Here is a 115,343-nt window from a genome sequence, read left to right on the forward strand (position 1 = left end):
GATGCAGACAAATCTGCCAGCAATGAAACTCCCGCTCCATCCATCCGCAAAAACTTCCAGGAAACAGCCTTCTTCTTCCCGGATCTCCGTACAGATAAGGAAGGTAACATCACTTTTGAATTCACCATGCCGGAAGCCTTAACCAAATGGAACTTCCAGGCATTGGCCCATACAAAAGATCTGTCCTTCGGCATGACCAGCGCCAGTATCGTTACGCAGAAAGTGCTGATGGTACAGCCTAATACACCACGCTTTGTACGTGAAGGCGATAAAATGGAGTTCACCGCTAAAGTGAGCAACCTCTCCGATACTTTACTGATAGGACAGGCCCACCTGGAACTGCTGGATGCGACTACCATGCAGCCGGTTGACGGATGGTTCCAGAATATTTTCCCACTACAGCATTTCACTGCCAAAGCAGGACAGAGCACCGTAGTGAGTTTCCCTATACAGATACCGCATGGTTTCCAGAGCGCACTGATTTACAGGGTTACTGCACAGGCAGCCAACTTCAGCGATGGAGAAGAAAATGCACTGCCGGTATTAACCAACCGGATGATGGTAACAGAAGCCCTGCCACTGCCGGTTCGTGGTGATGGTAAACATGATTTTACTTTCGAAAAGCTGTTGCATAGTGATAGTTCCCAAACATTGGTACAACATGCAGTAACGGTAGAATACACCAGTAATCCAGCCTGGTATGCTGTACAGGCATTGCCTTACCTGATGGAGTATCCTTATGAATGTGCAGAACAGGTATTTAACCGCTACTATGCAAACGCACTGGCCACACATATTACAGATGCAACGCCTGGTCTGAAAACCATTTTCGAAAAGTGGAAAATTTCAGATACCGCAGCACTGCAGAGCAACCTGCAAAAAAATGAAGAGCTGAAAGCCGTATTGCTGCAGCAAACACCGTGGGTACTGGAAGCTAAGAGTGAAGCACAGCAGAAAAAGAACATTGCACTGTTGTTCGATTTGCAACGTATGCAGAAAGAGAGGAAAACAGCACTGGATCAGCTGGCAGCCAAACAATTACCTAATGGCGCTTTCTCCTGGTTCTCCGGTATGTGGGAAGACCGCTTCATTACGCAATATATAGTAGCAGGAATTGGTCACCTGCAACAACTGGCACAGATAAAAGATCCGGTAGCCATCAGCATGGCCAGCAAAGCCATCGACTACCTGGATAAAAAACTGGATAAAGATTATTACGATCTTTTAAAAGTGAAAGCCAACCTGAAGCAGCAACAGATCAGTGCGGAACAGATCCACTATCTGTATGCGCGCAGCTTCTTTGACCGGCCGGTGCCTGCTGCCATGAAAAAATCATTTGATTTCTTCTTTGCGCAGGAACAACAATACTGGACCAAACAAAACAGGTACGCACAAGGTATGATTGCGTTGTCGCTCTTCAGAAAGGGGGATGCAATAACGCCAAAGGCTATATTAAAATCGCTGAAAGAAACGGCGATGAACAGCAAGGAAATGGGGATGTACTGGAAAGATGTAACGGCTGGTTACAGCTGGCAGCAGGCCCCTATTGAAACACAGGCATTGCTGATTGAAGTTTTCCAGGTAGTAGGTAAAGATGCGGAAGCAGTAGCTGACCTGAAAACATGGTTGCTGAAAAATAAACAAACCAATAATTGGAATACTACCAAAGCTACAGCAGACGCCTGTTATGCCATGTTACTGCAAGGCAGCAACTGGTTGGCCGCCAGCCCGGAAGTAACTGTGCAGTTAGGTACTACTACCGTGAAACCTGCTACTACCGAAGCGGGCACCGGATATTTCAAGGAAAAGATTGATGGTAAAGCGGTGAAAGCCGATATGGGCAATATCAGCGTTACCGTAAAGGACAGCAAAGGACAGCCTTCCTGGGGTGCAGTGTACTGGCAGTATTTCGAGGACCTGGACAAAATCACTACGGCTAAAACGCCGTTGGTACTGGAAAAAGAATTGTTCATAGAAGTGAACAGTGATAAAGGGCCGGTACTGACTAAAATCACGGATGGTAATGAACTGAAAGTAGGTGATAAGGTGAAAGTGCGAATCGTATTGCGTGCCGACAGAACCATGGAGTACATTCACCTGAAAGACATGCGTGCGGCTTGTTTTGAGCCCACCAATGTGATCAGCGCCAGCAAATGGCAGGGTGGACTGAGCTATTATGAAAGCACTAAGGATGCATCTACTGATTTCTTCTTCAGCTATTTGCCAAAAGGAACCTACGTCTTTGAATATGCGCTGTTCGTTACGCATCAGGGTAAGTTCTCCAATGGCATCAGCACTGCACAGTGTATGTACGCGCCGGAGTTTTCTGCGCACAGTGCGGGATTAAATGTGAAAGTGACCGAGTAGGGAGAATTACGAATTAGGAATTACGAATTACGGATTTGTGGGTAGATGGTAAACGCGGATATTATCCGATGTTATCTACTTACAAATCCGTAATTCGTAATTCCTAATTCGTAATTTCTATCTTTGTTTTCCATGAAAAAAGCAGATTACCTTATTATAGGGCAGGGAATTGCGGGGACTATGCTGAGTTGGTTCTTACTACAGGCAGGGAAAAAGGTAATCGTTATCGATGACGCCAAATCCAACAGTGCTTCCAGGGTGGCTGCCGGGATTATTAACCCGGTGTCTGGCCGCCGCTTTGAGCCGGCCTGGATGTATGATACCATTTATCCGTTTGCAAAAGATACCTATTCGCAGCTTTCGGCTTTGTTGCAGGTACCGGTTTTCACAGAACGTCAGCTATGGACAGTGTTCCCATCTGCTCAGATGCGGGAGGCATTTTTAAACAAAACCACTGTTAATGACTATACAGAATTGCCGGCGGCGTTGAAGTATGAAGCGTTCCTGGATCAGCCTTTTGGTGCAGCGATTGTGAATGGGGCCACAGTGAACCTGCGATCGCTGTTGCCCGTTTACCGGCTGTATTTAATAGAGCAGGAGGCATTGCTGGAAACGCATTTTGATATGGCCGCCCTGGAGATTTCTTCTACAGGTATTATATATGGAGATATAGAAGCCGACAAGATTATCTTTTGTGATGGAGTTGCCACTACGGCACTTTCTTTTTTTAAGTCGGTCAAATTTCTGCCCAATAAAGGGGAAGTGTTGCTGGTGAAAGTACCGGGTTTGGAAACAACTGATATTATAAAGAAGGGTATTACCCTGGTGCCTCAGGAAAATGGGGTGTTCTGGGCGGGGTCTTCTTTTGTATGGGATTATGAAGATGACCATCCAACAGCTACTCAGCGGGAAGTATTGGAGCAGCGGCTTGGGCAGCTTTTAAAGGTGCCTTATGAGGTGGTAGGCCATTTGTCGGCCGTGAGACCTTCCGGAAATGACCGGCGTCCTATTGCTGGTTTTCACCCAAATTACCCTGCTATTGGGATATTTAACGGACTTGGTACGAAGGGGTGTTCGTTAGCGCCTTTTATGGCGGCTCATTTCAGGGATGTGCTTGTTGCCAATGCCCCACTGATGCCGGAAATAGCCTTACAACGATATTTTTAACATACATCGGGCATAAAATGCCCGATCCAAACCGTATCTTTGCCCCCCTTATGGGTCTAAGTGAACAACTGGATAGTGGTCGCCATTTGATGACAGCTTGTCCCGTATGTCAACCATAAAACTAACTAAATCAACTATTTACGCATGTATAGGACGCACACTTGCGGGGAATTACGAATGGAACAGGTGGGCCAGGAAGTAACTTTGGCCGGATGGATACAGACAGTAAGAAAGTTTGGCAGCATCAATTTTTTTGATCTGCGAGACCGCTATGGTATTACTCAATTGTTATTCGGTGAAAGCCTGAATGCCAAACTGGATGCACAGCCCCTGGGCCGTGAATTTGTTATCCAGGTAAGAGGTACCGTAACCGAGCGTTCCAATAAGAATAAAAATATTCCCACTGGTGATATTGAAATCACAGTGAGTGATTTTACCATCCTCAATGCGGCCAAAACACCGCCGTTTACTATTCAGGATGATACAGATGGTGGCGATGAACTGCGTATGAAATACCGTTTCCTCGATCTCCGTCGTAATGCAGTAAGACAGAACCTGGAACTGCGCTATAATATAGGACGTGTTGTACGTAACTATCTGCATACCGCTGGCTTCATGGATATAGAAACGCCTTTCCTGATTAACTCTACTCCGGAAGGTGCCCGCGATTTCGTAGTACCCAGCCGTATGAACCCTAACCAGTTCTACGGACTGCCACAGTCTCCGCAAACTTTCAAGCAATTGCTGATGGTGAGTGGGTATGACCGTTACTACCAGATCGTAAAATGCTTCAGGGATGAGGATTTGCGTGCAGATCGTCAGCCGGAGTTTACGCAGATCGACTGTGAAATGAGCTTTGTGGACCAGGAAGATATCCTGACCACCTTTGAACATATGCTGAAGCACATCTTCAGAGAAATAAAAGGAATCGAGTTCCCGGATGCGTTCCCAAGAATGACATTCGATGATGCCATGGAGTATTATGGTAACGATAAACCCGATATCCGCTTTGAAATGAAGCTGGTTAACCTGAACGATACTGTAAAGGAAAAAGGCTTTAAAGTGTTTGATGATGCAGAACTGGTAGTGGCCATTGCAGCGAAAGGCTGTGTGGATTACACCCGGAAGCAACTGGATGAGCTGACAGACTGGGTGAAGCGTCCGCAAATTGGTATGAGTGGCCTTGTATATGTGAGGTACAACACCGATGGCACGTTAAAGAGCTCTGTGGATAAGTTTTTTGACGAGGAGCAATTAAAATTATGGGCGCAAAAATGTCAGGCGCAACCCGGAGATCTTATCCTGGTGCTGGCTGGCAAGGAAGAGCGCACTCGTAAAGCTGCCAGCGAACTCCGCCTTGAAATGGGCGAACGGCTCGGATTCCGCAACAAAAACGAGTTTAAACCGTTGTGGGTAATAGACTTTCCGTTATTTGAGTACGCCGAAGAAGAGAATCGCTGGGTGGCCCGTCACCATCCGTTTACATCGCCAAAGCCAGAGCAGATAGCCCTGATGGATGATCCTTCCCAATATGGTAAAATCAAGGCAAACGCCTACGATATAGTATTAAATGGTACAGAGATAGGTGGTGGCTCTATTCGTATTTTCCAGCGCGACCTGCAGCAAAAGATGTTTGCAGCCCTGGGAATGAGCAAAGAAGAGGCAGAACATAAATTTGGCTTCCTGTTAGGTGCATTTGAGTATGGTGCACCACCACATGGAGGTATCGCCTTAGGATTTGACCGTCTGTGTTCGCTACTGGGTGGCAGTGAAAGTATCCGTGACTTTATCGCTTTCCCGAAAAATAACTCAGGTCGCGATGTGATGCTGGATGCACCTGCTGAGATCAGTCAGGAGCAGCTTAATGAATTGAAAATCAGTCTGGTGAAATAGCTTTTTGCCATTAGCTATTAGCCATAACAATATGCTAAAAGCTAGCGGCCACATGCTAACAGCCGATGTTGGTATAGTCTTTGCAAGAAGCTAGGCTTTTGTAGCAAAAAATCCCCTTTGGTATGGCACATTGCCGCATCAAAGGGGATTAGCACAAATATAAGGGTACAATATTTTTAACAAACGATTAACGGGATAGATAAGAAGACGAAGAAGAGACGTATTATTTAAATTTTTAAAGTAATATTGCGGTGTGATCATCGTTGATATGTGAGGAAGAAAGTGATGCTGAAAACACAGAGAAAACTATCACCTGATACAAAAAGTACTACCATGAGAATTTCATCATTCTTTAAGAGGACAGTATGGTTATGTGCGGTGTTATTATTGCTAATGCTCAGCAATGTTGGGTTTGCACAACAATCCACAAACAATTATTTAAAGAAATTTAAACCAGTATCAGTAGAGCTGATGCAGGAAACGGGTATCCCGGCCAGTGTTATTCTTGGAATAGCCATGCTGGAATCAGGTACCGGAACCAGTAGAAATGCGAAATTGCTGCATAACCACTTTGGAATTGTAGGTAAGAATAACATTTCTCAGATTAAGCCAGGACACCATTCTGTGTACAAACAATATGTAACTGACATGGCCTCCTATGAGCATTTTGTGGAGCTGTTGGCAAGTAAAAAATGGTTTGGGCAAATGAAAGGTAACCCGGAATTTTCCGTATGGCTCAAGAAAATGAACCATAGTGGTTATTCCTCTGCCGGTCATGAGTGGATAAGAAGAGTGACTAATATTATTAACCGCTATAAATTGTATAAGCTGGACGCAAGCATGGATAGCGTGGCAACGGACTCCAAACAATGGTTAACCGTAGGCATGCCGGCAGCTGGCGATCAGTGATGTGCTAACTGATTATTAACTATGTCCGGCAAAAATAAGTCTGCCTATCCGTTCTATATTATTTTAGGAACATTAGTATGCCTGTTAGGGCTTTCACAGCTTAATTACAGCTTTTCATATAAAGACTTTCAATTCCGGAAAGTGGATATGTTATCAGATCTGAGAGCAACTCCTCCTTCCCCGGACAACCAAAAGCTTACTGCTGCCGGAAACGACAGCAGTAAGCTTTCTGGTTTAGACAGCAATAGTATTGCTGGCAATCCTCATGTGCCCAATCCGGACAAGGCACATGATTTTATGTCGTACACGGGCATCCTGGATTATGCTTCCCCAATACCAGGTGATTCTGTGGTAGGTATGAGGCAATTCCTGGCAGCCCTGAAAGAACTGAAAGCAGGCAAGCGCCGCAAAGTGCGTATTGCTTATTTCGGTGACTCCATGATTGAGGGCGACCTGATCACCAGCGATCTGCGCGACAGTTTGCAGCGTTTCTTTGGTGGCGCAGGTGTAGGCTTTGTGCCGGTAACCTCTGTAGTGGCTTCTTTCAGAACAACGATCACCCACACGTTCTCTACCGACTGGAAAGATTACCACTATAAAAATTCACCCCCTTCCAATATTACACTGGGTTTATCAGGACATACCTTTTACCCCGGCGGTAACAGCTGGGTAAAGTATTCTCCCGTGAAGAAACCCCTGCTGGATAAATTCCAGGAGGTATCACTTTTATACGGGCCTGCAAGTGCTGGCACCGTTACCATTAACGATAAAGCCTATACGCTTTCAGGAAATGCAGAAGTAAACAGGCTGGATCTGCAACAGGATACTGCACAACCGTCTGTAATGCTCCGCTACTCCGGTGCCGCACAGCCTTTTTATGGACTTTGCTTTGAGAACGGCAATGGTATTTATGTAGATAACTACTCATTCAGAGGTATCAGTGGTATTGAACTGGGCCGCCTGTCGGCCGACATGGTACGCCGCATGCAGCAGGAACGCCCGTACGATCTCATCGTGATGCACTATGGCGCCAATATATTGTTCCGCCCGGAGTTGACCGACTATAGCTGGTTTGAGCGCCCGATGAAGAAAGTCCTGGATTCTCTGCGGCAGGATCTGCCGGGAACCTCTTTCCTGATCATAGGTGCCGCAGATAAATCTTATAGAAAAGCTGACAAATATATAACCGCACCAGGCGTTGAAGCACTGCTGAAAGTACAGCATGACCTGGCTGCCGGTCACGGTACCGCGTATTGGAATCTCTATGCCGCAATGGGTGGCGAGGGATCCATGGTAAAGTGGGTAGAGGGAGATACGGTGATGGCCAACAAGGACTATACACACTTTAACAGAACGGGAGCAGCCAAAGTAGGGTCGCTGCTTTATAAAGCTATTATGAATGAATACAGGCTGGCACAACAACCTTAGTAAAAGATGGGTGGCAGTGCTATCATTGTTACTCGCCGGTATTACAACTTATGCACAACAGGTAAACGTCAACAACATTCAGCAGGACACTGCGCTATACAATGTTTTTCACTCCCTTTCTGCAGCAGACAGTAATGTAATATCCATCCTTCACCTGGGAGATTCCCATGTGCAGGCAGGCTATTTCCCGCTGGCAACGGCAAGCCTGCTGCAACAGCAGTTTGGTTATGCAGGCAGAGGATATGTTTTCCCTTACAGTCTGGCCGGTACCAATGGTCCGGAAGATTTCAGGTGGAACAGCACTGTGAGATGGTCGTCGGAACGCGTAGTAGACCGTAACAAATCGGATGTACTTGGACCTGGCGCTATTGCTATTACTTCTCAGAATGATGCACCCAACCTGTCTTTCGCTGGTAAGCCGGATGGTAACATGGATAATAATTTCCGCAAGGTGCAATTGCTTTATGATGCCGGAAATACTAATAATACGGTGGTAGCTCCTGATGCTTCGGTAACGGTAACGCCTGCACCCTTTCCTGGTTCATCTACCCTGAGTATGGCTACCCTGGATTTTTTGCAAACCTCCCAGTCATTCCAGGTAAGATGGGAAGGTACCGGCAACGGCCCTTTCCGCTTCTACGGCGCTGTGATGCAGAACGGACGTAATGGTGTGCTGTATCATAGCGTTGGTATTAACGGTGCGATGTATCAGCATTACAATGAAATCAGTAATATCCTCCTGGCGCAGATGGCCGTGCTAAAACCTCAGCTTGTCATCATCTCCCTGGGTACGAATGAAGCTTACGGCCGACTGGACCCACTGGCCTTCAGAGATGAAATAGATAAAGCCGTTACACTCATCCGGGAACAAAATCCTGCCGTAAATATTTTGTTGACTACTCCGCCGGATTGTATGCGTGCTGTAAGGAAAGGTGTCCGGAAGAAAATAGGTAAGAAAAAATACAGGATGATATATCATACAGCGTATTATCCAAACCCATATATCTCCATGGTCACTCAGCAAATCATGGGATATGCCAGACAGCATGGTATTGCCTGCTGGAATTTTAATGCAGTAAATAAAGCGCAGAAAGATAGATTTGCAGGGGCGTGGGCGCCAGATCATATTCATTTTAATGTGAGAGGATACCAGGTGCAGGGACAATTATTATACGAAGCCCTGCAGCAGTCTTACTCACATTATTTACAGCAAACAAAGAAAAATCCAGTTACCTCCGATGATCATCAACGTTAATGAGCTGCTTGCAGAGCTGTTGTACAATGAGAAGAATCCAGTTCTCTTTAACAGTGGCTTCTTTTTTTATTTCTTTGCTTTGTTCATGTTTTGCTATCTGCTTGCCAGCAGAAGTAAAACTGCCAGAGTGTGGATTTATACCGTGTTTTCGCTTTATTTCTTTTATAAAGCCTGTGGTTACTATGTAGGGCTGGTAATACTTTCCGCGATCGTAGATTTTAATTTATCCCGGTGGATTCATGAGAGTCAGGATAAAAGAAAGAAGCAATCTTTGCTGGTCATTAGTATCCTGCTGAATATCGGGTTGTTGTTTTATTTCAAGTACACCAACTTCTTCATTGGTATTGTCAATGATTTTACATCCGGGCATATACATCCGCTAAGCTTAATTCTGCCTATCGGTATTTCCTTCTATACATTCGAGAACCTGAGCTATACGATAGATGTGTATCGTGATGAAATTAAGCCGGTGAGCAATTTCATGGACTACCTGTTCTTCCTTTCATTCTTCCCGAAACTGATGATGGGGCCTATTGTGCGTGCGGCAGATTTTATCCCGCAGATCTCGCAGCCCTACCGCCTGAGCTCAGAAGATATCGGTAAGGGGATGTACCTGATCATGGCAGGGCTGTTTAAAAAAATAGTGATATCGGATTTCATCTACCAGAACTTTGTACAATATATTTTTGATGATCCCAGTAAGCATACGGGCCTGGAATGTTTAATCGGCGTGTATGGATATGCGTTAGTGATCTATTGTGATTTCTCCGGTTATTCTGATATGGCGCTGGGTATTGCCCGCTGGACCGGGTTTAAGATTCCGCCTAACTTCGATTCTCCTTACCAGAGTTCTTCTATTACAGAGTTCTGGCGCCGCTGGCATATTTCTTTATCCAGCTGGTTGAGAGATTACATTTACATTCCGCTCGGAGGTAACCGTAAAGGCAAGGTGCGTCAGTATATTAACCTGGCGCTGACCATGTTGATTGGTGGCTTCTGGCATGGTGCCAGCTGGAACTTTATCTTCTGGGGTGCGCTGCATGGCGGTGCATTGGCCATAGATAAGGTGCGCATCGATTGGCTGAAAAAGAGTAAAACAGTGATTTCAGGTGGGAAAGCCACCTTCTTCAAAATACTGGGTATCCTGATCACCTTCCATTTTGTGTGTTTCTGCTGGGTGTTCTTCAAGGCAGCTACCTTCCATGATGCCTGGTCGCTGATACACCAGGTGTTCTACGACTTCCAGCCGGAAATTGCGGTGGAACTGTACAACGGTTATACAGCGGTGTTCTGGGTAATGGTGATGGGTTTTGTATTACACTTCCTGCCTTCCAAAGCAGAATTCTCTATGGAAAGAGTATTGGGACGCTTACCTGTTGCAGGTAGCGTAGCCATTATGGTGGTGTTTATGTGGTTGCTGGTGCAGGTAAAAAGCACCCAGCCAATGATTCCCATCTATTTCCAGTTTTAGACCTTATCGCCTTTGCCAGGGAATAAAGATTTCGCAATTATCTGCACCGGTTAGAGAGATAAAGAAATGGTTACCACTCATTTTGAAGTAACCGGCCCGGCAACTGCCGTTAATAAATTCATACATCGGTAAACCAGCAGCTACGAAGCTCATGGGAACCGGCAACTTTTTATAGTATCCTCCGGGAACATATTTGGTGAACAAGCCAAATGGTTCCTGGAAGGACATCCGAATCTGCAGATGTGCCATGTCGTACGCTTTAAGCACAGGCACCATAATTCCCACATACATCATCATTTTAGCGTAATTGGTAACTGGCACCACATCCAGGGTACCGGTAATCACCATGGCGCCAGGTAGCATCAACGATGTTTTGATGGCATGGAGTTGCTGTTGATAGATGCTCATATACTCCACCATACTTCTCACCGGATCATTATTCCGGGGCAGGATGTTATAGTACAGCACATATTCCGGCAGTCTTGCATCTTCGGTTCTGTCGGGTGTAAAAATGAGGCTATGCGGATCATCATGTGGGGTAGTGGCTATTTTGGTACGGGCCAGCGTATGTTCTTCATTGGGCAGATAAAGCCGGTCACGGAAGCTGATAGGGGCTTCGTTGTATAATTCCCGGAATGCTTTGGTGAAGCTCGAATGTGTATAGCCGCACATTTCACTGATTTGGCCGATGCCGAAATCACTATGGCGCAGATAGCCCGCACCGGCTTCCAGTCTTCTTCTTTTAGTAAAATGGATATACGATTCCCCATAAATTTCTACAAACTTGTGTGAGAAGTTATCCAGGGATTCGCCGAGCATAGACGCTACTGTCTTGAGATCTCTTTCTCCGTAAGGATCATCATGTGATAATGCAATGGCCAGCTGTATCTTTTTCTCCCAATGGTTAATTGTCGATGTTTTCATGAAGGCATATTTTGGAGGCTGATTCTAATCTAATCATTTTGATACCCGGAAGGTTCACAACGGCCCGAATGGGGGCGGATTAACAAGTGGTTAACAATTGTTGTTTTGCAGCTGTATTAAATAATTGCTAATTCTATATTTTTGCGCAATAATTCATCTACCTGATGCGCATAGCCAGAATATTTCCGATTGTTGTTTTGATGTTGATTTCTTCGCTGGCAGCCCATGCGCAATTCCTGATGGATATGATTGACACCACTTCTGAGCTGGGTAAGGGGATGATTTCCATGTATCATAAATATGATGCCCTGCGTTTCAGCGGTTATATTCAGCCCCAGTTCCAGATGGCACAGGCCAGGGGAGCAGCAAGCTATGCCGGTGGAGACTTTGGTGCTGCGGTAGATAATCGTTTTACCCTTCGCCGTGGCCGTATCCGTATGGATTATGAGCGTTTCAACAAAGCGGATATGCCGGTTGTTCAGTTCGCTTTTCAGTTTGATGGCTCGGAGCGGGGAGTATTTATCCGGGATTTCTATGGTCGTTTCTTTGAAAATAAGTTCAACGTATTGTCGCTTGTAGGGGGCATGTTTGCCCGCCCTTTCGGTTATGAGGTCAATCTGTCGTCTGCCGACCGTGAAACGCCGGAAAGGGGTCGTATGTCGCAAATACTGATGAAAACGGAACGTGACCTGGGTGCGATGCTGACCTTTGAGCCCCGGCGCAAAGATCATCCATTACGTTTCCTGAGAATAGATGCCGGAGCATTTAACGGACAGGGCCTGACAGCTACCACTGATTTTGACAGCCATAAGGATTTTATAGGTCGTGTGGGCATTAAGCCCCGGAAAATAAAGGGCACCAAAGCATTGTTGTCTGGTGGGGTATCTGTGTTGTATGGTGGCATGCAGCAGTTTACGAACACCATCAACACTATGGGGACCGTAAACGGTAAACCGGGGTACCTCGTGGATTCATCGGCAGCCAATCTGGGCGAAATTGCCCCCCGGCATTATTACGGCGCTGATATACAATTGAAAATTCCGAATGGCCCGGGTAAGGGCAGTACACAGTTCAGGGCGGAATATATCCGTGGACAGCAAACTTCCACTGCTCTAACATCAGAAACACCGGGCATTATACCTGTTACATCGCAAGGCAAACCCCAGCCGCTTTATATCCGCAATTTTGACGGAGCCTACCTGTATTTTATTCAGAACCTGGGTAGTGATAAACACCAGGTAGTGGTAAAATATGACTGGTACGATCCCAATAAGAAAGTATCCGGAAAAGATATCGGGGTGGCCGGTGCAGGACTCACTGCAGCGGATATACGCTATAATACGCTGGGTTTGGGTTACCTGTATTACGCCAATGAGCACCTCAAATTCATGTTCTACTATGATTGGGTAACCAATGAAAGCACGGAGCTGGAAGGCTATAAAGAAGATCTGAAGGACAATGTACTGACTTGTAGAATGCAGTACAGGTTTTAGAGAATTACGAATTTCAAATTACGAATTACGGATTTGTGGGTAGATAATAAATGCGGGTAATATCCCCGGTTATCTACCTGCAAATCCGTAATTTGTAATTTGAAATTCGTAATTCTATTCTCTTCCGGATTCCATGGTGAATCCAAACGTGCTGCCTATTTCAGGTTTGCTGCGTACGGTAATGGATTGGTCGTGTGCTTCTACTATGTGTTTTACGATCGCCAGGCCAAGACCGGTGCCACCAATATCGCGGCTACGGGCTCTGTCTGTGCGGTAAAAGCGTTCAAACACGCGCGGCAGGTGTTCTTCTGCCATGCCAATGCCATCATCAGAAATTTCTACCAGTACACGTTTGCCGTCCATGCTGTAAATGCTGGCGATGGTATGACCATCCGGTTTGCCGTATTTGATGGAGTTATCTACCAGGTTAATGAGTACCTGTCTGATTTTTTCTTTGTCGGCGTATACGGGCTGTGGTGCTTCGCAACCTTTTTTGATATGGAATTTGATGCCTTTGGTATTGGCTTTCAATGACAAGGTATCAAATACATCTTTTATCAGGTCCTGGATAACGAATACTTCCGCGTTGACAGTCATTTCACCGCTTTCCAGTTTGGATATTTCGTCCAGGTCATCGATCAGCCGGCAAAGGCGGTCAATGTTTTTGGTGGCGTTTTTCAGAAACAGCTTATTTACGGAAGGATCTTCCAGTGCGCCATCCAGCAGGGTGTGGATGTAGCCTTGCACTGCAAAGATGGGCGTTTTCAGTTCATGGGAAAGGTTCAGCAGGAACTCCTTCCGGAACTCTTCATTCCGGCGGAGGTTTTCCAGTTCTTCTTTTTTCTGGCTGGCCCATTTTTCCACATCTTCACTTACCTCTTCAATGGTTTTCAGGGGAAGTATATTCTTCTGAAAAAACTCCTCTCTTTTAGAGGCTTTGGTTTGGTAAATGAACTTGTAGATCAGTTTTATTTTCCTGTAAATAAAATTCTGCAGGGTATACAGGTACAGGTAATATGAAACGAGAAAGGTTAGCACAAAGGCTCCCACTACTACTTTCCAATTGCCGTCCACCAGAAGGCTGCCCAATGCTATGATGGCTGATATCACCAGGGCTGTAAATCCCGCTAACTTTTGCGGGGACAGGTTTTTTGCTTTAAACATACTCCAGAGTGAGTAATTAGTATAATAATGGGAAATTACTTTAAATTTCTTACTTGCCATAAAAAAGCTGTTAGCTCTTAGCTGTTAGCTTTTAGCTAATGTTATGTTTTGGTGGAAAATTTAAGGAAGACTAAAAATGAATACGGGCGCGCTACCGGTTTGCGCGAACAACTCAAGACAGTAGCTAATAACTAATAGCAGAAGGCTAACCAGCTAATAGCTACTCCTACTACATCTCAAACTTGTATCCTACTCCTTTTACGGTAGTAATCAAATCAATGCCTATTTTCTGGCGTATTTTACGGATATGCACATCGATGGTGCGGTCACCAACAATCACTTCTGTACCCCATACCTGGTTCAGAATTTCATTACGCAGGAATACACGACCGGGTTTGGATGCCAGTAGCTGCAATAACTCAAATTCTTTCTTGGCAAGGATGATTTCCTGCCCTTTGTAAGTCACCGTGAACTTTTCACGGTCAATGATCAGATCGCCCAGGGTAACGCGTGTTTCTTCCGGTTTGTGTAAACGACGGAACAGTGCATTGATCCTGCTTACCAGCAATTTGGGTTTGATGGGCTTGGCAATGTAATCGTCGGCACCCATGTTCAGTCCGTCTACTTCAGACTTCTCATCATTCAGGGCGGTTAAAAATAATACCATAGTGTCTTTGAATTCAGGGATTTTCCTGATTTCGCGGCAGGTATCGATGCCGTTCTTGTTCGGCATCATGATATCCAGCATAATCAGATCCGGTCTGAATATTTTAGCTTTCTGGATAGCCTCGCTGCCGTCTTTTGCGGTTACGGTATCGTAACCCGCTGTTTTTAGATTGTAACTGATAATTTCCAGAATATCCAACTCGTCATCTACTACCAGAATTTTTCCTGCAACCGCTTGGTCTATCATAAATTTTGCTTTTAAAAAGACGGGACAAAATTATAAAGCCATCCCCGTGATTAATGGAAAATTAACATTATGAAATTGTTAATTCAATATCAGCTTGGTTTTCCGCGACCAAAGGCAAGGTACGCCAAATAACAATATCACTCCGATATGATAAATATTCAACATTCATACGCGGGTGATTGCTACCCTGCCCGGACATTTTCACTTTTCCCACTGCCAAATAGTGTCAGCCGCCACCATGAAATGACAGTTGGAGTTATAGATTGAATTATTTATATATATTTTGGCTTTAAAAACAAAAGATAGCAACACAACACTGGCAAACTCTGTATTTTGGTTGTAAATTTGCTATCTGGTCCTCGGGAAAAGATCACTTTAGTATGAGAAGATTTCTATTAATATTATCGCTGACGGTGTTTGCAGTCAGCTGGCTACAGGCACAAACCAGCCATCATCCAATTCCAATCAGCAGACAGGGATTTCATGATAACATCGACAAAGAACAGGCTGCTGCCGCAAAATTCGACGGCAAAGCTGATGATCTGGTAAAGGTATCAGAAGATCAAACCATTAACCTGCAGGTAACCAACGCGCTTCTCAAAGAAGTGGACGACATGCAGCAGGAAATCGAAGATAATGATGCGCTGGATCACCGGCTGAAGGTAAAGTACCTTTCCGGCATATACGTGATGCTGAAAGACTTTAATCAAAAGCGCTCTCACCGGAACATCGATCCTGAAGAAGCGCCCGCTATGGTACAGGCATTCCGTAACATGATGCACGCCGATATCAAAGGACAGAGCATCCTGCCGTATATTCAGCACCTGTCTTACGAAGCATCCGAAAGAATGATAGAATTATTCCAGGATAACCCCGGCTACAAAGAAGCCAGGGGAACCGTATTTACCAAATACGCGTTCAATAACCTGGAAACAGTAATGCCCAAACTGGGGGATTACCTGAACTATCCGGGTACAGACTCTATCATTGCCGCTGTAGCGCGTAAATACCCTAACCAGGTGCTTACCTATGCTACTTCCTTTACGCCCATGGCTACCGTGATCAAGCGTAACCAGGATCCTATCGTGCAAACCATTGTGCGTATCGGACAATCACCCCAGAGCACTAAAATATTGCCTTTCATAGATGAGCTCCTGGCCGGTACTACCACGGTAGACAAGCTGGAAACCATCGTAGATAACGACTATCAGTACTACAAGCAAATGGTGAAATCGACTATTGCACTGCAGAAACTGAAAAACGAAGGACAAAATCCATTTGGACTGAAAGCCATGATGGAAAATATGCAGGCGAAGTCACTGCTGTATATCCGCGATGTGAACGACCTGCACGAAGAACCGGCTCCCGTTCGTTTTGCCAGCGTTAAAAACTTTACACCGGAAGAACTGTACTACCTGATCATCAACGGCCAGGAAGAACTATATACTTCCAGTTATACTAACCATAACAACGCCGGTTTATACGATCAGATGATGGTTCGTATGAAACCTCCCCGCGGTGATAGCTTACTGATGATGGTTAACTTTGACCGCTTCAAGAAATTTATCGCCATGGCCGCCGGTTTTAATACCCTGGACAACTTCCTGAAGTCCATGGCGCCGGAAAATTCCAACTACCTCATGCAGAAATACGTGCAGAACCTGGAAAAAACCGAGGACCTGGAAGATGCGGTGGATGTGGCAAACTCCTTTGGAAGTATACGGGATGAAAAACTGCTGGAATTCCTGCGGGTAGAAGTGAAAAAGAACCTGGCGTATGTGAAAAAGCATGATGATAAAAGAGGCACTGTTATTTACCAATTGCTCAGTAGCTTGTTTGAAACGGAGTCGAAAGATGAAAACGATTCCTCCAAGGCAACGGATATGGCCAGCAAGTTACAGCTGCCTCCGATCAACTTTGTTTCTTCCGCTGCGCTGGAAAGTGACAGTGGCAGAATTTATCAACAGGTATTTTTCTATGGAGATAAAGACGGACAGGAGTCTTTCGCCAGCTTCATGACGAACTTCCCGGCTGCTGAATGGAGAATCAGCAAGAATAAATACTGGGCTACCATTACTTCCACAAAGGGTAAGGCTACCACCATTTTTGCCAACCTGCCAACAGACGAACCAGCAGATAAGGAAGCTATTTCCAAGCTGTCTGATTTCCTGGACGAAAACGATATTCATCCGACTATTTTCATTCACCGTGGTCACAGTTACCATATCAATACCACACTGGAAAACCTCCAAAGCTCTGCAAAGATTGTGCTGCTGGGTTCCTGCGGTGGTTATCATAACCTGGCTACTGTATTGGAGAAATCACCCGAAGCACATATCATTTCGTCTAAACAGGTAGGTACCCGTTTTGTAAATGAACCCATCATCCATACACTGGAAGATCAGGTACGTGCCGGCAAAAACGTAGACTGGGTGATCATGTGGTCACAGCTGACCAGAAGATTTTCGACAGATGCCCGTAACAAGGACCTGTTCAGCGATTATGTGCCTCCTCACAAAAACCTGGGAGCCATTTTCATCAAGGCCTACAAACAGATTATGAAGGACGAAAAGAAATAACTTAAGCAGAAAGTAAAAAGCGATGGGAGCGAATAACTATAGCGAAGGTTAATACCCGCTACAGGCATTCGCTCCCATCGCTTTTTGCTTTCTGCTTTATCCTTTCTGCTATTTATCGTAGGTTTGTTGTGTAGTTTAAACCTGGCACATTGGAAAATCTTGCGGTAAAGAAAGTATTAGATTTTAGTTTATTACGGCGCATATTCTCATTCGCGGCCCCTTACAAACGCTCCTTTTACATCTCCATGATATTAACGGTTATACTGGCCGCTATATCACCCTTACGCCCTTACCTGATCCAGGTAACGGTAGATAAATACATTGCCAACCAGCTGATGCAGATGCTCCTGCTGGTGACGGTGGTACAGGTAGGATTGCTGGTGGTGGAAACCATCGTACGTTTCTTCTTTTCCTATCTGACCAACTGGCTGGGGCAGTCGGTGGTAAAAGATTTGCGGGTAACGGTATATAAAAAGATTGTACACCTGAACCTGGCCTTTTTTGATAAAACACCTATCGGTACCCTGACTACCCGTACCATCAATGATATTGAAGCGATTAATGATGTTTTTTCAGAAGGTATCATCTCTATTGTAGCAGATCTGCTGATGATCATAGCGATACTGGTGGTGATGTTTATGGAAGACTGGCGCCTGACCCTGATCAGTCTGTCGCCCTTTCCGATATTGATTTTCGCGACTTATATTTTTAAAGAAAGTGTAAATAAATCCTTTTACCGGGTACGCAATGCCGTGTCTGCGCTCAATGCCTTTGTGCAGGAGCACCTCACCGGTATGGTGGTGGTACAGGCATTTACTGCTGAGAAAAGGGAGTTTGCCCGGTTCAAACATATCAACAAAGAACACCGGAAAGCCAATATTGACGCCATTTTTGCTTATTCTGTATTTTTCCCGGTAGTGGAAATTATCCTGGCTATTTCGCTGGGTTTAATGGTGTGGTGGGGAGCCAATAAGGTACTGAATTACGAAGTGACCCAGGGGGTGATGATTGCTTTTATCATGTACCTGAATATGCTGTTTCGCCCGCTGCGTATGCTGGCAGATAAATTCAATACCCTGCAAATGGGTATGGTAGCCAGTGAACGCGTTTTCAAAGTGCTGGATAACCAGGACTATATCCCTGATAGAGGGCATCAGACGGCAGGGAACATGAAAGGTGCTATTACGTTTGATAATGTAAGTTTTGCGTATGTAGATGACCGTTATGTGCTGAAAAATATCAGTTTCCATGCTAACCCGGGAGATACTGTCGCGATTGTGGGACATACCGGTTCCGGTAAAACCACTATCATCAGCATTCTGAACCGGCTATACGAAATACAGAAGGGAAGTATAAAAATAGACAATATTGATTTGCCGGCATATTCCCTGGAATCCCTGCGCAGCAAGATAGGTGTGGTATTACAGGATGTATTCCTGTTTGCCGGATCTATTTTCGATAATATTACCCTGCATAACAGCAATATCAGCAGAGCGCAGGTGGAAGAAGCTTCCCGCCTTATCGGCATCCATGATTTCATTATGCAGCTGCCCGGAGGATACAATTACCAGGTGATGGAGCGGGGCAGTACCCTGTCGCTCGGGCAGCGGCAGCTGATTTCCTTTGTACGTGCCTTATTGTATGACCCGGCCATCCTGGTGCTCGATGAAGCTACATCTTCTGTAGACACAGAATCCGAAATGATGATACAGCAGGCGATTGATAAACTCATCGCCGATCGTACCGCCATCATCATCGCTCACCGCCTGTCTACCATCAGCAAAGCAGACAAAATCATCGTACTTGATAAGGGGGAGATCAAAGAAATGGGTACTCACGAAGAACTGCTGAAACTCGAAGGATTCTACTACAAGCTCCATAGCATGCAGTTTAACGTCAGCAAAGTATAAGCCCGTACATCGTAAGTAGGATATAACGACTGCAATTTATTTGTACTTTTATTGCAGCTAAAATCCTTATACCTGATGAAAAGAGTTGTTAACGCTATTCTTATCCTGTTACTGTTGTGCCCTGCTTCATTGTTTGCAGGCGATTACGAAAAGGCCTGGGAGGCCATTCACAAAAATGACTTGAAAACGGCGATCACTTATCTGCAAAAAGTGATCAAATCCGGTGGCACTCAAAAGAACAGCGCTATCAGCACACTGGTGTTTATCCAAACTGCCACTGACTATGCGGACGACTTCCCCCGTGCGTATTTTAACCCCCTTACGGGATTTACTAACCCGGCGCCTTACGTGTATGCCCTTTGGTTTAACGGATCGCTCCTGGGGGATTATAGTGCGAAACAGGGAACACAGCTGGAAAACCTGGACCGTATCATTGCAGATTCTGTGAATTTTAATGGTTCCCTGCGTGCTGCTGCCCGCTATTTTAAAGCCTACCACCTGATGGCCAGCAACCAGAACGATCTGGCCAAAACATTATACCCGCAGATGGGAGCCCTGGAGGAATGGGCCTATGTGGGACCGTTTGATAATATCATGGGCAGCGGTTTTGATAAGGACTATGGTCCGGCAAAACAGCCTGCCGGAAGAAATTTTATTTCCAGTAATAACGCGCCGGTAAATTGGTTTGTACCGCTTTATACCACCCGCGAAGGCTGGAACTTTGTAGGTTCTGCTCTTGCGGCGGGAAGTGCAATAGGCTACCTGCAAACTTTTGTGAAGTCAGACACTGATCTGGACGCGCTGCTTTGCCTGGCCGGTAATGGTACCATGAAGTTGTGGGTAAATGATAAGCTGATGATCAGTCAGCCGGAAGAACAGGTTACAGAGTTAGACTGGTGGAAAACGAAAGTACACCTGAACAAGGGCTATAACCGCGTGCTGCTGCAGCTTGGCTATACAGAAACTAATTCTTCTCCCCACTTTATGGTACGGTTAACAGATGGGCAATATAACCCGGTAGCCGGGATTACATCTAAAACACAGCCGGAAGCATATCAGCCGGACCTGTCCAAAACAGCAGCGGTGCCTATTGTGCATTTCGCGGAGGAATATTTTAAGAGGGAATTGACGTTACATCCAACGGATCCCGCCATCGCCATATTGCTCAGCAGAGTGTATGTACGCAATGAGGAATGGGATAAGGCCAAAGCAGTGATGTATCAGCTGCAGAAAAATTATCCTAAAGACATGCTGCTGCAGAGTTGCTACATAGACTGCCTATCCAGCGAAAATGACCGCACCGAGATTGCGGAGAAAATGGAAACGGTTAAAATGCTGACACCGGATAATTACTGGATTTTAGGCGCCAAAGTGAATAAACTGGAAGAAGAGAAAAATTATACGGAGGCGATGGAAGTGCTGGAACGAATGATTGCCATGAGGGGCGAGCATCGCTTTACCACTTTTAAAAAGCTGCAGCTGCTGGTAGCGCAGGAGAAGATCGATAGTGTGGTGCAGTTGCTGAAGATAGCGTATGGGAAATATCCTTTTTCATCAGACATCGTGCAAACCATGTACCTGTATGAAGGCAAAGTGAATAACGATCCGGCCAAGGCACTCGCTGTGCTGGAAAAATTCTGTGAGAAAAGGTCGCTTTATTCTATGCAGGACGCACTGATAGATGAATATCTTAATCAGGGCAAAACGGCCGCAGCTGTGGAGGTGATGCAACGAATAAAAAATCTGACGGAGTACGATGTCAAAGCCTATAATAAGCTGATCAAATTTTATTATACCCGGCAGGAATATGATTCCGCCCTGCATTACCTGCGCATTGCACATCAGATAAGTCCTTATAGTCACGTGCCGCTGGGTGATATGGCGAATTGTTTTCTTCAGAAGAAACAAAATGATTCCGCGATATATTATTTCAAACAGGCATTGACGTTGTATGCGGGCGGATTTGGTTACCGGGAAAAACTGCGTACCCTGGAGCAGAAGCCGCCTATGGATAAATATTTCCCGGTTTTGGATTACTACAAGGAGATAGAAAAAGCGTTGAAGGGGCCGCGTGATTCGGCACAGTCCTATGCGTATATTTTTGATGAAAAGAATGTAATCCTTTACCCGGAGGGCGCCGGAGAGCAGACCATCAATACGGCTATGATCATCAACAATAAAAAAGGCATTTCCCGGTGGAAGGAAATTTCTATTCCCTACAACACTGTTTACCAGGACGTGATAATTGTGAAAGCAGAAGTGATCAAAGCCAACGGCTCCAAGATACCGGCAGAAACCAATGAAAATGAAATCGTGTTTACCAAGCTGGATGAGGGGGATGTGATTTATTTCAACTATAAAATCAACAGCTTCGGACGTGGCCGTTTAGGCAGAGAGTATTGGGATAAGGTGTATTTTTCTGCTTATGTGCCTACGCATATTTCCAGTTATAACGTACTGATATCGGATAGTATTCCATTGTATTATGAGTATGTAAACGGAGGCGCAGCAAAGCCTAAGATCAGCCAGCATGAGCAGTTTAAGATGTATAGCTGGAGAGAAGAAAATATACCGGCCCTACGCAGCGAATCTTATATGCCCAGTATCAATGATGTGGGTAAAGTGCTGCACCTGTCTACCGTGAAAGACTGGGACGCTATAGGCGAGTGGTACAGCGATATTACCCGGGTACAATCCAAGGAAGATTTTGAGATCAATGAAGCGTGGAAGGACATCTTTCCGGCCGGCGTTGAACAGCTGGATGATGTTACCAAAGCGAGGAAGATTTACGAATACATAGAAAAGAATATTGCCTACAGTTCCGTATCATTCCGGCAGGGTGCTTATGTGCCGCAACGTGCGGGAAAAACACTGGTCACCCGGTTGGGCGATTGCAAGGATTTATCCACCCTGTTCCTGGCGTTTGCGCGTAAGGCAGGACTGGAAGCTAACCTGATACTGGTCAGCACGCAGGACTATGGCCAGCATAATATGCAGCTGCCTTCCATGGACTTTAACCATTGTATTGTGCGGTATAAAACCGGTATTCAATACAACTACCTGGAGCTGACGGATAATGCGTTGCCGTTTAATTCGCTGTCATCCTCTCTGGCTGGTGCACAGATATTGAACATCCCGTATAATTACAAGACCGGTGAGAAGATAAGTGTATTGTCGGCTGGTAACTTTGCACCTAAGTCCATTCGCCGTCAGCTGGATATAGATCTGAGTGGCAGTGATCAGCGGATTAATTCCTATTGTGCTTACAGTGGAGAACTGGCTTCGCAGATCAGGCATTCTTACCAGCATAAAACCCGGGAAGAGACCAGGGATGCAGTACAGCGAGGTATCAGCGGGATGTTTAAGAACCAGATTGTACTGGATAGTTTTTCTTTCCGCAACCTGGATAACCTGGAAGATACAGTATGGATGCAATCCAGTTTTACTGTGAAAAATGATGTGATCAATGTAGGTGATTTCAGTATGATCAAGCCGGCGTTTATGGATATAGTGGCTACGGCAGATATTTTCACGCCGGAGGTCCGTCAGCATCCTTTCCTGTATGGCAACTATGAGAATACAGATGATTATAGCACAGAAATCCGTATCCGTTTGCCGGCAGGTAAACAGTTTGAACAGGTGCCGGGTAGTGCCAGTTTGCAGCTGGAGGATATGAGTTACGTGCTGGCATTCAAAAAGGAGTCGGATGACAGGCTGGTGATCAACAGGCATTTTAAAACGAACTGTAATAAAGTGGTGGCGCCTGCTGACTTCAAGCAGCTGGAAACATTTTTCAATGGAATTATTAAAGCGGAGCAAAAGTATGTTTCGTTTAAGTAGTGGGAGATCTGTACTTTAATTAGTCAACTAAGGCGACTAAAAAGCATCCATCTTCTAAAAAACAAAAGGGCAATTGCCTGTGCAGTTTGCTTCGAAGTAACCAACTTGCCATGGTTACGGGAAGTGAATCATGGGTTTGCCCTTTTGTTGTTTATATATGTTTTATTTTTAATAAATTAGCAGGAGGATGATTTCGTGAGAGGATGTACCGGATGGTGTTCTGTGGGTGAGGGTCTGTAACAACCGGCCAATGAATTATGAAAATATTAATATGAAATACTTTTCGGGACTGCTGATTTCAGTGGTCTTTTTTTATGAGAAAAAGCTATATTTTTTCAACGCCAAGGATCTGATTATCAATATAATTAGAATATATCGTTCTTTTTTTTCGTAGTCGCTTAATTTTGAAGATAAAAACGAGTATCTTTGCGCAAAATTTCAGAAAACGGTGATTTCTTTCAATTGGTTCAAACATAGAATGGTAGCACTTGTGATGGTTTTAGGCCTTCACAGTTTTAGTAATTTTTCCTTTGCCGAGGGCAGTCATCCAGAGAAACCAGCAGAAACTGCTGTGGAAAGTGGGACAGAACAACCGGGAGATGAGACTGAACCTAAGAAAGTAGATATCAAGGAAACGATTTTCGGCCACGTAAAGGATGCCCACGACTGGCATCTGTTCGAGCTGGGTGAAACGCATGTAACGGTTCCGTTGCCTGTGATCATTTACAACCCGGTACGTGGAACTTCCGTATTTACTTCTTCTGCGTTCCATCACGGGCATGAAGCACATGACGGCTACCGTTTAGTGACACCTCATTACCGTGCGGAAAAAGGGCTGGATGCTGCGAAGTATCCTACGGATGAGATCATTGCAGTAGATGGCAACGATAATCCAACAGGGGAGAAGATCTACGATCTTTCTATCACCAAAAATATCACATCCATGATCATTGCGGCTGTATTGCTGATAGTGCTCATGCTGAATGTGGCCAAGGCATATAAAGTGCGTGGTTCCAAGAAAGCGCCTAAAGGTTTCCAGAGTTTGATGGAGCCGGTAATTATATTTATGCGTGACGAAGTAGTGAAGCCTAACATTCCTGGCAAAAGTGCTGCGAAGTTTACTCCTTTTATTCTGACTATATTCTTTTTCATCCTCATTAACAACCTGTTGGGTTTGTTACCTGGTTCTGCCAACGTAACGGGTAACCTGGCAGTGACAGCGGCACTGGGTATTATCAGCTTTGTGGCTATCCTGCTCAGCACCAACAAGCATTTCTGGGGTCATATCTTTAATCCTCCAGTACCTTTCGGTGTAAAGATCATCCTGGTACCGGTAGAGCTGATTGGTATATTCACTAAGCCGATATCACTGATCATCCGGTTGTTTGCCAATATCCTGGCGGGGCACATTATCATTCTGAGTATCATCTGTCTGGTGTTTATATTTGGATCCTTAAATAAGATCGCTGGTTACAGCTTCCTGCCTGTTACTGTATTGTTCAACATTGTAATGATGATGCTGGAACTGCTGGTAGCATTTATCCAGGCATTCATTTTTGCCAACCTGACAGCTGTATTTATAGGCCAGGCGATGGAAGGTGCACATGATGAAGCACACCATTAGCTTTTAGCCGTTAGCATTTAGTTCTTAGTTTGCGATTAAAGGCCAACAGCTAAATGTGAACAGCTTCCAACTGTAGAAATAACGTTTTTTATAAATCAAATACATATTCATTATGGCACTTTTGTCTATTTTATTGCAGGCTGCTGCTGCATCTGGTCTGGCTAAGGCTGGTGGTGCTGTTGGTGCTGGTATCGCGGCTATCGCGGCTGGTATCGGCGTTGGTAACATCGGTAAGAGCGCTCTGGAGTCTATCGCTCGTCAACCAGAAGCTGCTAACGACATCCGTGCAAACATGATCCTGGCTGCTGCGCTGGTTGAGGGTGTTGCCCTCTTCGGTGTAATCGCTGGTCTGTTGGCGGTAGTTATGTAAGCCGAACTCTTTACTGCATCCGGCGCACAGGGCAAAGGATGCAGTAATCTTTGCCAATTTGAAATTAGTAAGTATCAAACATAACAACATAATAAAATTCTAATTATATGGATCTGTTGCAACCCGCGTTAGGCTTGTTTCTTATTTCATTTTTCATTTTCATCATCGTTTTCCTGATCCTGAAGAAATTTGCCTGGACTCCGATCCTCGCTACTTTAAGAGAAAGGGAAGATTCCATCACTGACGCTATTACCACAGCAGAAAGAGTGAAGGAAGAAATGGCGCAGATGAAAGCAGAACATGAACATGTGCTGGCGGAAGCTAAAGCTGAAAGAAGTAAGATCCTGAAAGAAGCGAAAGACGCGAAAGATTTGATCATCAGCGAAGCCAAGACTCAGGCACAGGCAGAAGCGAAGAAGATCATCAGCGAAGCTTACACCGCTATCGAAAACCAGAAAATGGCTGCGTTAACGGATGTGAAAAACCAGGTAGGTAATCTTGTGATTGAAGTAGCAGAGAAAGTGCTGAGAAGAGAACTGGCTGATAAAACAGCACAGGAAGGTTACGTGAAACAACTGGCAGGAGAAATCAAATTAAATTAAGAGATTAACTTTTAACCTTTGGCATTAAAGCTAAAGGCTGAAAGCTAAAAGCTAAAAGCTATATGCAGAATCCCCGTTTAGCATCCCGGTATGCAAAATCATTGATAGATCTGGCGCAGGAACTGAACCAGCTGGAAGCGGTGCATACTGACATGCTGTTTTTACAACAGGTGATGAAAAGCAACCCCGATGTGGTGAGTTTGCTTAAAAGCCCGATCATTAAGGCAGATAAAAAGCAAAAGATATTAGCTGCCATATTGGACGGCCGGATCAGCGCTACTACACTTTCCTTTGTGAACCTGCTGGTGACCAAAGGCCGTGAAAGTGCACTGGCGGAAATGACCACTGAATTTTCACGCCAGTACATGGTGCTGAAAAATATCAGCCCGGTTAAAATCACCACTGCTGTTGCTATCGATAACGCCACACTGGATGTGATTAAACAGAAAATCGCCAGCGAAACAACCCAACAGATCCAACTGGAAACTGCTGTAAATGCAGATCTGATCGGTGGTTTTGTACTGGAAGCAAATGATCAGCTGTTTGATGCGTCTATACTGCGTGATCTGAAAGACATTAAACAACAGTTTAACAAGAACATTTACGTATCTGATTTACGTTAATCTATACAGCAGCCGCTGCGTACACGCAAAGCTGTTGTCGTTATACTAAATTTCTCTAACGACTTTTTTTTAAAATCATAATTATGGTTGATATTAAACCTGATGAAATTTCGGCGATATTACGCCAGCAGTTGAGCAACTTCAATGCTTCTGCCGACCTGGAAGAGGTAGGTACTGTATTGTCGGTGGGTGATGGTATTGCCCGCATATACGGTTTGGGTAACGTAGGTTACGGTGAACTGGTTGAATTCAGCAACGGCGTAAAAGCTATTGCACTGAACCTGGAAGAAGATAACGTGGGTGTGGTATTGATGGGTCAGTCAGCAGGTATTAAAGAAGGTGATAAAGTACGTCGTACCAACAAAATCGCTTCCATTAATGTGGGTGAAGGTGTGGTAGGTCGTGTAATCAATACACTGGGCGAACCTATTGATGGTAAAGGTCCGATCAAAGGTGAACTGTATGAAATGCCACTGGAGCGTAAAGCGCCGGGTGTATTGTACCGTGAACCGGTTAAAGAACCACTGCAAACAGGTGTAAAAGCAATTGATGCGATGATCCCTGTTGGTCGTGGTCAGCGTGAGCTGGTAATTGGTGACCGTCAGACAGGTAAAACAGCGATCTGTATTGATACCATCATCAACCAGAAAGAATTTTACGAAGCAGGTAAACCTGTTTATTGCATATATGTAGCTATTGGTCAGAAAGCATCCACTGTTGCCGGCGTAATGAAAACATTACAGGAAGCAGGTGCTATGGCTTACACTACCATCGTTGCTGCAAACGCTGCTGATCCGGCTCCGCTGCAGTTCTACGCTCCGTTTTCCGGTGCTGCAATCGGTGAATTCTTCCGTGACTCAGGTCGTCCTGCACTGATCGTTTATGATGATCTGTCTAAACAGGCGGTTGCTTACCGTGAGGTATCCCTGTTGCTGAAACGTCCTCCAGGTCGTGAAGCTTACCCAGGTGACGTATTCTATCTGCATAGCCGTTTACTCGAGCGTGCTGCGAAAATCATCAGCAATGATGCGATCGCTCAACAGATGAACGACTTACCTGAATCTATCAGACACCTGGTAAAAGGTGGTGGTTCCCTGACAGCATTGCCTATCATTGAAACACAGGCGAGTGACGTATCTGCTTACATCCCTACCAACGTAATCTCCATCACCGATGGTCAGATCTTCCTGGAAGGTAACCTGTTTAACGCCGGTATCCGTCCTGCGATCAACGTAGGTATCTCTGTAAGCCGCGTGGGTGGTAACGCTCAGATCAAATCCATGAAGAAAGTATCTGGTACCCTGAAACTCGATCAGGCACAATACCGTGAAATGGAGGCTTTCTCCAAATTCGGTGGTGACCTGGATGCTGCTACCAAAGCAGTTATCGACAAAGGTGCCCGTAACGTGGAAATCCTGAAACAAGCACAGTTTAGTCCGTATTCCGTAGAAAAACAGGTAGCAATGATTTACCTGGGTACCAACGGTTTGCTGCGTGACGTTCCTGTTAAACAAGTACGTGCTTTTGAAGAAGCGTTCCTGAATGAAATGCAGGTTCGTTTACCAGAAGTACTGGCTGAGTTCAAAAAAGGTAACCTGCCAGAAGATGGCCTCAAGAAAATGGTTACACTGGCTAACGAACTGAAACCAAGATTCGCATAATAGCGTTCAATCGCTCAAGATAGAAAGCACCCTTTGCTACATAAGCAAAGGGTGCTTTTTTTGTCTCAACAGAGGTATAATTTAAATATAAAAATGTGTTTATATAATTGATTATAAATCTTTTAAAAAAGAAAATATAAGCAACCTGATCTTTATATGGAGAGGCCGCTCTACATTTGCTACATAACAGATTGTCATAAAAACCAGAATTAAGGTTCCTGTCTTAGCTCATAATCGTGCAACCCAGAGTACTTTCATAACCTCCTTTCTTAAGAGTAATATCGCCAAAATTGTATCCGTAATCCGTATCCGTAGTTCGTCTTGTGAAGATTGGTATTTAAACTATTACTTCTTTTTAATTTATTTCAGAAAATCAAATACACTTGCCTGAACCCCGGGAAAGTAGTGTGCTAATGGTACGTGTCTGTTCAGCAGTTGCTTGAGATGCAAAACGCTTGTATGAAAAGACTCCTGACCCTTTGTTCAATTGTATTGTTGTTCCTGTTCCCCGTTATTTGCTGTTTGGCAGAAGGTAGTAAAGACATGTATCCATCCGGTGCATTGGGTAACCGTGCCTACATGACCAGTTCCTCTACTGCTACCAGTGCACTCATCGGGAACATCTACAATCCCGGCAGAATGTTCGTATATGCGAAGGCGGGAGAAGTGATTTATGTAGGGTCAAGTGCGCAAGGCATAGGCACCGGCACCACCAGGTTAATAGCCCCTAACGGGAACGCCTATAACACCGGTGCCTCCATCACTACAGGACGTATCAATAACCGCGCAGAAGAACTGGCAGGTCCTGCTGCACTAACAGTTGGCGGTTACACTGCATATAACAGAACAGTACTGGCCAGTGAAGAAGGCATATGGACAATAGAGTTTGATCCTCCAAATACCGGATCCACCTCTTTAGGTAGTGGCTTTAGTCCCCCGGCCGCCAATGCCGCCTGGACAATTGCCAATCAAACTGCGGTGAGCACCCTGGCGCTGATAGTGGCCTGGGATATTACAGTTGCCAGTGCAGGGACCGCGCAATCAGGACGCACCTTCCTGAATATTTTTACGGGTAATGCAGGTACCGCCGCTTCAGCTTTTTACGGCAAGTTTAATGTACTCACCAAAGATGGCTTTACTTACACTGCCTCCAGCAATGGCATACAACCTTTCCTCTTTGCTTTTTTTGTAAATAATAAAGGTACCCGTGATAAAGCCACTGGTGTACCGGTATATAAAAGTGTTGACCTCAACTCCGTTGTTTCCAGCAGTGGCGCCTATTCTTTTCATAATCCCACTTTGCCGGATGATGCTACCAACATCACCCAGAAGCTATTTTATAACCCACCTAGTAGTGCTTTGCCGGCGAGCGCACCCGTATGGGTGGGTGGAGCCGCCTCCAATACCTGGTTAATTAGTACTCCTGTCAATCCAGTAGTTAGCCAGGTTTTTTTTACAGGTAGGGAAGGTACACCTGGTCGTTCCGGAACACCGCCACTGGGCGGGGGATACGTTCACTTTACCGCTAACCAGAACGGGAATTTTAAAATCCTCATAGATGTAAATAATAATGGTAACACTACTGATCCTGTGGATCGTATTATTACCGGATCATCTGTTACAGGCGACAATGCTATTTTATGGGATGGTAAGAATGGACTCGGTGTGGATGTGGCCAATGGTACCACCATCAATGTTACTGTGATCCTATTTTCAGGAGAAGTACATTTTCCTTACATGGATGTGGAGAATAATGTGAATGGTATTGTTATTACCCGTACCAATGGATCCAATGCACCAGATCCGACCGTATACTGGAATGATCAATTGCTGGGCAGTGGTACAGGCGCATCTGTTCCTGTCGATGCATCTGCAAGTCCGGGCATTAATAGTACTACTAACGGTCACAAATATACGAATAGCTATGGCGATAATAGTTTACTGGATACCTGGGCCTATATTTTCAGCCTGCCAATTACTTCCAGTGTAACGGTGAAACAATACCAGGCCGATCTGGAAGTAATCAATAATATTCCGGCACTTACTGCTATCTGTGCAGGCAAGCAAATCAGCTATACCACCAGCGTCCGGAACAATGGGCCGGACTCCGCTAATGGCGCGGGTTACAGCTTCTCCTTCCCGTCGCAGCTCACCAACGTTACGGTTAGTTCCGTTATTACAGGTAATGGTGTGATTGTATCAGGAGGAGTTACCGGTAATGCATACACGGCAGTACTTAACTTGCCTAACGGCGCCGTGATTAATTATACGATCACCGGTACACTAACAGATGTACCTGTAGGCGGCAACCTCATTACTAAATCCAGTGTATTACGTCCTAAGGATGTAACAGATCCTGACGCTACCAGTGTTGCCAGTGGCAACCCTACAGATCCTGATGTGGAATGTAATGGTGCCCCTTCCGGTACCGGGTGTAATAATATTAAGACCAGCAGCATTCCTGTTTCTACCGCCATCGGCAGTAATGTGATCAATGCACCGCAGTCTATTTGTATAGGCAGTACGCCGGCAGCGCTTACAGGAAATGCTATTACCGGTAGTCCCGTGTATCTATGGCAATCCAGTATTACCAGTGCTACTACCGGGTTTGCTACTGCAGCTGGTACTACTAACGGTAAAGACTATACACCTGCAATATCTCCGCAAACTATCTGGTTCAGAAGAATCGTTAATTCCGGTAGTTGCACTGATACCAGTGCAGCTATCATGATTACGGTGAACCCACTACTACAGCCGGGCGTAATAGCAGGAAACCAAACATTCTGCAGCAGTGGAGATCCGGCAGCGTTTACACAAACAACACCAGCAACAGGAGGTTCCGGCATTTATACCTATCGCTGGCAATCATCTCTTAACAATACTACTTTTAATGATATCGCCGGCGCTACACTGGTCACTTATGATGCACCGGTAGTGTCACAAACCACCTACTTCCGGCGTATCGTCAGCAGCACCAGCTCCGGCTGTGCGGATATGATCAGTGATACCCTCAGGGTGCTGATCAGCGCTACACCTACTTCCGCTAATGCGGGTGCTGATCAGAACCTTTGTAACGTAAACGCCACTACGTTATCTGGAAATACCCCGATAGCCGGTAGTGGTGGCTGGCGGCAGGTCAGCGGTCCGGCCACTGCAGTGATAGCAGATACGACGTTGTCTAATACCGGCATCAGTGGACTCAGCAGCGGCACCTTTACTTTTGTATGGACCATCCGTAATGGCGTATGTCCGCCTTCGGTTGATACAGTATTGATCACGATAGCTCCATTACCTTCCACGGCTAACGCAGGTTTGGATCAAACCTTATGTAACGTAAACAGCACAACGCTGGGAGGCAATATACCTGCCAGCGGTGTAGGTACCTGGACACAAATCAGCGGTGCAGTAACCGCTACTTTTGTCAATCCAAACCTGGGTACTACACAGGTGCAGGGGCTGCAGCCAGGTAGCTACCAGTTCAGATGGGCCATTAGCAGTGGTAGTTGTGCTACTACAGCAGATACCGTACTGGTAGTGGTAAATGCATTGCCTACTATCGCTAATGCAGGTCCTGACCAAACAAAAAATAACAGCGGCGTATTTACAATGGGCGCCAATGCAGCCACTGTAGGAACAGGTGCCTGGGCATTGGTAAGCGGAACCGCCAGTATTACAGATCCGGCTAATCCCAATACTAACATTACACTGCAACCCAATACCAATGCCGTACTTACCTGGTCTATAAGCAATGGCAACTGCCCACCTTCTGTAGATACAGTTGTGCTGAACTATGTAAAACAGGCGGATCTCAGCGTAATTAAGTCTGATGCAGGCAATACCTATACATCCGGTGGCCCGGTAAGCTATACTATTACGGTAGAGAATTTCGGTCCTTCTGATGTAAACGGATTTTCCATACAGGACGCGCTGCCGGCCAAAATGATCAATGCCAGCTGGACATCCTCAGTAACCGGTGTAGGCGTTAGCGTTAGTCCTACCAGTGGCAGCGGCGCTACTGTTACAGCTACCGGTAATATGCCTTTTGCTGCCGGCAACAAAATTGTTATTACGGTAACAGGAACGGTGGACCCTGCATCTATTGGTGGTGATTCACTGGTGAATCAGGCTATTGTGCCTGTTCCTGCAGGAACGCCTGATCCTAATACTGGTAATAATAGTTCTACGGTAAGAGGTGCAGTACCTAACAGACCTCCGGTGGCGGTGGATGATCAATACACCACGATTCGTGATGTGCCTGTACAGGGAAATGTATTGACCAATGACAGTGATCCTGAAAATGCTACACTGACAGCCGCATTGGTAACAGGTCCTGCCAATGGCATCCTGCAACTAAATGCAGACGGCACTTTCATTTACACGCCGAATGCCGGATTTACTGGTACAGATAGTTATGTTTACCGTGCCTGTGATGATAAGGGCGCTTGTTCGCAGGCTACTGCCACCATACAGGTAACAGCGGCTGTATTGGATCTTAAGGTGACAAAAACAGCTGCCCCTGCCAGCGCAGGTGCCGGAGAAGCATTAACTTATACCATCACAGTAACCAACAATGGTCCATCTACGTTATTATCTACAGAAGCATTTACTGTTACAGATAGCTTACCAGCTGGCTTTGTAGCAGAAGGCTATACCCCTTCAGCCGGCAGCTATATACCGGCATCCAGTCAGTGGAGTGGTGTTTCATTAGCGCCAGGACAATCTGTGTCGCTGACCATTGCAGGACATGTAGCCGCAGGATTTACCGGCAACAGTTTGTCCAACAGGGTGATTGCTACGCCACCAACCGGTACTACTGATCCTACTCCTGCTGATACGACTATTATTACGCCTGTTGTACACAAGGTAGAAGTAGTGGTAACAAAAACAGATTTAACCACACTATATACACCGGGTACATCGGTGATTTATAATATAGCATACACCAATCATGGTTCTTCCGATGTACTGCAATTGAATGTTACAGATCCTTTACCGGCAGGGATTACTACGGCCAGCTGGACTTACGCATTTACTGCCGGTTCACAACCAGGTGGACAGGGTACTGGTCCTATTGATCAAAAGTGGGATTTACCGTCAGGCATAGGCGTCGTGTATACGTTGACGTTAGTAGTGCCACCTAATTTCACCGGCCCGCTTGTAAATACGGCTACTGCTATCGTTCCGGCAGGATATGTGAATGTAAATCCTGCTGGAAACAGCGCCACCGATACAGATACCGCAGCGCCGCGGTATAATGTAACCATTACAAAGGATGGCCCTGTAAGTGAAGTGGCCGGTACGCCGATTACCTATCACCTGCAAGTGGTGAATACCGGACCATCGGACCTTGTGGGAGCTCTTGTGAATGATCAGCTTCCTGCAGCTATTCAAAATGCTACGTGGACAGTGACCGGATCAGGTACCGCGAGTGCCAATGTAAGCAGTGGAAGTGGTAACGTTGTCTTTACCGCTAATCTACCGGCCGGCAGCGGCAATAAGCTGGATGTAGCCATTACCGGTACCGTTAACACTGCAGCCACAGGCAGTTTCAATAACACCGCTACCGTTACAATACCTGGACAACCACCGATATCTTCCAATAAAATTATTACCACTGTTGAGAATAAAACAGGTCTGAATATTACGAAGGAAAGCATCCCTGCAGGCAGCGTGAATGCAGGAGAGGCTATTCAATACAAGATCAGTGTTACCAACAGTGGTCCTTCAGATGCAGTAGGCGTTGTAATTGCAGATGCTATACCAGCAGCTATTCTGAACCCGCAATGGCAAGCGGCAGGTAGCGGCGGGGCAACTGTAACTGGCGCTGTATCCGGCAGTGGCAGTAATATCAATACCACTGCGGATATTCCTTCAGGCACCAGTAATGTGATCATTGTGACCGTAACCGGTATTGTGGATGCCGCCGCAAAAGATTCTATTCTAAACAGCGCCACGGCTAGTGTTCCAGGTGGTTCCACCGTTACAGGTAATAATGAAATAAGGGTGGTAAGTAAGCCTGGCTTACGAATTGTGAAAACAGGTCCATTGGCTGCAGATGCAGGTACCGGGATAGATTATACCATTACCGTTACCAACAGTGGCCCTTCTGATGCAGTGAATGCGGTGATTACAGATGTAGTACCGCTTAACATTACCGGTGTCAGCTGGACCACTGCCACTACCGGTACAGCAACTGTGGTGAACGGTGCTACCGGTAATACCAACAATGTACTGGAAACGGTTAATATACCTGCCGGCCCGAATAATAGCGTTATCATCCACATCACAGGTACCTTACAAACGGATGCCGGGGGAACCATTACCAACACTGCAAAAGTGCAGGTGAATAACGATCCTCCATTACCTTCCAACGATATTGTTACCACTATTAACAACAATCCCGGACTGGTGCTTTCCAAATCTGGTCCTGTAACAGCAAGTGCAGGTCAGAGGATTATATATACGCTGAACATAAGTAATACTGGTCCATCAGATGCCTTTAATATTCAGTTGCTGGATACCGTACCGGGAGTGTTACTGGATCCACAGGTGAGGGTAAATACCTATGGAAGAACTACAGTGGCATCATCTGCCATTACTAACGGCATACTGCAGTTGACCGGTAATTTCCCGGTAGGAGATACCAATCATGCAGTGGTGTTCTTAAGCGGAATTATTAATCCAACATTCAAAGGACAAATTACCAACCAGGCATTTATCAGTAACGGCAGCAATCCTCCGATTGCTTCTGAACGTGTGGTAACAACTGTTACCAGTGATCCTAAGGTGATTATTATCAAGAATGCACCTGATACGATTGTAGCAGGTAAGCTGATCACTTACAGGTTACTGGTCACAAACACCGGATTGTCTGATGCACAGAATATCACCATCTCTGATATTATAGATAATACGCTGACGGGTGTAGTATGGAATGCTACTCCTGGTGGTAGCGCAAGTATTAGTTCCGGCGACAACGGCAGTGGTAATACAGTAACCGTTGGCGCAACGATACCAGCAGGTGCAGGCAATTATATTGCCATTACGATTGTGGGCAAAGTAGCACCGGGAGCAACGGGTGAACTAAGCAATTTTGCCACCGCCACTGGTGCTGACGTTCCAACCGTTCATTCTGATACGGTGACTACCAGGGTGGTGAATACGCCGTCTTTACAAATCAGTAAAGCTGGTCCGCAAAATGCCGTAGGTGGAGAGAATGTAGTGTATACATTGGAAATCACTAACAATGGTCCTTCCAACGCCACCGCTGTTAACATAGCAGATGTGGTACCAACGGAAGTACAGCTTACCAACTGGACAGCAGTGGCTTCCGGCGGCGCCGTCATCAGCGGACCAGCTACCGGTACCAACAATAATGTGGCTGTTATCGCCAATATACCAGCAGACAGTGGTAAAATAAAAATTACCATCAACGGCACACTTGATCCATCCGCCGCAGGTACCATTGTGAATACTGCTACTGCTGCGGTGACAGGTAGCACGCCAGTATCTGCTTCTCAGCAAACAAATATCCGCAATGAACCGGGGCTTAATATTAGTAAAACCGGCCCGGCTACGGTGAATGCAGGTGAACAGATTACCTATACATTGGTCGCCCGTAATCTGGGATTGTCTGATGCGAAAGAAATATTTATCCAGGATGTAATACCATCACAAATTACAGGTGTCAGCTGGACATCTGCAGTGAGTGGTAATGCTACTATAACAGCCGGCAATACCGGTACCGGTAACAACATATTGCTCACCGGTGATCTGGCTGCCGGTACTGGCAACCAGATTACAGTTACGGTTACCGGAACAGTAGCGCCGGACTTTACAGGTACACTCAATAACATCGCTGCCACTTATCAAAAAGGAAGAGATACGGTGAAGAGTGAAACCGTGATTACAACGGTTAATAATTTACCTGCTTTGCAATTGGTGAAGAGTGCACCAGATACATTGGCCGCCGGTAGTGCGATTACATATACCGTAAACATTACCAATAACGGACCATCTGATGCATCACAGATAACGATCGCAGATGTGGTGCCTGCCAATGTGAAAAACGTAGCCTGGTCTGTTACCAATGGTGGTAACACTACAGTGGTAGGTGGTTCCGGCAGCGGCAATAACATCAGCTTCACCGCAGATATTCCCGCAGGTAACAATAATTTTGTGTTGCTCACTATAACCGGTACGATTGATCCTGCCTTTGCAGGAGATATCAATAATACTGCTACCGCTACTGTTGCGGGACAACCGGTATTTACTTCCAATGAAGCGGTTACACATGTGATCAGTTCTCCGGCGGTCAGCATCTCCAAATCAGGGCCAACACAAAGCCCTGCAGGAGGTGATATTTCGTGGATCATCACCGCAAGTAATAACGGTCCTTCAGATGCTACAGGCGTCATCATAAAAGATACCGTACCGGCAGCTGTTACCAATGTAAGCTGGACAACTGTTAATAACGGCACCGGCCAGGTGACGGCAGGTGGTACAGGAAGTGGTAATGTCATTGCTGTTACCGGCAATGTACCAGCTGGCGCAGGCAATACTATCCAGGTGTTGGTGACAGGTAAAGTATCCTCTTCCTACACCGGTGCTCCTTTGGTAAACAGGGTGGTGGCCACTATTCCTGGTATGCCTGATAAACAGGATACTGCTATAACAACCATCACCAGCACGCCTGGATTGCAGATTGTGAAGATTGGACCAGGCGCCATCAGCGCAGGTGATCATGTGACCTACACACTCACTATTACTAATAATGGTCCATCTGACGCGGTGAATGCCGTGATTGCAGATGTGGTAGATCCTGCATTGCAGAATCCTGCGTGGACAGTTGTTACAAACGGCCCGGGGACCAGTGTAAGCAGTACCAGTGGTACGGGTGATATTAACATCACCGGTAACATACCTGCTACTCCTGCCAATAGTATTGTCATCACTTTAACGGGTACACTGAGTCCTGACTATACAGCTATTGTGTTGGCTAACGTGGCAAGTGCTACACCTCCGGGACTGCCGGGCGTTTCCTCCGTAGTAACGTCTACGGTTACACGTAAAGCAGATCTGCAACTGGTGAAGAGCGGCCCTGCCAATGCTGTGGCCGGAGAACCTGTTACTTATAATATTACGGTTACCAATCGTGGTCCTTCTAACGTAAAATTGGTGCATATAGCAGATATGATTCCTCCGGGTATCATTGATGCTACATGGACAGCTACGGCTACCGGCACTGGTGCTGCCGTTTCTGCCGCATCAGGTACTGGCAATGTGGATTTAACTGCTGATATACCAGCTAACACCGGCATCATTAGTATCGTGATCAATGCCAGGGTAAATCCGGGCGCAGTAGCCGGTGATATCGCCAATACAGCTATTGCTACACCTCCTGCCGCAGTAGCGGATAGCACGCCTGCCACAGCTACTGTTATCACTAATATTACGAGAGCGGCAGACCTGGTGATTGTGAAATCCGGTCCTGCTAACAGAGCAGCGGGGCAGGATATTACCTGGCAGCTGGTAGTAACTAACCGTGGCATTTCAGATGTGGCCAATGCCGTGATTACCGACAATGTGCCGAACTTTGCCACCATCACGGATGTGACAACCAGTACACAGGGTAATGCTACTGCACAAACGCCCGTAATTGTTGATAAACTGGTAACGGTGAATGCAGATATTGCTGCGGGGGCCGGTAATGAAGTGATTATAACTATCAAAGGAAAGGTGGCCAGTGAGGCAATAGGTACGCTCACTAATACGGCTACGGTAGCTCCGCCGGCAGATGTAACAGAAACTATTCCTGCTAACAATTCCAGTACAATTAATACTGCCCTTGTTTCAGATATAGGGCTGCAGCTCTCCAAATCCGGACCTGCTGCTGTTAACATAGGTGATACCATCAACTATAATATCCTTGTGATCAATACCGGATTATCTGATGCCAATGGTGTGGCAATTGCAGATATTGTTCCTGCTGCGGTATCCGCGGTAACCTGGACCGCGGTAGCCACCGGTACCGCTAACGTTTCAGCGCCTTCGGGCACAGGAAATAATATTAATCTCACTGGATTACTGGGAGCAAATCAAACAGGAAGTATAGAGATAAATATTAAGGGAATTGTAGGCACTACTTCCGGTGGTACGATCACCAATACCGCCACCGCCACTTTCGGCAGCATCAAAAGCAGTCAGGTGGTGACAACGGTTAATAAAACGGCGAACCTTCGTATCAGTAAAACAGCGCCGTCAGCTATGGCTGCCGGACAGCCGATTACTTATGTGGTGAAAGTGTATAACGCTGGCCCTGCCGGTGTAACAGGCGCCGATATCAATGATGTAGTGCCAGCAGCTATTACGAACCTGAACTGGACCGCTACCACTACCAGTGGCGCTACGGTTTCGCCTAACAATGGCTCCGCTACCAGTATTCACCTGACGACAGATTTACCTGCTAATACAGACACGGTTACGCTTACTATTAATGGTATTGTAGCTGTTGATTTCACAGGCACACTTACTAACACTGCTACGGCTACACCTCCTCCGGGAGTGACTAATCCGGTGCCTGCTACTGTTACAGTAAATACAGTGGTAACAAGTCAGCCCGGACTGGTGCTGGTGAAATCCGGCCCTGCAGAAATTATTGCAGGTTCAGCGATTACGTATCGCCTGGAACTCCGTAACAACGGACCTTCTAACGCCACAGGCGTTAAACTGGAGGATGTTATACCAGCAGCAGTGCTGTTGCCATCATGGATTGCCACCGGAAACGGAACGACTAATTCCGGTACCGGTAACGTATCAGTTTCCCGCGATATTCCGGTGGATAGTGTGTTGACGGTAATTATCACTGGTACTACTGACCCGGCTGCCAATGGCACTATTGCAAATAGTGCGGTGGCTACCGTAAACGGACAAACGATTAACAGTAATGTTGTCAATACCAATATTGTTAACAAGCCATCCTTGCAGATCAGCAAGTCAGGCCCTGCGAAAATAGCTGCTGGTCAATCTATCAGCTATGTGTTGAAAGTGACCAATAGCGGTCCTTCTACTGCCAATGGTATCACTGTGTCCGATCAGATACCAGCCGCCATCAAGAACGCAACATGGAACGCTACAGCAGGCGGTAGTGCTGCTATCACAGGTGGTAATATCAGCAACCGTTCTGGTAATGTGGTATTTACTGCCAACCTTCCGGCTGGCAGTGCAAATAGCATTGTGGTAACGATTACTGGCACCGTAGATGCAGCATCCAGCGGTACACTCACCAATGTGGCGAATGTAACCCCGGTTGATGGACAGCCTGTAACGGCAACGGCTATATCAGAAATTACCGGTAATCCGGGTCTTCGCCTGGTGAAATCAGCACCGGACAGTGCTACTGCCGGAGCAGCCATTACCTACACGATAGATGCTTATAACGATGGACCATCTGATGCAGTAAATATGGTATTGACAGATGTGATACCTGTACAACTGCAACAGGCAGTATGGTCAGCTACTGCAGCGGGTGCAGCCACTATCAGTGGCGGTAACGTTACGGGGCAAACAGGTAATGTTAATATCACCGGTAGTATTCCTGCAGGCAGTGGCAATGTAATACACATCGTCATCAATGGCATCATTGACCCTGCCTTTGCAGGTAGTATAAGAAATGTGGCCAGCGCTACTGTGAATGGTACAACTACTTCGTCTAATGATGTGGTTACCACCGTAGCGAATCGTACGGCCATACGTCTGGTGAAATCCGGTCCGTCCAGGGCCGTCGCTGGTTCACAAATCACTTACACCATGGTACTGACTAATGGAGGTCCTTCCGATGCGACCGCCATTACCGTATCAGATATACTACCAGCTCAACTTCAGAATCCGGTGTGGTCTGCAACCGCTGCTGGTGCTGCTGCCATCAATGGTGGTAATATCGTTGGCAGAACAGGTAACGTATCCTTTGTTGCCAATGTGCCAGCTGGTATAGCGAACCGGGTACTGGTAAGTATTACCGGTACCATTGCACCTTCGTTTATCGGAACGGTTACTAACGTTGGTGGATATACGATAAATAATTTACCGGAAGTACCTACTGCTCCGGTAGTCACTAATGTGGTAGCTGAACCAGGATTACAGCTGCGTAAATCCGGGCCTGATACACTGGCCGCGGGCAGACGTATTACCTATGTGCTGGAAGCATCCAATACGGGTCCGTCTGACGCTGGCAATGTAACGATCAGTGATGCTGTACCGGCAGGGGTGCAGCAGGTTAGCTGGACCGCCGTTGCAAACGGAGCTACTATCATTGGTGCTGCCACCGGCAATAACAACAATGTATCTGTGAATGGAAATATACCTGCCGGAGGTAGTATCGTTGTTACGGTTAATGGTACTATTGCTACCGGCCAAACTGGTACTATTCTGAACAAGGCTTCCCTGCAGCTTAATGAAACGGTGGTGGCGCGGGATTCAGTGAATACCCGTATCGTTAATACGCCGGGTGTGTCCATTACTAAATCAGGCCCGCAACAGGTAAATGCAGGCAGCCCGGTTACCTATAACATAGACCTGACCAATGCTGGCCCATCTGACCTGGTAAATGCACTCGTAAAAGATATCGTGCCTGCACAGATTAAACAGGTAACCTGGAGTATAAGTCTGGATGGCAGCGCTACGTTAGCTGCTGGTACAGCAGTAACAGGCATTGGTAATACGATTAGTTTCCATGGTAATGTACCGGCAGGTAATACCAATGGCATACATGTAATAGTGACCGGTATTGCTGATCCTGATTTCACGGGAGTGATTACCAATATTGCCACCGCAACAGATAATCTGGGTAAAGCATACAATGCCAGTGTAACCACGGAGGTAAAACAACTGGCACAAATGGCGATTGTTAAATCCGGGCCAGCTACATTGAATGCCGGCGATGTGATCAGTTACCTGGTAACGGCCACTAATCTCGGACCATCCAATGCCACCGGTATCAGCATCACCGATGTAGTGTCGGCAACAGTAACGGATGTTACCTGGACAGCAGTGGCTAATGGTAACGCAGTCATCAATAGCGCAACTGCCGGAACAGGCAATAACATCAGCGTGCTGGGTGATATTGATGGTGGCGCAGGCAATAATATACAGGTACTCATTAACGGAAAAGTACCTGCTAATACCACCGCTGAAAGCATCAGCAACCAGGCGGTATTAAAACAACCGGATGGCAGTAACATCAACAGCGTACCTGTGGTGACCACCATTAGTCGCAGAGCCCGCATCAGTATTGTGAAACAGGCGCCTCCAACAGCTATTGCCGGCGATAGTTTACGGTATGTTATCAACGTATCTAATAGCGGACCATCTGATGCAACAGCGGTTGCTATCAGCGATATCGTATCGGATACGCTTTCCGGTGTGAGTTGGAGTGCCACTACTAAAGGCACTGCACAGGTGAGTGGTGCTTCCTCCGGTACTGGCAATAACATAACATTACAGGCAGTACTGCCGGCAGGAGCAGGTAATATTGTTACCATACAGGTTGTTGGCCGCATTGCGCCAGGATTTAGTGGTATCCTGAATAACCAGGCATTCACCACTTCAAATGGAGAACGGACTTCATCCGGTATTACCACTACGAGGGTAACACCGCAGTCAGCGTTGACGATTACTAAAACAGGTCCGGCTGCTGTGAATGCAGGTGATACGATTAGTTACGATGTAACGGTTACTAACGCAGGTCCTTCAGATATTGCCGGTGTTACCGTTACTGATATAGTACCAGCCACCGTCACTGGTGTGAGCTGGACTGCCATCGCCAATGGTAGTGCTGCTATCGTCGGTGCTGCTGCCGGCACTGGTAACAATATTTCGATAGGAGCCAACATTCCGGCAGGTGTAGGGAATAAGATATTGTTGCGGATTAAAGGAAGCATTCCTGCCAACACTACCGCCACCAGTATCAGCAATACAGCTACTTTGACAAGACCAGATACTACTACCATCACTACGGTGCCGGTAATAACTACTATTGGCCGTAAAGCGCAGATCCGCATCGTGAAACAGGCGGCTGCCACTGCTAATGCAGGCGATAGCCTGAAGTATACCATCAGTATCACCAACGATGGGCCATCTGATGCTACCGGCATTCAGATCCGCGATATCGTATCTGATACCCTGAGTGGTGTAAGCTGGATAGCTACTACCACTGGCGCAGCGCAAGTAACTGGTAACAATACTGGCGTCGGTAATGTAGCAGTGACGGGTAATATCACCGCTGGTGCAGGCAATGTCATTAACATACAAATTAGCGGTAAAATCAACCCTGACTTTATCGGTAGCATTACGAATACGGCGAGTGCAACAGATGCAAATAATAAAACGGTAACTGCAGCAGCCACCACACAGGTAACTGCCAGTTCTCAGTTAAGCATTATAAAAACGGGTGATGCGCAGGTGAATGCTGGCGATACCGTTCATTATGTGATCACGGCTTCCAACGCCGGACCTTCCAGTGCAGCAGGTGTAAGTATCACAGATGCGGTACCGGCAACTGTCGGCAACGTTACGTGGACGGCAGTCGCGGGTGGCACTTCGCAGGTAATCAATGGAGCAACGGGTAGTGGCAATAATGTGTTGGTGAAAGGAAATATAGGAGTTGGCAGTGGTAATACCATCGTGGTAAATATCATGGGTGTGGTAGGATCCGGTGTCACTACTTCTGTATCTAATATTGCCGTACTGAAACCAGCTACGGGAGATACTATTCCAAGTACCCCGGTGATCACTGTAGTAACGAAGAAACCAACGCTGCGGATTGTGAAGCAGGCAGCAGCTACCGCTATTGCAGGCGATAGTCTGAAGTATACTATTACCGTAACGAATGACGGCCCATCTGATGCCACTGGTGTGAAGATCAGTGATATTGTATCTGATACACTGAGCGGTGTAAGCTGGACAGCCAATACCACCGGTGTCGCATCTATAGTTGGTAGCAACACAGGTAGCGGCGATGTAACGCTGACCGGTAATATTACTGCTGGAGCAGGCAATGCTATCAACATACAGATTAGCGGTAAAATCAACCCTGATTTTATCGGTAGCATCACGAATACAGCAAGTGCAACAGATGCCAATAATAATACGGTGAATGGAACGGCTACAACGCAGGTAAGTGCACAATCACAATTAAGTATTGTGAAGACAGGTAGTGCGCAGGTGAATGCAGGCGATACGGTTCGTTATGTGATTACTGCTACTAACGCCGGACCTTCCAGTGCAGCAGGTGTAAGTATCACAGATGCGGTACCGGCAACTGTCGGCAACGTAACCTGGACGGCAGTACCGAGTGGCACTTCGCAGGTAACCAGTGGAGCAGCAGGCAGTGGTAATAATGTGTTGGTGAAAGGAAATATAGGAGCTGGCAATACCATCATAGTAAATATCACTGGTGTGGTAGGATCTGGTGTCACTACTTCCGTATCTAATATTGCGGTGTTGAAACCAGCTACGGGAGATTCAATTCCAAGTACGCCGGTGATCACCGTGGTAACGAAGAAACCAACACTGCGGATTGTGAAGCAAGCAGCAGCTACCGCTATTGCAGGCGATAGTCTGAAGTATACTATTACCGTAACGAATGACGGCCCGTCTGATGCCACTGGTGTGAAGATCAGTGATGTTGTATCTGATACACTGAGCGGTGTAAGCTGGACGGCCAGTACCACCGGTGTCGCATCTATAGTTGGTAGCAACACAGGTAGCGGTGATGTAACCCTGACCGGTAATATTACTGCTGGAGCAGGCAATGCCATCAACATACAGATTAGCGGTAAAATCAACCCTGATTTTATCGGTAGCATCACGAATACAGCAAGTGCAACAGATGCCAATAATAATACGGTGAATGGAACGGCCACGACACAGGTAAGCGCACGTTCACAATTAAGTATTGTGAAGACAGGTAACGCGCAGGTGAATGCCGGTGATACGGTTCGTTATGTGATCACCGCTTCCAATGCAGGACCTTCCGGTGCGGCAGGTGTAAGCATTACAGATGCGGTACCGGCAACTGTAGGCAGCGTTACCTGGACCGCAGTAGCGAGTGGCACATCGCAGGTAACCAGTGGAGCAGCAGGCAGTGGCAATAATGTGTTGGTGAAAGGAAATATAGGAGTTGGCAATACCATCATAGTAAATATCACTGGTGTGGTAGGATCTGGTGTCACTACTTCCGTATCTAATATTGCGGTGTTGAAACCAGCTACGGGAGATTCAATTCCAAGTACGCCGGTGATTACCGTGGTAACGAAGAAACCAACGCTGCGGATTGTGAAGCAGGCAGCAGCTGCCGCTATTGCAGGCGATAGTCTGAAGTACACTATTACGGTAACGAATGATGGACCATCTGATGCCACTGGTGTGAAGATTAGTGATGTTGTATCCGATACACTCAGTGGTGTAAGCTGGACGGCCAGTACCACCGGTGCCGCATCCATAACAGGTAACAGCACAGGTAGCGGCGATGTAACGCTGACGGGTAATATCACCGCTGGTGCAGGTAATGCCATCAACATACAGATTAGCGGTAAAATTAATCCTGGCTTTATTGGTAGTATTACGAATACGGCAAGTGCAACGGATGCGAATAATAATACGGTGAATGGAACAGCTACGACACAGGTAAGCGCACGTTCACAATTAAGTATTACCAAAACAGGTACCGCGCAGGTGAATGCAGGCGATACGGTTCGTTATGTGATCACTGCTTCCAATGCCGGACCTTCCGGTGCGCCAGGTGTAAGCATTACAGATGCCGTGCCGGTGGCGGTTGGAAACGTTACGTGGACGGCAGTAGCGAGCGGCACTTCGCAGGTAACCAGTGGTGCAGCAGGTAGTGGAAATAATGTAGTAGTGAAAGGAAATATTGATGCCGGCAATACCATCGTGGTAAATATTATGGGTGTGGTAGGGTCAGGCACAAGTACTTCCATATCTAATATTGCGGTGTTGAAACCAGCCACGGGAGATTCTATTCCAAGCACACCGGTAATCACCGTGGTGACTAAAAAACCAACGCTGCGGATTGTGAAACAAGCAGCAGCTACCGCTATTGCAGGTGATAGTCTGAAGTATACTATTACGATAACGAATGATGGACCATCTGATGCCACTGGTGTAAAGATCAGTGATATTGTATCTGATACACTCAGCGGTGTAAGCTGGACGGCCAATACCACCGGTGCCGCATCCATAACAGGCAACAGCACGGGTAATGGCGATGTAACGCTGACCGGTAATATTACTGCTGGTGCAGGCAATGCCATCAACATACAGATTAGCGGTAAAATCAATCCCGGCTTTATTGGTAGTATTACCAATACGGCAAGTGCAACAGATGCGAATAATCATACGGTGAATGGAACGGCTACGACACAAGTAACTGCACGTTCGCAATTGAGCATTACCAAAACAGGTGACGCTCAGGTCAAAGCAGGTGATCCGGTTCATTATGTGATCATTGCTACTAACGCCGGTCCTTCCGGTGCAGCTGGTATAAGCATTACGGATGCGGTACCGGCAGCTGTTGGCAATATTACCTGGACGGCAGTAGCGAATGGTACTTCACAGATCATTGGTGCGGCCACCGGCAGCGGTAATAATGTAACGGTGAATGGTAACCTGGATGCCGGCAGCAACAATACAATACAGGTAAATGTTGCCGGAGTAATTCCTGCAGATGCTACGGTTACATCTGTTTCCAATACTGCCATATTAAAACAAGGCACGGCACCACCAATTCCTACTCAGCCGGTCATCACTGTAGTGGTGCCAGCAGTTAAAACGCTGGATCTGTCGATTACCAAAACAGGTCCGCGTACGATCCGTGAAAATGATTCAATTACCTATGTGTTGGTAGCGAATAATGCGGGTCCTGCTGCAGGAGATGGTGCAGTTATTACAGATATTCTACCAGCCAGCATACAAGGTGCATATACCGTAGTGAGCGCCACTACCGGCGGTGCCGCCAACATACAGCTCAGTAATACGGGCAATGTGATACGCGCTACAGCAGGTACATTCCCTGCGGGAGCAAGCATCACCATCACCATAAGGGGTAAGGTGCTGACAACAGCGCAGCTGCGCAACCAGGCGATTGTTGCTGCACCAGCTGGCATGACAGATCCTAATCAGGAAAATAATACCAGCGTATCAGTGGTTACAAATGTAGAAGCATCTCCAACAGCAGATCTGCAGGTGAAGAAAGAATTACAGAATACTACGCCGCTGCAGGTAGGAGGTAAGGCTGCCTTTGCGATCACGCTGAACAATGCAGGACCGTTTACAGCCACCCGCATCGTAGTAAGAGATACGCTGAACAGCAACCTCGATATCATCAATGGATTTGATGCCAGTGCAGGTGAAGTAACGTATGATCCAGGTACTAAAATAATAGTGTGGACACTGGATAGTCTGCAACTCACGCAAACGGCTACACTGAAATACACCACCCGTGTTACCAATATCGGCGCCGTGGTGAACAGTGCCACCGCTTCCTCGTCATTGCCGGATCCGGATGTGTCCAATAACAGGGCTACCAGTCAGGTAGTCACCGTAACCGGTGATGATATTCTCATTCCAAATGTGATCACTCCTAATGGGGATGGTAAAAATGATAAGCTGATTATTATTGGTATCTCCAGGTATCCTAATTCTTCTTTATTCATCTATAACCGTTGGGGTAACCAGGTGTACCAGTCGAAGAATTATCAGAATGAGTGGGATGGAAAAGACCTCAACGAAGGCACTTATTATTATATCCTTAAACTGAATACACCGGAAGGCGAAAGGTCTTATAAAGGATGGATTGAATTACTGAGATAAGGTTTTCATTTAAACAGAGAACTGGTTATGAAAAGGATAATCCTACTATGGGTAAGCTGCGTTTGGTGGCTGCCCGGGCTGGCGCAGCAAAATCTGCAGTTTAGCCAGTATGTATTTAACGGCTTGAGTGTAAATCCTGCTTATGCCGGATACAAACAGGATTGGTATATGAATGCGATTTACCGGCATCAGTGGGTGAGTTTTCCGGGTGCCCCGCAAACAGCCGGTATTTCCATTGATGGACTCACCAATGCACATGACGAAAGGGTAGGCGTAGGTGCCCAGGTAATGATGGATAACCTGGGGCCTGAGAAGTCTTTATCGGCCTATGGATTTTATTCTTACCGTATACCTTTGGGAGATGAAGGCACAAAGCGTTTGTGTCTGGGCATCGGGGGAGGCATCACGCAATATAGTATTGACGGTACTGCATTGAAATATATCGATGACCTGGATAATGCTATTCCGTTGGGAAATACATCTACCATTATTCCGGATGCCAGGTTCGGCATTTATTACTACACGCCTAAATTTTATGCCGGCGTTTCTGTGATGGATCTCCTCTCTTTGTATACCGATAATACCCGCTACTATTGGGGGGGATACAATTATAAAACCATCCGTAAAACGCAGCACCTGTATTTGACAGCGGGCTATCTGCTGAATTTATCTGACAATCTGAAACTGAAGCCATCTATATTAATGAAGGAAGATTTTAAAGGTCCTACTAATGTAGACCTGAATGCATTCCTGTTGATTGCGGATAAACTCTGGGTAGGCGGCTCTTACAGAACAGGGGTGAAATTATGGAAGAAGCCTGCGCTGGAGGATAACCTGGAACAGCTGGATGCTGCCAGCGTAATCGTGGAGTTTTACGCTACACAACAATTGCGCATTGGATATTCCTACGATATTACTATTAATAAGATGGAAGGTTATCAGCAGGGATCACATGAAATTTCACTGGGCTTCCTGTTTAATAGCAAGAAAGCAAGGGTGACTAGTCCAAGATATTTTTAAGGGTTAGCAGTTAAAAGGCGGATAACTTGTTTATCCGCCTTTTAACACAATATTTGGTTTATAAAATAAACTAGTTTACATTTGATGGGAATTTAATCCCTAAGTATGTCAAGATTCAACCTTTATCTATATCTGTTTATTTGTGTTCCCATGTTTTCATTGGCACAAAGTAAAATCAGCGGTAAGGTAACAGATAATAAAAAGCGCCCCCTGACGGGCGTAAACATCGCCATAAAAGGCTCCTATGATGGGGCCACCACAGGAGCAGATGGCTCCTTTTCCTTTACTACCACCACCACCGGAGATCACCTGTTATCAGCTACCCTGACCGGGTACCAGTTATTGGAATTGCAGATCAATACCAGCACCGATCAGCAGCTGAATATTGTACTCAGAAGCGATGTAAATGCCTTGCGTGTGGTGACGATATCAGCCGGCAGTTTTGAGGCCAGCGATGATAAGAAAGGTACGGTATTGAAACCACTGGATATCGTTACTACTGCGGGTGCAGGCGCAGATATTGTGAATGCCATCAAAACATTACCCGGTGCTCAGCAAACAAACGACCGCGAAGGCTTATTTGTACGGGGTGGTACTGGTTATGAAACGCAGACACTGATAGATGGTATGTTGGTAAGGAATCCTTTTTCCAGCAGCTTACCGGATATTCCTGGTCGTGGCCGTTTTTCCCCTTTCCTTTTTAAAGGCACAACTTTCAGCAGTGGTGGCTATTCTGCCCAATACGGACAGGGTTTATCTTCTGCCCTGATACTGGAATCAGTAGACTTACCGGATCGTTCATCCTCTTCCGTAGGGGTGTCTGTCATTGGCGTAAATGCCGGCGTGGATAACCTGTCGAAAGATAAAAAAACATCTTATGGTGTGGAGGCCGACTATACTAACCTCGCCCCATATTTCAATATTTTTAAGCCCAAACAGTCGCCCAATCTGGGACCGGAGATTATCGGTACTTCCGCTAACTTCCGCCATAAAACATCCAGAACCGGGATGCTCAAATTTTATGGCTATGGCAACTGGACTAAAATGGGGTTCAATAAAAATAGCCTGGAGTATCCGGGATATACCGAATCATTTAAACTACATAACAATAACGTCTATACGAATCTTACCTGGCGTGAAAACATAGGGCACGACTGGCATTTATACATAGGTGCGTCTTTCAGTTCCAATACCGATAATATCAACGCGGATACGTTGCTGAAAAACCAGCAGCCTACGCTGATCAGGGTGCAGTCGGACCTGAGCCAGACGAAGCTGATGCTGTATAAAAACCTGGGCCGCTTTTCCGTAATACGGTTTGGTGCAGAATACCAGTATGCAGTAGAGAAATCTACCTTCAATGGCAGCAATGCCAATTATGTAGACAACTATACTGCTGCCTTTGCGGAAGGTGATATTTACTTTACACCCAGTTTTGTAGGACGTGTGGGTGGCCGTGCGGAGTATTCTTCTGTATTGGGTAAGATGGATTTTGCTCCCCGTGTATCACTGGCTTATAAAATGAATAACTATAGCCAGTTTTCAGTAGCCTACGGCGATTATTATCAGAAGCCGGAACCGCAGTATCTCCGCTTTGATAAATATCTCGGCTATATGAAAGCCACCCACTATATTGTGAGCTATCAGCGAGTTGCCACTGACTACACTTTCCGTACAGAAGTATTTTACAAAAAATACGACGACCTTGTTAAAACGGTACCCACTTACAATAACAATGGTAGCGGCTATGCACAGGGTGTAGAAGTTTTCTGGCGTGACCGTAAAACCTTTAAAAACGTGGATTACTGGATCTCTTATTCTTACCTGGATACAAAGCGTGATTACCTGAATTATCCTTACCGGGTAATGCCTGATTTTGCTGCCAATCATACTGCCAGCCTGGTGTTCAAACGTTTCTTCCCCAAGCTCGCTACTAACCTGGGTTTAACCTATACCTTTGCTACCGGTCGTCCTTATTATAATCCGAACCTGCCGCAGGACAAATTTATGTCTGAAAAAACGATCAGCTACAACGCTATAGGTGTAAGCGCCAGTTATCTGACTACTATCCGGAAAGCATTCACCATCTTTGTCTTATCGGTTAGCAATGCACCAGGTAATAAGCAGGTGTTTGGCTATCACTATTCCACCGATGGATTGCGCCGGGATGAAATTACGCCCAATGTGCCACGATTTATTTTCCTGGGTATGTTTATGAACTTCGGTATAGACAGAAGACAGGATGTTATTAATAACCTCTAATTACAACATATATGAAACGTATCTTTCTTGCTCTTTTATTTACCGGTAGTCTGACTACCGCTGCCATGGCTCAAAGCGCCCAGTACCAGGATGCAATGGCTAAACAAACTGCTGACCTTGATAGCAGCAGCACTTTTACCCCGGATGGGTTACAACAGAAAAGCAACACTTTCGAACGTATTGCCGATGCAGAAAAAGTTCAATGGCTGCCCTATTATTATGCTGCTTACATGCAGGTAATGCAGGCTTTTACACTGAAAGATAAAAGTCAGATAGATCCATTGGCAGATAAGGCCGAAGCTAACCTGGATAAAGCAGATGCACTGAGCCCTAAAAATTCAGAAATCGCCTGCGTCCGTTCACTTGTAGCTACAGCCAGACTTACGGTAGATCCAATGAGCAGGGGCATGAAGTATGGTGCAGAAGCAGCTTCACAGCTGGAACAAGCTAAAGGACTAAACCCGGAAAATCCGCGTGTGTACCTGTTACAAGGCCAGTCTTTGTTATTCACACCTGAACAATTTGGTGGTAGTAAGGCTAAAGCGAAAACTACTTTTGAGCTGGCACTGGAAAAGTTTGCTGCTTTCAAGCCGGAAAGCAACATTGCGCCACATTGGGGAGAGGCATATACCCGTAAACTGTTGGAAGCTGCCCAGAAATAATTTGAAATTTTATTATTTGGATATTTAGTTATTTTGTTTCCATTGCACGTAAATCATTGAAACAAAATAGCTAAGTATCTGAATAGCTATCCGAAAATCATGCTCATGGACTTTAAAGATCTGGATCCGGTATTACACTCGCAATTGCGACTGGCTATTATGTCAGTATTGATCAGCGAACAGGAAGCGGAATTCACGTTGCTGAAAGAGAAAACAAATGCTACAGCAGGCAATCTGAGTGTACAGATTAATAAATTACGTGATGCCGGGTATATAACGGTAGTAAAGCAGTTTAAAGAAAATTACCCGCAAACCATTTGTAAAATAACCCCCACTGGCAAGAAAGCCTTTGAGAATTATGTTACTTCCATTCAATCATACCTGAACGCCGGCAAGCGGTAGCAAAAGGCGTAAAGCAAAAAGCTATTTAGACGAATGACGTAAGCGAAGAATAAATATCCGCTTACGTCATTCGTCTAAATAGCTTTTTGCTTTATGCTTTTCGCTTTCTGCTACTCCGATGCCAGTTCCGTTTTCTTCAGTGGATTCCGGGTATTGTCTGCATAGCGTTCCCGTTGTTCCAGTATTTCCAGACAGGTGAAGATGGCTTGTCTGAAGGAATCCGGATCTGCCAGGTTTTTGCCGGCAATATCGAAAGCGGTGCCATGGTCAGGGGAGGTACGCACCACGCCCAGTCCTGCAGTATAGTTGATACCATTGCCGCTGGCCAGTGATTTAAATGGAATGAGGCCCTGGTCGTGATACATCGCCAGTACACCGTCAAACTGTTTGAACATTTCACGGGCAAAAAATGCATCGGCGCTATAAGGTCCATAACAGAGGATGCCATTGCCTTTGGCATGTCTGATAGCGGGTATAATCTGATCTATTTCTTCGCGGCCTATCAGGCCATCATCACCAGCATGAGGATTCAGTCCCAATACGGCAATACGGGGTTGATCAATACCGAAATCCTTTACAAGGCTGTCTTTCATCAGCTGTAATTTACCGAGGATATTCTCCTTGGTAACATATTTTGCCACATCCGCTAACGGCACATGTTCTGTGAGCAGGCCCACGCGCATATTATCAGCGGTCATAAACATCAGTACATCTTTAGCATTGAAGGCATCCCGCAGGTAAGGGGTGTGGCCCGTATAGTTAAAGGTGGTGCTTTGTATATTATTTTTGTGAATAGGAGCGGTGACCAGTCCGTTGATGTAGCCTTCCTGCATACATTTGATGGCTACTTCCAGTGCCCTGGCAGCGTATTTGCCACCGGTTTCATTCAGTACACCCGGTGTGATCTGTACTTCTTCTTCCCAGCAGTTATACACGTTTACCTGCTTATGATTCAGGCGGGTAAAATCTTTGATGCTCTGGTAATTGAAGTTGTTTTCATTCATCAGCTTCCGGTAAAAGTTGATGGTTTTATTGGATGCAAAAATCACCGGCGTGCAAAACTCCATCATACGTGCATCCATGAACGTTTTGATGATAATTTCTGCGCCAATGCTGTTGATATCGCCAATGGTGATACCTATTACCGGTTTGTTGATCTGGGTGGTACTCATGCTGTATTGCCTCAATGAGGGGCAAATATAACCAATTAGCTGTTAGCTTTTAGCTATTAGCTTTTAGTAAATGCAGCGGATAACATATTATGTTAATCTTCGCTGCATTTACTAAAAGCTAATAGCTAAAAGCTAACAGCTAAAAAGCTATCTTTGCAGCTCTGATGTATACACTAAAAAAATCTCTCGGCCAGCATTTCCTTATAGATGAAAACATCTCCGGGAAAATTGTGGAGTCGTTACCTGTAAACGAAGGCCAGCAAGTGCTGGAAGTGGGCCCCGGCGGGGGCGCTATTACAAAATACCTGTTACAGCTGCCAGGCATTCAATTTAAGGCCATTGAGCTGGATAGGGAAAAGGTGCAATTCCTGGAAAAGACTTACCCCGATATCCAGGGTAAACTGATCAATGAAAGTATCCTGGATGCGGCACTGCCGTTTGAAGGACCTTTTCGCCTGATTGGCAACTTCCCCTACAATATCTCCACACAGATCATGTTCAAATTGCTTGAATGGCGTTCCCAGGTGGACGTGGTAGTAGGCATGTTCCAGAAGGAAGTAGCACAGCGTATTGCGGCTTCCCATGGCAACAAGGAATATGGTATTCTCAGCGTGTTGTTGCAGGCATATTATAAGATAGAATATTTATTTGAAGTACACGAAAATAGCTTCAATCCGCCGCCGAAAGTGAAATCTGCCGTGATCCGCCTTACCCGGCTGGAGCAGCCGGTAGATATTGCCTCTGAGCGCAAATTTTTTGTACTGGTGAAAACCGCCTTCGGGCAACGGCGCAAGCAATTGCGTAATCCGCTGAAGACGATGTTTGATAAGGAACTGTTAGCACAGGATCCCATCTTTACAAAAAGAGCTGAAGAATTGAGTGTGGCTGATTTTGCAGCATTATCCCATAAGATGATATGAGCAGGAAAGTATTAGTTACGGCGAAAACACATCCGTATTTAGTTGAACAGCTGGAAAACAAAGGATTTGAAGTAATCTACCAGCCGTCTATTTCTTATGACGAAGTATACAGTACCATCAGCGATTGCGTAGGCCTGATTGTTACCACCCGTATCCGGGTAGATAAACATATCATTGATCATGCGCCGGCGTTGCAGTGGATCGGTCGTCTGGGTTCCGGCATGGAACTGATTGATGTGCCTTATGCAGAGAGCAAGGGTATTCATTGTGCCAGCAGCCCTGAAGGCAACCGGGATGCGGTAGGAGAACAGGCCGTGGGCATGTTGCTTTGTTTGCTGAACAATGTGCTGAAAAGCAGTCTGGAGCTCCGGGCTGGCATCTGGGAACGTGACGGCAATCGGGGCTATGAGTTGAATGGCAAAACAGTAGGGATTATAGGTTACGGTAATACGGGCAGCACCTTCGCGCATAAGTTGCAGGGTTTTGACGTGAATATCCTGGCTTATGATAAATATAAGACGGGTTTTGGTACAGCCGCTGTAAGAGAGGCCACCATGGAGGAGATATTCCGGGATGCAGATGTAGTGAGTATACACCTGCCGTTGACTGCGGAAACGAAGCACCTGGCCAATGCGGCTTTTTTTGCTTCTTTTGCCCGGCCGGTATGGTTCCTGAATACAGCCAGAGGCAAGCTTGTGAATAACCCGGACCTGATTGCAGCGCTGGAAAGTGGTGTGGTGGCAGGTGCTTGTCTGGATGTACTGGAAAACGAAAAATTAGAGACATATAACGAAGACGAGAAGGCACAATTAGCGTGGTTATTGAAAGCGTCTAATGTGATAGTAACCCCGCATATTGCAGGTTACTCTCATCAGGCGAGTATTAAGATGGCGCGGATTGTATTAGAGAAATTAAACATTTTATAAACCTGTCAAGCAGGAACTGAATTTCGGGATAAATGATTGATTTTCAATTTATTTAATCCCGAAATAAGGCCCTTTTTTCTTTATAGGAAATTCATTATATTTGCGATAATACCAGTAAACAACGCTTCTGTGCAAATGGAGGCGTTGATTTTTTTTTCTTATAACCAAAAAAACACAACAGGTTATGTCTGGCATAAATTACGTTACGAAAGAAACCCTGGATCTGATGATGAGCGAACTGACCCAACTTAAAACCAAGGGTCGGGCCGAAATTGCACGTGCTATTTCAGAAGCAAGAGAAAAGGGTGACTTGAAGGAAAATGCCGAATATGATGCCGCCAAAGAAGCGCAAGGTTTACACGAAGCGAAGATTGCTACATTGGAAAATGCGATTGCTGTTTCACGTATAGTGAGTGCAGATGCGATTGATACCTCTAAAGTATCTATCCTGTGTAAGGTAACCATTACAAATGTGGCTAATAAAAAGACGGTTACTTACCAGATAGTTTCGGAAACAGAGGCTGATCTCAAGGCTGGCAAAATTTCTGTAACTTCTCCCATTGGCAAAGGCTTACTGGGAAAGCATGTAGGTGAAGTGGCGGAGGTGCAGGCACCTAACGGACAGGTTAAATTCAAGATTGATAATATAACTGCATAAGCGCTACTGGCACTTTTTCATGATATTTGTATGGGTTGCATTCATTTGCAACCCTTTTTATTTTACATTGGCACTAAGAAATTAATATTATGAACCCTTTCATGAAAATTATCAAAGGTGAGATTCCGAGCTATAAAATAGCAGAGAACGAACATTTTTATGCTTTCCTGGATATTTTCCCGTTGGTAAAAGGACATACCCTGGTAATCCCTAAAACGGAAACGGATAAGTTTTTTGATGTGTCGGATGACCTGCTGAAAGAGTGGCTGTTGTTTGCCAAGCCTATTGCGCATGCTATAGAAAAAGTAATTCCTTGTAATCGTATAGGCGTAAGTGTGGTAGGACTGGAAGTTCCGCATGCGCATATGCATCTGATACCGATTAACTCGGCAGAAGATATGAATTTTTCCCGCAGTAAGCTGAAGCTGTCTCCGGATGAGTTTAAGGAGATACAGGCGCAAATTATAGCCGCCTTATAGTTGTATTACCTGGCAGGGGGAATATTAAACCGGAAGCCCACACCATGCACCGTTTCCAGTTTGATTTGTGGATCTGATTTGAAATGTTTCCGCAGTTTGGTAATAAATACGTCCATACTGCGTCCGAGGAAGTAGTCATCTTTTCCCCATACATTAGAAAGTATATCTTCTCTTTTGAGTGTTTTATTGGGATTATTACAGAAGTATTTTAGCAGGTCCGCTTCTTTCTGCGTCACGGAAATGGATACATCGCCGTTGGTAGTGTATAGGCGGAGGTCTTCATAGTCGAAGGTAAGTTGACCAATGGTAAAGAGGCTTGACTTGTCTTTACTACGGCCCATGGTTCGTTTGAGGAAGACTTCAATGCGGAGTATCAGTTCCTGCATACTGAAAGGTTTGCTGATATAGTCATCCGCACCTGTTTGGAGTCCGGCTATTCTGTCTTCTTTTTCATTTTTGGAAGTGAGGAATAATATAGGAACGTGATCATTGAGTTCGCGGATTTGCTGCGCCAGTTGTAGGCCGTCTTTTTTGGGCATCATTACATCCAGTAAGCAAATATCGAATGAGCGTACCTGGAACTGCTCCCATGCTGCCTGGCCGTCTATACTGTGCACTACATCATAACCCGCTTCTTCCAATCGTTTTTTCGTAACCGCACCAATATTTTGATCATCTTCCACCAATAGGATTCTTGCTTTCATATCTGCCTGATGCTGATTAATATAAAAAAGCTTGTTATATAACTTGCGTATAACAAATGTGGTCACTTTTCATAGTTAAGCTGTTATCCGGCGCTTGGCCGTTAGCTTTAAATGGGTTGCTGAATTTCAACCAAAGTAACTACAATTTACGGATTTATGAAATAACCTTTTACGGGTTATTTTTTATCTGGCGATCCTTTCGGGGTGCTGTTGCAGGAACTTCTCCCAGCCTTTTGCTTTACTGATACCTGCGAGTGGACTGCTTTCCTGGTAAAAGTGGCAGACAGCTACGGCAAGGGCGTCTGTAGCATCAAGGTAATCAGGGCGTTCGGCCAGACTGAGGATACGTTGCAGCATCAGCCATACCTGCTCTTTATCCGCGTTACCGTTCCCAGTAACAGATTGTTTCACTTTTTTTGGGGAATACTCTGTAACGGCCAAACCTCCCTGTATAGCAGCAGCAATGGCTACTCCCTGGGCACGTCCGAGTTTAAGCATACTTTGTACGTTTTTGCCAAAAAATGGGGCTTCAATAGCAAAACTGGTTGGTTTATGCTGTTGAATAAGATCCTGTACCCTGGAGTGAATCAGCTGTAATCGTTCGTAGTGATCTTTGAGTTTGGATAGTTTTAGTACGTCCATCTCTATGAGACTGGCCTTTTTTCCTTCGATAAGTATAAGCCCATAGCCCATTACGAGGGTACCGGGGTCAATGCCGAGAATTATTTTTGACTTGTTTGCCAACCACAGTTTATTTTTGCCAAAATTTTACTATCTGAACAAAAGTACCAAAATAATTCTCAATTACTTATTAGGAGCGGGGCTTTTTACCTGGCTGGCGTACTCTATCTATTCGCAATTGATTCACCGGGACAACCTGCAGTTGTCGCTCGGTCACATGTGGGGGACCCTGCAGGAGAAGGGCTGGGTAGGCATCTTCCTGGTAATGGTACTGATGCTTTTTAACTGGGGGTTGGAAGCCCGCAAGTGGCAAAGGCTGGTGGCGCCACTGGAGGAAGTTTCTTTTTTGAGAGCGTTCAGCGCTATTCTTTCAGGCGTGTCGTTGTCTATTAATACCCCAAATCGTGTAGGCGAGTACGGTGGACGTATCCTTTATCTCAAGAATCATAACAAGCTGAAAGCCATTGCTGCTACTATAGTAGGAAGTTTTAGCCAGCTGATAGTGACTATTATTTTTGGGTTAATTGGTTTACTTTACTATATCAACAACTTCGCGCTGGTAAAGGAGAGCGCTTTCCTGAACCCTTCTTTATGGCAGAAAATAATCCTGTTTGGCGGAGTTCTTATTTGCGGCCTGATTATATTGTTATATTTTCGGTTACAAATTATTCTGTCTGTATTTGAAAAGGTACCTTTCCTACGTAAAGCAAAGGTGTTTGTTCAGATCATAGTCAAATATTCATCCGGCGAATTACGTTACCTGTTGCTACTTTCAGCCCTCCGGTATATAGTCTTCTCGGCACAGTATTTGATTTTGTTGGACGCACTTGGCATGGAGTTCATGTGGTGGCAGGCCTTCTTATTGAATAGCGTAATTTATCTGGTAATGGCAGGCGTTCCTACTATCGCCATTGCAGAACTGGGAGTACGTGGAAAAGTAAGCATCTTTTTCCTTGGGTTGTTAAGCTCCAATACCGTAGCTATTATAGCAGCTACGGTAGGTATATGGCTGATAAACCTGGTACTACCGGCCGTTTTGGGAAGTGTGCTGTTGTTAGGAGTAAAAATTTTTAAGGAAAAATAGCTTCCATCAATGAAGTATCTTCTACTAATCATCTTATGGCTCTCCTGTATTCAACGTGTTGAAGCGCAAAACGATTTCTGCTCTATCCGCAATAGCAGCTTTAATGCCGGCGAAAGTATTACCCTGAAAGTATTCTATAATCTTGGCAAAATGTATGTAGGCGCCGGGGAAGCTACTTTTAATGTAGGCCTCGAACGCTTCGCTAACCGTGATGTATACCATGTGGTAGGAGATGGTAAAACCTACCGGGCTTACGACTGGATCTTTAAAGTACGTGACAAGTACGAGAGCTATATTGATACCGCTACCTTGCAGCCCCTGAAGTTTATCCGTAATGTAAATGAAGGTGGTTATAAAATCTTTAACAATGTTATCTTTAACCAGGCGGGTCATCAGGCCATCAGTACCAATGGTACCTTTACAGTGCCCCCCTGTGTGCAGGATGTGATCAGTGCCATCTATTATGCCCGTAACATCAATTTCGACAAGTACGTGGCCGGGGATAAAATACCCTTTGCCATGTTCCTCGATGACCAGGTATATAACATCTACGTCCGATATATGGGCAAAGAAGAAATCAATACTAAATTCGGTAAGTTCCGCGCCATCAAATTCAAGCCACTCCTGATTAAAGGAACCATCTTTGAAGGCGGGGAAAAAATGACCGTTTGGGTAAGTGATGACGCTAATAAAGTGCCTTTAAGGATAGAAAGCCCCATATCGGTAGGCAACATTGTGGTAGATATGATCAATTACAGTAACCTCCGTTACCCCTTTACATCGCTGCTGAGTAAGAAATAGACCGTAGTCACGGCATATCATAGTAATAGTTTTAACAATTCATTTGACTGCTGGCGCCCAAATTTTACCGACCTTTCGTGCCGCAGAAAAACTTTATATTTGTTATAATCAATCCTTTATGATTATGGAAGAACGTAAACCGAAAATATTATTGGCTGAGGATGATACCAATCTGGGTATGGTGCTGAAAAACTACCTGGAGCTGAATGACTATGATGTGGAATTGTGCCGCGATGGTATCCTGGCTCTGGCAGCCTTCCGCCGCGAAAAATTTGACATCTGTCTGCTGGACATTATGATGCCAAATATGGACGGATTTAAACTGGCCGAAGAAATCAGGGACGTAGATCCTGATATTCCGCTTTTCTTCCTTTCCGCTAAAACCATGAAGGAAGATATCATCCAGGGCTATAAACTGGGAGCAGATGATTATATATCCAAACCATTCGACAGCGAACTGCTGCTGCTGAAAATTAAAGCTATCCTGAAACGCAACCAGGAACTGAACAACAAGGAAGAAGAAGTACATGAGTTCATTATCGGCTCGTACGCTTTCAACTCCCGTCTGCGCACACTGGCACATAACAATGAAACACATACGCTCTCGCCAAAAGAGAATGAACTGCTGCACATGTTATGCGAACACAAAAATGATCTGCTGCCACGCGAACTGGCACTGAAAAAAATATGGGGTAGCGATACCTACTTCAATGGTCGTAGTATGGACGTATACATTGCCAAACTACGCAAATACCTGAAAGATGATTCCAATATTGAAATCGTGAATATTCACGGTAATGGTTTCAGACTGGTGGTGAAAGAAGTATAATGAATCAGCTTTTAGCCATTAGGTTTTAGCTTTTAGAAAAAATGCAGCGGAGATCATCTCCGCTGCATTTTTTCTAAAAGCTAAAACCTAATGGCTAAAAGCTAGAACAATAAATTAGTGCCGCCTCTGTAAGAGGTTTTACCCAAATGGATATAGGCTTTCTCCGTTACTTCCCTGCCTCTTGGCGTACGTTTAATAAAGCCTTCCTGTATCAGAAACGGCTCATATACTTCTTCCAGGGTGCCTGATTCTTCCCCTACAGCAGTGGCAATGGTAGTAATCCCAACCGGGCCTCCCTTAAAGTTTTCGATGATCACATTGAGAATACGGTTATCCATTTCATCAAGACCGTATTCATCTACGTTCAATGCTTTCAGACTTAGCTGCGCTATTTCCATATCTATTACACCGGTACCGATTACCTGGGCAAAGTCGCGCACCCGGCGCAGCAACCCGTTTGCAATACGTGGAGTACCCCGCGAACGGCGTGCTATTTCATTGGCTGCATCGGAGGTGATTTTTGTATTCAACAAGCCTGCGGCGCGCCACAGGATCTTTTGCAAAGTGGCGGCATTGTAATATTCTAACCTGGATTTAATGCCGAAGCGCGATAACAACGGCGCAGTGAGCAATCCTGACCTGGTGGTAGCGCCTATCAGCGTAAACGGCTGCAGGTTAATTTGTATGGAACGTGCACTCGGACCCGTATCTATCATGATATCGATGCGGTAATCTTCCATGGCCGAATACAGGTATTCTTCCACTACAGTGCTGAGCCGATGTATTTCATCAATAAACAGTACATCTTTATCTTCCAGGTTGGTAAGTAAACCGGCCAGATCACCGGGTTTTTCAATGACCGGCCCGGAAGTTTCGCGGATATTTACCCCCAGTTCGTTCGCCACAATGCGCGACAGCGTAGTTTTACCCAGCCCCGGAGGGCCGTGAAACAACACATGGTCGAGTGCCTCGCCACGCATCTTTGCCGCTTTAATGAATATTTTCAGGTTCTCGATAATTTGATCCTGACCCGAAAAATCCATGATCTCCCGGGGACGTATACTATTCTCAAACTCTTTCTCAGCGGCGCTGAGCTTGGTTTCGTCTGGTCTTAAAGGCTGATTGGACATAATTGTATAGGCTCAAAAATACGCAAATATTCAAAGGAAGCAGGCAGCTATTGCATGTTCGTCTTTATATCACTATTTTCAGAGATCAAAATCCGATTCCCTGTATGTCACGATTCCCGTTGTTACTTGCCCTGATATCCCTTCTCGGCAGCACTTTTAAAGTTGCCGGTCAATCAAAATTTAAGCAGCATGACAGCTGGTTGTATCGCCTGGAAATGAATAATTACTTTTCACCCGATCGACAGGAATCTATAGAGAAGATTTACCGGATTACGATTACAGGTGTCAATAAGGATGGTTCTGCTGATGCGGAAGCCGTACTGGAAAGAGCGTTGGTAAAGAGTACGGATAATAACTACAACACAGCGGATCCATCAACCTATAAGGTCAATATGGGGATGATGACAGACATGCTGCTGTTGTATCATCCGCTCGCATTCAGAATATTTGCAAACGACAGTGTAGGACAACCTGCCAATACTGCGGCAGTTGGTGCTGTAGTGGGGGAGTCACTGGGGTTGGCTTTAGATATGCGCACTGGAATGTCAGGTATGTGGAAAATTTTTCCCTATAATATGGAAAGGATGTTTGCACCTTTCCCCGCTAAAGTGGCCGCCAATTACCAGTGGACAACCGGACCGCGGAATTACCGGGTAGAAGAAGTGCAGAAAGATGCCATCAGAATTGTCGGTAGCCAGGAAGCAGATCCATCCGACAAGCTGAGCATGTCTACTACTTTTTCGTATACGCTTTCCCGTAGTAAGCGTCATGTAATAGCCTTTAAATATGACCACCGCACCCCAACGGGACAACCACCTGTAAGTTTGGTGATCGCAGGTACACAGTTACCTGCTGACACAAAAGTACCTGCAGCTGATACCGCTTTCTATAATGCCCTGGTACGACTTAGTTATTTCAGTACTTCATTGGATGCCAGAGGTGAAGCCGATTCAGCGAGGGTTGCTGCTTTCCTGGCGTTGAATGTTCCCCGATATGGCAATAACCTGATGTTTAAAATGGCATTGCTGAATTTAAACCGTAGCATGTCTCCTTATATCCGGGAGGTATACGGCGATGCCCTGAACAGCATCCCTTCTTATGCGCTGGCAGACAACGAGGCATCGCTATTCAATAAATTGCAACATGTGGCAGCCATGGATGCCGATTCAGCCATGGTGTTGATAAAATTGTTGTCAACACATGGAAATTCCCTGAATGGCTGGCTGGATCAGTCGTTTTCCCAGTATCTGCTTAGCGAACCATTTGATACCATCAGTGCGAGGAAACAATTTACACAGGCAGGTTTAAGCGAAAAGGCCATTCAGGGAATATTTGAGGAAGCGCGGAAAATGCCTGTGGTGGCACAGGAAGTGATCAACAGGCTGGTGATGGAAAAGGACAGTGCTATACAGGCTTCTGTTAAACCAATGGCACTGTGGAATAAAGCCAGACGAACAACGGATACGGCTATACTAAAAGATATTGCAGCACAATACAGCGCCGTTACCCCGGCAGAAATGACATTGGGTAAAGCGGCCCGTTACGAAATAATGGTATATGGTATTCTCCGCAAAGCCAGGCTGCATAAGGAAGCGGATGCGTTGCTGGATAGAACGCTGGAAGACCTGAAGAGCAACCAGGCGGATACTGCATTCTGGACCGCTCATCCGGAGTTGAAGGTGAAGAAATATGCCAACCGGAATATCCTTGCCCATGTCTATCATCTTAAATATGAGCAAACCCTCCCCAAAGATAAAAAAGCAGCCCTTAATTATCTGGCCCTGGCGGCTGCCAATGCACCGAAAAATAATGATGAGAAAGCATATGATAGTTTTTATGATCGCTCTTTCCTGAACTCGAAAGAAGATTATAGTCCGGAGTTTGCAGAGGCGCTTACAGCGTTGGGTAAACCGGAAGAGGCGATGAGGGTGCTTTCGAAACAACTGATGTCTAACCCGGATATGTTGGAGACGGCAAAAAATATGTTTGAGAAAAATTTTCCGGATAAATCCTTCCAGGACTATTTTCGGAATGTGCTTCTGAAAGAATGGGAACAGGCGCCGGACTTTACCCTCACCGGCCTGAATAATGAAAGCTACCGCCTGGCAGATTATAAAGGAAAATGGCTGCTGCTGGACTTTTGGGGCACCTGGTGTAGTCCGTGCAGGCAGGATTTACCTCATCTTAACCAGCTGGCAGCAGAAATGAAAGCAGGTAAGCATCCAGGGAATGCGATACTCGCTATCTCCTGCCGGGAGCCCCTGGAAACGACCCGGGAGTTTGTGATAGCCAATAAGTATGTTTTCCCCGCAGCCCACTCAGATAGTAAAGTAGAAAAATTGTACAATGTGCGCGGTTATCCTACCAAAGTGTTAGTTTCACCTGAAGGGAAAATGTTAGACTTGCAGTTCGGTACTGACTATACGGCCATTCTCAAAATGTATAGCAGTATTTACGCACAACAAGACAAAGAAAGACCATCAACGATCAAAATAGACAACAAGAAAAAGGACTAACTGCTTATATGAAGAAATCACTGTTATTATTTTTAGCTGCCGGCAGTATGGCTGTTACCGGTTACGCCCAGGAAATTAAAGAAAAAGAAGTTGCCCGCATTATAAGCACATTGGCAGCTGACGATATGGGGGGCCGTTTACCAGGTACACCCGGTATTGAAAAAGCTGCAGCGTTTATCAGCGGAGAGTTCGCCAAAGCGGACCTTCAGCCTTTAACCGGAGAAAAAAACTTTCTGCAGGAGTTTGGTAAGTTCCGGCTTCAACAAACCAGTGTAACCCTTACCGTTAGTGGACAGGAAAAAGACTGGCCGGTTATCCCTATTGGTGCAGGGCGCAGTTTTGACTGGGAAAAAGACAGCAGCTATGCAGCCGTACATGTAAAAGATCCCGGTGAGCTGATGAAAATATTGCGTCATCCGGAATTACTGGAAAGAAATGTGCTGGTATGGCTAGCCCCTTCCATGGCGGGTTTTCTGGGTGATCTGAGTGCCTCTTTTTCGGAGCGGAGCTATGATACCAAAGCAGAATTGGAAGCAGCCGGCGATAAATCATCCGTAGGAAAACATATTATACTGGTATACGAAAAAGAACCTGTGGCAGATACCGCTTCCTGGAGTATTCATCTCCGGAGGGATATCAGCAGCCAGCATTTTGCCAACGTAGCAGGTATGATTAAAGGCAGCTCCAAACCGGATGAATATGTAGTGTTTTCAGGCCATTATGATCACCTGGGTACATTGCCTGCAGTAGCCGGCGATAGCATCGCGAATGGCGCAGATGATGACGCATCCGGTACCACCGCTGTGATTATGCTGGCAAAGTATTTCAAAAAACATCCACCGGTTCGCTCCGTTATCTTCGTTGCCTTTACTGCAGAAGAAACGGGTGGACATGGCTCCCGTTACTTTTCTGAAAAGCAGAATCCGGATAAAGTAGTGGCGATGTTTAATATTGAAATGATCGGAAAGGAATCCAAATTTGGAAGAAACAGTGCCTTCATTACCGGGTTTGAGCGTTCTGATTTTGGAACCATCCTGCAACGTAACCTGAAAGGATCTACGTTTAGTTTCTATCCGGATCCTTATCCTGAGCAAAACCTGTTTTATCGCTCAGATAACGCCACATTGGCCAGACAAGGGGTGCCGGCACACACCATCTCCACCACCCAGATAGATAAAGACCAGTTTTATCATACCGTAGATGATGAGCTGTCTACCCTGGACGTGGGAAATATTACAGATATCATTAATGCCATCGCTATTAGTGCAGGCACCATTGTGAATGGAACGGATACGCCTACACGAATTGAAAAGGCATCGCTTAAATAGGATTCCCTATTAAAACATCATATATTGATCCGGTTGTGCATCGCATAACCGGATCATTCTTTTTAAATTAACAGTGAATGCATTTGTTTTCCCAATTTCTTTATTAAATTTACCATAAGAATATCCCCATTAGTCATTAAAAACCATATCGATAATGAAAACCGGAATCCTACAATTCTGCGGTGCTGTCGGCATTGCTACTATCCTGCTATCTTCTTGTTCCAACAAGGATATGGCCGGACCAGATCCACAACAACCAATTGACAACTCGGACGTAGCCAGTGTGAACTACGAAATTTCAACAGTCAATCAAACTTCCACGTTATCACCGGATGCTTCAGGACGCTTATCTGCTCTCACCGGAGATGCAGCGATGGCCAAAGCAGCACCTGGTGGTTTCGACATTACCTGGGACACTGCTACGGCACGTTTGAGAGAAATCCGCTTTGATGCAAAGCGCGGCAAAGATGAACTGGAATTTAAATTGAAAACAGACCGGCAGATAGACCTGAAAAAGGTACCTGCTGTACTGGGCGCCATCAAGATTCCTAAAGGCACTTACCAACAGGTAAAAGTGTATGCCAGAGTAGAAGGGGATAAGAAAGATCCGGCAGTAAGACTGAAAGGTTTTATTACCTGGGAAAGCAAAAAGATCCCGGTAGAAATTCTGCTCTCCGGCCGGATTGAACTGATGGCCAAAGGAAAGGATGTAGTAGTTACTGACACGAAGATTGACTGGAAAGGTTCCCTGAAAATCTCCATGGACCTGATTCTGACCAAACTGCAGATCGGCGACTTTACAGGCTCCTTTAGCAGTGGCAAATTACAGATCAGTATTGATGTAAATGGCAACCTCCATAACAAGGTGGTGGATGCACTGGAAAACAGTATGTCTGTAGAACACACTCACGACTAAGCTTCATTGTCAACGGGTGTATCAAACAGGCTGATACACCCGTTGCTATTAGTTAATGATCACCTCTGCGTATACAGCAAAATGATCCGACGCATATCTTCCCTCCCAGGTTTCAGAAATGCTGGCATGCTTTAGTATATTGAATTTTCCTTTCAGAAAAATATAATCGATAGGCTGGTTTTCCCTTTCCGCAATATTCCATCCGTTGAAAGTGCCTACGGGGCCGAAATGTGGCGTTTGGCTGATAGCTTTACTATCTGTCAGGTGCAATGGATCATTTGAATTCATAATGATCTGAATGGGCTCATCTGATGGGATGGCATTGAAGTCGCCGGTAACGATTGCGGGTGTATTGCCAGCCAGGGCATGTACCTGTTGTAGCAGGAATTTAGCACTTTCCCGGCGTGCAATTTTGCCCATGTGGTCGAAGTGTGTATTGAAGTGGAAAAATACTTTCTTTGTTTTTTTATCTCTGAATTTACCCCAGGTAACAATACGGGTACAGGCGCCATCCCAGCCTATTTTACCCGCAACAGTGGGCGTTTCTGATAGCCAGAATGTTTGGCTGTTCAGCAATTGCAAACGTGTGGTATCGTAAAAGATAGCCGCATATTCTCCTTTCGTTTTACCATCATCTCTGCCTACGCCAATGCTTTTATAGGCGGGTAGCCGTTGTCGCAGGTCCTGCATCTGATCTTGTAAGGCTTCCTGTACACCTACCGTATTGGCGCCATAGAACAATACTTCTGAAGCTACTTTATCTTTACGGTGAGGCCAGCCATTTAAGCTATCGTCCGGATTATTATAGCGTATATTAAACGTCATCACCTTCAACGGAACCTGCGCCGCCATTGTGCCCATCATCAGGCAGCAAAGACCTGACAGCAATACTTTTCTCATACCAAATAAATTTTACTGCGTAAAAATAGTATCTGCTGCTTTAAAACCTAATGAATAGCCGACAATTTACTATTTCATCATTTCCATACGGAAATTGGCGAGGAGTATAATGAGTACCGCTGCGGATACCTGCAGGATATCGCGCATGTTTTGTAAGGCGCGGGCAGCGAGCTTATAGGCGCCTTTTACAGACAGGTTCATCATAGCTGCAATGCTTTCATAGTCCAGCTCTTCGAAATATCGGAGATATAATATTTCCTTTTGCCGGGCATTCAGCTGATTCAAAGCATTTAACAACCGCTGGTGTTGCGGCTGTAGTTGTTCTTTCCCGATATAGGCAGATGCTGCGGAGAAGTATGCCAGGAAACCATGTTGTTCCTGATCGAAAGAAATAAGGATGGCATTTTTTCGTGGGCGCAGCCGGTTATAGATGGTGCTGCGAAGCAATATCAATAAGTATGGGCGTGGATTCACAGCGGTACTGAGGGTATCCCTATTGGTCCATAATTTAATGAAAAGCTCTTGTATAGCGTCTTTTACGAGGTCCTCATCCGGATGCAAACGGATGCCATACTCATATAACCGTTGAAAGGAACGGTCATATATAGTAGCAAAGGCTTGTTGACTGCCTTGTTGTAGTGCTTCCCAATGTGTGATGTCAGTAGTCGCAGAAGAATCCATTTCCCGGTTGATTGGCTAAATGTACAAAAAATAGTATAGCTCCAAGGGGCAACTATCTCCACGTATATGTATTATTAGATATGAAAAATTTCTCTGCATATAAAACCAATGAAATCAATACTTCTATAAGTTTTAATAAAAAGAGCAGTCAGTAAAGGAGAGGTACGATTTTATTTTGAATGATATTCATCGGGTGTTACAGCATTACCTGAGAATGCGGAGGATTCTTTGTTTGCAAATAAAGCAACAGCTTTTTATGTCCGGTTAATGCGTGTACTGGTTCAGTTGCAGAATAACATCGGGATCAGGGCAGTTTTGCAGGTATTTTTCTTTTTCAGTATAACGGCATACACCGGGATAATCGCCCCGGAAGCCCTGCATGTCTTCGATCAGCTGAAAGTGCAGATGCGGTGGCCAGCCACCATTTTCTGAGGGCGTGCCAAAATGCGCCAGCGGCTGTCCGGCGGTGACGGGCATATTTTCGTACAATCCCTGCAGATTGGAGATGCTGAGATGTCCGTACAGGGTGTAAAAGGTATAGCCATCCAGCTGATGCTGCAAAATGATAGTGGCGCCATAGTCGCCGAAATGGTCATTAAAGCGGAAACTGTGTACATGGGCGTTCATAGGTGCATATAACTTCGTACCTGTTTCTCCCCATACATCTATGCCCAGGTGCAGCCTTCTGGGCTCTTCCCCGGCATCAAAATGAGGACTTACCGCATAAATGGTACGGTGCTCTGCATAACCGCCAATGCCTAACCGGCAACCACTTTGAGCAAGGGTATTGTCAATATACCTGCTGAACTTGTTGATATCCTGCAGTATGTTTTTAGTGAGGGTAGTATTGTTTGCCGTAAAATCCATTACCAGCAGGGACTCATTTTCTCCTAAAAGCGGTATCACCGGCTTGAAGGTTGACTGATACTTCTTTAAAACCTCCTGTAACATATTTTTTGTGCTTGACGTTCGTCTAAATATAAATATTAATTTGTGGATTAAATAATGATCGCCCTTTGCAGTTCCCCGTATATATCAATTTGTTTTCCTTACACCTGCCGCTGCACGCGGTTACGGAAACGCTGGGCATGTTTATTGGCTTCCGCTATTTTGTGTACCTGCGGAAGAAACAAGGCGACGGGATAGATAATAACAACCGCGTATGGGCTATTATAGGGGCTATTTTCGGCGCCTTGTTCGGCAGCCGCCTGTTAGGGTCTATGGAGAACCCGTCCGACCTGCTGAAGGCTAATAATGTGTTGTTATACATCTACCAGAATAAAACTATCGTAGGTGGGCTACTCGGCGGACTGGCAGGGGTAGAGCTTATCAAGAAAGCTATCGGTGAACGACATTCTACCGGTGACCTGTTTGTTTATCCGTTGATACTGGCGATGATCATTGGCAGGATAGGCTGTTTTTCCATGGGTGTTTATGAAGAAACCTATGGCTTACCCACTTCATTGCCCTGGGGCATGAACCTGGGCGATGGCTTACTCCGGCATCCGGTATCTCTCTATGAAATTATTTTCCTGATAGCATTATGGCAGGTACTGGCTTTTATCAGCCGACGCTGGCCCCTGGTAAATGGAGGTCGGTTCAAACTTTTCATGATCGCCTATCTCTTATTTCGCTTCCTGCTGGACTTTATTAAACCCGGCTACCGTTTTGCATTTGGCCTCGGATCTATACAACTGGCCTGTTTGGCCGGATTATGCTATTATTTACCAACCATCCTTTTTCCATCACGACTAATTCAAAAGCAGTATGCCTGAAAAAAATTACACCTACTACGATTTTACACTGAGTATCTGTAGTACCTGTTTACGCCGTGTAGATGCGAAGGTGATATTTGAAGACGGAAAAGTTTTCATGATCAAGCATTGTCCGCATCATGGAAAAGAGAAAGTACTGATTGCTACAGATATCGACTATTATAAAAATACACGTAACTACAACAAGCCATCGGAAGCGCCGCTTAAAACCAATACCAGCACACATTATGGCTGTCCTTATGATTGCGGTTTGTGCGCGGATCATGAACAGCATTCCTGCTTAACGGTGATTGAAGTAACAGATCGCTGCAACCTGACCTGTCCTACCTGTTACGCTATGTCGTCACCGCATTATGGGCGGCACCGCACGCTGGAAGAAATTGAGCAGATGCTGGACATCATTGTGGCCAACGAAGGACAACCAGATGTGATTCAACTCAGCGGCGGCGAACCAACTATTCATCCGCAGTTTTTTGAAATACTGGATATTGCCAAACGTAAGCCTATCCGTCACCTCATGATTAACACCAATGGGGTGCGCATCGCAAAGGATAAAGAATTTACCGCCAGACTTGCTACCTATCAGCCGGACTTTGAAGTATATCTTCAATTCGACTCTTTTAAACCGGAGGTGCTGGAACGTATGCGTGGAAAGGATTTGACAGAGGTAAGGAAACAGGCGATCGAAAATCTGAACGAAGCTGGTCTTAGTACTACGCTGGTGGTTACCCTGCAGAAAGGACAGAATGATGATGAAATGGGAGCTATCATTGACTACGCTATCAAGCAGCCTTGCGTGCGTGGTGTTACCTTTCAGCCGGTACAGGTGGCTGGGCGCACCGACGATTTTGATCCGGCTACAGATCGTATCACATTAACAGAAGTACGGCAACGTATCCTGGAACAGTCGCCTATCTGGAAAGCCAACGACATTATACCGGTGCCTTGTAATCCCGATGCACTGGCTATGGCTTATGCATTAAAAATAGACGGCGAAGTATTCCCGCTGACACGCTACGTAGATCCTACTGTATTGCTGAATAACTCCAAAAATACCATCGTATACGAACAGGATGAAAGGCTGCATCAACACGTGCTGAATATATTCAGTACCGGCATCTCTACTGATGCTGCTGTGAATGATATGCAGTCTCTGCTTTGCTGTCTGCCACAGGTGCAGGCTCCCGGCCTCGACTATACGAATTTATTCCGCATCGTTATCATGCGCTTTTTAGATGCCTATGATTTTGACGTACGTGCCATCAAAAAATCATGTGTACATATTGTACATAAAGATGGACGCATCATTCCTTTTGAAACCATGAACCTGTTTTACAGAGATGATAAAGAAGCATATTTAAAGGAATTACAGAAGGAACGTGAATTCACTCCAATTGTATAAATATGACTAAAACTTTCAAAGAAGTATTGCTATTTACCGGCATACCACTATTGCTGTTTTTAATTCTTTGCTTTAATGGTGAGGATGGTATGCTTGCTGCTGGGGTGCTGATGCTGATAGTATCGGGAGCCTATGTTCTTATTGGCCTGATACTGTTGTTGACAGAGAGTAAACATATCGGGAAAGTGATGTTATTATCGGCTGGTATCATTTTACTGGTAGGGTTTTCTACCTGTGGGCTGTTACTGAGTGGAATGAATTTTCATTAACAAATAGTAATGAATAAAGCTGTTATTTGGGTATTGGTGATTACATTAATACCCCTGATCTTCCTGCTGTTTTTATGTATGTTGGATGGTTACGGCATGAAAGCCGCAGGTGTTTGTGCATTGCTGCTGGTAGTTGTCTACGCAGTGGCTGGTATGGTGCTGTCCCATTTTAAGTATGCGTTATGGAGTAATGTTTTCTTTATAGCTGCCGGTGTTATTTTAGGGATAGTAGTATGTATTTATCTTTTTCTGAAAATTGTCCGTATTCCATATGGGGGCTGATTTTATATATAAAATACAACCTATGAATAAGTATTTAAAGCAGGTATTGCTGTTTACATTGATACCCATAGTTAGCCTGGGGATATTAATATTCGGCGATTTTGGGGCACCGGAGGTGCTGCCTGCATTACTTAAACTTATACTTGCCGGCTACTTCATTGGTGGTTTGGCATTGTTGTTTACGGAGTACCGGCAAACAGGTAAAGCATTGCTTATTTCCGGAGGAATTTTTACCTGTGTGGCAATCACTTTTTTTATTGTGATGATGACCCTTTATAAGGGCTAGTTATAAGCATCTCTGAACGCTTTATTTAATAAGATGAAGTAGTATATAAAGGCTGTCCTGCAGGACAGCCTTTATATTTTAAAGATTCGCGCAGTGATTAAATTACTACGTTAATCATTTTACCTTTTACAATAATTACTTTCTTTGGCGCTTTTCCTTCCAGCCATTTCTGTACTACCTCGTTGGCCAGTACTTCCTTCTCCATATCAGGAATAGCAGCGTCCAGCGAAAAGCCTATTTCAGAGCGGGTTTTACCGTTAATGGCGATCGGATAATTGAACGCACTTTCTTTGGTGTACTGTTCATCAAATACCGGGTAAGGTGCATTCAGGATGCTTTCATTGTTGCCTACATACTGCCACAGTTCTTCGCATAAGTGTGGTGCATATGGTGTCAGCAATATCAGCAATGGTTCCAGTATGCTGCGTTTGTGACAGCGCATGGTAGCGAGTTCATTTACACAGATCATAAACTGGCTTACAGCAGTGTTATAGGAGAAGCTGGAAGTATCGTGATCTATTTTCTGGATAGATTTATGCAATATTTTCAGTTCTTCCGGAGTAGGAGCCTGCTCATTTACCAGGATACCTTTTTGCTCGTCTGCAAACAGGCGCCACAGTTTTTTGAGGAAGCGGTGTACACCTTCAATGCCTTTGGTATCCCATGGTTTGGACTGTTCTACCGGGCCCAGGAACATTTCGTACATGCGGAAAGTATCAGCACCGTATTTCTCTACCAGGTCATTTGGATTAACGGTATTGAATAAACGCTTACTCATTTTTTCCAGCTGTACGCCACAGAGGTATTTGCCGTCTTCGAGAATGAAGGTAGCATCTGCAAAGTCAGGTTTCCACTTTTTAAATGCTTCGGTATCCAGTTCTACGCCATCTACAATATTCACGTCCACATGCAGCTCATCTGTTTCGTACTGATCTTTTAATCCAACAGAAACATACTGGTGGGTGCCACGAACGCGGTACACCAATCTTGAGCTACCACCAATCATACCCTGGTTGATCAGCGACTTAAACGGTTCCTGGAAACCAATATGTCCCAGATCGTACAGTACTTTGGTCCACATGCGGGAGTACAACAGGTGACCTACGGCGTGTTCGGTACCGCCTACATATACATCTACCTGGTTCCAGTAGTCGGTGGCTTTACGGTCAGCGAAGGTGTGTGTATTATGCGGATCCATGTAGCGGAGGAAATACCAGCTGCTACCTGCATATCCGGGCATGGTGTTGGTTTCGCGTTTTACGCCGGGGGCTACATTCACCCAGTCGGTGATGTTGGCCAGCGGGCCTTCCCCTTCAGCGCCGGGTTTATAGTTTTCCACATGTGGCAATTCCAGCGGCAGGTCTTTTTCGTCCATGGCGTAAGGAATACCATCCTTGTACAGGATAGGGAACGGCTCGCCCCAGTAACGTTGACGGCTAAAGCCGGCATCGCGCATTTTATAGTTGATTTTGCGTTTGCCGATACCCATTTCTTCCAGCTTGTTGATCACGATGTCGGTGGCTGGCTTCATGTCCATACCATTGAGGAAACCGCTGTTTTGCAGTTTGGCGTCTTTGGTGGGATTGGCTTCCTGTCCGTTAAACGCATCGCCGATGATGTTGGTGATGGGGATATTGAAATGTTTGGCAAAGCCAAAGTCGCGCTGGTCGCCACATGGCACTGCCATGATAGCGCCGGTACCGTAGCCGGCCAGCACATATTCCGCAATCCATACCGGAATTTCGCGGCCATCAAATGGATTGATGGCATAGGCGCCGGTAAAGCAGCCGGTGATTTGTTTTACATCGGCCATACGTTCGCGCTCAGAGCGGCTTTGAACGTAGTCGAGGTATTTATCTATTTCGCCTTGTTGTTCCGGGGTGGTAATTAATTTTACGAGATCATGCTCCGGTGCCACTACCATGAAGTCCACACCGAAGATGGTATCGGGGCGGGTGGTATATACTTCCACGTGTTCGGTGGAGTTTTTTACAGCAAATTTTATTTCTGCTCCCTGGCTTTTGCCAATCCAGTTACGCTGCATTTCTTTCATGGCATCGCTGAAGGATACTGTTTCGAGTCCTTCCAGCAGGCGGTTGGCGTAATCGGTGATACGGAGGAACCATTGGCTCATTTTCTTTTTCACCACCGGGAAGCCACCACGTTCACTCACGCCGTTTACTACTTCGTCATTGGCGAGTACGGTACCCAGTGCGGCACACCAGTTTACTTCGGCGTGTGCCAGGTAAGCCAGGCGATACTGCATTAGGATGTCCCGCTGTTCTTTTTCAGCATAGCTTTTCCATTGGGTAGCGGTGAACTGTATGGTCCGGTCACCGGGGCAGCTATGGCCGGCATTGCCATCTTGCTCAAAAATATTCACCAGGGTGCTGATAGGTTCTGCTTTCTGGCTGGTACGGTTATACCAGCTTTCGAAGATCTGCAGGAATATCCACTGTGTCCATTTATAATACGAAGGGTCGCTGGTGGTTACCTGCCGGTCCCAATCGTAGCAGAATCCGATATTATCCAGTTGTTCCCGGAAAGCTTTGATATTTTGTTCAGTAGTTACTGCAGGGTGCTGACCTGTTTCGAGGGCATATTGTTCCGTAGGTAAGCCAAAGGCGTCATACCCCATGGTATGTAGTACATTAAAGCCTTTTAGCCTTTTATAGCGTGCATAAATGTCTGTTGCAATGTATCCCAGAGGGTGTCCTACGTGAAGACCCGCCCCGGAAGGGTAAGGGAACATGTCCAGTACGTAACATTTGGGCTTTGGACTGTCATTGCTAACGCGGTAAGCATGCGATTGCTCCCACTGTTCCTGCCATTTTTTTTCGATTGCCCTGAAATTGTATTCCATATCGGTTGTAGATGGACCTTAATTAGGCCGGATATAACAATACATCCGGTCATTAAGGCGTTATCAGTTATAATTTATAAAATTGTAATAATGCCTGTTCAGCAAAATAATGTTAAATTCATTAATACACCAATGTCATTCCCCAACATCTCTATATATTGCCATTCTATTGCCCGGATTGGGGGTATTACCTGATCGGGTTGGCAAAATTAAACACATAACTACTAATTTTTATTATTTTCGCCGATAAACTGCAGATTAATGGCGCAATCCGGGAAATCATCAGCAAAGAAGTCGAAACCATCCTACCTGTACTCCATCATTGGTGTAGCACTGGTATTGTTTTTACTGGGCACACTGGGTCTGGTGGTAATACATGCAAATAAGTTAAGCGTGTATTTTAAGGAAAGCATTGAGGTACAGGTCATTCTGAGAGATAATGTTAAAGAAAGCCAGGCACTGGCACTACGCGATTCCATGGCCCACAAACCGTACATCAAGTCCATTGAGTATGTGTCCAAGGACATGGCCGCCCAACGTTTTAAAAAGGATTTCGGGGAGGATTTTATCACCCTTTTGCAATACAATCCGCTCTACAGCAGCATTAACATAAAGGCCAACGCCAATTATGTTAACAACGACAGCTTGAAGATTATTGAAAATAACCTGTCGCAGCAAAGCATTGTAAGGGAAATTTCCTACCAGCGTATGCTGGTGAGCAAACTGAATGAAAACGTTAACAGGATAGGCCTGATCATATTGATCATAAGCGGCCTGTTATGTCTGGTGGTAATTTTCCTGATAGATAATACCATCCGTTTGGCTATGTTCAGCAACAGGTTCCTCATTAAAACCATGCAAATGGTGGGAGCTACCCGCTGGTTTATTGCCAAACCATTCGATCTGCGCAGCATTGCCAATGGGGCTATTGCAGCACTGATTGCCATAGCAGGACTGATCGGCATTATGTCGCTGGCAGATAAGTTGCTGCCTGAACTGGCCGGTTTACGTGATAATCTGATGATTGCATTTATGTTTATAGGCATGATCCTGATCGGGATCTGTATTTCCCTGGTGAGCACACATCGCTCCGTGATGAAGTACCTGCGCCTGAAACTGGACGATCTTTATTAATTTAACATCTTTAACTGAAGATATATAATACCAAACACTATGGCTAAAACAAGCGCAAACCCGGCTTCGAAACATGCACCTGTTACAGAAGAAGTACTGGCCAACAGCCGCCCTATTTTCCCAAAAGAGAATTACAAATTTATGCTGGCCGGTATTGTGGTGATTATACTGGGTTTTTTCCTGATGATGGGAGGCGACTCTAATGATCCCAACAGCTTTAAACCAGAGCAGGTATATAGTTTCCGCAGAATTACCCTGGCCCCAATCGTAATTGTGCTGGGTCTGCTGGTGGAAGTATATGCTATTATGCGCCGTCCAAAAACGAATGCATAATTTGTTCCTATAAAAGTATTCTTACAGCGATGAGCAATCATCGCTTTTTTTTTCACTTTTAACCATATTAAATTCGATGAACGTTTTTCAAGCTATTATCATTGCCATTGTGGAGGGGCTAACAGAATTTTTGCCTATTTCTTCCACCGGTCATATGATTATTGTAAGCGCACTGCTGGGCATTGGTAAAGATGAATTTACCAAGCTATTTGAAGTGGTGATTCAGCTGGGCGCTATCCTGGCAGTAGTGGTATTCTATTGGAAAAAATTCCTGGTATTCGATAAAAACCGTTTAAGCTTTTACTTCAAACTGGCGGTAGCAGTTGTCCCCGCGCTGATTTTGGGTTTCCTTTTGAGCAAAAAGATAGATGCCCTGCTGGAAAGTCCGCTTACCGTAGGTGTGATGCTGCTCTTAGGCGGTATTGTGCTGCTGTTTGTAGATAACTGGTTTAAAGAACCTACTATTCTGACAGAAGAAAAAATAGACATCTTTACCGCTTTGCGTATTGGCTTCTATCAGTGTCTGGCCCTGATTCCGGGTACCAGCCGCAGTGCGGCCTCTATTATTGGCGGTATGCAGCAAAAGCTTTCCCGCAGCGTGGCGGCAGAATTCTCCTTTTTCCTGGCAGTACCTACCATGGCAGCTGCTACCGGCTATAAACTGCTGAAAGGAAAAGAGTTGCTGATGGCCCATCCTGATAACCTGAAACTCCTGTTGATTGGTAACATCGTGGCTTTTGTGGTAGCACTGGGGGCTATTAAATTCTTTATCGGTGCCGTGAAAAAGTACGGATTTAAAATGTGGGGTTACTACAGAATTGTAGTAGGTATTATTATTATCGCAGCTATCCTGATGGGGTATACCCTGGAAGTATAGGTGTTGGGTTATACATAAAAATGCCGTGGAGAATCTATCCCCACGGCATTTTTATGTATAGTAATATCGTTATCCTTTCACTGCCAGCAGCAGTTCCAGGTCGGTATATTTCAATTTAAATTTCTCGCTCAGGTGGTAGTTGGTCAGTGCGCCTTTATACAGGTAAATACCATTACGTACACCTCGCTTAATCCATACCAGGTTTTCAAATCCGCCATCGTCAGCAGCTTCCACGAGTAAAGGCATCAGCACATTGCTGATAGCTTCGGAAGCGGTACGGGCAAATCCGGAGGGAATATTGGGTACGCAGTAATGTACTACATCGTACTTTTTAAAGACCGGGTTTTCGTGAGTCGTGATTTCAGAGGTCTCAAAACAACCGCCGCGATCAATACTCACATCTACAATCACGGAGCCGGCCTTCATATTGCTGACCATGGATTCGCTCACCACGATGGGGGTACGTCCACTCTGTGAAGATAAAGCACCTACAGCTACATCTGCATTACGCAGCTGCTCAGCCAATACCTTTGGCTGAATAACGGAGGTGAATACACGTACCCCGATATTGTTCTGCAGCCTTTTCAGTTTGTAGATGTTGTTATCAAATACTTTTACAGAAGATCCCAGTGCCAGCGCGGTGCGGGCAGCAAATTCGCCCACAATACCAGCGCCTATGATCACCACTTTGGTAGGTGGGATACCGGTAATACCTCCCAGCAGGATACCTTTTCCTTTGTTGTCATTGCTGAGATATTGTCCTGCAATAAGCATGGAAGCGCCTCCGGCTATTTCACTCATCGCCCTTACAATCGGATAAGTGCCGGCATCATCTTTCAGGTTTTCAAAAGATAACAGCGTAATGCGCTTTTCCATCATTTTCTCTACCTGTGGCGCTTTCAGCGCGGCGAGGTGAATAGGAGAGATGATGATCTGGTGGGGATGCAGTAATTCTATTTCTTCATCATTCAGGGGAGCGGATTTTACGATGATCTCCGCTTTGAAGACTTCCTTTTTATCATACACGATTTCTGCCCCGGCTTCTGAATAGTCGGTATCGTAATAGTGAGATCCGTCACCAGCCTTATGTTCTACTACTATGTGGTGTCCGTGTGCCGCTAAAATGCTGACTGCATCGGGCGTAAGGGCTATCCGGTTTTCCTGGAAAGATGTTTCCTTAGGAATACCTATAAACAAACGGGAATTTTTCTGGGGAATATCCAACGTTTCTTCCAGTGGTGAATAGGTAAAGCCAGCACTTACTACAGGTTTTTGCCTTTGCTCCATATGCGTGTTCAGTTTTTTTAAATCGAAGTATTCAAAGATACATCATTTGAGAGAGGAAGCGATTTCGCGCAGTACCCTTTTTTGATCCGGTTGTACTTCCAGTTGCAGATGTATGGTATCCGGGGGTAACATATGTGCCACCACTTCCGGCCATTCCACAAAACTGATGGCATCCTGGTAGAGGGTGTCCTCTACGCCGGCACTAATGGCATCGTCTTCATCTTTCAGCCGGTACAGGTCCAGGTGGAAAATGCGGCGTGGCTGCCCCTGCGCATCATGGTAAGCATATTCGTTGATGATGGAAAAAGTGGGACTGGCAGTAGCATCTTCCACTCCTTTAGCTGCACATAAAGCCTTTACCAGCGTGGTTTTTCCGGCTCCCATAGGGCCGTCCAGCGTAAATACCTGTTTGTCAGCAAAATATTCCCAGAATTGCCGGGCTGTTTCGGGTAATTGATCCAGCGTAAATGTCCATTGCATCCCCAAAAATAAGCAGAAAGCGGAAAGGAAAAAGCAAAAAGCTACCGTAGCGGATGATTTTCACGTAAATCTTCCAGGCAATAGCTTTTTGCTTTTTCCTTTCCGCTTTCTGCTTCTTTGTTGCATTAATATTTATCTTATCTAAGTCCGCAACTGATAACTTTGTAACCAGGAGGAAAGATGTCAGATGACACCAGTAAGTTGCAAGGTAGAAGGAATGCATTGCACCAGTTGTGCACTCGGCGTTTCCAAATACCTGGAAAAAAAAGGTATGCAGGACGTAAGCGTCAGCTTCGCCACAGAGGAGGTACATTTTACCGCGCCTGCGGGGGCGGATTCCCAGGAAGTGCTCAACGGCATTACCCAGATGGGATATCGGGTAATACTGCCGGAAGATAAACCCACAGAGCGGAAGATATATACCACCCTGACATTCAAATTTGTTTTTTGTCTCATATTTACATTGCCCCTGCTGTTGCATATGTGGGTAAGCTGGCCCTGGCTACATCAGCCCTGGGTACAATTTGGGCTTACATTGCCGGTGTACCTGACGGGGATGTGGCATTTTGGCCGTAGTGCTGTACGCTCCCTGATAAACCGCATGGCCAATATGGACGTGCTGGTAACCCTGGGTGCTACCGCCGCTTTTGGCTACAGCTTTGTAGGCACCGTGGTTTATGGCAACCCCGATTATATGTTTTACGAAACTACCGCTGCCATCATTACCCTGGTATTCCTGGGAAATATGCTGGAGGAGAAATCCGTAAAACAAACCACCAGCGCCATTTCGAACCTGGCCCGTATGCAGATTACCACCGCGAGGCTTATCAACACCGATCACGGTCATGAACATATTCATGAAGTAGATAACCGGACCCTCCGTACCGGCGACTGTGTGCTGGTAAATACCGGCGATAAAATCCCTATGGATGGTACCATCTACTGGGGAAGCGGTCATGCCAACGAATCCATGATCACGGGCGAAAGCACCCCTGTCAGCAAAAAAGAAAAGGATAAAGTCATAGGCGGTACACTGTTGGAAGATGGCAGTATCAAGGTATTTATCACCGCCACAGGTAAGGATACGGTGCTTTCCTATATTATAGAGCTGGTGAAACAGGCGCAGGCCGATAAGCCACCTATGCAGAAGCTGGCGGACCGTATTAGCGCCATATTCGTACCACTGGTGTTGGGTATTGCAGCAGTAACTTTCCTGGGCTGGTATTTTATCGGACATACTACCCTGGCTACCGCTATAATGCGGAGTGTAGCCGTGCTGGTAATTTCCTGTCCATGTGCTATGGGATTGGCTACACCAGCCGCCGTGATGGTAGGTCTGGGCCGTGCAGCCCGCAATGGTATCCTGATTAAAGGCGGCCATACACTGGAAATGTTTAAGGACATCCGCCAGATAGTATTTGATAAAACAGGGACCCTCACTACCGGGAAGCTACAACTGGGAGAATATCACTTTTTTGATATGCCGGAAGAAGCCTTTAAACAGGTGGTTTACAGTCTCGAAAAATATTCCTCTCACCCTATTGCCCGCTCCATCGCGGCTATCTGGAAATCAGCCGGGGAACTGCCTTTGCAGCAGGTGCGGGAGCATAAGGGATTGGGTATGCGCGCCAGCGATAAAGCCGGAAATGAATGGCAGCTAGGTTCCTTCCGCATGGCCGCTGGTTTAACAACTGATGATAGTCATAACCTGTACCTCATTAAAAACGGTCAGCTGGCCGGCTGGATCAATTTCACCGATGAGATAAGGCCCGAAGCCGCCACGGTAGTAGCACAGCTGCAGCAATCCGGCATCAAATCCATTCTGCTGAGTGGTGACACCACCCGCAAATGCCAGGAACTGGCGGAAAAGCTGGGCATCACAGAAGTATATGCGGAGCAGTCGCCGGAACAGAAACTACAGAAAATTGATGCACTCATGAAAACCGCACCTACCGCTATGGTAGGAGATGGTATCAATGATGCTCCTGCACTGGCCAAAGCCACTATCGGTATTTCGCTCAGCGATGCTACCCAGGTAGCTATGCAAAGCGCCAACGTAGTACTGCTGAATAATAACCTGGGCACTCTGCCGCTGGCATTGGGCCTGGGAAAACATACCTACCTGACTATTAAACAGAATCTTTTCTGGGCATTCATTTATAACGTAGTAGCGATCCCGGTAGCTGCCCTTGGATTCCTGAACCCCATTGTGGGCGCCGGTATCATGGGACTATCAGATGTCGTGCTTGCCGTGAATTCTATTCGCCTGCGGTATAAGAAAGTAGCGGTTAGTTATTAGCTTTTAGCTTTTAGCAAAATGCAGCGGAGAACATAGTATATATGTTTATCTCCGCTGCATTTTGCTAAAAGCTAAAGGCTAAAAGCTAATAGCTAACGGCTAATAGCTATCTTCGCAATAACCATTAAATTTTTATTTGAATACGCCCGTCGCCATATTACAGCAATACTGGGGATACGACCAGTTCCGACCACTACAGGAAGATATTGTAGACTCCATACTGGCAGGACAAGATACACTGGCACTGTTACCTACGGGTGGTGGAAAATCTATTTGCTTCCAGGTGCCGGCAATGATGAAACCAGGTTTGTGCCTGGTGATTACACCGCTTATTGCCCTCATGAAAGACCAGGTAGCCAACCTCAAAAAGAGAGGTATTACGGCTTACTCTATTTATTCAGGGATGCAGTACAAAGAGGTGGAAAGAGTCCTGGAAGCGGCCCGTCGCGGTGGATGCAAGTTTTTGTATGTGTCTCCTGAAAGACTCCTCAGCAAACTTTTTCAGACTTATTGTGATGGTTTACCGGTAAGCCTGATAGCAGTAGATGAAGCACATTGTATTTCTCAGTGGGGCTACGACTTCCGTCCGGCCTACCTGCAGATTGCGGATATACGCAGTTTTTTCCCGGAAGCCGCCGTGCTGGCACTGACCGCATCTGCTACCCCTAAGGTGCAAACGGATATCTGCGATAAGCTGCTGATGAAGGATGCCAAAGTGTTTACCAAAAGCTTTGCGCGTGCCAACCTCTCCTACAGCGTGCTGGAAGAAGCCACTAAAATTGACAAAGTAAAACATATCCTGGATCGGGTACCTGGCTGCGGTATCGTGTATTGCCGCAACCGTAAACGCACCAAAGAAATAGCCTCCCTGCTGGAATTACAAGGGATTCCGGCCAGCTTTTACCATGCAGGACTGCCACAGGCAGAACGCGCCGCAAGGCAGGAAGCGTGGATTAATAACGAAACGCGCATCATGGTATGTACCAATGCCTTTGGTATGGGTATAGATAAACCGGATGTGCGCATAGTGGTGCATTATGATATGCCTGATAGCCTGGAAGCCTACTACCAGGAGGCCGGCCGTGCAGGTCGTGATGAACAGAAAGCATACGCTGTGCTGCTGTATAATGAAGAAGAACTAGCGGACATGCAGGAACGAATTGCGTTGCAATTCCCTACACTGGAGCAGATCCGCGAAGTATACCAGGGTATCGTTAACTACCTGCAGGTACCTGTGGGTAGTGCAGAAGGTATGTATTTCGATTTTGATATCAATGATTTTGCCCGCACTTTTCAGCTGAACCTTACGATTACCTATAGCGCCGTGAAACTGCTGGAACAGGAAGGCGTGCTGCAGCTGAGCGAAAGCGTATTCCTGCCCTCCCGCGCGGAATTTGTTACCAACAAGGAATCCCTGTATGAATTTGAAAGTGCATATCCGGCATTGGAAGAAATTATCAAAACCCTGCTACGTACCTATGAAGGTATTTTTGATAACGCGGTACCTATATACGAAAGACAGATAGGCCGCATTATGCTGATGGAGGATGATGATATTGCGGCACAGCTGCAACAATTGCATCAGTATGGGATCCTGAAATATCAACCACGTCGGGATGAGCCACAGTTGTGCTTTTTACAGGAGCGTGTATCATCACAACAATTACGTATTAATATGGCCAGGGTGGAGGTAAGGAAAAAAGTATATGCAGACAGGCTGGAAGCAATGTTTGCGTATGCCCGTAACCGTAGTACCTGCCGCACACAACAAATAGTGGCCTATTTCGGAGAGAAGGAAATTGCCAATTGTGGTGTTTGTGATATTTGTTTAAAGAAGAAAGCCCAGCCCATGGATGCTGCTACCTTTAAGCGTATATCCGATACCGTTATTAGCTTCCTGCAGGAACAGCCGTTGCTGTTTAGCCTGTTGCAAAGTAAAATGCCGGAAGTAAAGCGCAGTGACCTGATGGAAGTATTGCAATTCCTCAATGAAGAAGGCCTCGTTATAAGGGATGACGCGGGCAGGTTATCTACCGTCAGTTAAAAAAAAGCGCGTGTATCAATGGTTGATACACGCGCGGGCAGCTTATGAAAAGGCTTTATTATAAAGCAACAACTTTCCCTTCTTTACTGCTTTCAAAGGCAGCTTCAATCACCCTGATTACTTTAATAGCATCCTGCGGTGGCACCGGGTTTGCGGCTTTATTTACCAATGCTTCGTAGATACCCTGGTAATAATCCATGTAATTACCACTACCGCCTGGAATAAACTGTTTCACTACTTTACCATCTATTTCAGTATGTAACAGTCCCCACTCATGCGGCGCTTCTGCACCCCAGTCAGGGCTGTTCGGGAACAGACCTCTCTGCAGCTGGGCTTCCTGGATATCTGATTTTGTTTTGATAAAGGAGCCGATGCGGCCATGCAGCTGATAAGCGGGCAGGGCTTCACGTACAAGGTAGTTGCATTTAACACGTGCACGCAGGTGCTCATAGTAAAGTACCAGTTCAAAGTAATCGTCTACTACAGAGTCTTTGCGGATGACGCGGATATCAGCGAACACGGATTTCGGCATACCAAAGAGGGTAATGGCCTGATCGATCAGGTGAGAGCCGAGATCATACAGGGCGCCGGTACCAGGACCACCTAATTCTTTATGTTTCTTATAGCTCAGTTCTTCCTTGAAGCGGTCATAATGTATTTCAGCTTCCAGTACGTCGCCCAGCTGGCCGGATTGAAGTACCTGTTTCACTACTTTGTAGTCGCTGTCGTAGCGGCGGTTGTGGTATACGCTCAGCAATAAACCTTTTTCCGCTGCTAATGCCGCGAGGGTTTCTCCGTCTTTGGCGTGTACGGTAAAAGGCTTTTCCACAATTACGTTCTTCCCTGCTTCCAGTGCTGCTTTCACGTAATCGAAGTGGGTATAATTGGGTGTGTTTACCACAATCAGTTCCAGGTCTTTGTCGGCCAGCATATCCTCAACGCTCGTATATACTTTAACGTTAGGATAGCGTTGTTGCGCCAGGTTTTTACTTCTTTCTACTACCGCTGTAAATTCAAATCCCGGGTTCACATGCAGGAACGGGGCATGAAAGATTTGCCCGGACATGCCGTACGAGCATACGCCCGTTTTAATAATTCTACTCATACTCTTTATATATTGATGTAAGCTGGCAGCGTATGGCTGCCTGTTGCATAATTAAAACCAGCTTTTGCTTTTACTGCTGCGGCCACCCAGTCCGAGGGCGCCGAGTAAACTGCGGGTGATAACGTTGGCGGCTGTACGACCTACCTGTCGTGCTGCTGAGCTGTCCATTACCTGTTCCAGGAAACCTTTTTCTTCTTTTTGTTTCCCGGCAGCTTTGGGGGCTTCCTGCGCTGCTGTTTTATCTGCCGCCTCCTGCAGCTTGGCCGTCAATATTTCGTAGGCGCTTTCGCTGTCAATTTCCTGGCTGTATTTTTTCACCAGTTTGGAATTGGTAACGAGGCCGTCAATTTCTGCGGTCGTTAATACATCCATGCGCGATCTCGGAGATACCAACATGGTGGCGGCGAGGGGAGTAGGTACCCCTTTTTCATTCAGGCAGGTAATAAGCGCTTCGCCTATACCTATCTGTGTAATCAGTTCATCCGTTTTATAGAAATCTGATAGCGGATAGTTTTCAGCTGTTTGTTTGATTGTTTTGCGGTCGTTGGCAGTAAAGGCACGCAGTGCGTGCTGTACTTTAAGCCCCAGCTGTCCTAATACAGATGCAGGAACATCCATTGGATTTTGGGTACAGAAGAAAATGCCAACACCTTTGGAACGAATCAGTTTTATGATCGTATCTATTTGTTTGAGCAGGGCATCACTGGCTTCATTGAAGATCAGGTGTGCTTCGTCAATAAACATCACCAGCTTGGGTTTGTCCAGGTCACCTTCTTCCGGCAGGGTGGCATATAATTCTGCCAGCAGGCTGAGCATGAAGGTGGAGAAGAGTTTGGGACGGTCCTGTATATCATTTACGCGCAGGATAGAGATGATACCACGGCCATCATCACTGATGCGCATGAGGTCATCCACTTCAAATGACTTCTCTCCGAAAAACAAAGCAGCACCTTGTTGTTCCAGTTCTATTACCTTACGCAGCACGGTTCCCGTAGAGGTAGTAGATATTTTACCATAATCTTTTTCCAGGTCAGCCTTGCCCTCATCACTGGCATATTGTAATACCTTTTTGAAATCTTTCAGATCCAGTAAAGGCAGCTTGTTATCATCGCAGTATTTGAACAACATGGCTACCAGTCCGGCTTGTGTGTCATTCAGTTCCAGGATCTTGGATAGGAGAATAGGGCCAAATTCGCTGACGGTTGCACGCAAACGCACGCCTTTTTCCTGGCTGAGCGATAGCAGTTCGGAAGGATAGGCTGCCGGGCTCCAGGTACCACCAATTTTCTGGTAACGCTCTGTTATCTTAGGGTTAGCAGTGCCTGCTGCTGCAATGCCACTCAGGTCCCCTTTAATATCCATCAGCAATACCGGTACGCTGGCATCGCTGAGCCCTTCTGCAATTACCTGTAAGGTTTTGGTTTTACCTGTACCGGTAGCACCTGCAATCAGTCCGTGACGATTGAGGGTTTTAAGAGGAAGGAATACATCTGCACCGGTTACTACTTCTCCGTTCAACATGGCACAGCCGAGTTTGAAATGCTCGCCTTGAAATGTATAGCCGCTTTTGATATAATCCAGAAATGCATCCTGATTGGCCATGACGTATTTTTTTTATGAAGATAATAAAAAGCGGCTAGCGGTTGAGCCTCAAATTATTATCCTTGCTTCCGTTCCTGTTTATCGTTTAGTTTTTATCAATAAACGATATATTTATTTTGATTTTCGATAAATTAAATGTAGGTTTGAATTATAAATTTAATCGCAATGAAAATCAAATCTTCGCCGCTGCCTTTAAAAATAGCAATACTTATCTCCACTTTGATTGGTGTGCTTGCTGTGATAATGACGTTCATTCAGATCTCTAAGTTGGGAATCACTTTCAGCGGGGATAATTCGCCAATGGTCGGGGCCATGTTGGTGCAATATATCATCCTGGGTATACTATACCTGGTAATGGCTTTTTTTCTTTATAAACTGGTGGGAGGAACTTCGAACAGGGAAATTATTTGTCGAAAAAACTTAGTAAGCTTAAAACGGATTCTATCTGTTTTAGTGGCACTCATACTAACTAAAATTATTTTTTCATTGATTATTACAAGTGATGTGCTAGGGGTAAATCTGCGCCTTACTATTTTCAATAAGCTAATGACCATCGTGTGTTCCTCCTGGGAATTGTTGATGTCCAGCCTCGTTATTTATGTATTGGCCGCGGTATTCGAAAGAGCCGTAATTTTGAAAGAGGAAGAAGCATTGACTATTTAAAACATATCATGGCAATAATCGTAAATCTGGATGTGATGCTGGCGAAAAGGAAAATGTCGCTCACGGAGTTGAGTGCACGGGTAGGCATTACGATGGCCAATCTTAGTATACTGAAAAGTGGTAAAGCAAAAGCAGTGCGCTTTTCAACGTTGGAAGAAATCTGCCGGGTACTGGAATGTCAGCCGGCAGATATCCTGGAATATAAATCTTCGTAGATACGCCCTCTTCATAAAATAAAAAATCTGCTATGTTGGTAGCAGATTTTTTATTTTATGAAGAGGTAAGATTGTTTTACAGATCTTCTTCCCGTTCCAGCATTAAAATAGCCCCCTGCGGCACTATATAATAGCTTTCTTCTCCGTATACTACCTCTGTAGAACCACTGAGCAGGAAAATGGCTAAATCGCCTTCTTTTACCTGTAGCGGGATATATTTTACCTTCTCTTCTTCCGGTTTCCAGGCTTCATCGGTATCTGCCGGTACTGGAATAGCATAGCCCGGACCTGTTTTAATAACATAGCCACGCTGTACTTTCTCTCTTTCCTGCACGCCGGGTGGCAGATATAATCCGCTGCTGGTGCGATCGTGGGGAGTAGTAGGCTTAATGAGCACGCGGTCGCCCACAACGATCAGTTTTTTCAATTTATTATCTGTTGTTATGTGTATAGCCATACCCTCTTCTATCAAATATAATGCAGCAGCATAAATTGTGACAGACTGACAGGGGCCTACAGGTCACGTAATGCAAAAGTTTCACCTGCCCGGATGCCCTTATCGGTTTGTTGCAACACACAGCATTCATTTACAGGGTCATGTTCAAAATACAATACGTATTGTTTATCAGTGGCCTCCTGTAAAAAGCTTTTCTTTTCCTGCAGCGTTTTTAGCGGAAACATGTCATATGCCATCACGTAGGGAAGTGGGATGTGCCCGATGGAAGGCAGCAGGTCTGCCATGTATATAATGGTTTTTCCTTTGTAGTTGATTTGTGGCAGCATCATGGCATCGGTATGACCATTGGCAAACCGGATAGAAATGTTATCTGCAAAGGAAACACCTTCCAGGTGATCCACAAATTTCAGCTGACCACTTTCCTGTATCGGCAGAATATTTTCTTTGAGGAAAGATGCTTTTTCCCGGTCGTTAGGCTGAGTCGCCCACTTCCAGTGATCTTCATTACTCCAGTATATGGCATTTTTAAAAGCAGGCACCAGTTTATCGCCTTGTCTGATAATGCTGCCACCGCAATGATCGAAATGGAGATGTGTCAGGAATACATCGGTAATATCATCCCGGTGAAAGCCATGCGCCGCGAGGGATTTGTCCAGCGTGGCATCACCATGCAGGTAGTAGTGACTAAAGAATTTTGCATCCTGTTTATCGCCAATACCATTGTCTACCAATATGAGACGGTTGCCATCTTCAATGAGCAGGCAGCGCATGGCCCAGGAACACAGGTTGTTTTCATCTGCCGGGTTCAGTTTATTCCACATCGTTTTGGGAACTACGCCAAACATAGCGCCACCGTCCAGTTTGAAGAACCCTGTTTCAATGGTGTATAATTTCATAACACTCGTTATTTGGATATTTAGTAGCAGAAAGTTACCCAATTCTGCGCACCAAATATCCAAATAACCACATTATTTAATAACTAAACCGCTTGTCTCTGTTTGCGCAATGCAGAAATAATAAATACCAATCCAATCACGAAAAATACGACCAGTGCCAGTACTGAGTTCCGCATATCTTCAGTCAGGTCATCGATATAAGCAAAGGAAAACATACCGATAACGATGGATAGTTTTTCTGTTACATCATAATAACTGAAGAATGAGGTGGTATCCTGGGTCTCGGGCATCAGCTTGGCGTAAGTAGAACGGCTGAGGGATTGTATACCTCCCATCACCAGGCCAACCGCGGTGGCCAGTAAATAGAAGTGCATAGCGGTTTGCATTTTATAGCCAGCTACACAAATGCCTATCCAGAGTAATATAACGCCAATCAATACACGCAGATTCCCAAACCTGGTAGAAAGTCTGGCCATACTCCATGCACCGGCAATAGCCACTACCTGGATGATCACTACCGTAACGATCAGCATAGAGGCTTCCAGGTGCAATACTTTACTCCCGAATATAGTCGCCGCCATCATCACGGTTTGTACCCCCATGCTATAGAAGAAGAAGCCACGCAGGAATCTTTTTAACACCGGTAACTGTTTTACCTGTGCATAAACTTTGCGTAATTCCGTAAATCCTTCTGTCAATGCGCCACCGGTGTGTTTGGTCATGGTACCGATGCTATCCGGGAGGCGGGCAAAAGTAATCAGTGCAAAACCAAACCACCACACACCTACCAGTAAGAAGGTAATCCGTACCGGTAAGCTTTCATCCATACCCAGCTTAGGGCCCAGTACTACCAGGGCAAAGCCCAGCAATTGCAGCAGTACACTGCCAATGTATCCCATACTGAAGCCCCGGGCGCTGATCCGGTCTCTGTCTTCAGGTGCGGCAATTTCCGGGAGATAGGAATTATAAAATACCAATCCTCCGCAATAGCCTACGGTAGAAAGCATAAAACAAACGACTCCCAGCATGAGCCGGTCGCCATTGAATAAAAAAAGCGCACTGCAGGAGAGTGACCCCAGGATAGTAAAGAAGCGCAGGAAATTCTTTTTATTTCCCCTGGTATCCGCAATGGAGGAGAGGATAGGAGAGGCGACAGCTACCAGCAGGTAAGCCGCTGCCATGGTGTAATTGTATAACGCGGAGTTGACAAAATTCATTCCGAGGAAGGAAACATGTTCTTTGGTAACCGCTAAAAAATAGATAGGGAAAAAAGTAGTGGTGATAACGAGGTTGTACACCGAGTTAGCCCAATCGTACATTGCCCAGCCATTGATCACTTTCTTACTGGCAGTCTTCATATAGCATTTAGCATTTTAGAAATTACAAATTACGAATTAAGAATTACGAATTACGGATTTGTGGAGATAAAGAACAGAGGATCAACATCTGTCTATCCTCCCACAAATCCGTAATCCGTAATCCGTAATCCGTAATTCTTATTTATAATCCTGAATATGAATATGCTCTTTGCACATGAAGTATTCCTGTTCATCGTTGGAGCTGACGATGATAAGGCGGTTGCCGCCATATTCAGTAATGAGTTGCTGATACACGGCGGTGCCGGCAGCATCGAGGTTGGTGCAGGGTTCATCCAGTAACAGTACGGGTACATCAGATAAGATGGCCAGCGCCAGCTTAATACGTTGCTTCATGCCGGAAGAAAAGTTACGGAGTTGTTTGTTGGCTGCTTTTTCCAATCCTACCATTTCCATGGCCCTGGCAGGGGTTATGCCTGGCAGAAAATCTTTGAACTGCTGATGAAATTGAATAATTTCTGTGAGGGTAAATTCTTCGATGAGCTCCAGGTAAGGAGCTGCGATGGCACAATACCGGAAAAACGCATCAGGAGCGATGGGTTTTTCCGGTGTGCTATAGGTAACGGTGCCTTCATTGTGTTGAATGGCACCGCTGATAACCTGTAATAATGTTGATTTGCCAGAACCATTGGGTCCCAGGATAGCGTAACGTTGTCCTTCACTAAAGGTGAGGGTTACACGCCGGAAGATCCAGTCGTAGTTAAAACGCTTACCTGCCTGGTTAAGAGATATCGTCATTGGTGCGGGAAGTATAGCCTCTCATAATACCACGACCTGATTCACGGATGAATGACAGGATCTCATCTCTTTCATCGGTGGCTGGAAATTCAGCTTCAATGATGTTAATAGCTTTGGATAATTTAAAGCCTTTCACAAATATCACCCGGTATATATCCAGGATAGAGTTGATTTTTTCCAGGGAAAATCCTCTTCTCTTTAATCCAACGGAATTTACACCTACGTAGGATAATGGTTCGCGGGCAGCTTTTACGAAAGGAGGTACATCTTTACGCACCATGGAACCACCGGTTACAAAGGCGTGATCACCTATTTTACAAAACTGCTGGATAGCCACCATACCTGCCAGTACTACGTGATCGCCCACAGTAATGTGTCCGGCCAGGGTGGTGTTATTGGAAAATACGCAGTAGTTACCTACTTCGCAATCGTGTGCAATATGACTGTAAGCCATGATCAGGCAATTACTCCCGATAACGGTTTTCCATTTGTCTTTGGTACCACGGTTAATGGTTACGTATTCACGGATAGTGGTATTGTCGCCTATTTCTACGGTTGTTTCTTCACCCGCATATTTTAAATCCTGAGGGATGGCAGAAATAACAGCACCTGGGAAAATACGGCAGTTTCTGCCGATGCGGGCTCCTTCCATAATAGTTACGTTGGAACCTATCCAGGTACCATCACCGATTTCCACGTTTTTATGTATAACGGTAAATGGATCAATTTTTACATTAGGCGCAACTTTGGCGTCCGGATGTATGTATGTTAGCGGGTGGATCATTGCTATTATTTGCCTTCTCTTGTTTTTATAATTTGTGCTATCATGTCGGCCTCAGTAGCTACTTTATTGCCGATAAATACTGTCCCCCGCATTTCTACAAGTCCTCTTCTGATTGGGCTCAGCAACTCCATTTTAAGAATCATAGTGTCACCCGGAACTACCTTCGACTTAAATTTACAGTTGTCTATTTTCAGGAAATAAGTATCGTAATTTTCAGGATCCGGTACACGGTTCAGTGCCAGGATACCACCTACCTGCGCCAGTGCTTCCAGTTGCAGTACGCCCGGCATTACGGGGTTGCCTGGGAAGTGACCCTGGAAGAAGCCTTCGTTGAAGGTAACGTTCTTGATACCTACTACTTTCTCTTCGCCCAGTTCAATGATCTTATCTACCAGCAGCATCGGGTAACGGTGCGGCAATGTTCTTTCAATACGCGGGGTATCGAATACAGGTGGCTGATTAGGATCGTAAACAGGTACGTCTTTATTATGTTTGTTCTTTTTGATATACGCTTTGATCGCACGGGCAAATTCCACGTTGGACGCATGGCCGGGACGGTTGGCAATGATATGCGCATTGATAGGGTAGCCAATCAGTGCCAGGTCACCTACCACGTCCAGCAGCTTGTGACGTGCCGGTTCGTTCGGGAAGCGTAATTCGATATTGTTCAGGATACCTTCTTTCTGTACAGAAATGGTTTCCCTGTTAAATACTTTGGCTAAACGGGACAGTTCTTCTTCTGTTACTGGTTTGTCCACCACTACGATGGCGTTGTTGATGTCACCACCTTTAATCAGGTTGAGAGACAGCTGGTATTCCAGTTCATGTAAAAAGCAGAAGGTACGGCAAGGCGCAATCTCTGTTTTGAACTCTCCAATACCCTTCATTTTTGCGTGCTGGGTGCCCAGTACCGGGGAGTTGAAGTCGATCAGACAGGTAATACGATAGTCTACCGCTGGCATAGCCACCATTTCTACCTTTTTCTTTTCATCATAATAACTGATGTTGGTATCAATAGTATAGTATACTTTTTTGGCATCCTGGTTTTGCAGGCCAATGTTTTCTATGGCTTCGATAAATGCATAGGCACTACCATCCATGATAGGAATTTCTCCACCATCCAGCTCCACCAGCACGTTATCCACACCTGTTCCTGCCAGAGCAGCCATGATGTGTTCTACGGTACTCACTCTGGCGCCGTTGTGCTCCAGCGTAGTGCTGCGGGTGGTTTCCACTACATAATCCACATCGGCTTTGACGATAGGTTGTCCCGGCAGATCTATACGTTGAAATTTAATCCCATGGCCTGGTGTGGCAGGCTTGAGTGTCATATTAACATAGGCACCTGTATGCAAGCCAATACCCGATAAGGTAATTTCGCCTTTCAGGGTATGTTGGTATTGCAACTGTTGATTTTCCATAATAAGCTAACTAATATGTAACTATTTGACCAGTAATCAATTTATACACCTGCTCTTTCCTGCAGCAGCTGTTTTACCATCTCTTCCAGCTCCTTTACGCGCTTTTCAAGGTCCGGCAAATTTCTAAAAATTGCCTGACTTTTCAGCGAACTTTTATAATCGTACGCCGGAGAGCCTGTGAGGGAGGTGTTAGGAATGGTAATAGATTTGGACAATCCGCTCTGTGCATTGATTTTGGTACTGTCAGCAATGTGGATATGTCCCACCATGCCTACCTGTCCGCCTATTACGCAGTTCTGGCCTATTTTGGTACTGCCGGAAACGCCTGTTTGTGCAGCAATCACCGTGTTGGTACCAATGTCTACGTTATGGGCTACCTGGATCAGGTTATCCAGTTTTACACCCTTGCGGATCACGGTACTGCCCATGGTGGCTCTGTCGATGGTGGTGTTGGCGCCTATTTCCACATCATCATGGATCACTACATTACCAATCTGCGGTACCTTTTTATAGGAACTGTCCGGTTGTGGTGCGAAACCGAAGCCATCGCCACCAATAACACAACCGGCATGCAGCATTACGCGGCTGCCTACAATACAGTTATCATATACTTTTACACCGGGGTATAAGATAGAATCGTTGTTAACGATCACATTATCACCCAGATATACACCAGGATATATTTTTACGTTGTTACCCAGCACCACGTTTTCTCCCAGGTATGCAAAAGCACCCACAAACACGTTTTCTCCCATTTTCACCGAAGCGGGAATATAGGAGGGCTGCTGAATACCCGATTTATTACCCGTCAGGTACCTGTACTGTTCCAGTAACAGGGCAAAGCTGCTATAAGCATCTTTTACCCGGATCAGGGTCGATTTGATCGGACGCTCTATCACCAGGCTCTCATTCACGATCAGAATGGAGGCATTGGTGGTATATATGAATTCTTCATACTTAGGATTGGCAATGAAACTGAGCATGCCCTCGCCAGCTTCTTCAATCTTGGCGATGTTGCTCACCTTTACGTCCGGATTTCCCTCCAGCTTACCATCTAACATGGTAGCTAATTGTAATGCGCTAAACTGCATAATTTAAAATTGTAATGTTTTCCAGGCTACACCGGATAGTATGAACTTATTCTTTAACATTTTATTCCTTATAAAACGTTGTTAGCCTGAATTTTTGGATGACAAATGTAGAATTTTTTTACCGGTATCGCCAGAGTATGGCTAATCAGTGCATTGTCGATGGAGGAAATGTCTTTTACAGTTCCGTCTTTAAATAGGATATTGATCTTCTCATCATTAACGTTATAAGCCCTCAGCGTGGCCGCGCCGGAGAAAACGAAGTAATCCAGGTCGGCGCCATCAATGCCCCATTTTTGTCTTACCTGTTCCTTCAATAATTGCTCCGCACTGCCGTCAAATGCCTGGTTACTTAACACTACTTTGAATAAATTCCTGTCTATCAACCATTTACACAAAAGGGACAAAACTTTGTCCTCGTGTGTTGTCCAAACTTTTATAGCGCTCATAATATCATAGTCGTCCAGCAGGCAAAATAACCGCAGACAATCCGGCTCCCGCTCAAAATTGTCTTTGGTAACCGTGTTATACAGGAAATATGACAGCGCGGGTGAGCAAAACAGCTGTTGCCCTTCCTGTGCCAGGGCTTTGGCCCTGCAAAGGATCTTTACCAGCATGTTTTCCGCACTCAGTACCGTTTTATGCAGGTATACCTGCCAGTACATCAGCCGCCGGGCTATGATAAACTTCTCTATAGAATAAATCCCCTTTTCCTCCACCATCAGCTCTCCATGATGAACCGTCAGCATTTTTATAATGCGGTCGTACCCGATGGTGCCTTCGGCCACACCAGTAAAGAAGCTGTCCCTGTTCAGGTAATCCATCCTGTCTACGTCCAGTTGGCTTGACACCAGCTGGTGCAGGAATTTTTTATGATATCGCCCGTTAAAAATATCCAGTGTAAGTGACAGGGCGCCATTCATCTCCCTGTTCAGGTCTTCCATCAGCCACTGGGATATCTCTTCATGAGACACACCCTCTATAATACCGTTCTCCAGTGCATGGGAATATGGTCCATGCCCTATATCATGCAGCAAAATGGCCATTTTAGCTGCTACTTCCTCTTCCGGGGTAATGGCTGCTCCTTTGCTCCGGAGTTCCTGTAAAGCCATACTCATGAGGTGATATGCACCCATGCTATGATGAAACCGCGTATGCATAGCACCGGGATACACCAGCTGCGCCAGCGCCATCTGATGTATGCGGCGGAGCCGCTGGTAATATGGATGTGAAATGAGGTTAAAAATCAACGGGTGATCTATGGTAATAAAGCCATACACCGGATCATTAACAATTTTTCGCTTGCGTTCGGTCATTGCATTTAATTATACCTTTCAGACGGGGGCGTCCTCGTCTGAAATCCCTGGTGCGGGTATGCAAAACTACACCATGAATTAATTATATGTAATTTTTTTACTTATAATGACGTTCTCCGTCCACGAAACCCCTATGACAGTAAAAAACAATTGGTAGGTTACAGGTAATTAAATGTTATGGATGCGAAGGTAAATAACTTTATCAGCCCTCCCACTTTTTACTGCCATCATTTTACCGTGATGTGTTCTTTTTAACATATAATTACCGGCAAATGATAGACGGGGAATGATATTTGCCAAAAAATAAGGGTAATTTTCTTTTTTTACAGGAACCTTAAATCTTACTATGAGCCAGATAAATATACTATGGGTAGATGACGAAATTGAATCGCTGAAATCACAAATTATTTTTTTGGAAAGCAAAGGGTATAAAGTTTCTGCCCTCACAAACGGGTATGATGCCCTCGAATTTCTGAAAGAACAGGTGGTAGACGTGGTATTGCTGGATGAATCCATGCCTGGCATCACCGGCCTGGAAACGCTCGGTAAGATTAAAGAAATAGATCAGCAGATCCCTGTGGTCATGATCACCAAAAATGAAGCGGAAGACGTGATGGACGACGCCATTGGCTCCCAGATCACCGACTACCTCATTAAACCGGTGAACCCCAACCAGGTATTATTATCTCTCAAAAAAATAATTGATAACAAAAGACTGGTAGCCGAAAAAACCACCACCGCCTACCAGCAGGAGTTCCGCAGTCTCTTTATGGCGCTCAGCTCCAACCCGGACTACACGGAGTGGATGGAGATCTACAAGAAACTGGTGTATTGGGAAATGGAAATGGCCAAAGCCAACAGCCCGGAAATGCTGGAAGTGTTCAACGCCCAGAAAACAGAGGCCAACAACGAATTCTCCAAATTTATTGGCCGCAACTACAGCGACTGGCTGCATCCCAAGGCGAAAGAGGCCCCGGTGATGTCACATACCCTGTTCCGGGATAAGGTAGTGCCCAACCTGGACCCCAATGTTCCCAATGTGTTCCTGCTGATAGATAACCTCCGCTATGATCAGTGGAAGGCGATCCTGCCCATTTTCCAGGAATCATTCCGGCTGGTGGAGGAAGAATCTTTCTACAGTATTCTACCTACCAGCACCCAATATAGCCGCAATGCCATCTTTGCCGGCATGCTGCCCATAGATATTGAACACCGGTTTCCCCAGGAATGGAAGAATGATGACGAAGAAGGCGGGAAAAACATGTTTGAGGAACATTTCTTTGCTGCTCAGCTGAAACAACTGAAAATGGATCCCCGGTTTTCCTACACCAAGGTGACCAACCATGCCGATGCGCAAATCATGCTCAATAACATCCACAATATGCTGGATTATCCACTGAGCGTTATTGTATACAACTTTGTGGATATGCTCAGCCATGCCCGCACAGAAATGGAAGTACTGAAGGAACTGGCCGGAGATGAAGCTTCTTACCGCTCTATTACCGCCAGCTGGTTCGAACACAGTCCGCTCCACCAGGCACTGAAACGTATCAGCGATAAAAAAATAAACCTGATCATCGCTACAGATCATGGCAGCGTACGGGTAAAAACACCCGTAAAGGTGATTGGTGATAAACAAACCACCACCAACCTGCGCTACAAACATGGCCGTAATCTGAACTATGATCCAAAAGAAGTACTGGCCTTCAGAGATCCCCGCGATGCCGGCTTACCCAAGCCCAACGTGAATTCTTCTTACATCTTTGCCAAAGGAGATGGCTATCTCTGTTATCCCAACAACTACAACTATTTCGTTAACTACTACCGTAATACCTTTCAGCACGGAGGTATTTCCCTGGAAGAAATGATTGTGCCATTTGCGAGAATGGTGACGAAATAGCTATTAGCCATTAGCTTTTAGCTTTTAGTAAATGCAGCGGAGATCGACAGTACATGTATTTCGCTGCATTTACTAAAAGCTAATGGCTAAAAGCTAAAAGCTAAATCATTATTTTTGCTCCATGAATATCAAAATCACACCTAATAACCTGACGAAGCTGGAAAAAATCTTTGAAGAGGCTAAATATGTGCTGCGCTTCGAAAAAGGTAGTTTCCTCTCCGGTTACTGCATCCTGGAACATAAGAAGGTGGTAGTGATCAATAAATTTCTGAACCTGGAAGGGCGTATCAATACCCTCATCGATATTTTAACAACCCTGCCGCTCGATGAAGAAGCCCTGACAGCAGAATCGCACAAACTGTACAAACAAATACAGGCCAGCAAACCTATCCCCGAAGCAGGGACAGATGATGATGAGCCGGAAGCCGAACAAACAGCAGAATAGGTTAAACAGACAAATGATTTTGGATGAAAGTTACATTCTTAGGAACAGGTACATCACAGGGAGTCCCCGTAATAGCTTGTGGTTGCGAAGTTTGCTCCTCATCAGATAAAAAAGACAAACGTTTAAGAAGTAGTATCATGATTACCGCACCAGCAGGTAATATTGTGATAGATACTACTCCTGACTTCCGTTACCAGATGCTTCGCGAAAAAGTGGGCCACCTGGAAGCTGTGCTCATTACCCACTCCCATAAAGATCATATTGCCGGCATGGACGATATCCGTGCATTCAATTATTTCCAGAAAACCGCTATTAATATATACGCCACTGAATTTTCACAGGGTGTGATCAAACGTGAATTTCCTTATGCCTTCTCAGAATTTAAATACCCCGGCATTCCGGAAATAAACCTGAAAACCATTGCAGATGAGCCTTTCGATGTAAATGGACTTACCATCACGCCTATACATGTAATGCATCATAAAATGCCGGTAATAGGTTTCCGGATCCATGATTTTACTTACATCACGGATGCCAACTACGTGGCGCCGGAAGAAAAAGAAAAAATCAGGGGCTCCAAAATACTGGTGTTAAACGCCCTGCGTAAAGAAACACATATCTCACATTTTACCCTGGAAGAGGCCATCGCACTGGGTAAAGAACTGGAAGTACCGGAGGTATATTTCACGCATATCAGTCATCAGCTGGGATTGCATGAAGACGTATCTAAAGAACTGCCTCCCGGAACCGCCCTGGCTTATGATGGCCTGCGCCTGGAAATTTAAAGCCCGTTTTATTTCTATTAACAAAAGATGATTGCCTGCTGCTTAGTTTAGCGGCAAATTTTTGTTGACCCATGTGGAAGTCTTTTGTCCGCGAATACCTGCGTTTTTCAAAAAAGGAGCGCTATGGCATATTAATATTGGTGGTGTTCATGATCGGGACCTGTTATAGCCCGGACCTGCTTTTTTTCTTTCAGCGGCGTATGCCCGTTGCCGATAGTAGCGACTTAAAAGCAGCAGTACTGGCCTATGAAGCGGGTATTCCAAAAACAAACAATACAGCTTCGGCGGAGCCGGCAGCAGCGGCACTATTTTATTTTGATCCCAATGCCTTATCGATGGGCGGCTGGCAGCAATTAGGCGTCAGTGAGCGCACAGCCGTTACCATTACCAGGTACCTGGCTAATGGTGGGCATTTCCGCACCGCCGCTGATCTGGCGAAGATCTATAGCCTGCCGCCTGCCTTATGCGCCCGGCTAATGCCATATGTGCGGATAACGGGGAGGAGGGAGGAGCGGTATTCCGGGAGATATGAAAAAGCCGGTGGTGACCGGCATTACGGACCATACCATAAAGACTCCGGCTACCACAATTTCGCGCCGCGCAATGGCGATTCTTCGTTTACCCGTTATCGTAAGAAAGCTGCGCCGGCTGTTATTGATATTAACACTGCAGACACGCTCGCGTGGCAAACATTACCGGGCATCGGACCCGGCTTTGCAAGGCGCATTGTGAGCTTCCGGGACCGGTTAGGCGGCTTTTATGCAGTGGAGCAGGTAGGGGAATGCTATGGGTTGGCGGATTCCGTATTTCAAAAAATTCAACCTTTCTTACAGATCGGTAATAGTTCTCTAATAAAACTAGACCTCAACCTCACAGATGAAAAATCTTTGGCAGCTCACCCATACATACGCTATAAACTAGCCCACTTAATTGTGCAGTATCGCAGTGCCCATGCGGGTTTCAAGGGCATTGCAGAGCTTCGCGCCCTGCCGTTGGTGGATGAGATTATTTATCGTAAAATTGAACATTACATTGAGATCAAACATTAAAGCCCACGTTTATGAATTTTGAGCCAACGGAAATGCAACAACAGATTGCACAAATGATCCGGGATTTCGGAAAGACAAATATTTTGCCTTACGTGTTGGAATGGGATGAGCAACAGGAATTTCCCGTGCAGGTGTTTAAAAAACTGGGTGAGCTGGGACTCATGGGGGTGCTGGTGCCACAAGAGTACGGCGGCAGCGGATTGGGCTACCTGGAATATGTAACCGTTATCAGCGAAATATCCCGTATATGTGGCGCTATCGGATTAAGTGTGGCCGCACATAACTCGTTGTGTACCGGTCATACTTTGCAATTTGGTAATGAAGCACAGAAGCAGCGGTACCTGCCTAAACTGGCTACCGGTGAATGGATAGGTGCCTGGGGCTTAACAGAGCCCAATACCGGTTCAGATGCGATGAATATGAAGTGTGTGGCTAAAAAGGATGGCAATGATTGGGTGATTAACGGCACCAAATGCTGGATCACACATGGTAAAAGCTGTGATGTAGCCGTTGTAATTGCCCGTACAGGTGATGTGCGTGATAGCCATGGGATGAGTGCCTTCATCGTAGAAAAGGGAACACCGGGCTTCAGCGGTGGCAAAAAAGAGAATAAGCTGGGGATGCGTGCATCCGAAACAGCGGAAATGATATTTGACAACTGTCGGGTACCTGCAGAAAACATGTTGGGAGCAGAAGGAGACGGCTTTATACAATCCATGAAAGTGCTCGATGGTGGCCGTATTTCTATTGCAGCCCTGTCGCTGGGTATAGCTAAAGGCGCGATGGATGCGGCGCTGAAATATGCCAAAGAACGCCATCAGTTTGACCAACCCATTGCTAACTTCCAGGGTATTTCCTTCAAACTGGCGGATATGGCCACCGAAATTGAGGCTGCGGAGCTGTTGACCATGCAGGCTGCTGACATGAAAAACCGTAAGGTGAAGATGACGCAACAAGCCGCCATGGCCAAATACTATGCTTCTGAAGTAGCCGTTAGGGTCGCCAATGATGCCGTACAGATTTTTGGTGGTTACGGCTATACAAAGGACTTTCCGGTGGAAAAATTTTATCGAGATGCAAAATTATGCACCATCGGGGAAGGAACTTCAGAGATCCAAAAGATCGTTATTGCCCGGGAAGCACTAAGATAGAATAACGATTTTGCAATTGATTCTGATAAGATTGAAGTAGACGTATTTTTATAATTTAAGAAAAGACGCTTTATAAGCCGTTCATCATTTTTTCAAAATAAAATAATATTACCCCTTTAGTGTTATTGAATATTGCAAAAGGAACGTTAAATTTGGGTTAATTCATCACTCTTTACCGTTTATCAACCTTAACACACAAAATCAAGAAAGATTTGAAACACTTTTACGCAATGAGAAGCACCCTGTAATATGGGTGCTTTTCTATACCGGGTCTGACTGGTTTATCCCGTATAAAGATGCTTAGTAAAATGTAAAGCCTGTAATCCACGTTATGATTCTTCCATAATTCAGTAGAACTACTGATTCCTGTAATATTTATCCCTATTACTTTTGCCTTGAAATTATCTCAGTTGTTATGTTCTCCAGAATATTGAAATGGACCGGCAGGATACTGCTTGGTGTAGTTGTTATTGTTTTGATTGCTTTTGCTGTTTTCTCCTTTCTTTTTCGCCAACATGTAAATAAGCAGTATACCGTAGAGGTGAGGGAAATCCCAATACCCGGGGATACTGCAACTATTGCTGCAGGAAAACATCTGTATGAAATTAAAGGCTGTGGAGTATGCCACGGTGTTGATCTGCGGGGGAAGATTTTTGTAGACGATCCGGCCATTGGCAGGATTGCGGGTAGGAATATTACCTACGGAAAAGGAGGCTTACCGGCGAGTTTTGATAACAAAGCCTGGTTAAGGGCGATGCGGCACGGTTTAAATGCCGAAAACCGGACTTTATTGCTCATGCCCTCCGAAGACTTCACCCTCATGGATGATCACGATATAGCGGCTATAATTGCCTTTTGTAAAGTACAACCTAAAATAGACGCCCCTACCTTGCCCGTAAAAATGGGACCTATGGGAAAAGTATTATCTGTATTAGGCAAAATCCCTTTATTTCCTGCGGAAAATATTGATCATCATTATCACCAACCTGTCCAGGTGGCAAAGGCGCCTACAGTCGCCTATGGGAAGTATTTATCTGCTTCCTGCACGGGTTGTCATAAGGCTGCATTAACAGGCGGCGATAATCCTGTTCCAGGTGGGCCACCGGTGGCCAATATTACTGCTACCGGGCATGTGGGGAAATGGTCTAAAGAAGAATTTATTACAGCATTGCGGAGTGGTAAAACTCCGGAAGGAAAGCAATTGCTGGTGAAAGATATGCCGTGGACAATGACCGCTCAGTACACGGATGATGAGTTGATAGCCTTGTATCTTTATTTGCGAACCCTCTGAAAAAAAAGGGATTTTCGGAAGGATTGATGGTAAATCAATTCAACTGAAAATCCCTTTATCTTGTAGCGTTGGAATGACTACTTTTTATCTTTGTTAAAGAAGTCGGACACTTTATCCTTTGCTTCTTCCGCCCAATCTTCTGCCTTATCTTTTACATTATCCAGAAAATCACCTGCCTGATCCATCAGACCAGCCTTTTTACCTTCGGCTTTATCTGACATTCCTGCAAACCAGTTATCAACTGTACCTGCAATAAACGGAGGTAATTTGCCTTTCACATATTCTTTGATCACATCAATGGACTGTACTGCCTGTTCGGGCGTGAGTCCGGCTCTTTCCTGTAATTGCTGAATGAGTTCCTGCATAAATAGAGGTTTTATGATTAGAGATAGTGTAGCCATACCGGAATACCGGTAATGGTTATGCTACTTTCAATTTCACAAGGGTAGACTGTTCCAGTCTTGACTGTGCGTATTCCCTGGTAAGATGAAATGTGGTTTCATTGGCAGAGGGCAATTCATACATGGCTTCACTCAGTACTACTTCACAGATGGAGCGTAATCCACGTGCACCCAGTTTGTATTCCATTGCTTTATCTACAATGTAGTCGATCGCTTCTTCTTCTACCTGCAAGTCAATATTTTCTACCTTGAACAGTTTCTTGTATTGTTTTACCAGTGCGTTTTTAGGCTCTGTTAAAATCAGTTTCAAGGTATCCCTGTCCAATGAATTCAGATAGGTTACCACTGGCAAACGTCCCAGTAATTCAGGAATCAGACCGAAGGATTTCAGATCAGTTGAGTTAATGTAACGCAGGATCTGTTTTCTGTTTTCTTCTTCTTTTTCCTTGTTAACGGTGAAGCCGATAGAATGCGTCTGTATTCTTCTGCTGATAATTCTTTCCACACCATCAAATGCGCCGCCGCAGATGAAGAGAATGTTTTGTGTGTTCAGTTTGATCAGTTTCTGTTCCGGGTGTTTACGACCGCCCTGAGGAGGTACCAGTACTTCTGTTCCTTCCAGCAATTTGAGGAGGCCCTGTTGTACGCCTTCTCCGCTTACATCACGGGTGATGGAAGGGTTATCGCTTTTACGGGCAATTTTATCAATTTCATCGATGTAAACGATACCGCGTTCAGCAGCTTCCACATCGTAGTTACATACCTGTAACAAACGGCTGAGGATACTTTCCACGTCTTCACCCACATAGCCTGCTTCAGTAAATACGGTGGCATCTACAATCGCGAAGGGAACGTTTAATTGTTTGGCGATAGATTTGGCCAGGAGGGTTTTACCGGTACCGGTTTCACCTACCATGATGATGTTGGATTTTTCAATTTCCACTTCATCATCACCTATTTGCTGATTGAGTCTTTTGTAGTGGTTATATACCGCTACAGCCAGTATTTTCTTTGCATCATCCTGTCCGATTACGTATTCGTCCAGGAATTTTTTCATGTCAATAGGTTTGGACACTTTAGGTGCGAAGTTCGGCGCTACGGCAGCAGCAGCTTTCTTGCCCGGAGGGAATAGCTCCTGGTCAATTATTTCCTGCGCATTGGCTACACAGTTTTCACAAATGTGTCCTTCTGCGCCAGCTATCAATATCTGCACTTCTTCTTTAGAGCGGCTGCAAAAGGAGCAACGAATTTTTGATTCTTTCATTTCGGAATAGATTATTTTTCTACGAAACTGTCATTGCCTGCAATGGTAATGCAGGGTTACAAATTTACACTAAATAGCCGAAAGCATAAGTCTTATTAGCGTAAAGCTTAAAGCATAAAGCTCAAAGCTATTGTAGCGAATGATTGTAGCGATATGTATTAAAAATCCGCTATATCATTCGCTACAATAGCTTTGAGCTTTATGCCTTGAGCTTTAAGCTTTTACTGTGGTGTATCCAGATTTTTCTTTGGATTCTTCTGGAGTACGTCATCGATGATGCCGTATTCTTTCGCTTCATCCGCAGTCATCCAGTAGTCACGGTCAGAGTCTTTTTCTACTTTTTTCACCGGCTGTCCGCAGTGACCAGCAATGATTTCGTTCAGTTCCTTTTTCAGTTTAACGAACTCACGTGCAGTGATTTCGATATCTGAAGTCTGGCCTTCTGCACCGCCATGAGGCTGGTGAATCATTACACGGGCATGCTTCAGTGCGGTACGTTTTCCTTTAGCACCAGCTACCAGCAATACAGCGCCGAAAGAGGCGGCCATACCGGTACAGATAGTAGCGATTTCAGGAGAAACTACCTGCATGGTATCGTAGATACCTAAACCAGCATACACACTGCCACCGGGGCTGTTGATGTACATCTGGATATCGCGGGTACGGTCAGAAGATTCCAGGAACAGCAGCTGCGCAGTAATAACGTTTGCTACGTAGTCGTTCACCGGATCTCCGAGGAAAATAATACGATCAGCCATCAACCTGGAGAAAACGTCCATCTGTTGCATATTCAACTGACGCTCTTCAAGAATGTAAGGAGTCAGGCTGTTTAACTGGTGGCTTTTAGCGTAACTATCTACTACCAGGCTGCTGATTCCCCGATGCTGGATGGCATATTTTCTAAATTCATTATTAATGTTCATGATGGTGATGTTTATGAGGTAAATTAACAAAATCTTCTGCTTTGATTTCCTCTTCTTTCACGTTCACCTTTGCTTCAGCCCAGTCAAATAACTTGGCAGTGATCATTTCACGGTAAGTCTGGTCTACAAATTTTTCATCCTGTAACAGGCGATCCAGGTAGCTGTCTAACCATTCTGCTCCATCAGCAGCGGCGCCGCCATAGTAGCCTAATACTTTCTGTTTGGCATTTTCTTTCAGTTCTTCGAAAGAAACTTCCAGTTTATTTTCTTTAACCAGTTTATCGCTGATCAGTGTCCAACGTAATTGGTGGTCGAAACTCGGGAATTCTTTTTCAGCTTCTTCCGCAGTTTTTGGTTTTTCACCGCCTACCTGCAGCCAGCGTTTGAGGAAATCCTTTGGTAAATCTATCGGCGTTTCATGCACCAGTACCTCAAACAAGTCGTTGTGAAGGTGATTACGGCTTTCAGAATCCCAGTATTTTCCGATTTCTTCTTTCAGTTTAGCACGGAAAGCTTCTTCTGTAGTGATTTCATCTCCCGGATAAACTTCTTTGAAGAACTCTTCATTCAGTTCTCTTTTCTCAATCAAACCAACTTTGGTAATGGTCAGTTTGAAATATTTATTGGCCGCTTCTTTATCAGTAGCTTCAAAGCCCAGATCTTTCAGGATCCAGCCCAGACGTTGTTCATCAAAAGAAGTAGCTAATTGGAATACGATAGTGTCATCGTTCTTTTTACCCTGCAGCTCTGCCTGGATAGCAGGTGAAAAGTATTTTACCAGTAAAGCGTTTTCTTTTACAATACCACCTTCTACTACATTGCCTTGTGCATCTGCTTCTTCGAATTTAACGTTAATCACGTTATCTTCTGAAGTAATTGTTTCAGGTTCTGTTGTTTTACCACCTTTCAGCTGTAAACGCTGAATTTCGTCGTTTACCATTTCTTCGGTAACGGCTACTTTATATTTGGTAAGGGTGGTTTTGTTGGTTTCAAGCGGAGTAATAGCGAAGGAAGGTTTCAGACCAACTTCAAATTCGAAGGCGTAATCAGCAGGTTTGCTGAAATCCAGATCTTTTGCTGTTTTGTCCAGAGACAGTGGCTGGCCGAAGATTTCCAGCTTCTCAGTCTGTACATAACCCATCAACTCTTTCTCAACAGTTTTCAGGATTTCATCACCAAAGATAGCCTGACCGTGCATCTTCTTAACCATGCCTGCAGGTACCATTCCTTTACGGAAGCCTGGTATGTTCGCATTTTTGCTGAATTGCTTTACTGCTTTGTCAAAATTAGGAAGGTAATCTTCCTGGCTCACTTTCACAGTGATCTTATCGTTCAATAAACCAATGTTTTCTCTCGTAACGGTTGCCATAATTGAATTGTATAAAAGTGTTCTTTAAGAAGCAATAATGATTCCTTGTTTATTTTTCTGCCATGAAGTCACAACGGCAAGTAGGAATGGCAGGAAACTTTTTTTGAATAAAATCAGGTGAAACTGTGTCTGAACAAGACAGAAGTGACAATGAAAGTGAGGGAGAGCATAGCATTATCACGTTGCCATATTGACGCATTGCCACATAATATTATATGTGCGGGTGGATGGAACGCATGCCGTGAAGCAGTAGATCCTATCGCTGGCCTGTTGACCGCTTTCTCCACATCCGCGCGTTTTCGTACCGAATCCTAATCTAACCTTTTTCAAATATAAACAACTAGTTATCAGTTAGTTGTAGATATCGTTCAACTTTATGATCGCGCGAAGATAGCTAATTTTATTCTGTTTTCAGGCTAATTCTGTCGTAAATGAGCATGGGAGAACGATGACCGTTTACCTCCTCTTTACGCTCCCTTTGCCAGCTTCAACCAATTATGGATCAAGTTGAGATAATGTAAATTTTAAGCAATCTATAAAGGAAGAATGCTGCAGATCTAAGCCTGGCAGCTGCCTGAAAGGCTGCATCACGGATATCGATGTTATGCTTAACACCGGCTTAGTACCTATAGAAGCAGTGCAGCAGAGGTGGACTTGATGTGGACTTGATATGGGGATGACGTGGACTTGATACGGGGATGATGTGGACTTGACGTGGACTTGATGTGGGGATGAGGCCCGGATGTATTACCAATGATAAAATTGTCCTGGCATATTAGAGAATATTGAAAAAAGATATTCCCCCTTTCAACCTGATCCCAATCATTTAACATGATAAATTGATGGCATCATTATGACGATATTTTTGGCGCCTGGGCGTTGGCAAATAAAAGAATATTGCAATAAAACCGGCAACGCACTTGCCTTTTGAAGGAGGAAGGGTACTAATCATGATTTTCGGGAGCAGGTGAAAATCAAAATGTGCGGATGAAGGGACTCGAACCCCCATGCCTCGCGGCACCAGATCCTAAGTCTGGCATGTCTACCAATTTCATCACATCCGCAAAAAAAATAAAAACTTCCTTTTTAAGCAGTATATGCACCCGGAGGCTGCGAAAATACCTGTTTATTTAGCTCAAAAAGGATTGCAAAGGTATTGTTTTTTGCGAATTAACAAAATCATTTATAAGAGAACTTTACCAATCTTTCTGTGCTGATTTTAAAAAAAATTAGAATTAAGCTGCTTAAATTGGAGAGCAATTAATGTAAAAGTCTATCTGATGCTATGGCTAAAACCTTTTTCGAAGAACTAAACAGTGCAAGTGCTACCGGTGTAGCCTATAAAAATATCAACCTGAAAAAGGCTGCCCTGGCCTATTTCGCTAATACCGGCAACGCCACTATTGCGGATCTGTGTAAAGAACTGAACCTGAGTACCCCTAAGGTCACCAACCTGGTAAATGACCTGATTGTAGACGGGTTGGTAATGGATTACGGCAAAATAGAGTCTACCGGCGGCCGCAAACCCAATCTGTATGGCCTGGTGCCGGATTCGGCCTTCTTTATAGGGGTGGACGTAAAACAGGACCACCTGAACCTGGGCTTGTCAGATCTGCATAAAAACCTGGTCACGACAGTCGAGGGCCTACCTTATGAACTGGATAATACAGAGGCTTCGCTGGAACAGCTATGCCTGCTTATCAACAACTTTATTGAAGGCCTCACTGTACCCAGGGAAAAAATTCTAGGTATAGGTATCAATATCGCCGGACGTATCAACTACGCCACCGGCTACAATTATAGCTTGTTTTATTTTGATGAAAAGCCGCTAAGTGAAGTCATTGCTGCGAAAGTAGGCATCCGGGTTTTCCTGGAGAATGACTCCCGCGCCATGGCCTATGGCGAGTTTTGCTCTGACCTGGTCAATGGTGAACGTAATGTACTGTTCCTGAACCTGGACTATGGTATCGGTATGGGCGTGCTGATAAACGGAGAACTCTATTACGGTAAATCTGGCTATAGTGGGGAAGTAGGGCATATTCCCATGTTTGACAATGAAATTATTTGTCACTGTGGTAAAAAAGGATGCCTGGAAACAGAAGCCTCCGGCTGGGCACTGGTGAATATGTTCCGCCAGAAGCTGGCAACAGGATCTTCTTCGATGCTTTCCCGTACCCATCAGTCGGCAGATGATATTCACCTGCACGATATCATTGAAGCCGCCAACCATGACGATATGCTGGCCATAGAGCTGATTGCTAAAGTGGGAGAGAACCTGGGCAGGGGCGTCGCTTTGCTGATGAATATCTTCAACCCTGAACTGGTGATCCTTGGTGGAGCCCTGGCTGCTACACAGGATCATATCCGCCTGCCGATCAAAAGTGCGATGAAGAAGTACTCCCTCAGCCTGGTTAGCAACGACTCCAAGCTGAAAATGTCAAGCCTGGGAGAACGCGCCGGTATCATCGGGGCCTGCCTGCTGGTAAGAAACAAGGTATTAATAAGTTAATTTGAATAAGGCCGGGTTTTGGTTAACTTTAGTATTCACCTGAATTCCAATTTCTTACCCTAAAAAGATTTGTTATGTCTACTACATTAACGGCCTACCTCGTTTTTAACAACAATTGTCGGGAAGCAATGAATTATTATCATGAAGTATTGGGTGGTGATCTTAAGATCATGACTATGGGTGACTCTCCCATGAAAGATCAAATGCCTCCTGATGCGAAAGATCTTGTCATGCACGCTTATTTACAAACTCCCGGTTTTGATCTGATGGCTTCTGATGGAATGGTGGGAGCACCTCCTGTAAATGGCGACTCCGTGCAATTAGCACTGGGTGTAACTTCTGTTGAAGATGCAGAACGGCTGTTTAGTAAACTTTCCGAAGGCGGAACAGTTCAAATGCCTATCCAGGAAACATTCTGGGCACACCGCTATGGTCAGCTCGCAGATAAGTTTGGGATTAACTGGATGGTGAGTTACAATAAGCCGATGTAGCTGTTAGCAGTTAGCTTTTAGCTTTTAGCAAAATGCAGCGGAGATAAACATATATACTATGTTCTCCGCTGCATTTTGCTAAAGGCTAAAAGCTAATAGCTGCTTCACTATTTCTTCTTTCTGAAAAAGGAAAATAATCCTCCTCCTCTCAGTTGATTTTTTTTGGCTGCTGCCGGCTGAAATCCGGGATCATTGGTCACAATCAGATCAATCAGTTTTTTACAGGCGCCCACATCTCCTTTTGCTTCGTAAGCCAATGCCATAATGTACCTTATAGAGGATGCTTCTGTGTCCCAGGCCCAGTTATTACCAGCATATATGTTCACACATTGTGTACCATAGGCGATGCATTCGTCATACTCTTTTTCACCCAGCCATGCTTCTGCCATAAAAGCGTATACCCCAAACCGGTAGTTCGGTGAGTTGTCTGCAGCATCGCCGGCAGACATGATTTCCAGTGTTTGCTGCATATCACTGATAGCCGCTTTATACCGGCCCAGCTTCAATGCAGCTTTTCCCCTGAAGTAGTAGATTTTCATTTGTGAGATGACCGGCAGTTGAGGTACCCCGCCAATGGAAATACGATTGTTGATAGCGCCAATACAATGTTCATACTGTGCATTATCAAAGTAGAGGTACATCAGGTTGAAATAAGCATCGCTGTCATCCGGCTTCTCTACCAGGTGGCTTTCCAACGCCAGTATACGCTCAGACAGGTCGTCTTCACTATTGGTTCTGATAAAGGCGCGACCGGTTTTAATACGGTCAATATTATACGTAATGGTATTGCGGTCGTACGTTTCCAACTCTTCCATGTCACGGGCAATCCAGCTATTGTATTCCGACAGTATTTTTTCGTAGAGATCCAGTGCTTCTGTATGCCGTTCCAGTGTACAAAGGTCATCTATCATGCGTTCGTGAATAGATACATAGTACATCAGGGGCAATACGGTTGTGAAATTTTCGAGTATGGTGCTGCGGTCGTCAATAGCTTCTGCCAGTTTACCCATGCTGTGATACGCATCGGCCCTGGATTCCAGCTGCTCCCAGAAGGGCGACATATTATAACCGATGGTATGTACATGTACTGCTTCTACAAAAATGCCGCCTTCATATAATGCAATGCCGTAGTTGTTACAACACATCGCAAAATGATGTGGGTGGCCGGCGTAGGAGCTACCGGTATTTTCATACCAGTATGCATGATAAATATCAAAGGCTTTCTTATAAATAAATCTTTTCAACGGAATCGCAAACTGTTTGGCGCTGCTGTCTTGTTCCAGCTGTATAATTTCACTGAAAATAACACCGGCTGCATACCAGTCGTAGGGTACGTTATGCTCGATGTCCGGCCATAGCTCCGGGAATTGTCCCGTTACTTTATAGCTGGTGTAATACCATCTTACAATACTGAATGGATAAGGGTGGATGGCCAGTGATTTTTCATACCAGGGAAGTGCTTCCTGGTAGCTGCCAATGTTAAAAAAGGCCGTAGCGGTGTAATGATAGAAGTAAGCTTCTTCCGGATACTGAGCGATATATCGTTTGCCGGTAGAAATCTGTTCCAGTGTACCTTCGTCATCATCCTCTCCAAAAAACTGTTGCCAGAATTCAGTGGTGCCCTTACAAAATTCCCTGGCCAGGGCGGCATGACGCACGCCGTCTGTCAGCAGTTGCTGTACATGTTTGAGCAGGCGCAGCATTTCTTCTTTGGTGTTTTCTCCCGAGCTGATCATTATTTGCAGCATGGCTGCAGCAAAGTCGTAATCAGCCATATCGAGTGCAAACCAGGTGGTAGACAGCAACCGGTTGTTATATACGGTGCAGTCAAATGCCAGCTTATAGTACTCGAGTGCTGCGGGCCTGTTTTCGGTATGATAGTATACGTCTCCAATGCGGGTGTAGCATTGGAACCGGGCTACATTGAGCTGTGGCAAATCGTCTGCGTAGAGCGACTCGTATACCTGCAGATTCCGATGCATATCGGCCAGTGCCTTTTCTGTTTCATTTTTCAATACCCATACCTGGAACCGGTAGAGTAATGCTTTGGTGGTCAGTTCCTCATCGCCACCGGCAATCAGGATATCACAATCGTTAATGGCTTCATCTCCCTTATCGACCATTACATTGGCTCCCATATAAGCGCGGTGTACCCTTGCCTGTGTATGGGCAGGTTCCAGGTTCAGCACCTGGCTGAATGCCTCGTAAGCGGCTTCGTACATGGCGGTGGCAAGGTCACGGTTGTCAGTGGCCTTGGCATTTTCCAGCTGGGATAAGCCCAGCAGCTGCCAGCCCCTGACTTCTCCGGGGTTGTCTTGTAAGTATATTTCCAGCTTCGTTATTGCTTCGGTATATGCCTGCTCATTGTACAGCCTTTCCAGTTCGTCTAAATGCATATGCTGTTAATTAGGACGTGTAATTTATTAATTATGGGCCACGATGATAAATAAATTCTGAATAGTTCCGTCCGAAGATTTATATTTAAAGACCATTTATTATCAGCCAGAAACATCCAAATCCTTTGCCATGAAAGCAATAGCAGTATTGTTATTACTCCTGTGTAATACAGTCGTATATGCACAGGAATGTGATTGCAGGAAGAAATTTGACAGCGTACAGGTCTATCTCAGGAAAAATTATGTAGGATTTATTGACAAGGTAACCCCTGTTACCCAGCAAACTTATGCCGCAATGGTGGCAAAACTGCAGTTACAGGCAGCTACGATCAGGGGCGCCACACATTGCCTGCTGCTGGTCAACAGGTACCTGCGTTTTTTTAAAGATCAGCATCTTGCACTGCATATCGGTTATACGCCGATAGTAGAAAAAATCACACTCAGTCAGCCGCAGCTGGATCAGCTGCAAAAGCAGCCCATTACAGCAGTTGCCGGCATTTACGAGGCCGACCATCTTTATAAGATTGCCCTGGTAAAAAATCCCCGTGGATTACGCAGTTATGCAGCAGTGATCCTCGAATCCTCTGTACCTGACTGGAAGCCCGGAGAGGTGATCTTCGAATTGGCTGCCAGTGGAACTGATAAGTTTGATGTTATCAGCTACCAGCAACATCGGGTGGACTTTGATACGGTGACTATCAATAAGCAGCGCGATGGACTATCTGCCCTTGGCTGGCAGCGAGCCGGTAGCACCCGCCCGCCGGTTGCCCGGGAAATACCAGCATTTGGTGATATGCCCACTGCCGCTTTCTTTTTCAGGCAGATGAATGACAGTACAGGCTATCTGCGTATCGGTAGTTTTGACGCGGCTAATTATTACCAGGTGGATTCCGTACTCAACGCCAATGATGAGTATCTGCGGAAAAATACCAACCTGGTAATCGATGTCCGCGATAACGGGGCAGGTACAGATAAACTGACAGAACGCCTCCGCCCTTTACTGTACACACAGCCGGTAAGAATTATCGGGTCAGATTTTTATGCCACCCCGGATAATATTAAATCCTGGAGCCACCTGCTGGATGAACAGGCTGGAAAGATGCCCGATGAATACCTGGAACAGTTGCGGAATATGATCCACCAGGGCGATGGTTTGCAGGGCCGCCTGGTAAGTATGGGACCGGATGAAAACATGATCCTGCCTTCTCCATTGCCCGTTCCTGCTAAAGTAGCGGTGATAATTAATGGCAAGTGCAGTAATACCGCAGAGCAATTTTTACTGGAAGCAGTGCAAAGTAAAAAAGTGAAGATATTTGGTGCCTCTTCTGCCGGCGCATTGGATTATGCGAACGTAAATGTGGTGAAATATACTATGCCGGACTTCTCGATTGACTACCCTGTAACCCGTTCCCGCAGGGTGGCTATGGGACAAGGTATTGATAACAAAGGTGTTCAGCCGGAAGTGAAACTGGATTTTCGCAGTCCCGGCTGGCTGGAAGAAATTGTGAAAAAATTATAATGCAATAGTCATTAAGAACGGGTTAACACTTGAGAGTACATTATTGGTCATCTTTACCTCAACAAAGCATATGCTCACGCATATATGAGGGTTTAAAAATAGTAACAATGGTAGAAAAGCTGCCTCACAATTCTTTGTGAGGCTTTTTCTTTTAAAACATCTTCTGTTGCAGTATATCTGTCAGTATATGAGTAAGTTCGTGTAAACTGTTTGGCTTGGTCAGAAAATAAGATGCACCCAATTCACGGGTCTCTTTTTTATCCGACTCGTGAGAAGAAGTGGTATAGATGATTACGGGAATATGCTTTAAGTGACCCAGCTGTTGTATTTCAGCCAAAAACTGTTTCCCGTCTACCCTTGGCATATTGAGGTCCAGGAATATTAAATCAGGTATCAGGTGATTGTTTAACTTGATTAATGCATCTTCCCCGTTTATAGCTTCATGGTAAATAATATCTGGCGCCAATTCTTTTAATACTTCACCAAATATCATTCTATCGTCTATATCATCATCAATTAAAAGTACTGAGGTATATTTACAGCTATCAGGCATATCATTTTTGAATAGGGACAAATCTATGATTTTGTTGTTATTTTATTATCATTATAATTCAGTTTAGCCAGCCGTTTTGGAATGAAATGTGCATGAACCCGGCAAGGATGCTGTTGATGAATGATATTGGCTTTTAAAATTAAACAAGCTCAGGCAGATGATGAAATTCTTTATGCGGCTTCCCTTGCCCCGGAAGTTGATGTTAATAGCGGTAATACCACTCGTCTGTCTTATTTATTTTGGGATAGAAGTATTCAATAAACAGAGTGCGGATATTGATACCATCGACAACCTGGTTCAGAAAGTAACCACTGCTACCACTATCATGAAAGTGGCAGACGAAATACATATGGAGCGCAGAAACAGCGTAAACTATGTATTACAAACAGGAACACTCAATGATCTGCTTACCCAGCGGGCCAAAACAGATCTTGCAATAGATGCCGTCAAAGGCCGGCTGCTGGCCAGTGATAGTCGTTTCTTTCAATATTCCCTGTTAAATACACTCCCCAAAAAACGAAAAGATATAGACAATAAAAGTATGCCCCAGCGGGAAGTTCTTGATTATTACTCTAATCTGATTTTCCGCCTGAATGACCTGGCCAATACCAATACGCCGGATATTCCAGTATTGAAAGGGTTGCAGCAGGATATGAATGCGCAATATCTGCTGGCACAGATGTCGGCCTACCAGGGCATGATTCGTATGGATATTTATTATTTCATGCTGAAAAAGGAAGTATGGCCGGAAGACTTTGCCCGTATTGAGAACAATACGGATATGTATAATTCCCTGCGTGCAGAGCTGCTGGATAAGGCTACCCCCACTGTCGTAAAAGATTTTCAGAAGCTGGAAACATCCAGTGAATACACCATCACGAAAGACTTTACTAACAGCACCATCGCAGCCCGTAAAATAGATACGTTGTTTAATGCAGATTCATGGTGGGATAATTCTTCGCTCGCAGTAGACCAGATCAAACAATTACAACGCACTATTATTGATAAAGTGGGAAGAGATGCCAAAGCCATCTCCAAAAAAGAAAATGACCTCAAAACCCGCTACCTTATTGCCATGGTACTGATCGTGGTATTGGTCATTGTTTTCGTAACCGTCACCATTAAAAGTATTACGGATAGCCTGGAGTTATTACGGATTGCTGCCGTAAACATTGCCAAAGGTGTTCCCGGCTCAGCACCTGAAATGCATAGCAGGGATTCCATTGGCAGCCTGGCACGTTCATTTGTATCCATCGATCAAACCAGCCAGGAATTGGCCGTTGCGGCAGACAGTATTGGTAAAGGGAATTTTAATATAGATGTAAAACCCCGCAGCAGCGGCGATTTGCTGGGACATGCCATTGTCCGGATGGCGGCTGATCTGAAAACATTGCGATATCAAAACGATCAGAAAATATGGATTCAAACGGGGCTTAATAACATCAGTGAAACCTTACTGGGTGAAAAGGATCTGACCACGCTCAGCAGGGATGCATTGACTGATATCGTACAATATACCGGCGCCCAAACAGGCGTGCTGTATATCAAATATGCAGCTGAACTGCATTTGTCAGCGGAATATGCGCTGTCGCCGGCTTATCCGGCACCGGCTGTGATTGAGGTAGGTAAAACATTGCTTGGACAAAGCGTGCTGCAAAGAACACCATTATACCTGCAGGAAGCGCCTAATGATTTTCTGCACATAGCTGGTGCTGCAGGGGCAGCACAACCCGGGTATGTACTCATCATTCCATTGATTCATGCCGGTATTACAGAAGGGGTGATAGAAATAGCCTCTCTTTTTCCATTTAAAGAAAATGTAATCGACTTTGCCAAACAGGCCGCAGTAAACATTGCCATTGCCCTGCAAAGTACCAGGAGTCGTACAAAACTGCAGGAATTGCTGGAAGAAACGCAGGCGCAGGCGGAAGAGCTGCAAACGCAACACAGCGAACTGGAAAGTATGAACGTAGAACTGGAAGCACAAACACAGAAGTTGCAGGTATCGGAAGAAGAACTGAAAGTGCAACAGGAAGAACTGATGCAATCCAACTCGGAGCTGGAAGAACGAAGCCGTCTGCTGGAAGAAAAGAACCAGATCATTGTAGAACGTAACCTGGATATACATAAGAAGGCAGAAGAGCTGGCACTCAGTACCCGGTATAAATCGGAGTTCCTGGCTAATATGTCGCATGAACTGCGTACCCCGCTGAACTCTATCCTGTTGTTATCAAGACTGCTCTCAGAAAATCATGACCTGAACCTGAACGGCGACCAGATAGAATATGCACAGGTAATTAATAGCTCCGGTAAAGGCTTACTGACGCTGATAGATGAAATACTGGATTTGTCGAAGATAGAATCCGGGAAAATGGAGCTGGAATTTGGAAACGTATCACTTGCTGATATCTGCTCCAATATGCAGGCACTATTTGAGCCTATTGCGAAAGAAAAAGGTTTACAACTGATATTGCATACCGCCGATGGCGTGCCTGATACAATTGAAACAGATCAGGTGAGACTGGAACAGATCCTGAAAAATCTGTTGTCCAACGCGCTGAAATTTACTGCCCGTGGCAGCGTAAGGCTGGAGGTGCAAACAGCGGAAACACCGCAAACGATTCGCTTTGCTGTAAAAGATACCGGTATTGGTATACCGGAAGATAAGCAGCAGGTGATCTTTGAAGCTTTCCAGCAGGCAGACGGATCTACCCGTAGAAAATATGGTGGTACCGGCCTGGGGCTGTCTATCAGCCGGGAGTTAGCGAAATTGCTGGGTGGACAACTAAGTGTGAACAGTATTGTCAATCAAGGGAGTGAATTTTTCATTACGGTTCCAGTTACGCGCAACGTAACCACAGCTGCCAAAGATTCTTTCGTTATGCCGTTGCCGTTAGTAGAAGAGCCGGCGGCTATTTCAGATAAGCGCCGCTTCCTGTCGGCCACCATTCCGGAAGGTATAAACGATGATCGTGGGTTCATTAGCAAAGGGGATCCCGTAATATTGATAGTGGAAGATGATACGCATTTTGCCAAAGCGTTGCTGGATTTCACGCACGCCAGGGGCTACAAGGGGATTGTTACCGTGCGTGGAGATGAAGCGGCGGAAATGGCCCGGATCTATAAGCCTATCGGTATTTTGCTGGATATTCAGTT

At 45.4% G+C, this 115,343-nt stretch carries 82 protein-coding genes and 1 tRNA gene (2 of these 83 running past the window's edge); 53 read left to right on the forward strand and 30 right to left on the reverse strand.

The features are described from left to right. The 7 genes from AB4Z08_RS24700 to AB4Z08_RS24730 all read left to right on the forward strand — a co-directional run. On the forward strand, positions 1 to 2,367 hold the final stretch of the coding sequence (locus AB4Z08_RS24700; RefSeq protein ID WP_441576459.1) for an alpha-2-macroglobulin family protein. Its footprint begins 3,693 nt before the window's first position; only the last 2,367 of its 6,060 coding nucleotides appear in the window; the start codon falls outside the window, past its left edge; its stop codon occupies positions 2,365 to 2,367. A gap of 132 nt (positions 2,368 to 2,499) precedes the next feature. Continuing rightward, positions 2,500 to 3,534: an NAD(P)/FAD-dependent oxidoreductase gene (locus AB4Z08_RS24705; protein WP_441576460.1), complete on the forward strand. Its 1,035-nt coding sequence runs from the start codon at positions 2,500 to 2,502 to the stop codon at positions 3,532 to 3,534. A gap of 144 nt (positions 3,535 to 3,678) precedes the next feature. Further along, complete coding sequence (gene aspS / locus AB4Z08_RS24710; protein WP_441576461.1) at positions 3,679 to 5,427, forward strand: aspartate--tRNA ligase; 1,749 nt, start codon at positions 3,679 to 3,681, stop codon at positions 5,425 to 5,427. A gap of 333 nt (positions 5,428 to 5,760) precedes the next feature. Then, entirely contained in the window at positions 5,761 to 6,336 is a 576-nt protein-coding gene (locus AB4Z08_RS24715) for a glucosaminidase domain-containing protein (protein ID WP_441576462.1), read from the forward strand. 21 nt (positions 6,337 to 6,357) lie between these two features. After that, on the forward strand, positions 6,358 to 7,764 hold the full coding sequence (locus tag AB4Z08_RS24720; protein ID WP_441576463.1) for a hypothetical protein: 1,407 nt from the start codon (positions 6,358 to 6,360) through the stop codon (positions 7,762 to 7,764). Further along, positions 7,736 to 9,019, forward strand: coding sequence for a GDSL-type esterase/lipase family protein (locus AB4Z08_RS24725; RefSeq protein ID WP_441576464.1), 1,284 nt, complete (start codon positions 7,736 to 7,738; stop codon positions 9,017 to 9,019). The genes AB4Z08_RS24720 and AB4Z08_RS24725 overlap by 29 nt, the downstream gene beginning before the upstream one ends. Beyond that, on the forward strand, positions 9,003 to 10,490 hold the full coding sequence (locus tag AB4Z08_RS24730) for an MBOAT family O-acyltransferase (RefSeq protein ID WP_441576465.1): 1,488 nt from the start codon (positions 9,003 to 9,005) through the stop codon (positions 10,488 to 10,490). Before AB4Z08_RS24725 ends, AB4Z08_RS24730 begins: the two co-directional genes overlap by 17 nt. Positions 10,491 to 10,493: 3 nt before the next feature. Here AB4Z08_RS24730 and AB4Z08_RS24735 read toward each other — a convergent pair whose 3' ends face one another. Continuing rightward, positions 10,494 to 11,414: a helix-turn-helix transcriptional regulator gene (locus AB4Z08_RS24735; RefSeq protein ID WP_441576466.1), complete on the reverse strand. Its 921-nt coding sequence runs from the start codon at positions 11,412 to 11,414 to the stop codon at positions 10,494 to 10,496. A 164-nt stretch (positions 11,415 to 11,578) separates the two neighbouring features. Here AB4Z08_RS24735 and AB4Z08_RS24740 point away from each other — a divergent pair, with 164 nt between their 5' ends. Further along, on the forward strand, positions 11,579 to 12,907 hold the full coding sequence (locus AB4Z08_RS24740; protein ID WP_441576467.1) for a porin: 1,329 nt from the start codon (positions 11,579 to 11,581) through the stop codon (positions 12,905 to 12,907). A 114-nt stretch (positions 12,908 to 13,021) separates the two neighbouring features. Here the strand turns inward: AB4Z08_RS24740 and AB4Z08_RS24745 are convergent, their stop codons facing one another. Both AB4Z08_RS24745 and AB4Z08_RS24750 read right to left on the reverse strand, forming a co-directional pair. Next, the gene (locus tag AB4Z08_RS24745; RefSeq protein ID WP_441576468.1) at positions 13,022 to 14,131 is read right to left on the reverse strand and encodes a sensor histidine kinase; all 1,110 of its coding nucleotides are present in this window, start codon (positions 14,129 to 14,131) and stop codon (positions 13,022 to 13,024) included. 169 nt (positions 14,132 to 14,300) lie between these two features. Further along, positions 14,301 to 14,984 (reverse strand): response regulator transcription factor, encoded by a 684-nt coding sequence (locus AB4Z08_RS24750; RefSeq protein ID WP_079471020.1) that lies wholly within the window; start codon positions 14,982 to 14,984, stop codon positions 14,301 to 14,303. Positions 14,985 to 15,364: 380 nt separating this feature from the next. Here AB4Z08_RS24750 and AB4Z08_RS24755 point away from each other — a divergent pair, with 380 nt between their 5' ends. From AB4Z08_RS24755 to AB4Z08_RS24815, 13 genes are all read left to right on the forward strand, one after another. Continuing rightward, a complete protein-coding gene (locus AB4Z08_RS24755; RefSeq protein ID WP_441576469.1) occupies positions 15,365 to 17,563 on the forward strand; it encodes a hypothetical protein in 2,199 nt (732 codons plus the stop codon). Positions 17,564 to 17,712: 149 nt separating this feature from the next. Further along, positions 17,713 to 19,473, forward strand: coding sequence for an ABC transporter ATP-binding protein (locus AB4Z08_RS24760; protein ID WP_441576470.1), 1,761 nt, complete (start codon positions 17,713 to 17,715; stop codon positions 19,471 to 19,473). Between the two features lie 75 nt (positions 19,474 to 19,548). Beyond that, positions 19,549 to 23,313, forward strand: coding sequence for a DUF3857 domain-containing protein (locus tag AB4Z08_RS24765; protein WP_441576471.1), 3,765 nt, complete (start codon positions 19,549 to 19,551; stop codon positions 23,311 to 23,313). A 571-nt stretch (positions 23,314 to 23,884) separates the two neighbouring features. Beyond that, positions 23,885 to 24,937, forward strand: a complete 1,053-nt coding sequence (gene atpB, locus AB4Z08_RS24770; protein ID WP_441576472.1) for a F0F1 ATP synthase subunit A — start codon at positions 23,885 to 23,887, stop codon at positions 24,935 to 24,937. Positions 24,938 to 25,049: 112 nt separating this feature from the next. Further along, complete coding sequence (gene atpE / locus AB4Z08_RS24775; protein ID WP_089758700.1) at positions 25,050 to 25,307, forward strand: ATP synthase F0 subunit C; 258 nt, start codon at positions 25,050 to 25,052, stop codon at positions 25,305 to 25,307. 107 nt (positions 25,308 to 25,414) lie between these two features. Further along, positions 25,415 to 25,909, forward strand: coding sequence for a F0F1 ATP synthase subunit B (gene atpF, locus AB4Z08_RS24780; protein ID WP_441576473.1), 495 nt, complete (start codon positions 25,415 to 25,417; stop codon positions 25,907 to 25,909). A 62-nt stretch (positions 25,910 to 25,971) separates the two neighbouring features. Beyond that, positions 25,972 to 26,532 carry an ATP synthase F1 subunit delta gene (gene atpH, locus AB4Z08_RS24785; RefSeq protein WP_441576474.1) on the forward strand — a complete coding sequence of 187 codons (561 nt, stop codon included), beginning with the start codon at positions 25,972 to 25,974 and terminating at the stop codon, positions 26,530 to 26,532. Between the two features lie 83 nt (positions 26,533 to 26,615). Further along, positions 26,616 to 28,193, forward strand: coding sequence for a F0F1 ATP synthase subunit alpha (atpA, locus tag AB4Z08_RS24790; protein ID WP_441576475.1), 1,578 nt, complete (start codon positions 26,616 to 26,618; stop codon positions 28,191 to 28,193). 459 nt (positions 28,194 to 28,652) lie between these two features. Next, the gene (locus AB4Z08_RS24795; protein ID WP_441576476.1) at positions 28,653 to 47,078 is read left to right on the forward strand and encodes a gliding motility-associated C-terminal domain-containing protein; all 18,426 of its coding nucleotides are present in this window, start codon (positions 28,653 to 28,655) and stop codon (positions 47,076 to 47,078) included. Between the two features lie 27 nt (positions 47,079 to 47,105). Continuing rightward, positions 47,106 to 48,098: a PorP/SprF family type IX secretion system membrane protein gene (locus AB4Z08_RS24800; protein WP_441576477.1), complete on the forward strand. Its 993-nt coding sequence runs from the start codon at positions 47,106 to 47,108 to the stop codon at positions 48,096 to 48,098. Between the two features lie 105 nt (positions 48,099 to 48,203). Then, entirely contained in the window at positions 48,204 to 50,360 is a 2,157-nt protein-coding gene (locus tag AB4Z08_RS24805) for a TonB-dependent receptor (RefSeq protein WP_441576478.1), read from the forward strand. Positions 50,361 to 50,371: 11 nt separating this feature from the next. After that, the gene (locus AB4Z08_RS24810) at positions 50,372 to 51,022 is read left to right on the forward strand and encodes a hypothetical protein (protein WP_441576479.1); all 651 of its coding nucleotides are present in this window, start codon (positions 50,372 to 50,374) and stop codon (positions 51,020 to 51,022) included. 105 nt (positions 51,023 to 51,127) lie between these two features. Continuing rightward, positions 51,128 to 51,424 (forward strand): winged helix-turn-helix domain-containing protein, encoded by a 297-nt coding sequence (locus AB4Z08_RS24815; RefSeq protein WP_441576480.1) that lies wholly within the window; start codon positions 51,128 to 51,130, stop codon positions 51,422 to 51,424. A 110-nt stretch (positions 51,425 to 51,534) separates the two neighbouring features. Here the strand turns inward: AB4Z08_RS24815 and pdxA are convergent, their stop codons facing one another. Then, entirely contained in the window at positions 51,535 to 52,596 is a 1,062-nt protein-coding gene (pdxA, locus tag AB4Z08_RS24820; protein ID WP_441576481.1) for a 4-hydroxythreonine-4-phosphate dehydrogenase PdxA, read from the reverse strand. 164 nt (positions 52,597 to 52,760) lie between these two features. On the opposite strand from pdxA, the gene rsmA reads away from it, so the two are divergent. The 4 genes from rsmA to AB4Z08_RS24840 all read left to right on the forward strand — a co-directional run bounded on the left by rsmA (position 52,761) and on the right by AB4Z08_RS24840 (position 55,579). Beyond that, positions 52,761 to 53,516, forward strand: a complete 756-nt coding sequence (rsmA, locus tag AB4Z08_RS24825) for a 16S rRNA (adenine(1518)-N(6)/adenine(1519)-N(6))-dimethyltransferase RsmA (RefSeq protein WP_441576482.1) — start codon at positions 52,761 to 52,763, stop codon at positions 53,514 to 53,516. Next, complete coding sequence (locus AB4Z08_RS24830) at positions 53,513 to 54,442, forward strand: NAD(P)-dependent oxidoreductase (RefSeq protein ID WP_441576483.1); 930 nt, start codon at positions 53,513 to 53,515, stop codon at positions 54,440 to 54,442. The genes rsmA and AB4Z08_RS24830 overlap by 4 nt, the downstream gene beginning before the upstream one ends. A 184-nt stretch (positions 54,443 to 54,626) precedes the next feature. Beyond that, a complete protein-coding gene (greA, locus tag AB4Z08_RS24835; RefSeq protein WP_441576484.1) occupies positions 54,627 to 55,100 on the forward strand; it encodes a transcription elongation factor GreA in 474 nt (157 codons plus the stop codon). Between the two features lie 101 nt (positions 55,101 to 55,201). Continuing rightward, positions 55,202 to 55,579: an HIT family protein gene (locus AB4Z08_RS24840; RefSeq protein ID WP_441576485.1), complete on the forward strand. Its 378-nt coding sequence runs from the start codon at positions 55,202 to 55,204 to the stop codon at positions 55,577 to 55,579. A gap of 5 nt (positions 55,580 to 55,584) precedes the next feature. Here the strand turns inward: AB4Z08_RS24840 and AB4Z08_RS24845 are convergent, their stop codons facing one another. Together AB4Z08_RS24845 and ruvC are read right to left on the reverse strand one after the other, a co-directional pair. After that, positions 55,585 to 56,283 (reverse strand): response regulator transcription factor, encoded by a 699-nt coding sequence (locus AB4Z08_RS24845; RefSeq protein ID WP_441576486.1) that lies wholly within the window; start codon positions 56,281 to 56,283, stop codon positions 55,585 to 55,587. Positions 56,284 to 56,466: 183 nt separating this feature from the next. Continuing rightward, positions 56,467 to 57,027, reverse strand: coding sequence for a crossover junction endodeoxyribonuclease RuvC (gene ruvC / locus AB4Z08_RS24850; RefSeq protein ID WP_441576487.1), 561 nt, complete (start codon positions 57,025 to 57,027; stop codon positions 56,467 to 56,469). A 13-nt stretch (positions 57,028 to 57,040) separates the two neighbouring features. Here ruvC and AB4Z08_RS24855 point away from each other — a divergent pair, with 13 nt between their 5' ends. The 3 genes from AB4Z08_RS24855 (at position 57,041) to AB4Z08_RS24865 (ending at position 59,678) form a co-directional block, all read left to right on the forward strand. Then, positions 57,041 to 58,048, forward strand: coding sequence for a lysylphosphatidylglycerol synthase domain-containing protein (locus AB4Z08_RS24855; RefSeq protein WP_441576488.1), 1,008 nt, complete (start codon positions 57,041 to 57,043; stop codon positions 58,046 to 58,048). 9 nt (positions 58,049 to 58,057) lie between these two features. Further along, positions 58,058 to 58,849: a DUF3108 domain-containing protein gene (locus AB4Z08_RS24860; protein ID WP_441576489.1), complete on the forward strand. Its 792-nt coding sequence runs from the start codon at positions 58,058 to 58,060 to the stop codon at positions 58,847 to 58,849. 124 nt (positions 58,850 to 58,973) lie between these two features. After that, the gene (locus tag AB4Z08_RS24865; protein ID WP_133807343.1) at positions 58,974 to 59,678 is read left to right on the forward strand and encodes a response regulator transcription factor; all 705 of its coding nucleotides are present in this window, start codon (positions 58,974 to 58,976) and stop codon (positions 59,676 to 59,678) included. Positions 59,679 to 59,779: 101 nt separating this feature from the next. Here AB4Z08_RS24865 and ruvB read toward each other — a convergent pair whose 3' ends face one another. Beyond that, positions 59,780 to 60,808 carry a Holliday junction branch migration DNA helicase RuvB gene (gene ruvB / locus AB4Z08_RS24870; RefSeq protein WP_133807342.1) on the reverse strand — a complete coding sequence of 343 codons (1,029 nt, stop codon included), beginning with the start codon at positions 60,806 to 60,808 and terminating at the stop codon, positions 59,780 to 59,782. 104 nt (positions 60,809 to 60,912) lie between these two features. On the opposite strand from ruvB, the gene AB4Z08_RS24875 reads away from it, so the two are divergent. The 3 genes from AB4Z08_RS24875 to AB4Z08_RS24885 all read left to right on the forward strand — a co-directional run bounded on the left by AB4Z08_RS24875 (position 60,913) and on the right by AB4Z08_RS24885 (position 65,568). Then, positions 60,913 to 63,324, forward strand: a complete 2,412-nt coding sequence (locus tag AB4Z08_RS24875) for a TlpA family protein disulfide reductase (RefSeq protein WP_441576490.1) — start codon at positions 60,913 to 60,915, stop codon at positions 63,322 to 63,324. Between the two features lie 8 nt (positions 63,325 to 63,332). Next, positions 63,333 to 64,652 carry a M28 family metallopeptidase gene (locus AB4Z08_RS24880; RefSeq protein WP_441576491.1) on the forward strand — a complete coding sequence of 440 codons (1,320 nt, stop codon included), beginning with the start codon at positions 63,333 to 63,335 and terminating at the stop codon, positions 64,650 to 64,652. Between the two features lie 154 nt (positions 64,653 to 64,806). Beyond that, entirely contained in the window at positions 64,807 to 65,568 is a 762-nt protein-coding gene (locus AB4Z08_RS24885) for a hypothetical protein (protein ID WP_441576492.1), read from the forward strand. Positions 65,569 to 65,616: 48 nt separating this feature from the next. On the opposite strand, the gene AB4Z08_RS24890 is transcribed toward AB4Z08_RS24885, so the two are convergent. The 3 genes from AB4Z08_RS24890 to AB4Z08_RS24900 all read right to left on the reverse strand — a co-directional run bounded on the left by AB4Z08_RS24890 (position 65,617) and on the right by AB4Z08_RS24900 (position 68,100). Further along, entirely contained in the window at positions 65,617 to 66,468 is an 852-nt protein-coding gene (locus tag AB4Z08_RS24890; protein ID WP_441576493.1) for an endonuclease/exonuclease/phosphatase family protein, read from the reverse strand. Positions 66,469 to 66,537: 69 nt separating this feature from the next. After that, positions 66,538 to 67,149, reverse strand: a complete 612-nt coding sequence (locus tag AB4Z08_RS24895) for an RNA polymerase sigma factor (RefSeq protein ID WP_441576494.1) — start codon at positions 67,147 to 67,149, stop codon at positions 66,538 to 66,540. 264 nt (positions 67,150 to 67,413) lie between these two features. Then, positions 67,414 to 68,100, reverse strand: a complete 687-nt coding sequence (locus AB4Z08_RS24900) for a peptidoglycan DD-metalloendopeptidase family protein (protein WP_441576495.1) — start codon at positions 68,098 to 68,100, stop codon at positions 67,414 to 67,416. 65 nt (positions 68,101 to 68,165) lie between these two features. On the opposite strand from AB4Z08_RS24900, the gene AB4Z08_RS24905 reads away from it, so the two are divergent. From AB4Z08_RS24905 to AB4Z08_RS24925, 5 genes are read left to right on the forward strand one after another with little or no spacing between them, the layout of a single operon-like run. Next, entirely contained in the window at positions 68,166 to 68,924 is a 759-nt protein-coding gene (locus tag AB4Z08_RS24905; protein WP_441576496.1) for a prolipoprotein diacylglyceryl transferase, read from the forward strand. Continuing rightward, positions 68,917 to 70,326 (forward strand): radical SAM protein, encoded by a 1,410-nt coding sequence (locus AB4Z08_RS24910; protein ID WP_441576497.1) that lies wholly within the window; start codon positions 68,917 to 68,919, stop codon positions 70,324 to 70,326. Before AB4Z08_RS24905 ends, AB4Z08_RS24910 begins: the two co-directional genes overlap by 8 nt. 2 nt (positions 70,327 to 70,328) lie before the next feature. Further along, the gene (locus tag AB4Z08_RS24915; RefSeq protein ID WP_441576498.1) at positions 70,329 to 70,595 is read left to right on the forward strand and encodes a hypothetical protein; all 267 of its coding nucleotides are present in this window, start codon (positions 70,329 to 70,331) and stop codon (positions 70,593 to 70,595) included. 9 nt (positions 70,596 to 70,604) lie between these two features. After that, positions 70,605 to 70,877 (forward strand): hypothetical protein, encoded by a 273-nt coding sequence (locus AB4Z08_RS24920; protein WP_441576499.1) that lies wholly within the window; start codon positions 70,605 to 70,607, stop codon positions 70,875 to 70,877. A gap of 22 nt (positions 70,878 to 70,899) precedes the next feature. Next, positions 70,900 to 71,163, forward strand: coding sequence for a hypothetical protein (locus AB4Z08_RS24925; RefSeq protein WP_441576500.1), 264 nt, complete (start codon positions 70,900 to 70,902; stop codon positions 71,161 to 71,163). Positions 71,164 to 71,260: 97 nt separating this feature from the next. Here the strand turns inward: AB4Z08_RS24925 and leuS are convergent, their stop codons facing one another. After that, positions 71,261 to 74,026: a leucine--tRNA ligase gene (gene leuS, locus AB4Z08_RS24930; protein WP_441576501.1), complete on the reverse strand. Its 2,766-nt coding sequence runs from the start codon at positions 74,024 to 74,026 to the stop codon at positions 71,261 to 71,263. Between the two features lie 261 nt (positions 74,027 to 74,287). Between leuS and AB4Z08_RS24935 the strand changes: the two genes are divergently transcribed. The 3 genes from AB4Z08_RS24935 to AB4Z08_RS24945 all read left to right on the forward strand — a co-directional run bounded on the left by AB4Z08_RS24935 (position 74,288) and on the right by AB4Z08_RS24945 (position 76,370). Next, the gene (locus AB4Z08_RS24935; protein ID WP_441576502.1) at positions 74,288 to 75,160 is read left to right on the forward strand and encodes a cell division protein FtsX; all 873 of its coding nucleotides are present in this window, start codon (positions 74,288 to 74,290) and stop codon (positions 75,158 to 75,160) included. Positions 75,161 to 75,199: 39 nt separating this feature from the next. Continuing rightward, complete coding sequence (locus AB4Z08_RS24940; RefSeq protein ID WP_441576503.1) at positions 75,200 to 75,493, forward strand: DUF3098 domain-containing protein; 294 nt, start codon at positions 75,200 to 75,202, stop codon at positions 75,491 to 75,493. A gap of 76 nt (positions 75,494 to 75,569) precedes the next feature. Then, complete coding sequence (locus AB4Z08_RS24945) at positions 75,570 to 76,370, forward strand: undecaprenyl-diphosphate phosphatase (RefSeq protein ID WP_441576504.1); 801 nt, start codon at positions 75,570 to 75,572, stop codon at positions 76,368 to 76,370. A 69-nt stretch (positions 76,371 to 76,439) separates the two neighbouring features. Here the strand turns inward: AB4Z08_RS24945 and AB4Z08_RS24950 are convergent, their stop codons facing one another. Beyond that, entirely contained in the window at positions 76,440 to 77,657 is a 1,218-nt protein-coding gene (locus AB4Z08_RS24950; RefSeq protein ID WP_441576505.1) for an alanine dehydrogenase, read from the reverse strand. 42 nt (positions 77,658 to 77,699) lie between these two features. Beyond that, positions 77,700 to 78,137 carry a tRNA (adenosine(37)-N6)-threonylcarbamoyltransferase complex ATPase subunit type 1 TsaE gene (gene tsaE, locus AB4Z08_RS24955; RefSeq protein WP_441576506.1) on the reverse strand — a complete coding sequence of 146 codons (438 nt, stop codon included), beginning with the start codon at positions 78,135 to 78,137 and terminating at the stop codon, positions 77,700 to 77,702. 187 nt (positions 78,138 to 78,324) lie between these two features. On the opposite strand from tsaE, the gene AB4Z08_RS24960 reads away from it, so the two are divergent. Together AB4Z08_RS24960 and AB4Z08_RS24965 are read left to right on the forward strand one after the other, a co-directional pair. After that, positions 78,325 to 80,436 (forward strand): heavy metal translocating P-type ATPase, encoded by a 2,112-nt coding sequence (locus tag AB4Z08_RS24960; protein WP_441576507.1) that lies wholly within the window; start codon positions 78,325 to 78,327, stop codon positions 80,434 to 80,436. Between the two features lie 136 nt (positions 80,437 to 80,572). Beyond that, complete coding sequence (locus AB4Z08_RS24965; RefSeq protein ID WP_441576508.1) at positions 80,573 to 82,480, forward strand: RecQ family ATP-dependent DNA helicase; 1,908 nt, start codon at positions 80,573 to 80,575, stop codon at positions 82,478 to 82,480. A gap of 58 nt (positions 82,481 to 82,538) precedes the next feature. Here AB4Z08_RS24965 and AB4Z08_RS24970 read toward each other — a convergent pair whose 3' ends face one another. Further along, positions 82,539 to 83,585, reverse strand: a complete 1,047-nt coding sequence (locus tag AB4Z08_RS24970; RefSeq protein WP_441576509.1) for a Gfo/Idh/MocA family oxidoreductase — start codon at positions 83,583 to 83,585, stop codon at positions 82,539 to 82,541. A 51-nt stretch (positions 83,586 to 83,636) separates the two neighbouring features. Next, positions 83,637 to 85,187, reverse strand: a complete 1,551-nt coding sequence (locus tag AB4Z08_RS24975; RefSeq protein ID WP_441576510.1) for a helicase HerA-like domain-containing protein — start codon at positions 85,185 to 85,187, stop codon at positions 83,637 to 83,639. Between the two features lie 165 nt (positions 85,188 to 85,352). Here AB4Z08_RS24975 and AB4Z08_RS24980 point away from each other — a divergent pair, with 165 nt between their 5' ends. Then, positions 85,353 to 85,850 (forward strand): hypothetical protein, encoded by a 498-nt coding sequence (locus AB4Z08_RS24980; RefSeq protein ID WP_441576511.1) that lies wholly within the window; start codon positions 85,353 to 85,355, stop codon positions 85,848 to 85,850. Positions 85,851 to 85,858: 8 nt separating this feature from the next. Then, positions 85,859 to 86,065, forward strand: coding sequence for a helix-turn-helix domain-containing protein (locus AB4Z08_RS24985; protein WP_441576512.1), 207 nt, complete (start codon positions 85,859 to 85,861; stop codon positions 86,063 to 86,065). Between the two features lie 76 nt (positions 86,066 to 86,141). Here AB4Z08_RS24985 and AB4Z08_RS24990 read toward each other — a convergent pair whose 3' ends face one another. From AB4Z08_RS24990 to AB4Z08_RS25025, 8 genes are all read right to left on the reverse strand, one after another. Beyond that, positions 86,142 to 86,522, reverse strand: a complete 381-nt coding sequence (locus AB4Z08_RS24990) for a co-chaperone GroES (protein ID WP_441576513.1) — start codon at positions 86,520 to 86,522, stop codon at positions 86,142 to 86,144. Positions 86,523 to 86,578: 56 nt separating this feature from the next. Next, on the reverse strand, positions 86,579 to 87,418 hold the full coding sequence (locus AB4Z08_RS24995; RefSeq protein ID WP_441576514.1) for an MBL fold metallo-hydrolase: 840 nt from the start codon (positions 87,416 to 87,418) through the stop codon (positions 86,579 to 86,581). An 83-nt stretch (positions 87,419 to 87,501) separates the two neighbouring features. Then, complete coding sequence (locus AB4Z08_RS25000) at positions 87,502 to 88,776, reverse strand: MFS transporter (protein ID WP_441576515.1); 1,275 nt, start codon at positions 88,774 to 88,776, stop codon at positions 87,502 to 87,504. 138 nt (positions 88,777 to 88,914) lie between these two features. After that, positions 88,915 to 89,532, reverse strand: a complete 618-nt coding sequence (locus AB4Z08_RS25005) for an ABC transporter ATP-binding protein (protein ID WP_441576516.1) — start codon at positions 89,530 to 89,532, stop codon at positions 88,915 to 88,917. Further along, a complete protein-coding gene (gene lpxA / locus AB4Z08_RS25010) occupies positions 89,516 to 90,316 on the reverse strand; it encodes an acyl-ACP--UDP-N-acetylglucosamine O-acyltransferase (protein ID WP_441576517.1) in 801 nt (266 codons plus the stop codon). The genes AB4Z08_RS25005 and lpxA overlap by 17 nt, the downstream gene beginning before the upstream one ends. Positions 90,317 to 90,321: 5 nt before the next feature. Next, positions 90,322 to 91,737, reverse strand: coding sequence for a bifunctional UDP-3-O-[3-hydroxymyristoyl] N-acetylglucosamine deacetylase/3-hydroxyacyl-ACP dehydratase (locus AB4Z08_RS25015; RefSeq protein WP_441576518.1), 1,416 nt, complete (start codon positions 91,735 to 91,737; stop codon positions 90,322 to 90,324). A 41-nt stretch (positions 91,738 to 91,778) separates the two neighbouring features. Further along, positions 91,779 to 92,828, reverse strand: coding sequence for a UDP-3-O-(3-hydroxymyristoyl)glucosamine N-acyltransferase (gene lpxD / locus AB4Z08_RS25020; protein WP_441576519.1), 1,050 nt, complete (start codon positions 92,826 to 92,828; stop codon positions 91,779 to 91,781). A gap of 68 nt (positions 92,829 to 92,896) precedes the next feature. Further along, positions 92,897 to 94,141: an HD domain-containing protein gene (locus tag AB4Z08_RS25025; protein WP_441576520.1), complete on the reverse strand. Its 1,245-nt coding sequence runs from the start codon at positions 94,139 to 94,141 to the stop codon at positions 92,897 to 92,899. A gap of 346 nt (positions 94,142 to 94,487) precedes the next feature. On the opposite strand from AB4Z08_RS25025, the gene AB4Z08_RS25030 reads away from it, so the two are divergent. The 6 genes from AB4Z08_RS25030 (at position 94,488) to AB4Z08_RS25055 (ending at position 100,762) form a co-directional block, all read left to right on the forward strand. Further along, entirely contained in the window at positions 94,488 to 96,041 is a 1,554-nt protein-coding gene (locus AB4Z08_RS25030; protein WP_441576521.1) for a response regulator, read from the forward strand. Between the two features lie 121 nt (positions 96,042 to 96,162). Next, complete coding sequence (locus AB4Z08_RS25035; protein WP_441576522.1) at positions 96,163 to 96,486, forward strand: hypothetical protein; 324 nt, start codon at positions 96,163 to 96,165, stop codon at positions 96,484 to 96,486. A gap of 23 nt (positions 96,487 to 96,509) precedes the next feature. Further along, positions 96,510 to 97,271, forward strand: a complete 762-nt coding sequence (locus AB4Z08_RS25040; RefSeq protein ID WP_441576523.1) for an MBL fold metallo-hydrolase — start codon at positions 96,510 to 96,512, stop codon at positions 97,269 to 97,271. A 71-nt stretch (positions 97,272 to 97,342) separates the two neighbouring features. Then, the gene (locus AB4Z08_RS25045; protein ID WP_441576524.1) at positions 97,343 to 98,320 is read left to right on the forward strand and encodes a ComEA family DNA-binding protein; all 978 of its coding nucleotides are present in this window, start codon (positions 97,343 to 97,345) and stop codon (positions 98,318 to 98,320) included. An 11-nt stretch (positions 98,321 to 98,331) separates the two neighbouring features. Then, positions 98,332 to 99,471 carry an acyl-CoA dehydrogenase gene (locus AB4Z08_RS25050; protein ID WP_441576525.1) on the forward strand — a complete coding sequence of 380 codons (1,140 nt, stop codon included), beginning with the start codon at positions 98,332 to 98,334 and terminating at the stop codon, positions 99,469 to 99,471. A gap of 415 nt (positions 99,472 to 99,886) precedes the next feature. Next, positions 99,887 to 100,762, forward strand: coding sequence for a c-type cytochrome (locus AB4Z08_RS25055; RefSeq protein ID WP_441576526.1), 876 nt, complete (start codon positions 99,887 to 99,889; stop codon positions 100,760 to 100,762). Positions 100,763 to 100,839: 77 nt separating this feature from the next. Here the strand turns inward: AB4Z08_RS25055 and AB4Z08_RS25060 are convergent, their stop codons facing one another. The 5 genes from AB4Z08_RS25060 to AB4Z08_RS25080 form a co-directional block, all read right to left on the reverse strand. Next, complete coding sequence (locus tag AB4Z08_RS25060) at positions 100,840 to 101,127, reverse strand: hypothetical protein (protein WP_441576527.1); 288 nt, start codon at positions 101,125 to 101,127, stop codon at positions 100,840 to 100,842. Positions 101,128 to 101,182: 55 nt separating this feature from the next. Further along, positions 101,183 to 102,427 (reverse strand): ATP-dependent Clp protease ATP-binding subunit ClpX, encoded by a 1,245-nt coding sequence (gene clpX / locus AB4Z08_RS25065; RefSeq protein ID WP_441576528.1) that lies wholly within the window; start codon positions 102,425 to 102,427, stop codon positions 101,183 to 101,185. Positions 102,428 to 102,648: 221 nt separating this feature from the next. Beyond that, positions 102,649 to 103,350 carry an ATP-dependent Clp endopeptidase proteolytic subunit ClpP gene (clpP, locus tag AB4Z08_RS25070; RefSeq protein WP_211973853.1) on the reverse strand — a complete coding sequence of 234 codons (702 nt, stop codon included), beginning with the start codon at positions 103,348 to 103,350 and terminating at the stop codon, positions 102,649 to 102,651. Further along, positions 103,340 to 104,719 carry a trigger factor gene (tig, locus tag AB4Z08_RS25075; RefSeq protein WP_441576529.1) on the reverse strand — a complete coding sequence of 460 codons (1,380 nt, stop codon included), beginning with the start codon at positions 104,717 to 104,719 and terminating at the stop codon, positions 103,340 to 103,342. Before tig ends, clpP begins: the two co-directional genes overlap by 11 nt. 982 nt (positions 104,720 to 105,701) lie before the next feature. Further along, positions 105,702 to 105,783, reverse strand: a tRNA-Leu gene (locus AB4Z08_RS25080). 221 nt (positions 105,784 to 106,004) lie between these two features. Here AB4Z08_RS25080 and AB4Z08_RS25085 point away from each other — a divergent pair. Both AB4Z08_RS25085 and AB4Z08_RS25090 read left to right on the forward strand, forming a co-directional pair. Beyond that, complete coding sequence (locus tag AB4Z08_RS25085; RefSeq protein WP_441576530.1) at positions 106,005 to 107,228, forward strand: ROK family transcriptional regulator; 1,224 nt, start codon at positions 106,005 to 106,007, stop codon at positions 107,226 to 107,228. A 74-nt stretch (positions 107,229 to 107,302) separates the two neighbouring features. After that, a complete protein-coding gene (locus tag AB4Z08_RS25090) occupies positions 107,303 to 107,719 on the forward strand; it encodes a VOC family protein (RefSeq protein WP_441576531.1) in 417 nt (138 codons plus the stop codon). A gap of 107 nt (positions 107,720 to 107,826) precedes the next feature. Here the strand turns inward: AB4Z08_RS25090 and AB4Z08_RS25095 are convergent, their stop codons facing one another. Beyond that, positions 107,827 to 110,115, reverse strand: a complete 2,289-nt coding sequence (locus AB4Z08_RS25095) for a hypothetical protein (RefSeq protein ID WP_441576532.1) — start codon at positions 110,113 to 110,115, stop codon at positions 107,827 to 107,829. 130 nt (positions 110,116 to 110,245) lie between these two features. Here AB4Z08_RS25095 and AB4Z08_RS25100 point away from each other — a divergent pair, with 130 nt between their 5' ends. Then, the gene (locus AB4Z08_RS25100) at positions 110,246 to 111,634 is read left to right on the forward strand and encodes a S41 family peptidase (protein WP_441576533.1); all 1,389 of its coding nucleotides are present in this window, start codon (positions 110,246 to 110,248) and stop codon (positions 111,632 to 111,634) included. A gap of 151 nt (positions 111,635 to 111,785) precedes the next feature. Here AB4Z08_RS25100 and AB4Z08_RS25105 read toward each other — a convergent pair whose 3' ends face one another. Continuing rightward, positions 111,786 to 112,208: a response regulator gene (locus AB4Z08_RS25105; RefSeq protein WP_441576534.1), complete on the reverse strand. Its 423-nt coding sequence runs from the start codon at positions 112,206 to 112,208 to the stop codon at positions 111,786 to 111,788. A 136-nt stretch (positions 112,209 to 112,344) separates the two neighbouring features. On the opposite strand from AB4Z08_RS25105, the gene AB4Z08_RS25110 reads away from it, so the two are divergent. Then, positions 112,345 to 115,343 carry the 5' portion of a response regulator gene (locus tag AB4Z08_RS25110; RefSeq protein WP_441576535.1) on the forward strand. 1,015 nt of this gene lie beyond the right edge of the window, so 2,999 of the gene's 4,014 nt are visible here — the first part of the coding sequence; it begins with the start codon at positions 112,345 to 112,347; the stop codon falls past the right edge of the window.

This window comes from Chitinophaga sp. RAB17, assembly GCF_052114225.1.
GTDB lineage: Bacteria > Bacteroidota > Bacteroidia > Chitinophagales > Chitinophagaceae > Chitinophaga.

Coding starts and splice junctions, on each gene's coding strand:
- AB4Z08_RS24705 (WP_441576460.1), top strand. CDS start 2,500: ATGAAAAAAGCAGATTACCTTATTATAGGGCAGGGAATTGCGGGGACT.
- aspS (WP_441576461.1), top strand. CDS start 3,679: ATGTATAGGACGCACACTTGCGGGGAATTACGAATGGAACAGGTGGGC.
- AB4Z08_RS24715 (WP_441576462.1), top strand. CDS start 5,761: ATGAGAATTTCATCATTCTTTAAGAGGACAGTATGGTTATGTGCGGTG.
- AB4Z08_RS24720 (WP_441576463.1), top strand. CDS start 6,358: ATGTCCGGCAAAAATAAGTCTGCCTATCCGTTCTATATTATTTTAGGA.
- AB4Z08_RS24725 (WP_441576464.1), top strand. CDS start 7,736: ATGAATACAGGCTGGCACAACAACCTTAGTAAAAGATGGGTGGCAGTG.
- AB4Z08_RS24730 (WP_441576465.1), top strand. CDS start 9,003: ATGATCATCAACGTTAATGAGCTGCTTGCAGAGCTGTTGTACAATGAG.
- AB4Z08_RS24735 (WP_441576466.1), bottom strand. CDS start 11,414: ATGAAAACATCGACAATTAACCATTGGGAGAAAAAGATACAGCTGGCC.
- AB4Z08_RS24740 (WP_441576467.1), top strand. CDS start 11,579: ATGCGCATAGCCAGAATATTTCCGATTGTTGTTTTGATGTTGATTTCT.
- AB4Z08_RS24745 (WP_441576468.1), bottom strand. CDS start 14,131: ATGGCAAGTAAGAAATTTAAAGTAATTTCCCATTATTATACTAATTAC.
- AB4Z08_RS24750 (WP_079471020.1), bottom strand. CDS start 14,984: ATGATAGACCAAGCGGTTGCAGGAAAAATTCTGGTAGTAGATGACGAG.
- AB4Z08_RS24755 (WP_441576469.1), top strand. CDS start 15,365: ATGAGAAGATTTCTATTAATATTATCGCTGACGGTGTTTGCAGTCAGC.
- AB4Z08_RS24765 (WP_441576471.1), top strand. CDS start 19,549: ATGAAAAGAGTTGTTAACGCTATTCTTATCCTGTTACTGTTGTGCCCT.
- atpE (WP_089758700.1), top strand. CDS start 25,050: ATGGCACTTTTGTCTATTTTATTGCAGGCTGCTGCTGCATCTGGTCTG.
- atpF (WP_441576473.1), top strand. CDS start 25,415: ATGGATCTGTTGCAACCCGCGTTAGGCTTGTTTCTTATTTCATTTTTC.
- atpH (WP_441576474.1), top strand. CDS start 25,972: ATGCAGAATCCCCGTTTAGCATCCCGGTATGCAAAATCATTGATAGAT.
- atpA (WP_441576475.1), top strand. CDS start 26,616: ATGGTTGATATTAAACCTGATGAAATTTCGGCGATATTACGCCAGCAG.
- AB4Z08_RS24795 (WP_441576476.1), top strand. CDS start 28,653: ATGAAAAGACTCCTGACCCTTTGTTCAATTGTATTGTTGTTCCTGTTC.
- AB4Z08_RS24800 (WP_441576477.1), top strand. CDS start 47,106: ATGAAAAGGATAATCCTACTATGGGTAAGCTGCGTTTGGTGGCTGCCC.
- AB4Z08_RS24805 (WP_441576478.1), top strand. CDS start 48,204: ATGTCAAGATTCAACCTTTATCTATATCTGTTTATTTGTGTTCCCATG.
- AB4Z08_RS24810 (WP_441576479.1), top strand. CDS start 50,372: ATGAAACGTATCTTTCTTGCTCTTTTATTTACCGGTAGTCTGACTACC.
- AB4Z08_RS24815 (WP_441576480.1), top strand. CDS start 51,128: ATGGACTTTAAAGATCTGGATCCGGTATTACACTCGCAATTGCGACTG.
- pdxA (WP_441576481.1), bottom strand. CDS start 52,596: ATGAGTACCACCCAGATCAACAAACCGGTAATAGGTATCACCATTGGC.
- rsmA (WP_441576482.1), top strand. CDS start 52,761: ATGTATACACTAAAAAAATCTCTCGGCCAGCATTTCCTTATAGATGAA.
- AB4Z08_RS24830 (WP_441576483.1), top strand. CDS start 53,513: ATGAGCAGGAAAGTATTAGTTACGGCGAAAACACATCCGTATTTAGTT.
- greA (WP_441576484.1), top strand. CDS start 54,627: ATGTCTGGCATAAATTACGTTACGAAAGAAACCCTGGATCTGATGATG.
- AB4Z08_RS24840 (WP_441576485.1), top strand. CDS start 55,202: ATGAAAATTATCAAAGGTGAGATTCCGAGCTATAAAATAGCAGAGAAC.
- AB4Z08_RS24845 (WP_441576486.1), bottom strand. CDS start 56,283: ATGAAAGCAAGAATCCTATTGGTGGAAGATGATCAAAATATTGGTGCG.
- AB4Z08_RS24860 (WP_441576489.1), top strand. CDS start 58,058: ATGAAGTATCTTCTACTAATCATCTTATGGCTCTCCTGTATTCAACGT.
- AB4Z08_RS24865 (WP_133807343.1), top strand. CDS start 58,974: ATGGAAGAACGTAAACCGAAAATATTATTGGCTGAGGATGATACCAAT.
- ruvB (WP_133807342.1), bottom strand. CDS start 60,808: ATGTCCAATCAGCCTTTAAGACCAGACGAAACCAAGCTCAGCGCCGCT.
- AB4Z08_RS24875 (WP_441576490.1), top strand. CDS start 60,913: ATGTCACGATTCCCGTTGTTACTTGCCCTGATATCCCTTCTCGGCAGC.
- AB4Z08_RS24880 (WP_441576491.1), top strand. CDS start 63,333: ATGAAGAAATCACTGTTATTATTTTTAGCTGCCGGCAGTATGGCTGTT.
- AB4Z08_RS24885 (WP_441576492.1), top strand. CDS start 64,807: ATGAAAACCGGAATCCTACAATTCTGCGGTGCTGTCGGCATTGCTACT.
- AB4Z08_RS24890 (WP_441576493.1), bottom strand. CDS start 66,468: ATGAGAAAAGTATTGCTGTCAGGTCTTTGCTGCCTGATGATGGGCACA.
- AB4Z08_RS24895 (WP_441576494.1), bottom strand. CDS start 67,149: ATGGATTCTTCTGCGACTACTGACATCACACATTGGGAAGCACTACAA.
- AB4Z08_RS24900 (WP_441576495.1), bottom strand. CDS start 68,100: ATGTTACAGGAGGTTTTAAAGAAGTATCAGTCAACCTTCAAGCCGGTG.
- AB4Z08_RS24910 (WP_441576497.1), top strand. CDS start 68,917: ATGCCTGAAAAAAATTACACCTACTACGATTTTACACTGAGTATCTGT.
- AB4Z08_RS24915 (WP_441576498.1), top strand. CDS start 70,329: ATGACTAAAACTTTCAAAGAAGTATTGCTATTTACCGGCATACCACTA.
- AB4Z08_RS24920 (WP_441576499.1), top strand. CDS start 70,605: ATGAATAAAGCTGTTATTTGGGTATTGGTGATTACATTAATACCCCTG.
- AB4Z08_RS24925 (WP_441576500.1), top strand. CDS start 70,900: ATGAATAAGTATTTAAAGCAGGTATTGCTGTTTACATTGATACCCATA.
- leuS (WP_441576501.1), bottom strand. CDS start 74,026: ATGGAATACAATTTCAGGGCAATCGAAAAAAAATGGCAGGAACAGTGG.
- AB4Z08_RS24935 (WP_441576502.1), top strand. CDS start 74,288: ATGGCGCAATCCGGGAAATCATCAGCAAAGAAGTCGAAACCATCCTAC.
- AB4Z08_RS24940 (WP_441576503.1), top strand. CDS start 75,200: ATGGCTAAAACAAGCGCAAACCCGGCTTCGAAACATGCACCTGTTACA.
- AB4Z08_RS24945 (WP_441576504.1), top strand. CDS start 75,570: ATGAACGTTTTTCAAGCTATTATCATTGCCATTGTGGAGGGGCTAACA.
- AB4Z08_RS24950 (WP_441576505.1), bottom strand. CDS start 77,657: ATGGAGCAAAGGCAAAAACCTGTAGTAAGTGCTGGCTTTACCTATTCA.
- tsaE (WP_441576506.1), bottom strand. CDS start 78,137: ATGCAATGGACATTTACGCTGGATCAATTACCCGAAACAGCCCGGCAA.
- AB4Z08_RS24960 (WP_441576507.1), top strand. CDS start 78,325: ATGACACCAGTAAGTTGCAAGGTAGAAGGAATGCATTGCACCAGTTGT.
- AB4Z08_RS24970 (WP_441576509.1), bottom strand. CDS start 83,585: ATGAGTAGAATTATTAAAACGGGCGTATGCTCGTACGGCATGTCCGGG.
- AB4Z08_RS24975 (WP_441576510.1), bottom strand. CDS start 85,187: ATGGCCAATCAGGATGCATTTCTGGATTATATCAAAAGCGGCTATACA.
- AB4Z08_RS24980 (WP_441576511.1), top strand. CDS start 85,353: ATGAAAATCAAATCTTCGCCGCTGCCTTTAAAAATAGCAATACTTATC.
- AB4Z08_RS24985 (WP_441576512.1), top strand. CDS start 85,859: ATGGCAATAATCGTAAATCTGGATGTGATGCTGGCGAAAAGGAAAATG.
- AB4Z08_RS24990 (WP_441576513.1), bottom strand. CDS start 86,522: ATGGCTATACACATAACAACAGATAATAAATTGAAAAAACTGATCGTT.
- AB4Z08_RS24995 (WP_441576514.1), bottom strand. CDS start 87,418: ATGAAATTATACACCATTGAAACAGGGTTCTTCAAACTGGACGGTGGC.
- AB4Z08_RS25000 (WP_441576515.1), bottom strand. CDS start 88,776: ATGAAGACTGCCAGTAAGAAAGTGATCAATGGCTGGGCAATGTACGAT.
- AB4Z08_RS25005 (WP_441576516.1), bottom strand. CDS start 89,532: ATGACGATATCTCTTAACCAGGCAGGTAAGCGTTTTAACTACGACTGG.
- lpxA (WP_441576517.1), bottom strand. CDS start 90,316: ATGATCCACCCGCTAACATACATACATCCGGACGCCAAAGTTGCGCCT.
- AB4Z08_RS25015 (WP_441576518.1), bottom strand. CDS start 91,737: ATGGAAAATCAACAGTTGCAATACCAACATACCCTGAAAGGCGAAATT.
- lpxD (WP_441576519.1), bottom strand. CDS start 92,828: ATGCAGTTTAGCGCATTACAATTAGCTACCATGTTAGATGGTAAGCTG.
- AB4Z08_RS25025 (WP_441576520.1), bottom strand. CDS start 94,141: ATGACCGAACGCAAGCGAAAAATTGTTAATGATCCGGTGTATGGCTTT.
- AB4Z08_RS25030 (WP_441576521.1), top strand. CDS start 94,488: ATGAGCCAGATAAATATACTATGGGTAGATGACGAAATTGAATCGCTG.
- AB4Z08_RS25035 (WP_441576522.1), top strand. CDS start 96,163: ATGAATATCAAAATCACACCTAATAACCTGACGAAGCTGGAAAAAATC.
- AB4Z08_RS25040 (WP_441576523.1), top strand. CDS start 96,510: ATGAAAGTTACATTCTTAGGAACAGGTACATCACAGGGAGTCCCCGTA.
- AB4Z08_RS25045 (WP_441576524.1), top strand. CDS start 97,343: ATGTGGAAGTCTTTTGTCCGCGAATACCTGCGTTTTTCAAAAAAGGAG.
- AB4Z08_RS25050 (WP_441576525.1), top strand. CDS start 98,332: ATGAATTTTGAGCCAACGGAAATGCAACAACAGATTGCACAAATGATC.
- AB4Z08_RS25055 (WP_441576526.1), top strand. CDS start 99,887: ATGTTCTCCAGAATATTGAAATGGACCGGCAGGATACTGCTTGGTGTA.
- AB4Z08_RS25060 (WP_441576527.1), bottom strand. CDS start 101,127: ATGCAGGAACTCATTCAGCAATTACAGGAAAGAGCCGGACTCACGCCC.
- clpX (WP_441576528.1), bottom strand. CDS start 102,427: ATGAAAGAATCAAAAATTCGTTGCTCCTTTTGCAGCCGCTCTAAAGAA.
- clpP (WP_211973853.1), bottom strand. CDS start 103,350: ATGAACATTAATAATGAATTTAGAAAATATGCCATCCAGCATCGGGGA.
- tig (WP_441576529.1), bottom strand. CDS start 104,719: ATGGCAACCGTTACGAGAGAAAACATTGGTTTATTGAACGATAAGATC.
- AB4Z08_RS25085 (WP_441576530.1), top strand. CDS start 106,005: ATGGCTAAAACCTTTTTCGAAGAACTAAACAGTGCAAGTGCTACCGGT.
- AB4Z08_RS25090 (WP_441576531.1), top strand. CDS start 107,303: ATGTCTACTACATTAACGGCCTACCTCGTTTTTAACAACAATTGTCGG.
- AB4Z08_RS25095 (WP_441576532.1), bottom strand. CDS start 110,115: ATGCATTTAGACGAACTGGAAAGGCTGTACAATGAGCAGGCATATACC.
- AB4Z08_RS25100 (WP_441576533.1), top strand. CDS start 110,246: ATGAAAGCAATAGCAGTATTGTTATTACTCCTGTGTAATACAGTCGTA.